The sequence below is a fragment of the Fulvimonas sp. R45 genome (genome assembly GCF_030504985.1).
Lineage (GTDB): Bacteria > Pseudomonadota > Gammaproteobacteria > Xanthomonadales > Rhodanobacteraceae > Rhodanobacter_A.
Genome location: NZ_JASERU010000013.1, coordinates 1 through 112,957 on the forward strand (window position 1 = coordinate 1; position 112,957 = coordinate 112,957).

Annotated in this window: 97 protein-coding genes (1 of these 97 cut by a window edge); 50 read left to right on the forward strand and 47 right to left on the reverse strand. The window is 70.9% G+C overall.

Features of this window, described 5'->3' with window-relative positions; genetic code table 11:
* Positions 1 to 283: 283 nt before the first annotated feature.
* On the reverse strand, positions 284 to 1,495 hold the full coding sequence (gene tyrS / locus QMK61_RS12145) for a tyrosine--tRNA ligase (RefSeq protein ID WP_302072477.1): 1,212 nt from the start codon (positions 1,493 to 1,495) through the stop codon (positions 284 to 286).
* Between the two features lie 179 nt (positions 1,496 to 1,674).
* Between tyrS and QMK61_RS12150 the strand changes: the two genes are divergently transcribed.
* Both QMK61_RS12150 and QMK61_RS12155 read left to right on the forward strand, forming a co-directional pair.
* A complete protein-coding gene (locus tag QMK61_RS12150) occupies positions 1,675 to 3,123 on the forward strand; it encodes a peptidoglycan DD-metalloendopeptidase family protein (protein ID WP_302072478.1) in 1,449 nt (482 codons plus the stop codon).
* A gap of 12 nt (positions 3,124 to 3,135) precedes the next feature.
* Complete coding sequence (locus tag QMK61_RS12155) at positions 3,136 to 4,254, forward strand: anhydro-N-acetylmuramic acid kinase (protein WP_302072479.1); 1,119 nt, start codon at positions 3,136 to 3,138, stop codon at positions 4,252 to 4,254.
* A 6-nt stretch (positions 4,255 to 4,260) separates the two neighbouring features.
* On the opposite strand, the gene QMK61_RS12160 is transcribed toward QMK61_RS12155, so the two are convergent.
* The 3 genes from QMK61_RS12160 to QMK61_RS12170 form a co-directional block, all read right to left on the reverse strand.
* The gene (locus QMK61_RS12160) at positions 4,261 to 4,569 is read right to left on the reverse strand and encodes a hypothetical protein (protein ID WP_302072480.1); all 309 of its coding nucleotides are present in this window, start codon (positions 4,567 to 4,569) and stop codon (positions 4,261 to 4,263) included.
* 131 nt (positions 4,570 to 4,700) lie between these two features.
* Positions 4,701 to 5,954 carry an MFS transporter gene (locus QMK61_RS12165; protein ID WP_302072481.1) on the reverse strand — a complete coding sequence of 418 codons (1,254 nt, stop codon included), beginning with the start codon at positions 5,952 to 5,954 and terminating at the stop codon, positions 4,701 to 4,703.
* Entirely contained in the window at positions 5,944 to 6,711 is a 768-nt protein-coding gene (locus tag QMK61_RS12170; protein WP_302072482.1) for an exodeoxyribonuclease III, read from the reverse strand. Before QMK61_RS12170 ends, QMK61_RS12165 begins: the two co-directional genes overlap by 11 nt.
* Between QMK61_RS12170 and QMK61_RS12175 the strand changes: the two genes are divergently transcribed.
* The 3 genes from QMK61_RS12175 (at position 6,710) to QMK61_RS12185 (ending at position 8,640) form a co-directional block, all read left to right on the forward strand.
* The gene (locus QMK61_RS12175) at positions 6,710 to 7,243 is read left to right on the forward strand and encodes a GNAT family N-acetyltransferase (RefSeq protein WP_302072483.1); all 534 of its coding nucleotides are present in this window, start codon (positions 6,710 to 6,712) and stop codon (positions 7,241 to 7,243) included. The genes QMK61_RS12170 and QMK61_RS12175 overlap by 2 nt on opposite strands.
* A gap of 11 nt (positions 7,244 to 7,254) precedes the next feature.
* On the forward strand, positions 7,255 to 7,902 hold the full coding sequence (pyrE, locus tag QMK61_RS12180) for an orotate phosphoribosyltransferase (RefSeq protein WP_302072484.1): 648 nt from the start codon (positions 7,255 to 7,257) through the stop codon (positions 7,900 to 7,902).
* A gap of 78 nt (positions 7,903 to 7,980) precedes the next feature.
* Complete coding sequence (locus QMK61_RS12185; RefSeq protein ID WP_302072485.1) at positions 7,981 to 8,640, forward strand: DUF4124 domain-containing protein; 660 nt, start codon at positions 7,981 to 7,983, stop codon at positions 8,638 to 8,640.
* Between the two features lie 16 nt (positions 8,641 to 8,656).
* On the opposite strand, the gene QMK61_RS12190 is transcribed toward QMK61_RS12185, so the two are convergent.
* The 3 genes from QMK61_RS12190 to coaBC are packed head-to-tail and all read right to left on the reverse strand — an operon-like array spanning position 8,657 to position 12,680.
* The gene (locus QMK61_RS12190; protein ID WP_302072486.1) at positions 8,657 to 10,990 is read right to left on the reverse strand and encodes a phosphomannomutase/phosphoglucomutase; all 2,334 of its coding nucleotides are present in this window, start codon (positions 10,988 to 10,990) and stop codon (positions 8,657 to 8,659) included.
* A gap of 32 nt (positions 10,991 to 11,022) precedes the next feature.
* Positions 11,023 to 11,478 carry a dUTP diphosphatase gene (dut, locus tag QMK61_RS12195; RefSeq protein WP_302072487.1) on the reverse strand — a complete coding sequence of 152 codons (456 nt, stop codon included), beginning with the start codon at positions 11,476 to 11,478 and terminating at the stop codon, positions 11,023 to 11,025.
* Entirely contained in the window at positions 11,475 to 12,680 is a 1,206-nt protein-coding gene (gene coaBC, locus QMK61_RS12200; RefSeq protein WP_302072488.1) for a bifunctional phosphopantothenoylcysteine decarboxylase/phosphopantothenate--cysteine ligase CoaBC, read from the reverse strand. Before coaBC ends, dut begins: the two co-directional genes overlap by 4 nt.
* Positions 12,681 to 12,775: 95 nt before the next feature.
* On the opposite strand from coaBC, the gene radC reads away from it, so the two are divergent.
* The 4 genes from radC to QMK61_RS12220 all read left to right on the forward strand — a co-directional run bounded on the left by radC (position 12,776) and on the right by QMK61_RS12220 (position 17,106).
* On the forward strand, positions 12,776 to 13,447 hold the full coding sequence (gene radC / locus QMK61_RS12205) for a DNA repair protein RadC (protein ID WP_302072489.1): 672 nt from the start codon (positions 12,776 to 12,778) through the stop codon (positions 13,445 to 13,447).
* A gap of 437 nt (positions 13,448 to 13,884) precedes the next feature.
* Entirely contained in the window at positions 13,885 to 15,573 is a 1,689-nt protein-coding gene (gene argS / locus QMK61_RS12210) for an arginine--tRNA ligase (RefSeq protein WP_302072490.1), read from the forward strand.
* Positions 15,573 to 16,265, forward strand: a complete 693-nt coding sequence (locus QMK61_RS12215) for an SPOR domain-containing protein (protein WP_302072491.1) — start codon at positions 15,573 to 15,575, stop codon at positions 16,263 to 16,265. Before argS ends, QMK61_RS12215 begins: the two co-directional genes overlap by 1 nt.
* 88 nt (positions 16,266 to 16,353) lie before the next feature.
* A complete protein-coding gene (locus QMK61_RS12220; RefSeq protein WP_302072492.1) occupies positions 16,354 to 17,106 on the forward strand; it encodes an SDR family NAD(P)-dependent oxidoreductase in 753 nt (250 codons plus the stop codon).
* 18 nt (positions 17,107 to 17,124) lie between these two features.
* Here the strand turns inward: QMK61_RS12220 and QMK61_RS12225 are convergent, their stop codons facing one another.
* Positions 17,125 to 17,487, reverse strand: a complete 363-nt coding sequence (locus tag QMK61_RS12225; protein WP_302072493.1) for a helix-turn-helix domain-containing protein — start codon at positions 17,485 to 17,487, stop codon at positions 17,125 to 17,127.
* 107 nt (positions 17,488 to 17,594) lie between these two features.
* Between QMK61_RS12225 and QMK61_RS12230 the strand changes: the two genes are divergently transcribed.
* Both QMK61_RS12230 and QMK61_RS12235 read left to right on the forward strand, forming a co-directional pair.
* Entirely contained in the window at positions 17,595 to 17,906 is a 312-nt protein-coding gene (locus QMK61_RS12230) for an antibiotic biosynthesis monooxygenase family protein (protein ID WP_302072494.1), read from the forward strand.
* On the forward strand, positions 17,903 to 18,373 hold the full coding sequence (locus QMK61_RS12235; protein ID WP_302072495.1) for a group II truncated hemoglobin: 471 nt from the start codon (positions 17,903 to 17,905) through the stop codon (positions 18,371 to 18,373). The genes QMK61_RS12230 and QMK61_RS12235 overlap by 4 nt, the downstream gene beginning before the upstream one ends.
* Before the next feature lie 29 nt (positions 18,374 to 18,402).
* Here the strand turns inward: QMK61_RS12235 and QMK61_RS12240 are convergent, their stop codons facing one another.
* Positions 18,403 to 19,188 carry a 3-hydroxybutyrate dehydrogenase gene (locus tag QMK61_RS12240; protein ID WP_302072496.1) on the reverse strand — a complete coding sequence of 262 codons (786 nt, stop codon included), beginning with the start codon at positions 19,186 to 19,188 and terminating at the stop codon, positions 18,403 to 18,405.
* A gap of 78 nt (positions 19,189 to 19,266) precedes the next feature.
* On the reverse strand, positions 19,267 to 21,153 hold the full coding sequence (gene speA, locus QMK61_RS12245; protein WP_302072497.1) for a biosynthetic arginine decarboxylase: 1,887 nt from the start codon (positions 21,151 to 21,153) through the stop codon (positions 19,267 to 19,269).
* A gap of 247 nt (positions 21,154 to 21,400) precedes the next feature.
* On the opposite strand from speA, the gene speE reads away from it, so the two are divergent.
* The 6 genes from speE (at position 21,401) to QMK61_RS12275 (ending at position 27,146) form a co-directional block, all read left to right on the forward strand.
* Entirely contained in the window at positions 21,401 to 22,252 is an 852-nt protein-coding gene (speE, locus tag QMK61_RS12250) for a polyamine aminopropyltransferase (RefSeq protein ID WP_302072498.1), read from the forward strand.
* A 66-nt stretch (positions 22,253 to 22,318) separates the two neighbouring features.
* Positions 22,319 to 23,350 (forward strand): hypothetical protein, encoded by a 1,032-nt coding sequence (locus QMK61_RS12255; RefSeq protein ID WP_302072499.1) that lies wholly within the window; start codon positions 22,319 to 22,321, stop codon positions 23,348 to 23,350.
* A gap of 78 nt (positions 23,351 to 23,428) precedes the next feature.
* Entirely contained in the window at positions 23,429 to 24,061 is a 633-nt protein-coding gene (locus QMK61_RS12260; protein WP_302072500.1) for a ParA family protein, read from the forward strand.
* A gap of 22 nt (positions 24,062 to 24,083) precedes the next feature.
* Complete coding sequence (locus tag QMK61_RS12265; RefSeq protein WP_302072501.1) at positions 24,084 to 24,557, forward strand: histidine phosphatase family protein; 474 nt, start codon at positions 24,084 to 24,086, stop codon at positions 24,555 to 24,557.
* A gap of 19 nt (positions 24,558 to 24,576) precedes the next feature.
* On the forward strand, positions 24,577 to 25,176 hold the full coding sequence (locus QMK61_RS12270; RefSeq protein WP_302072502.1) for a YceI family protein: 600 nt from the start codon (positions 24,577 to 24,579) through the stop codon (positions 25,174 to 25,176).
* Between the two features lie 29 nt (positions 25,177 to 25,205).
* Positions 25,206 to 27,146: a phospholipase D family protein gene (locus QMK61_RS12275; protein WP_302072503.1), complete on the forward strand. Its 1,941-nt coding sequence runs from the start codon at positions 25,206 to 25,208 to the stop codon at positions 27,144 to 27,146.
* Between the two features lie 58 nt (positions 27,147 to 27,204).
* Here QMK61_RS12275 and QMK61_RS12280 read toward each other — a convergent pair whose 3' ends face one another.
* The gene (locus tag QMK61_RS12280; protein ID WP_302072504.1) at positions 27,205 to 27,741 is read right to left on the reverse strand and encodes an energy transducer TonB; all 537 of its coding nucleotides are present in this window, start codon (positions 27,739 to 27,741) and stop codon (positions 27,205 to 27,207) included.
* 95 nt (positions 27,742 to 27,836) lie between these two features.
* Positions 27,837 to 29,126 carry an acetyl-CoA C-acetyltransferase gene (locus QMK61_RS12285; protein ID WP_302072505.1) on the reverse strand — a complete coding sequence of 430 codons (1,290 nt, stop codon included), beginning with the start codon at positions 29,124 to 29,126 and terminating at the stop codon, positions 27,837 to 27,839.
* Positions 29,127 to 29,244: 118 nt separating this feature from the next.
* On the opposite strand from QMK61_RS12285, the gene QMK61_RS12290 reads away from it, so the two are divergent.
* The gene (locus QMK61_RS12290) at positions 29,245 to 30,378 is read left to right on the forward strand and encodes a hypothetical protein (RefSeq protein ID WP_302072506.1); all 1,134 of its coding nucleotides are present in this window, start codon (positions 29,245 to 29,247) and stop codon (positions 30,376 to 30,378) included.
* 67 nt (positions 30,379 to 30,445) lie between these two features.
* Here the strand turns inward: QMK61_RS12290 and QMK61_RS12295 are convergent, their stop codons facing one another.
* The 3 genes from QMK61_RS12295 to QMK61_RS12305 form a co-directional block, all read right to left on the reverse strand.
* Complete coding sequence (locus QMK61_RS12295; protein ID WP_302072507.1) at positions 30,446 to 30,901, reverse strand: GNAT family N-acetyltransferase; 456 nt, start codon at positions 30,899 to 30,901, stop codon at positions 30,446 to 30,448.
* Between the two features lie 64 nt (positions 30,902 to 30,965).
* Entirely contained in the window at positions 30,966 to 32,345 is a 1,380-nt protein-coding gene (ntrC, locus tag QMK61_RS12300; RefSeq protein ID WP_302072508.1) for a nitrogen regulation protein NR(I), read from the reverse strand.
* The gene (locus QMK61_RS12305; protein ID WP_302072509.1) at positions 32,338 to 33,327 is read right to left on the reverse strand and encodes an ATP-binding protein; all 990 of its coding nucleotides are present in this window, start codon (positions 33,325 to 33,327) and stop codon (positions 32,338 to 32,340) included. The genes ntrC and QMK61_RS12305 overlap by 8 nt, the downstream gene beginning before the upstream one ends.
* Positions 33,328 to 33,516: 189 nt before the next feature.
* Between QMK61_RS12305 and QMK61_RS12310 the strand changes: the two genes are divergently transcribed.
* Positions 33,517 to 34,047: an acyloxyacyl hydrolase gene (locus QMK61_RS12310; RefSeq protein ID WP_345783630.1), complete on the forward strand. Its 531-nt coding sequence runs from the start codon at positions 33,517 to 33,519 to the stop codon at positions 34,045 to 34,047.
* Between the two features lie 24 nt (positions 34,048 to 34,071).
* Here the strand turns inward: QMK61_RS12310 and QMK61_RS12315 are convergent, their stop codons facing one another.
* From QMK61_RS12315 to QMK61_RS12340, 6 genes are all read right to left on the reverse strand, one after another.
* Positions 34,072 to 35,670 carry an FUSC family protein gene (locus QMK61_RS12315; RefSeq protein ID WP_302072510.1) on the reverse strand — a complete coding sequence of 533 codons (1,599 nt, stop codon included), beginning with the start codon at positions 35,668 to 35,670 and terminating at the stop codon, positions 34,072 to 34,074.
* Positions 35,671 to 36,272: 602 nt separating this feature from the next.
* On the reverse strand, positions 36,273 to 37,802 hold the full coding sequence (locus QMK61_RS12320) for a DHA2 family efflux MFS transporter permease subunit (protein WP_302072511.1): 1,530 nt from the start codon (positions 37,800 to 37,802) through the stop codon (positions 36,273 to 36,275).
* Between the two features lie 139 nt (positions 37,803 to 37,941).
* A complete protein-coding gene (locus QMK61_RS12325) occupies positions 37,942 to 39,135 on the reverse strand; it encodes an efflux RND transporter periplasmic adaptor subunit (RefSeq protein ID WP_302072512.1) in 1,194 nt (397 codons plus the stop codon).
* 9 nt (positions 39,136 to 39,144) lie between these two features.
* Entirely contained in the window at positions 39,145 to 40,620 is a 1,476-nt protein-coding gene (locus QMK61_RS12330) for an efflux transporter outer membrane subunit (protein WP_302072513.1), read from the reverse strand.
* Between the two features lie 28 nt (positions 40,621 to 40,648).
* The gene (locus QMK61_RS12335; protein ID WP_302072514.1) at positions 40,649 to 41,113 is read right to left on the reverse strand and encodes a MarR family transcriptional regulator; all 465 of its coding nucleotides are present in this window, start codon (positions 41,111 to 41,113) and stop codon (positions 40,649 to 40,651) included.
* A gap of 79 nt (positions 41,114 to 41,192) precedes the next feature.
* Complete coding sequence (locus QMK61_RS12340) at positions 41,193 to 41,453, reverse strand: hypothetical protein (RefSeq protein WP_302072515.1); 261 nt, start codon at positions 41,451 to 41,453, stop codon at positions 41,193 to 41,195.
* Positions 41,454 to 41,628: 175 nt separating this feature from the next.
* On the opposite strand from QMK61_RS12340, the gene QMK61_RS12345 reads away from it, so the two are divergent.
* Positions 41,629 to 42,444 carry a helix-turn-helix transcriptional regulator gene (locus tag QMK61_RS12345; RefSeq protein ID WP_302072516.1) on the forward strand — a complete coding sequence of 272 codons (816 nt, stop codon included), beginning with the start codon at positions 41,629 to 41,631 and terminating at the stop codon, positions 42,442 to 42,444.
* A 32-nt stretch (positions 42,445 to 42,476) separates the two neighbouring features.
* Here QMK61_RS12345 and QMK61_RS12350 read toward each other — a convergent pair whose 3' ends face one another.
* The gene (locus QMK61_RS12350) at positions 42,477 to 42,731 is read right to left on the reverse strand and encodes a hypothetical protein (RefSeq protein ID WP_302072517.1); all 255 of its coding nucleotides are present in this window, start codon (positions 42,729 to 42,731) and stop codon (positions 42,477 to 42,479) included.
* Positions 42,732 to 43,013: 282 nt separating this feature from the next.
* Between QMK61_RS12350 and QMK61_RS12355 the strand changes: the two genes are divergently transcribed.
* Complete coding sequence (locus tag QMK61_RS12355) at positions 43,014 to 43,874, forward strand: helix-turn-helix transcriptional regulator (RefSeq protein ID WP_302072518.1); 861 nt, start codon at positions 43,014 to 43,016, stop codon at positions 43,872 to 43,874.
* A gap of 239 nt (positions 43,875 to 44,113) precedes the next feature.
* Here QMK61_RS12355 and QMK61_RS12360 read toward each other — a convergent pair whose 3' ends face one another.
* Positions 44,114 to 46,123: a trypsin-like peptidase domain-containing protein gene (locus QMK61_RS12360; protein ID WP_302072519.1), complete on the reverse strand. Its 2,010-nt coding sequence runs from the start codon at positions 46,121 to 46,123 to the stop codon at positions 44,114 to 44,116.
* 184 nt (positions 46,124 to 46,307) lie between these two features.
* Between QMK61_RS12360 and QMK61_RS12365 the strand changes: the two genes are divergently transcribed.
* On the forward strand, positions 46,308 to 51,254 hold the full coding sequence (locus tag QMK61_RS12365; RefSeq protein WP_302072575.1) for a DEAD/DEAH box helicase: 4,947 nt from the start codon (positions 46,308 to 46,310) through the stop codon (positions 51,252 to 51,254).
* A gap of 88 nt (positions 51,255 to 51,342) precedes the next feature.
* Here QMK61_RS12365 and QMK61_RS12370 read toward each other — a convergent pair whose 3' ends face one another.
* From QMK61_RS12370 to QMK61_RS12390, 5 genes are all read right to left on the reverse strand, one after another.
* Positions 51,343 to 54,375: a TonB-dependent receptor gene (locus QMK61_RS12370; RefSeq protein WP_302072520.1), complete on the reverse strand. Its 3,033-nt coding sequence runs from the start codon at positions 54,373 to 54,375 to the stop codon at positions 51,343 to 51,345.
* A 330-nt stretch (positions 54,376 to 54,705) separates the two neighbouring features.
* The gene (locus tag QMK61_RS12375; protein ID WP_302072521.1) at positions 54,706 to 55,416 is read right to left on the reverse strand and encodes an HAD family phosphatase; all 711 of its coding nucleotides are present in this window, start codon (positions 55,414 to 55,416) and stop codon (positions 54,706 to 54,708) included.
* Between the two features lie 4 nt (positions 55,417 to 55,420).
* Positions 55,421 to 55,792, reverse strand: a complete 372-nt coding sequence (locus QMK61_RS12380; protein WP_302072522.1) for a nuclear transport factor 2 family protein — start codon at positions 55,790 to 55,792, stop codon at positions 55,421 to 55,423.
* Positions 55,793 to 55,895: 103 nt separating this feature from the next.
* Positions 55,896 to 57,482: a peptidase S10 gene (locus QMK61_RS12385; protein WP_302072523.1), complete on the reverse strand. Its 1,587-nt coding sequence runs from the start codon at positions 57,480 to 57,482 to the stop codon at positions 55,896 to 55,898.
* A gap of 85 nt (positions 57,483 to 57,567) precedes the next feature.
* Positions 57,568 to 58,416, reverse strand: coding sequence for an EamA/RhaT family transporter (locus tag QMK61_RS12390; protein ID WP_302072524.1), 849 nt, complete (start codon positions 58,414 to 58,416; stop codon positions 57,568 to 57,570).
* Positions 58,417 to 58,520: 104 nt separating this feature from the next.
* On the opposite strand from QMK61_RS12390, the gene QMK61_RS12395 reads away from it, so the two are divergent.
* The 3 genes from QMK61_RS12395 (at position 58,521) to QMK61_RS12405 (ending at position 61,042) form a co-directional block, all read left to right on the forward strand.
* Positions 58,521 to 59,033, forward strand: a complete 513-nt coding sequence (locus tag QMK61_RS12395; protein WP_302072525.1) for a GNAT family N-acetyltransferase — start codon at positions 58,521 to 58,523, stop codon at positions 59,031 to 59,033.
* A gap of 99 nt (positions 59,034 to 59,132) precedes the next feature.
* Complete coding sequence (locus QMK61_RS12400) at positions 59,133 to 59,723, forward strand: DUF2239 family protein (protein ID WP_302072526.1); 591 nt, start codon at positions 59,133 to 59,135, stop codon at positions 59,721 to 59,723.
* Between the two features lie 35 nt (positions 59,724 to 59,758).
* Positions 59,759 to 61,042 carry an MFS transporter gene (locus tag QMK61_RS12405; protein ID WP_302072527.1) on the forward strand — a complete coding sequence of 428 codons (1,284 nt, stop codon included), beginning with the start codon at positions 59,759 to 59,761 and terminating at the stop codon, positions 61,040 to 61,042.
* Between the two features lie 48 nt (positions 61,043 to 61,090).
* Here the strand turns inward: QMK61_RS12405 and QMK61_RS12410 are convergent, their stop codons facing one another.
* From QMK61_RS12410 to zwf, 5 genes are all read right to left on the reverse strand, one after another.
* Positions 61,091 to 62,887, reverse strand: coding sequence for a beta-1,3-glucanase family protein (locus tag QMK61_RS12410; RefSeq protein ID WP_302072528.1), 1,797 nt, complete (start codon positions 62,885 to 62,887; stop codon positions 61,091 to 61,093).
* Between the two features lie 713 nt (positions 62,888 to 63,600).
* Complete coding sequence (gene eda, locus QMK61_RS12415) at positions 63,601 to 64,257, reverse strand: bifunctional 4-hydroxy-2-oxoglutarate aldolase/2-dehydro-3-deoxy-phosphogluconate aldolase (protein WP_302072529.1); 657 nt, start codon at positions 64,255 to 64,257, stop codon at positions 63,601 to 63,603.
* A gap of 26 nt (positions 64,258 to 64,283) precedes the next feature.
* A complete protein-coding gene (edd, locus tag QMK61_RS12420) occupies positions 64,284 to 66,131 on the reverse strand; it encodes a phosphogluconate dehydratase (protein WP_302072530.1) in 1,848 nt (615 codons plus the stop codon).
* A gap of 91 nt (positions 66,132 to 66,222) precedes the next feature.
* Positions 66,223 to 66,918, reverse strand: a complete 696-nt coding sequence (gene pgl, locus QMK61_RS12425; RefSeq protein ID WP_302072531.1) for a 6-phosphogluconolactonase — start codon at positions 66,916 to 66,918, stop codon at positions 66,223 to 66,225.
* A complete protein-coding gene (gene zwf, locus QMK61_RS12430; RefSeq protein WP_302072532.1) occupies positions 66,918 to 68,387 on the reverse strand; it encodes a glucose-6-phosphate dehydrogenase in 1,470 nt (489 codons plus the stop codon). The genes pgl and zwf overlap by 1 nt, the downstream gene beginning before the upstream one ends.
* A gap of 249 nt (positions 68,388 to 68,636) precedes the next feature.
* On the opposite strand from zwf, the gene QMK61_RS12435 reads away from it, so the two are divergent.
* Both QMK61_RS12435 and QMK61_RS12440 read left to right on the forward strand, forming a co-directional pair.
* Positions 68,637 to 69,389, forward strand: a complete 753-nt coding sequence (locus QMK61_RS12435; protein WP_302072533.1) for a GntR family transcriptional regulator — start codon at positions 68,637 to 68,639, stop codon at positions 69,387 to 69,389.
* A 109-nt stretch (positions 69,390 to 69,498) separates the two neighbouring features.
* Positions 69,499 to 71,058: a tetratricopeptide repeat-containing sulfotransferase family protein gene (locus QMK61_RS12440; protein WP_302072534.1), complete on the forward strand. Its 1,560-nt coding sequence runs from the start codon at positions 69,499 to 69,501 to the stop codon at positions 71,056 to 71,058.
* A gap of 93 nt (positions 71,059 to 71,151) precedes the next feature.
* On the opposite strand, the gene QMK61_RS12445 is transcribed toward QMK61_RS12440, so the two are convergent.
* A complete protein-coding gene (locus QMK61_RS12445) occupies positions 71,152 to 74,304 on the reverse strand; it encodes a TonB-dependent receptor (RefSeq protein WP_302072535.1) in 3,153 nt (1,050 codons plus the stop codon).
* A 1,044-nt stretch (positions 74,305 to 75,348) separates the two neighbouring features.
* Here QMK61_RS12445 and QMK61_RS12450 point away from each other — a divergent pair.
* On the forward strand, positions 75,349 to 78,525 hold the full coding sequence (locus QMK61_RS12450; RefSeq protein WP_302072536.1) for an efflux RND transporter permease subunit: 3,177 nt from the start codon (positions 75,349 to 75,351) through the stop codon (positions 78,523 to 78,525).
* A 12-nt stretch (positions 78,526 to 78,537) separates the two neighbouring features.
* On the opposite strand, the gene QMK61_RS12455 is transcribed toward QMK61_RS12450, so the two are convergent.
* A complete protein-coding gene (locus QMK61_RS12455; protein WP_302072537.1) occupies positions 78,538 to 80,757 on the reverse strand; it encodes a sugar-binding protein in 2,220 nt (739 codons plus the stop codon).
* 139 nt (positions 80,758 to 80,896) lie between these two features.
* Between QMK61_RS12455 and QMK61_RS12460 the strand changes: the two genes are divergently transcribed.
* Both QMK61_RS12460 and QMK61_RS12465 read left to right on the forward strand, forming a co-directional pair.
* On the forward strand, positions 80,897 to 81,937 hold the full coding sequence (locus QMK61_RS12460) for a histidine kinase (RefSeq protein ID WP_302072538.1): 1,041 nt from the start codon (positions 80,897 to 80,899) through the stop codon (positions 81,935 to 81,937).
* Between the two features lie 5 nt (positions 81,938 to 81,942).
* Positions 81,943 to 82,734, forward strand: coding sequence for a LytTR family DNA-binding domain-containing protein (locus QMK61_RS12465; RefSeq protein ID WP_302072576.1), 792 nt, complete (start codon positions 81,943 to 81,945; stop codon positions 82,732 to 82,734).
* Positions 82,735 to 82,854: 120 nt separating this feature from the next.
* On the opposite strand, the gene glnA is transcribed toward QMK61_RS12465, so the two are convergent.
* The gene (gene glnA / locus QMK61_RS12470; protein WP_302072539.1) at positions 82,855 to 84,264 is read right to left on the reverse strand and encodes a type I glutamate--ammonia ligase; all 1,410 of its coding nucleotides are present in this window, start codon (positions 84,262 to 84,264) and stop codon (positions 82,855 to 82,857) included.
* A gap of 170 nt (positions 84,265 to 84,434) precedes the next feature.
* Complete coding sequence (locus tag QMK61_RS12475) at positions 84,435 to 85,187, reverse strand: TorF family putative porin (RefSeq protein WP_302072540.1); 753 nt, start codon at positions 85,185 to 85,187, stop codon at positions 84,435 to 84,437.
* 336 nt (positions 85,188 to 85,523) lie between these two features.
* Here QMK61_RS12475 and QMK61_RS12480 point away from each other — a divergent pair, with 336 nt between their 5' ends.
* Entirely contained in the window at positions 85,524 to 86,318 is a 795-nt protein-coding gene (locus tag QMK61_RS12480) for an undecaprenyl-diphosphate phosphatase (protein ID WP_302072541.1), read from the forward strand.
* Here QMK61_RS12480 and QMK61_RS12485 read toward each other — a convergent pair.
* Positions 86,264 to 87,268 (reverse strand): LysR family transcriptional regulator, encoded by a 1,005-nt coding sequence (locus QMK61_RS12485; protein ID WP_302072577.1) that lies wholly within the window; start codon positions 87,266 to 87,268, stop codon positions 86,264 to 86,266. The two genes, QMK61_RS12480 and QMK61_RS12485, sit on opposite strands and share 55 nt — an antisense overlap.
* Before the next feature lie 146 nt (positions 87,269 to 87,414).
* Here QMK61_RS12485 and QMK61_RS12490 point away from each other — a divergent pair, with 146 nt between their 5' ends.
* From QMK61_RS12490 to QMK61_RS12525, 8 genes are all read left to right on the forward strand, one after another.
* Positions 87,415 to 88,650, forward strand: a complete 1,236-nt coding sequence (locus QMK61_RS12490) for an efflux RND transporter periplasmic adaptor subunit (RefSeq protein WP_302072542.1) — start codon at positions 87,415 to 87,417, stop codon at positions 88,648 to 88,650.
* Between the two features lie 141 nt (positions 88,651 to 88,791).
* Positions 88,792 to 91,977 carry an efflux RND transporter permease subunit gene (locus QMK61_RS12495; RefSeq protein ID WP_302072543.1) on the forward strand — a complete coding sequence of 1,062 codons (3,186 nt, stop codon included), beginning with the start codon at positions 88,792 to 88,794 and terminating at the stop codon, positions 91,975 to 91,977.
* A 1-nt stretch (position 91,978) separates the two neighbouring features.
* Entirely contained in the window at positions 91,979 to 93,427 is a 1,449-nt protein-coding gene (locus QMK61_RS12500; RefSeq protein ID WP_302072544.1) for an efflux transporter outer membrane subunit, read from the forward strand.
* Positions 93,424 to 94,170: an SDR family NAD(P)-dependent oxidoreductase gene (locus tag QMK61_RS12505; RefSeq protein ID WP_302072545.1), complete on the forward strand. Its 747-nt coding sequence runs from the start codon at positions 93,424 to 93,426 to the stop codon at positions 94,168 to 94,170. The genes QMK61_RS12500 and QMK61_RS12505 overlap by 4 nt, the downstream gene beginning before the upstream one ends.
* Positions 94,171 to 94,187: 17 nt before the next feature.
* Complete coding sequence (locus QMK61_RS12510) at positions 94,188 to 95,222, forward strand: NADP-dependent oxidoreductase (protein ID WP_302072546.1); 1,035 nt, start codon at positions 94,188 to 94,190, stop codon at positions 95,220 to 95,222.
* A gap of 124 nt (positions 95,223 to 95,346) precedes the next feature.
* The gene (locus QMK61_RS12515) at positions 95,347 to 96,219 is read left to right on the forward strand and encodes a DUF2306 domain-containing protein (RefSeq protein ID WP_302072547.1); all 873 of its coding nucleotides are present in this window, start codon (positions 95,347 to 95,349) and stop codon (positions 96,217 to 96,219) included.
* Positions 96,220 to 96,242: 23 nt separating this feature from the next.
* Positions 96,243 to 97,361 carry a histidine kinase gene (locus tag QMK61_RS12520; RefSeq protein WP_302072548.1) on the forward strand — a complete coding sequence of 373 codons (1,119 nt, stop codon included), beginning with the start codon at positions 96,243 to 96,245 and terminating at the stop codon, positions 97,359 to 97,361.
* Positions 97,358 to 98,143: a LytTR family DNA-binding domain-containing protein gene (locus tag QMK61_RS12525; protein WP_302072549.1), complete on the forward strand. Its 786-nt coding sequence runs from the start codon at positions 97,358 to 97,360 to the stop codon at positions 98,141 to 98,143. The genes QMK61_RS12520 and QMK61_RS12525 overlap by 4 nt, the downstream gene beginning before the upstream one ends.
* Positions 98,144 to 98,361: 218 nt before the next feature.
* On the opposite strand, the gene QMK61_RS12530 is transcribed toward QMK61_RS12525, so the two are convergent.
* Positions 98,362 to 98,847 carry a nuclear transport factor 2 family protein gene (locus QMK61_RS12530; RefSeq protein WP_302072550.1) on the reverse strand — a complete coding sequence of 162 codons (486 nt, stop codon included), beginning with the start codon at positions 98,845 to 98,847 and terminating at the stop codon, positions 98,362 to 98,364.
* Between the two features lie 274 nt (positions 98,848 to 99,121).
* Here QMK61_RS12530 and QMK61_RS12535 point away from each other — a divergent pair, with 274 nt between their 5' ends.
* The 9 genes from QMK61_RS12535 (at position 99,122) to QMK61_RS12575 (ending at position 106,384) form a co-directional block, all read left to right on the forward strand.
* Positions 99,122 to 99,661, forward strand: coding sequence for a hypothetical protein (locus tag QMK61_RS12535; RefSeq protein ID WP_302072551.1), 540 nt, complete (start codon positions 99,122 to 99,124; stop codon positions 99,659 to 99,661).
* Positions 99,662 to 99,667: 6 nt separating this feature from the next.
* Positions 99,668 to 100,609 (forward strand): hypothetical protein, encoded by a 942-nt coding sequence (locus QMK61_RS12540; protein ID WP_302072552.1) that lies wholly within the window; start codon positions 99,668 to 99,670, stop codon positions 100,607 to 100,609.
* A 37-nt stretch (positions 100,610 to 100,646) separates the two neighbouring features.
* Positions 100,647 to 101,540 (forward strand): hypothetical protein, encoded by an 894-nt coding sequence (locus QMK61_RS12545; RefSeq protein ID WP_302072553.1) that lies wholly within the window; start codon positions 100,647 to 100,649, stop codon positions 101,538 to 101,540.
* 138 nt (positions 101,541 to 101,678) lie between these two features.
* Positions 101,679 to 102,770, forward strand: a complete 1,092-nt coding sequence (locus QMK61_RS12550) for a histidine kinase (RefSeq protein ID WP_302072554.1) — start codon at positions 101,679 to 101,681, stop codon at positions 102,768 to 102,770.
* Positions 102,767 to 103,513 (forward strand): LytTR family transcriptional regulator DNA-binding domain-containing protein, encoded by a 747-nt coding sequence (locus tag QMK61_RS12555; RefSeq protein WP_302072555.1) that lies wholly within the window; start codon positions 102,767 to 102,769, stop codon positions 103,511 to 103,513. Before QMK61_RS12550 ends, QMK61_RS12555 begins: the two co-directional genes overlap by 4 nt.
* A 135-nt stretch (positions 103,514 to 103,648) precedes the next feature.
* Positions 103,649 to 104,620, forward strand: a complete 972-nt coding sequence (locus tag QMK61_RS12560; protein WP_302072556.1) for a hypothetical protein — start codon at positions 103,649 to 103,651, stop codon at positions 104,618 to 104,620.
* 12 nt (positions 104,621 to 104,632) lie between these two features.
* Positions 104,633 to 105,418 carry a hypothetical protein gene (locus QMK61_RS12565; RefSeq protein WP_302072557.1) on the forward strand — a complete coding sequence of 262 codons (786 nt, stop codon included), beginning with the start codon at positions 104,633 to 104,635 and terminating at the stop codon, positions 105,416 to 105,418.
* Positions 105,415 to 105,552: a hypothetical protein gene (locus QMK61_RS12570; RefSeq protein WP_302072558.1), complete on the forward strand. Its 138-nt coding sequence runs from the start codon at positions 105,415 to 105,417 to the stop codon at positions 105,550 to 105,552. The genes QMK61_RS12565 and QMK61_RS12570 overlap by 4 nt, the downstream gene beginning before the upstream one ends.
* A 271-nt stretch (positions 105,553 to 105,823) precedes the next feature.
* The gene (locus QMK61_RS12575; protein ID WP_302072559.1) at positions 105,824 to 106,384 is read left to right on the forward strand and encodes a hypothetical protein; all 561 of its coding nucleotides are present in this window, start codon (positions 105,824 to 105,826) and stop codon (positions 106,382 to 106,384) included.
* Positions 106,385 to 106,493: 109 nt separating this feature from the next.
* Here the strand turns inward: QMK61_RS12575 and QMK61_RS12580 are convergent, their stop codons facing one another.
* The 6 genes from QMK61_RS12580 to QMK61_RS12605 all read right to left on the reverse strand — a co-directional run bounded on the left by QMK61_RS12580 (position 106,494) and on the right by QMK61_RS12605 (position 109,882).
* A complete protein-coding gene (locus QMK61_RS12580) occupies positions 106,494 to 107,663 on the reverse strand; it encodes an AI-2E family transporter (RefSeq protein ID WP_302072560.1) in 1,170 nt (389 codons plus the stop codon).
* Entirely contained in the window at positions 107,660 to 107,956 is a 297-nt protein-coding gene (locus QMK61_RS12585) for a hypothetical protein (protein ID WP_302072561.1), read from the reverse strand. Before QMK61_RS12585 ends, QMK61_RS12580 begins: the two co-directional genes overlap by 4 nt.
* Positions 107,953 to 108,438 carry an ABC transporter ATP-binding protein gene (locus tag QMK61_RS12590; RefSeq protein WP_302072562.1) on the reverse strand — a complete coding sequence of 162 codons (486 nt, stop codon included), beginning with the start codon at positions 108,436 to 108,438 and terminating at the stop codon, positions 107,953 to 107,955. Before QMK61_RS12590 ends, QMK61_RS12585 begins: the two co-directional genes overlap by 4 nt.
* 20 nt (positions 108,439 to 108,458) lie before the next feature.
* Positions 108,459 to 108,836 (reverse strand): hypothetical protein, encoded by a 378-nt coding sequence (locus tag QMK61_RS12595; RefSeq protein ID WP_302072563.1) that lies wholly within the window; start codon positions 108,834 to 108,836, stop codon positions 108,459 to 108,461.
* 72 nt (positions 108,837 to 108,908) lie between these two features.
* The gene (locus QMK61_RS12600; RefSeq protein ID WP_302072564.1) at positions 108,909 to 109,064 is read right to left on the reverse strand and encodes a DUF1328 domain-containing protein; all 156 of its coding nucleotides are present in this window, start codon (positions 109,062 to 109,064) and stop codon (positions 108,909 to 108,911) included.
* 197 nt (positions 109,065 to 109,261) lie between these two features.
* On the reverse strand, positions 109,262 to 109,882 hold the full coding sequence (locus QMK61_RS12605; RefSeq protein WP_302072565.1) for a YbhB/YbcL family Raf kinase inhibitor-like protein: 621 nt from the start codon (positions 109,880 to 109,882) through the stop codon (positions 109,262 to 109,264).
* A gap of 245 nt (positions 109,883 to 110,127) precedes the next feature.
* On the opposite strand from QMK61_RS12605, the gene QMK61_RS12610 reads away from it, so the two are divergent.
* Positions 110,128 to 111,603 (forward strand): AAA family ATPase, encoded by a 1,476-nt coding sequence (locus QMK61_RS12610; protein WP_302072566.1) that lies wholly within the window; start codon positions 110,128 to 110,130, stop codon positions 111,601 to 111,603.
* A gap of 10 nt (positions 111,604 to 111,613) precedes the next feature.
* On the forward strand, positions 111,614 to 111,826 hold the full coding sequence (locus QMK61_RS12615; protein ID WP_302072567.1) for a DUF3820 family protein: 213 nt from the start codon (positions 111,614 to 111,616) through the stop codon (positions 111,824 to 111,826).
* A gap of 37 nt (positions 111,827 to 111,863) precedes the next feature.
* Here the strand turns inward: QMK61_RS12615 and QMK61_RS12620 are convergent, their stop codons facing one another.
* Positions 111,864 to 112,892, reverse strand: a complete 1,029-nt coding sequence (locus tag QMK61_RS12620; RefSeq protein WP_302072568.1) for an alpha/beta fold hydrolase — start codon at positions 112,890 to 112,892, stop codon at positions 111,864 to 111,866.
* Positions 112,889 to 112,957, reverse strand: the 3' portion of a protein-coding gene (locus QMK61_RS12625) for a lysophospholipid acyltransferase family protein (RefSeq protein ID WP_302072569.1). Its footprint extends 738 nt past the window's final position; the window shows 69 of its 807 coding nt (coding positions 739–807); the start codon falls outside the window, past its right edge; the stop codon is at positions 112,889 to 112,891. Before QMK61_RS12625 ends, QMK61_RS12620 begins: the two co-directional genes overlap by 4 nt.

Here is a 112,957-nt window from a genome sequence, read left to right on the forward strand (position 1 = left end):
AAAGATCAACCACTTGCGCCCGATTCCTCGAAACGCCCCAGAACATTTCGTCCCGGGTGAGCCGCCCATTCTACATCCCTTTCTACTGCCGTCAACACCCTCGAGAAGATTTTCTGCTGCCGAGGATGTTGCCGTAGGAAGAACCACTGCGGCGGGCGGCGAATACTAGGGAGAGGCCCTCTGCTTGGCAAGCTTTTTCGCGAAAATTTTTCGATGTTTCGCGCAACCCCTTGCCTGCGCTCATCATGGGAACTCTCCGCAAACCGCATCCGCCTCGCGCCGTTCAAGCAGCGACGAGGCGCACACGGGCGAAGTTGCGCTTGCCCACCTGCAGCACGCCCTCGAAGCCGGCGCCGAACACGCGCTGCGCGTCCTCCACCACCTCCGCGTCGATGCGTACCGCACGCTCCTTGAGCTTGCGGTTCGCCTCGGAATTGCTGGCGGTGAGCCCTGCCGCCGTGAGCAGCGCGGGCAAGCGCAGGCCTTCGGCGGACACCACGATCTCGCTGAGCGGCAGCAGCGACATGTCGCCCTCGCCGCGCACCACCGCGTGCCAGCCGGCGATGGCCTGCTCGGCGGCGGCCGCGTCATGGAAGCGCGCGGCCAGTTCGCGCGCCAGGCGCAACTTGGCGTCGCGCGGATTGAGCGACCCACCCTCCACTTCGCGCTTCATGCGCGCCAGTTCGTCCAGCGTCACCTCGAAGCTGAGCAATTCGAACCAGCGCCACATCAACGCGTCGTCGATCTTCATCGTCTTGGTGACGATGTCGATCGCCGGCTCGTCGATGCCGATGTAGTTGCCCAGCGACTTGGACATCTTATTGACACCGTCCAGGCCCTCCAGTAGCGGCATGGTCAGCACGATCTGCGGCGGCTGGCCGTGGTGCTCCTGCAGCGCCCGTCCCATCAGCAGGTTGAACTTCTGGTCGGTGCCGCCGAGCTCAACGTCGGCTTCGAGCGCCACTGAGTCGTAGCCCTGCACCAGCGGGTAGAGGAACTCGTGGATGGCGATCGGCTGCTGGGCGGCATAGCGCTTGGCGAAATCGTCGCGCTCGAGCATGCGCGCCACGGTGTGCTGCGCGGCCAGCCGGATCATGTCGGCCGCGCCCATCTTGCCGAACCACTCGGAGTTGAAGCGCACCTCGGTGCGCTCGCGATCGAGCACTTTGTACACCTGCGCGGCGTAAGTCTCGGCGTTCCTGAGCACGTCCTCGCGGCTCAGCGGCCTGCGGGTGACGTTCTTGCCGGTGGGGTCGCCGATCATCCCGGTGAAGTCGCCGATCAAGAAGATCACCTGGTGCCCCAGATCCTGGAACTGGCGCATCTTGTTGAGCAGCACCGTATGGCCCAGGTGCAGGTCCGGCGCGGTGGGGTCGAAGCCGGCCTTGATGCGCAACGGGCGACCGCGCTTCAGGCGCTCGGCCAGCTCCTCGCGCTTGATGATCTCGTCCGCGCCGCGCGCGATAGTGGCCAGCGCCTGCTCAAGCTCGCTCATGCATTCCTCGGGGTTGTCGATTGAAGGGATACGTCGCGAAGGTTGCGCCGCACCATGGCCGTTAATTGTGCGTTAATCGCCAACCTCGCGCAAACCATTGATGGAAAAGGCGTTGACGCCGTTTGCACAAGCTCGTTATGGTACGCGCCGATTGATACTTTGTTACGCGGGGGGCCGGCATGGGCGAGGGCAAACGAGGCAGGCGCTTGATGCGCAAACAGGCGATCTGCCGCAAGGCGCAGCGACGCCATTCCCACTTCTACCAGCGCTGCGCGCACTGGTCGCTGAGCCCGCTCCACGCCGAAGCCGAACCGATCCGCTGGCACCGCGAACGCTGGATGCTCGCGGGCACCGCGCTGCTGATCACCGTGCTGTCCGGCCTGCTGATGCCCGCCTGGGCCAGCGCGATGCGCCCGGCACCGGTGCCGCCCGCGCGCACCCTGCTGCCCCTGGCGCTGCCCAAGCTGCCCCCGCCGACGGTCGACCGCACCAGCTTCGAGGCCTGGCGCACGGTACGCGTGCAACCCGGCCAGACCCTGTCCGACATCTTCCAGGCCCAGGGTCTGAGCCTGGTCGACCTGCACCAGGTGATCCAGGCCACCGGCGACCCCGAGCCGCTGCGCATGATCCGCCCGGGCGAGGCCTTCGACTTCCTGCTCGGCCGCGGCGGCAGCCTCGACGGCTTCCGCTTCGACAAGGACGAGACCACCCGCACCGTGGTGCGCTTCGACGGCAATGCACCCGCCGTCAGCCAGGAGCAGCGCGAACTGAACGTGCGCGAGCACGTGGCGCACGGCGTCATCGAGGATTCGCTGTTCGGCGCCGCCGCCAAGGCCGGCATGAGCGACGCGATGGTGGTCAAGCTGGCGGACATCTTCAAGTACGACATCGACTTCATCAAGGACATCCGCAGCGGCGACAGCTTCACGGTGATCTACAACGACGTCTACCGCGACGGCGCCTACCTGCACGAAGGCGACATCGTGGCGGCCGAGTTCGTCAACCAGGGCAAGCGCTACACCGCCTACCGCTTCAAGCAGGCCGACGGCACCATCGGCTGGTACAGCGAAGACGGCCGTCCGCTGCGCAAGTCGCTGATGCGCACGCCGGTGGCGTTCACGCGCATCTCCTCGCGCTTCAGCCTCGCCCGCAAGCACCCCATCCTGGGCTACACCCGGGCGCACAAGGGCGTGGACTACGCCGCGCCCAAGGGCACGCCGATCCACGCCGCCGGCGACGGCACCATCGTCTACCGCGGCTGGGAGAACGGCTACGGCAACTTCGTGCTGATCAAGCACAACAGCACCTACTCCACCGCCTACGGCCACATGTCGGGCTTCGCCAAGGGCGAGCACGTGGGCACTCACGTGCGCCAGGGCGAAGTAATCGGCTATGTCGGCATGACCGGCCTGGCCACCGGTCCGCACCTGCACTACGAAGTGCGCATCGACGGCCGCGCGGTGAATCCGCTCACCGTGACCATGCCCAAGCCGCAGCCGCTGCCCGCCGCGCAGCTGGCGAAGTTCGAGGCCAGCGTGGTGAAGCCGCAATTGGCGCGGCTGAAGATGCTCGACACCCGCTACCGCCTGGCGCACGCCAACACCGCCGGCAGCACGCACGACGAATAAGCCGCACGCCGCATGGATGACACCCGCGGGCTGTACCTCGGCCTGATCTCCGGCACCAGCGCCGACGGCATCGATGCCGCACTGGTGCGCTTCGAGGACGACACGCCGCGACCCGTCGCGGCACGCGTGCACCCGTGGCCCGCCGAACTGCGCGAGCGCATCCTCGCCGTGGCGCAGGACGAGCTCCGGCTGGACCTGGACGCCTATGGCCGCCTCGATGTGGCGATCGGCGCCTGCTTCGCCGACGCCGCGCGCCAGCTGCTCGCCGAAAGCGGCACCGATCCCGGCGCGGTGCGTGCGATCGGTTCGCATGGCCAGACGCTCCGCCATCGCCCGCACGGCGAACATCCCTTCACGCTGCAAGTGGGCGACCCGAGCGTGATCGCCGAGCGCAGCGGCATCGACGTGGTGGCGGACTTCCGCCGCGCCGACGTCGCCGCCGGGGGCCAGGGCGCGCCGCTGCTGCCCGCGCTGCACGCGATGCTGCTGGCCGCGCCGGGCCGCGAGCGCGCGGTGCTGAACCTCGGCGGCATCGCCAACATCACCGTGCTGCGGGCCGATGGCGGCGTGCTGGGCTTCGACACCGGCCCCGCCAACGGCCTGATGGACGCCTGGTGCCTGCGCCATCGCGGCGAGGCCTATGACCGCGACGGCGCCTTCGCTGCTGCCGGCCGCGTGGACGAGGCGCTGCTGCACGCGCTGCTTGCGGACGCCTACTTCGCGCTGGCGCCGCCCAAGAGCACCGGCCGCGAGCACTTCCACCTGGCCTGGCTCGACGCGCACCCGCGCGTGGCCGCGCTGGCGCCGGCCGACGTGCAGGCCACCCTGCTCGAACTCACCGCGGGCAGCGTGGCCGACGCGATCCGCGCCCATGCCCCGCAGGCGACCGACGTGGTGGCCTGCGGCGGCGGCGTGCACAACCCCGTGCTGATGCGCCGCCTGGGTGAACGGCTGGCACCGCGCGTGCTGCTGGACACCACCGCGTTCGGCATCGATCCCGATTACGTGGAGGCCACCGCCTTCGCGTGGCTGGCGCGGCAGCGCCTGCTGGGACGGCCGGGCAACCTGCCGGCGGTCACCGGCGCGCGCGGGCCGCGCGTGCTCGGCGCGGTCTACGCCGCGCCGCGCTGAACCGGTTCAGTCGCGGCCTTCCAGCAGCGGGTCGCCGAGGTTCGCGGGCGCCAGCTGCTCGGCGCGCGCCGAGGCCAGCGCCTGCAGCGCTTCCTGGAACACCGCCTTTTCCTTCGCGTCCCACTGGCCGCCGAGCACGGTCGCGGCATCCGGGTTGAGCAGGGTCTCGGCGAAGATGTTGCTGCTGGCCATGCCGAGCCCGTGCCGCAGCGCGTGCAGCACCACGTCGTTGATCGACCATTGGCGATCCTTGGCCAGCGACTTGATGCGCTCGGCCATCAGGCTGTCGATGTGACGTATCACGAGATCCGGCATCGCGTTGCTCCGTGCGCACGCTGAGCCCCCTGCGCGACCATGGTGGCGGTGCCGGCACACCTGGACAAGTGCCCGTTGCGGAACGCCCGCACATTTCCGGCGCGAGGCGCCTGGAGATCGTGAACAGGCTCTCAATGCGCCCGGACGCGCTCCACGCGGCCGATCGCCTCGCGCAGGGCGACCACCAGCAGCAGCCCCGGCAGGGCCGACAGCGCGGTGATCGCGAAGAAGTTCGACCAGCCCACGTGCGGCACCAGCCAGGCCGCCAGCGGCCCCAGGAACACCCGTCCCACCGCCGACAGCGAGGACAGCAGGGCGTACTGGGTGGCGGAGAAACGCACGTTGCACAATGCCGTCACCAGCACCACGAAGGCCGTGCTGCCCAGACCGCTGAAGAAGTTCTCGGCCCCCACCACGATCGCCAGCGCAGCCAGGTCCGGCCCGCTGTGCACCAGCCAGATGTAGCCCAGGTTCACCAGCGCCTGGCACACGCCCAGCACCAGCAGCGCGGTGAACAGCCGCAGCCGGGTCACCACCCAGCCGCCGGCCAGCGCGCCGAGCAGGCCGGCGAACAGGCCGAAGGTCTTGTTGATCGCACCCAGCTCGGTGAGGCTGAACTGCGGCACGCGCAGCAGGAAGGTGGTGGACAGCGACAGCGCGAACGCGTCGCACAGCTTGTACAGCACCATCAGCGCCAGCCAGGCCAGCGCCAGCACGCCGTAGCGCTCGAAGAAATCCATGAACGGCCGCACCACCGCCTCGGCGAAGCTGTGCAGGGGCTGCTCGTCGGGCGCCTCCGGCGAGGTGGCGGTGACCACGATCGCCGCCAGCATCAGCGCGCCCATCAGCCGGTACACCCAGGCCCAGCCCAGGTGGTCGGCGAGGATCAGCGCCAGCGCGCCGGACACCAGCATCGCCGCGCGGTAGCCGCCCTGCATGAAGGCGATGCCCCAGCCGCGTTCCTCCGGCCGCAGCAGGTCGGTGCGGTGGGCGTCGTAGGCGATGTCCTGGGTCGCGGACGAGAACGCCACCAGCACGGCGAGCAGTACCAGCATGGCCGCCGCCTTCTGCGGCGTGTGGAAGCTCATGGCGACCAGGGCGCAGCCGCAGATCGCCTGCATCAGGGCGATCCATCCGCGGCGGCGGCCCAGCCACGGCAACTGGAAGCGGTCGAGCAGTGGCGACCAGAGGAACTTGAACACGTAGGCCGTGCCGGTCAGCGTGACCCAGCCGATGTCCCTGAGGCTGAGGCCGGCGGTGGTGAACCACGCCTGCAGGGTCGGGTTGGTCAACGCCAGCGGCAGGCCGGAGGCGAAGCCCAGCAGCCCGACGCTGAGGATGCGCCAGCGGCGGCCGGGCGCGGCGGCCACGTCTTCAGTCGGCATAGTCGACGGTATACGGCGCGTGGTCGGAGAAGCGCTCGCCGCGGTAGATCGAGCAGGCCTTCAGCCGCTCGCGCAGCGAGGGCGTGGCGATCTGGTAGTCGATGCGCCAGCCCACGTCGTTCTCGCGCGCGCGGCCGCGGTTGGACCACCAGGTGTAGTCCTGGCCCTCGGGGTGCAGCGTGCGGTAGCTGTCCACCCAGCCGGCCTCGACCAGGCCGTTGAGCCAGGCGCGCTCCTCCGGCAGGCAGCCGGAATTCTTCTGGTTGGACTTCCAGTTCCTGATGTCCTTCTCGCTGCGCACGATGTTCCAGTCGCCGCAGATCACGTAGTCGCGGCCGCTCTTCAGCCAGCCGTCGAACACCGGCGCGATCCATTCCATCGCGCGGAACTTGAACTGCTGGCGCTCCTCGCCCGACGAGCCGGACGGGAAGTACAGCGACACCACGCTCAGCATGCCGAAGCGCGCCTCGACGTAGCGGCCCTCGTTGTCGAATTCGTCCCAGCCCAGCTCGGTCAGCACCTCGTCGGGCTCGCGCCGGGCGTAGATCGCCACGCCCGAGTAACCCTTCTTGCTGCTCGCGTCGCGGTAGAAGCAGTGGTGACCGTCGGGGCGGAACATCGGGTCGGCGAGCTGGTCTTCCTGCGCCTTGGTCTCCTGCAGGCAGACCACGTCGGCGCGCTGGCCGCGCAGCCATTCGAACACGCCCTTGTTCGCGGCCGAGCGGATGCCGTTGGCGTTGAGGGTGATGATGCGCATGGCGACTCCCGAAGCGATGGCGGGCATCATAGCAACCATGCCCACGCCACCCGCCATCCGCGTCTGCCCGGTGACGCCCGCGCTGCGCGAAGCCGTGCTGAAGATGCACGTGCGGCCGGCCCAGGACGGCTTCGTCAGCCCGCCGGCGCGCACCCTGCCCGACGCCGAGCAATGCCCCGGCAGCGAGCCGATGGCGATCCTGCTCGGCGACACGCCGGTCGGCTACTACCGGATCGAACGCAGCGCCCGCGGCATCACCGGCCGGGACGCCGACGCCGATGCGCTGGGTCTGCGCTCGTTCCAGCTCGACGCCGCTTGGCAGGGCCGCGGCCTGGGCCTGCCCGCGCTGGACGCGCTGCTGGCCGACCTGGCGCTGCGCCACCCGCAGGCCCGCCGCGTCGTGCTCGCGGTGAACCGCGACAACGCCGCCGCGCTGGCGCTGTACCTGCGCGCCGGCTTCGCCGACAGCGGCACGCTGTACCATGGCGGGCGCTCCGGGCCGCAGCACCTGCTGTGGCGCCCCCTGCCCTGACGAGACCCCGCATGCACGACTACCAGCGCGACTTCATCGACCTCACCCTCGAGCGCGAGGTGCTGCGCTTCGGCGAGTTCACCCTGAAATCCGGCCGCCAGAGCCCGTACTTCTTCAACATGGGACGGATCGACTCCGGCGCCGCGCTGGCCCGGCTGGGTCGCGCCTACGCCGCCGCGGTGGAACGCGCCGGGCTGGCGGTGGACATGCTGTTCGGCCCCGCCTACAAGGGCATCGCGCTGGCCGCCGCCACCGCCATCGCGCTGGCCGAGGCGCACGGCCGCGACCTGCCCTGGGCCTACAACCGCAAGGAAGCCAAGGACCACGGCGAAGGCGGCGTGCTGGTCGGCGCGCCGCTCAAGGGCCGCGTGCTGATCGTGGACGACGTGATGACCGCCGGCACCGCGGTGCGCGAGTCGCTGGCGCTGATCCGCGCCCACGGCGCCGAGCCGGCCGGCGTGCTGATCGCCCTGGACCGGCAGGAGCGCGGCCAGGGCGAGCTTTCCGCCGCCCAGGAAGTGCAGCGCGACTACGGCATCCCGGTGGTCGCCATCGCCAGCCTCGCCGACGTGCTGGCGTATGCCGGCGAACGCCCGGCGCTGGCCGCCGAGCATGCCCGCCTGCTCGCCTATCGCGAGCGCTACGGCGTCGCCGCATAGCGTTCCATGCGCGGCAACGTGATCCGCATCCGGTGTCGCCGCGGCCCCATGGCTATACTGCCGCGCAAGGGGGAATACATGCGCATCCATGCTTTCGTCATCGCGCTGGCCGCGCTGGCCGCGCTGGCCGCCGGGTTGCCGGCCCACGCGCAGCAGTCGAAGAACAACGGCGTCCGCTACCGCTGGGTGGACGCCAAGGGCCTGCCGCACTACAGCGACAGCCTCAGCGAGGGCGCCATCAAGGCCGGCTACGACGTGCTCAACGGCCAGGGCATGGTGGTGCAGCACGTGGACAAGACGCTCACCGCGCAGGAACGCGTCGCGGCGGAGAAGCTCGCCACGCAGCGCGCCGCCGCGCAACGTACGGCCCGGCAGCACGAGCGCGACGACATCCAGTTGCTCAACGCCTACCCGGACGTGGCCGCGTACCAGACCGCCCTGCAGCAGATCCTGGACAATCTGGACCAGCAGATCGGCACCACCCGGATCAACCTGCACAGCCAGGAAAAGGCGCTGGCCGACCTGCTGGCCCGCGCGGCCGACCTGGAAAACGCCAAGGAACCGGTGCCGAAGCCGCTGCACGACCGCATCGCCAGCCAGCGCGACGTGGTCGCCGACCAGCGCGCCACGCTGGCGCGCCAGCAGGACCAGCGCGACGCCACCGCACAGAAGCAGGCGCAACAGTTGCAGCACTTCCGCGAACTGAAGGAAGCGCAGAAGCAGGAACGCGGCTACTGAGACTGCGCTCTCCGGTTCAGAACGGCAGCTTCAGCCCCGGCTCGACCCGCAGCAGCTGTTCGCGGAACACCTGCTGGATGCGCGTGAGCGCCGCCTCGCTGTCGGCGTCGAAGCGCAGCACCAGCACCGGCGTGGTGTTGGAGGCGCGCACCAGGCCCCAGCCGTCCGGCCAGTCGGCGCGAACGCCGTCGATGGTGACCAGGGTGGCGTCGCCGAACTGCGCCTGCGCCTTGAACTTCTCCATGAAGCGGTAGTGCTCGCCCTCGGCCAGCTCGATCTTCAGCTCGGGGGTGGAGACGCCCTTGGGCAGGGTGGCGAAGATCGCCTCCGGCGTGCGCCCCTCCAGGTCGCCGGCGAGGATCTCCAGCAGCCGCGCGCCGGCGTAGATGCCATCGTCGAAGCCGTACCAGCGTTCCTTGAAGAAGAAGTGGCCGCTCATCTCGCCGGCCAGTTCGGCGCCGGTCTCGCGCATCTTGGCCTTGATCAGCGAATGGCCGGTGCGCCACATCAGCGGGCTGCCGCCGGCTTCCAGCACCTGGCCCTTCAGGTGGCCGGTGCACTTCACGTCGTAGATGATCGTGGCGCCGGGCTGGCGCGACAGCACGTCGCGCGCGAACAGCATCAGCAGGCGGTCGGGGTAGACGATCTCGCCGTCCTTGGTCACCACGCCGAGGCGGTCGCCGTCGCCGTCGAAGGCCACGCCGAGGTCGGCGCCGACCTGCTTCACCGCGAGCACCAGGTCCTCCAGGTTGTGCGGGTCGGACGGATCCGGATGGTGGTTGGGGAAGTGGCCGTCCACCTCGCAGTACAGCGGCACCACCTTGCAGCCGATCGCCTCCAGCACCTGCGGCACCACCGCGCCGGGGATGCCGTTGCCGCAGTCCGCCACCACCTTGAGCGCGCGCTCGGTCTGCACGTCGGAGGCGATCCGCTCGATGTAGTCGGGCACCACGTCCACGTGGCGCAGGCCGCCCTGGCCGTCGTCGTCCAGCGCGCCCTCGACGATGCGCCGGTACAGGTCCTGGATCGCGCCCTCGGACAGCGTCTCGCCGCCCACCACGATCTTGAAGCCATTGTAGTCCGGCGGGTTGTGGCTGCCGGTCACCGCCACGCAGCTGCCGGTGTTGAAGCGGTAGGCGGCGAAGTAGATCACCGGCGTGGGCGCGGCGCCCACGTCAATCACGTCGATGCCGGCGGCGCGCAGGCCGTCGGCCAGGGCGCCGGCCAGCTCGGGGCCGGACAGGCGCCCGTCGCGGCCCACCACGATCTCGCGCAGACCCTTCTCGCGCATGACCATGCCGATCGCCTGGCCCAGCGCCTTGGCCACCTGCGCGGTGAGCGTCGTGCCGACCACGCCGCGTACGTCGTAGGCGCGGAAGATGCCGGGGTCGACCTCGGCGGGGCTCGCCGCCGGCGGCTGCGGCGCGGGACGGGCGGCCGGCGGGCGCGGGACGGCCGGCGCGCGGGGCGGACGTTGTTCGGACACGGACGACACTTGGGGTTCCTCGAAAGTTGAAGGTTCCGGCGCACGCGCACGCGCGCGGCGCCACAGCAGCCAGCCGCCGCCGCCCAGCCCCAGCAGGGCCAGCAGCAGCGCCAACGCCAGCGACTGCGTCAGCACGATGTAGGCGCCGGGCTGCGCCACCGCCACGCTGAGCGTGCTGCCCGGCACCGGCTTGCCCACGGCTTCCACCTCGCCGGCGATGCTGCCGTGCGAGAGCAGCGCCAGGGCGCCGTTGTCGCCGTCCTGCTGCAGCACCAGTCTGCCGCCGCTTGGCGGAACCGCGTCGAAACGCCGCTGCAGCGGCGCGAACGGCAACTCGATCCAGGCCCAGGCCACCGGCCGCCGACCGGGGCCCACCGGCAGCACCTCGCTCAGCCGGCGGCCGTCGCCGCCGTGCGGGATCGTCTGCATCGGCGGCACGCCATCGGCGCTCTGCGCGGCCATCAGCTGCGCCGCCTTGGCGTAGCCGAACTGGCGGTAGTTGGCGTGCAGCACCTCGTCGAGGCTGCCGCTGTACAGCTCCAGCTGCAGCGCCTGCGGCAGCCGTTGGCGCAAGGCGACGGCCGCCGCAGCGGGGTCGGCCTGCACCCGCACGGGATCGACGCCGGCCAGCGCCTGCGCCAGCTGCGTGCGTTCGCGCGCGATTTCCGCCGCCAGCACCTGCACGGCCTGGTCCCGGGCCTGGTTCACCCGCGCCGTGGCGCGGCCCTGGTCGGCGATCAGCCAGGCCTGCCAGGCGCAGAACAGGCCGCCCAGCAGCAGCACGGTGGCGCCGGCCAGCGACAGCAGGCGGCCTGCGTCGAACTGCTTCGCCGTGCGCTGCCATCGCGCGAGGTTCATCGTCATGTCCCGCCCCCACAGGTCCAGACCGAAAGCACCTAGTGTCGCCCGGTGGAACCAAAACCGCCTTCGCCGCGCGCCGAGGGCGTGAACTCCGTCACCTGCTTCAGCCGCGCCTGCGCCACCGGCACCAGCAGCAGCTGGGCGACGCGCTCGCCCACCGCGATGGTGTAGGGCTGCGGGCCGCGGTTCCAGCAGGAGATCATCAGCGGGCCCTGGTAGTCCGCGTCGATCACGCCGACCAGGTTGCCCATCACCAGGCCATGTTTGTGGCCCAGCCCGGAACGCGGCACCACCAGGGCGCACCAGCCCGGGTCGCCGATGTGGATGGCGATGCCGCTGGGCACCAACGCGCTGTCGCCCGGCTGCAGGGTCAGTGGCGCGTCGATCGCGGCGCGCAGGTCCATGCCCGCGCTGCCAGCGGTGGCCGGTTCGGGCAACGGGATGCTGTCGCCCAGCCGCGGGTCGAGGACCTTCAGCTCGACGTCGATCATGCGCGCGACGCCTTGTAGCGCGCCGCCACCTCGGCCACCAGCTGGCGCGCCAGCTCGGCCTTGCCGGTGCGCGGCAGCTCCAGTTCGCCGTCGGCCCAGTACAGGGTGAGCGCGTTGTCGGCGGTCTCGAAGCCCAGCCCGCCGCCGACCTGGTTGGCGGCGATCATGTCCAGCCCCTTGCGCGCCAGCTTGCCGCGCGCATAGGCCGCCACGTCGTGGGTCTCGGCGGCGAAGCCGACCAGGAACGGATGCCGCGGCCGTGCCGACAGGCTGGCGAGGATGTCGGGGTTCTCCGCCAGCTGCAGCACCAGGTCGGCGCCGGCCTGCTTCTTCAGCTTGCGCTCGGCCACCTCGGCCGGACGATAGTCCCCCACCGCGGCGGCGCCGACGTAGATGTCCGCCCGTGCGCAGGCGTCGAGCACCGCCGCCTGCATCTGCGCCGCGCTGCGCACGTCGACGCGCGCGGCCACGCCGGGCGGCGTGGGCAGGCTTACCGGCCCGGCCACCAGGGTGACCCGCGCGCCGGCCTCGGCGGCAGCCTGCGCCACCGCGAAGCCCATCTTGCCGGAGCTGCGGTTGCCGATGAAACGCACCGGGTCGATGTCCTCGAAGGTGGGGCCGGCGCTGACCACCACGTCCAGCCCGGCCAGCGCGCCGTCGCCGAACGAGGCCGCCAGCGCGTCGCGCAGCTCGTGCGGCTCCAGCATGCGGCCGGAGCCCACGTCGCCGCAGGCCTGCTCGCCCGCCGCCGGCCCCAGCACGTGCACGCCGCGCGCGCGCAGCGTGGCCAGGTTGGCCTGCACCGCCGGGTGCGCCCACATCTGCTGGTTCATCGCCGGCGCCAAGTACAGCGGCGCGGCACTGGCCAGGCACAGCGTGGCCAGCAGGTCGTCGGCGTGGCCATGGGCCAACCGCGCGATCGCGTCGGCGCTGGCCGGCGCGACCAGGATGCGCTCGGCCCAGCGCGCCAGCTCGATGTGGCCCATCGCCGCCTCGGCCTGCTCGTCCCACAGGCTGGTGCGCACCGGCTGGCCGGACAAGGCCTGGAACGTGGCCACGCCGACGAAATGCGTGGCGCCCGCGGTCATCACCACGCGCACCTCGGCGCCCCGCTCGCGCAGGCGCCGGACCAGTTCGCAGGACTTGTAGGCGGCGATGCCGCCGGACACTCCGAGCAGGATGCGACGATTGGCTAGGCTCATGTAAGTAAGCGCTGACTGACGTTCAGCCCTAGCTTACTGGATTCGCCCGGCTTTCCCGCTGCCGTCTTCGCGCCCCGGCCCGCATGCTGGCGGGCATGAGCATCCGCAACTGGCCCGAGGGCGAACGTCCCCGCGAGAAACTGCTGGCGCGCGGCAGCGCCGCGTTGTCCGACGCCGAACTGCTGGCCGTGCTGCTGGGCAGCGGCGTGCGCGGCAAGGACGCCATCGCGCTGGGCCGCGAGCTGCTGGCCGGCACCGGCAGCCTGGGCGCCCTGCTCGGCCGGCCGGACCGGGCCGTGCGCGCCACCGGCCTGGGCCCGGCCAAGCGCGCCCGCATCGCCGCCGCGCTGGAACTGGCCCGGCGCAGCCTGGCCGAGCAGTTGGCCGAGCGCCCGAGCCTGGGCAACCCGCGCGACAGCGGCGCATTCCTCAGCGCCCGCCTGCGCCACCTGCCCTACGAGGTGTTCGCCTGCCTGTACCTGGACAACCGCCACCGCGTGCTGGCCTTCGAGGAACTGTTCCGCGGCACCGTGGATGGCGCCAGCGTGCACCCTCGCGAAGTGGTGCGTGCCTGCCTGCACCACAACGCCTGCGCGGTGATCTTCGCGCACAACCATCCTAGCGGCGTGGCCGAGCCCAGCGCCGCCGACCGCGCGATCACCCACGAACTGCGCGACGCGCTGAAGCTGGTCGGCGTGCGCGTGCTGGACCACCTGGTGATCGGTGCCGGCGCGCCGGTGTCGATGGCCGCACGCGGCCTGATCTAGGGAGGCGCAAAAAAAACGGCGCGGACCGTGGGTCCGCGCCGCGGCTGCCGGGGGGGAGGGGCGCAGCCATCGCCGTATCGCACCGACGGGGAGGTTCGGGGATACGCGACCAGTGTGGCCGCGCCGCGTGACGCGCGTGTGACACGCCAGACCGCGCCAGTGCGCGCCAACTTATGCACACACGCCCGGTGGCGCCGTTTGTCGGCCACGACCTCCCGCCGACATCAGGTTCACATCACAAGACATTGTTCTACATATGTTTTTGTCCTGAAACTTCATTTCAGGGCCATGTCGGCCGGATTCCCGCGCCAGGCGAGGCAACTTTCCCCACAGAGTTATCCACAGCGCTGTCCACGTTGTCCCCGGACGGCGCCGGGCGGGCTGGCATGGGCACGGTCTGTTACGATGCAGGGTTCCATCGAAGACGATCCCACCCCATGAAGCAACCGCTGCGCGACCTGCTGCTGCAGGCCCTCCAGGCCCTGCGGAACGACGGCACCCTGCCCGCCGACCTCGACCCGCCCGGGTTCGTGATCGAACGCGCGCGCAGCCGCGAGCACGGCGATTTCGCCACCAACCTGGCGATGCTGCTGGCCAAGCCGGCGCGCGCCAAACCGCGCGAGCTGGCCGAGAAGCTGGTCGCCGCGCTGCCGGCCAGCCCGCTGCTGGCGAAGGTGGAGATCGCCGGGCCCGGCTTCATCAACTTCTTCCTCGCTCCCGGGGCCTACCACGCCGAGGTGCGGCGCGTGTTCGCCGAAGCCGCCGCCTACGGCCGCAATGCCAGCGGCGCCGGCCGCACCGTGGGCGTGGAGTTCGTCTCCGCCAATCCCACCGGCCCCCTGCACGTGGGCCACGGCCGCAATGCCGCGCTGGGCGACTGCGTGGCGCGCCTGCTGGAAGCCAGCGGCTGGGACGTGAAGCGCGAGTTCTACTACAACGACGCCGGCGTGCAGATCGCCAACCTGGCGACCTCGGTGCAGGCGCGCGCGCGCGGGCTGGCCCCGGGCGACGCCGGCTGGCCGGAGGACGGCTACCGCGGCGACTACATCGCCGACGTGGCGCAAGCCTACCTGGCCGGCGACAGCGTCACCGTGGAAGGCCATACCGTCGCCGGCGCGAAGGACGCGGAGGACCTCGACGCGATCCGCGCCTTCGCCGTGGCCTACCTGCGCCGCGAGCAGGACCTGGACCTGAAGGCCTTCGGCGTCGGCTTCGACACCTACTTCCTGGAATCCTCGCTGTACGCCGACGGCAAGGTGGAGGAGGCCGTGCGCGAGCTGGTCGCCCACGGCCACACCTACGAGGACGGCGGCGCGCTGTGGCTGCGCAGCACCGACTTCGGCGACGACAAGGACCGCGTGATGCGCAAGTCCGACGGCACCTACACCTACTTCGTGCCGGACGTGGCCTACCACCTGTCGAAGTGGCAGCGCGGCTACGGAAAGGCGATCACCGTGCTGGGTTCGGACCACCACGGCTCGCTGGCGCGCGTGAAGGCCGGCCTGCAGGCGCTGGACGCCGGCATCCCCAAGGGCTACCCCGACTACCTGCTGTACCAGATGGTCACCGTGATGCGCGGCGGCGAGGAGGTGAAGATCTCCAAGCGCGCCGGCAGCTACGTCACCCTGCGCGACCTGATCGACGAGGTGGGCAAGGACGCCACGCGCTACTTCCTGATCTCGCGCAAGGGCGACTCGCAGCTGGTGTTCGACATCGACCTGGCCCGCTCGCAGACCAACGACAACCCGGTCTACTACATCCAGTACGCCCATGCCCGCGTGTGCAGCGTGCTGCGCCAGGCCGGCGAGAAGGGGTTCACGTTCGACCCGGATAATGGCCTGGCGCACCTGGCGCGGCTGGACAACGAGCACGAGCAGGACCTGCTGACCGAGCTGTCGAAGTACCCCGAGGTGGTGGAGGCCGCGGCGGCCGGCCTGGAGCCGCACCTGCTCGCCAACGGGCTGCGCGAACTGGCCAACGCCTTCCACGTCTACTACAACTCGCATCAGTTCCTGGTCCACGACGGGGACCTGCGCGACGCGCGGCTGGCGCTGGTGGTGGCGACCCGCCAGGTGCTGCGCAACGGTTTGGATTTGCTGGGCCTGGGCGCCCCGGAGAGCATGTGATGGCAGCACGCAAGGGCAAGGGCCGGCAGGCCGTGCGCAACAACGGCGGTGGATTCCCCAGCTGGGCCGGCGTGCTGATCGGCATCGCCATCGGCGCGGTGGTCGTGGTGATGCTGATGCGCCACTCGCTGATGCCGATGGCGCCCAAGGGCCCGCAGCCGAACGCGCAGGCCACCGCGCAGCCCGGCAGCGACGCCGGGCTGCAGCCCTCGTCCGGGGGCAGCGCGCCGCAGAAGCCGAAGTACGACTTCTACTCCGTGCTGTCGGAGAAGGAGGTGCGCATCCCCGACGCCGAGATCAGCGCGCAGGCCCGCGCCGAGCAGCAGCAGAAGCAGCAGGCCGCCTCCCAGCAGGCGCCGCAGCCCGCGACACCGCCACCCGCCGCCAACGCCCCGGCCGCGGTCACCCAGAACGTCACCGCCGCGCCGCCCTCGACCGTGCAGCCGGCCGCCACGGGCAACGGCTACCTGCTGCAGGTCGGCGCCTTTCCCGACGCCGCCGACGCGGAAGCGCTGAAGGCCAAGCTGGCGCTGCAGGGCTTCGTCGCCAACGTGCAACCGGTCAACGTGGGAGGCCAGACCTACCACCGCGTGCGCCTGGGGCCCTACCACTCCGCCACCAGCCTGGAATCGGTGAAGCAGCGGCTGGCGTCGGCGGGGATCCATGCGATCGCACTGAAGGAAGGCCGGTAGGCGCTCCCCTGCGCAACCGTCGGCGAAGGTACGTCTTCGCCGCCGCCGCGGGCTTTTCGCGCGCCGGGCGCGCTCCTACACTGGGCGGATGACGACCAAGACTGCCTGGATCACCGGCGCCACCGCCGGCTTTGGCGCCGCCACCGTGGAACGCTTCGTCGCCGGCGGCTGGCGCGTGATCGCCAGCGGCCGGCGCGCCGAGCGGCTGCAGAAGCTGGTGGATGCCCACGGCGCCGACAAGGTGCACACGAACGCCTTCGACATCCGCGACGAAGCCGCGCTGCACGCCGCCGTCGACGCCCTGCCGCCCGCCTTCGCCGGCGTCGACCTGCTGGTCAACAACGCCGGCCTGGCGCTGGGTACCGCGCCGGCGCAACGGGCCGACCTGGCGCAGTGGAAGCAGATGATCGACACCAACGTCACCGCGCTGGCGGCGATGACCCACCTGTTGCTGCCCCGGCTGATCGAACGCCGCGGCGCCATCGTCAACATCAGCTCGATCGCCGGCAGCTACCCCTACCAGGGCGGCAACGTCTACGGCGCCACCAAGGCCTTCGTCACCCAGTTCTCGCAGAACCTGCGCGTGGACCTGCACGGCACCGGCGTGCGCGTCACCTCGATCGAGCCCGGCATGGCCGAGACCGAGTTCACCCTGGTGCGCACCGGCGGCGACCAGGCCGCGTCCGACACGCTCTACGCCGGCGTCCACCCGATCACCGCCGGCGACGTCGCCGACACCATCTGGTGGATCGCCAACCTGCCGCCGCACCTCAACGTCAACCGCATCGAGATCATGCCAACCAACCAGTCGGCGGCGGGGCTGCAGGTGCATCGCGGCTGAGCCGGGGCCCGCACGCGATCAATCGCCCTCGCCTGCCGGGATTCCGTACTCCGCGCCCAGCGCGCGGTGGTGGACCTTGCCCCAGCTCGCCAGCGCATTCAGCGCCGGCCGCAGGCTGCGGCCAAATTCGGTCAGCCGGTAATCCATGCGCTGCCCCTGCGCGTCGCGCACCGTGCGGCGTATCAATCCGTCCGCCTCCAGTTGCCGCAGCTGCTGGCTGAGCACCTTGTGCGCCACCTGTGGCATGGCGACCTGGAAGTCGCTGAAGCGGCGGGACCGCGTCGACAGCAGCCACAGGATCATCGGTTTCCACTTGCCGTGGATCAGGCTGAGCGTCACGTCGACGGGACAGGCGAATGTTTTCCGGCGAGCGGTGGCCATGCGGAAACCTGTGGGCGGGCGGCTTGGTAACTTTCCGGTGCGTATCTTTTCGCGCGGAAGCGGCGGGAGAATGCCAGGCATCGCCGCAACCCGTCGAGGGTCGAAGCATGATCGTGGAGTACATCCGCTACAAGATCCCGTCGGCGGACGCCGCCCGCTTCGAACAGGACTACGCCGAGGCCGGACGCAGCCTGGACGCTTCGCCGCATTGCCTGGGCTACGAGCTGGCCGGCTGCCTGGACGAGCCGCAAAGCTACATCCTGCGCATCCTGTGGGACTCGGTGGGCGGCCACATGCAGGGCTTCCGCGGCAGCGCCGAGTTCCGCAGCTTCTTCGCCGCGATCAAGCCCTACGTCGGCATGATCGAGGAGATGCGCCATTACCGCGCCACGGCGGTGCAGCGGACGAAGACGCCATGAGCGACGACAGTATCCCCAGCCTCTACGAATGGGCCGGCGGCCTGCCCGCGCTCGAGCGCCTCACGGAGGTCTTCTACCGGCGGGTGCCCGACGATCCGCTGCTGGCACCGCTATTCGCCCACATGGACGCGCGGCACCCGCATTTCGTGGCGCTGTTCCTGGCCGAGGTCTTCGGCGGACCGCCGGTCTACACCCGGGAACGCGGAGGCCACCACGCCATGCTGTCACGACACGTCGGGCGGCACCTGGACGAGGCGCAGCGCGCGCGCTGGATGGCGCTGCTGCTCGAATGCGCCGATGCCGCCGGGTTGCCGGACGATCCGGAATTCCGTTCCGCCTTCGTGGGCTACGTGGAATGGGGCACGCGGCTCGCCCTGCTCAATTCGCGCCTCGACGTCCCGCCCGACGGGCATGCGCCGATGCCCGCATGGGGATGGGGCGAGACCGGCGGGCCGTATCGGGGCTGATGCGGGCCCGGGAACGGGCGGCGCGGCGGCTACTGCATGTACCAGCCGTGGCTGACCACGATGCTCTGCCCGGTCAGTGCGGCGCTGGGGAAGGTGGCCAGGTGGAGCGCGGTCTGCGCGATGTCCTCCACCGTGGTGAACACGCCGTCCACGGTGTCCTTCAGCATCACGTTCCTGATCACCTCGTCCTCGCCGATGCCGAGCTCCTTCGCCTGCTCGGGAATCTGCTTCTCCACCAGCGGCGTGCGCACGAAGCCGGGGCAGATCACGTGCGAGCGCACGTTGTGCGGCGCGCCCTCCTTCGCCAGCGTGCGGGCCAGGCCGAGCAGGCCGTGCTTGGCGGCGACGTAGGGCGCCTTCAGCTTCGAGGCCTCGTGCGAGTGCACCGAGCCCATGTAGATCACGATGCCGCCGCGGTCGCCCTGGTACATGTGGCGCAGCGCGGCGCGGGTGGTGAGGAAGCCGCCGTCGAGGTGGATGGCGAGCATCTTCTTCCAGTCGGCGTAGCTGAACTGGTCAATGGGATTGATGATCTGCACGCCGGCGTTGGAGACCAGGATGTCCAGCGCGCCGAAGGCGGCGACCACCTTGTCGGTGCCCGCATCCACCGCCGCCTCGTCGGTGACGTCCATCGCGACGCCGAGGGCCCGGCCACCCGCGGCGTTGATTTCCGCGGCCGCCGCGTCGGCCGCCTGCCGGTTGATGTCGCAGATCGCCACCTTCGCGCCGTGCTTCGCGTACAGCCCGGCGATCGCCTTGCCGATGCCGCTGGCCGCGCCCGTGACCAGGGCCACCTTGCCGTCGAGGCTGCTCATGCGCTTGCTCCGTGAGGGGGAGCCCGCATTGTAGACAGCGGACGTGACGGCGCGATCAGGCGTCCGCCCGCAGCTTCATCAGCCATCCTCGGCGAGGTAGGTGTAGGCGGTCAGGCCGCCGTCCAGCGCCCGGTACAGGGACTCCGCCGCCTCGCCCGCGAGGCCCGCGGCGGCGATGCGCTCGCGGTAGCGGGCACGCAGGGCATCGAGGTCGTAGCCCACGTAGTCCAGCATCAGGTCGGTGGTGTCGCCGCGGCGCCTGTGCGCGAACACGTAGCCGTCGCCGTCCACGCGCACGTTCACCGCGTCGGTGTCGCCGAACAGGTTGTGGATGTCGCCCAGGGTTTCCTGGTAGGCGCCGACCATGAAGATGCCGAGGCGATAGCTCTCGCCTTCGCGCAACGCGTGCAGCGGCAGGCTGACATCCACGCCCTCGGCGTCGACGTAGTGGTCGATGCGGCCGTCGGAATCGCAGGTGAGGTCGACGATCACGCCGCGCCGGGTGGGTTCCTCGCCCAGCCGCGCGATCGGCGCGATCGGGAAGATCTGCTCGATCGCCCAGATGTCGGGCACCGACTCGAACACCGAGAAGTTGACGAAGTACTTGTCGACCAGCTTCTCGTCCAGCTCGTCCAGCGCGGCGCGGTGCGAGCGCTCGCCGGGCAGCAGGCGCGTGCGTACCGCGTTGGCGATGGCGTAGTACATCTCGTCCAGCCGCGCGCGGTCGGCCAGCGCCAGCTGGCCCAGCGCGTACAGCGCCTGGCCCTCGGCCAGGTGGTGCTGGGCCTCGTGGAACAGCTCCAGCGCCGGGCGCCGGTCGAGCTCTTCCCAGGTCTCGCGCAGGCGGCGCAGCACCGCGGGCTCGTCCTCCGCGGCCGGCGGGATGGCGCCGGCCGGCACCGGCTCCACCTCGCTCACGTTGACCACCAGCACGGCATGGTGCGCGGTCATCGCGCGGCCGGCCTCGGTGAGGATGTGCGGCGCGGGCAGCCCTTCCGCCTCCACCGCCTCGGCCAGCGACTGCACGATGGTGGCCGCGTACTGCTCCATCGAGTAGTTGATCGAGTTGTGGCTGCGCGAGCGCGAGCCCTCGTAGTCCACGCCCAGGCCACCGCCCACGTCGACGATCTCCAGCGGCACGCCGAGCCGGGTCAGCTCGACGAAGTAGCGGGTGGCCTCGCGCATGCCGTTGGCGATGTCGCGCACGTTGGAGATCTGCGAGCCCATGTGGAAGTGCTGCAGCTTCAGCGTGTGCTTGAGCCCGGCCTGCTCCAGCCGCCCGACCAGGGTGAGCACCTGCGCCGGCGACAAGCCGAACTTGCCCTTGTCGCCGCCGGTGTTCTGCCACTTGCCAGCGCCGATCGAGGCGAGGCGCACGCGCACGCCGAGCAGCGGCTCCACGCCCAGCGCCTTCGCCTCGGCGAACACGTGGTCCAGCTCGGACAGCTTCTCGATCACGATGTGCACGCGCAGGCCGAGCTTGCGGCCGATCAGGGCCAGGCGGACGTACTCGCGGTCCTTGTAGCCGTTGCAGATCACGATGGACCCGGGCCGCGCCATGGCCAGCACGGCCATCAGCTCGGGCTTGGAGCCGGCCTCCAGGCCGAAGCCCTCGCTGCCGGCGGCGGCCAGCTCGGCCACCACGCCGCGCTGCTGGTTCACCTTGATCGGGTAGATGGCGGTATAGCCGCCCGCGTAGCGCCACTCGCCGATGGCCCGGGCGAACGCGGCCTGCAGCCGCGCGAGGCGGTCGGCGAGGATGTCCGGGAAGCGCACCAGCAGCGGCAGGCGCAGGCCTTCGCCGCGGGCGCGCTCGACGATGGCCGGCAGCGGCAGCGCCGGCCCCTTCGCGCCGCGCGGGCGCATCACGATGTCGCCGGCGGCGCCGACGTCGACGTAACCGTCGCTCCAGTGGCTCACGGCGTAGGTGTGGCGGGCGCTATCGACGGTCCAGGGCTTCGACATGGGGCGATCTCCTCGTACAGGCGGATGCATGTCGTCGCAGCGGCGAGCCTTGACGGTGGAACGGTCCGCCGGCCGGAAGCCTCACACGCCGCGGGGCCGGACGGACAGGCCATGCGCGCTTGCGCCGGGGCCGGGTCGCCGATTGTAGCGGCCCGCACCCGTCCGCGGCCGAACGGGCGCTATATGCGCCGCCGACCGGCTACAATTGGCTCCCTTTTGTCCCCCGTTTCATCCAGGAATGTCCGCCATGTCGCAGCCCAGCTGGTTCACCGAGGCCCACCAGGCTTCCGGCTCCTCCATCGGATACCGCGTGGAGAAGCTGCTGCACGCGGAGAAGACCCCGTTCCAGACCATCGAGATCCACCAGACCACCGACTGGGGCAACCTGATGGTGATCGACGGCTGCGTGATGCTGACCAGCCGCGACAACTTCCTCTACCACGAGATGATGACCCACCCGGCGCTGTTCACCCATGCGCGCGCCAAGCGCGTGGTGATCATCGGCGGCGGCGACTGCGGCACCCTGCGCGAGGTGCTCAAGCACGAGGAAGTGGAGAAGGCCACCCAGGTGGAGATCGACGAGCGCGTCACCCGCCTCGCCGAGCAGTATTTTCCCGAGCTGTGCGAGTCGAACCACGACCCGCGCGCCGAGCTGCTGTTCATCGACGGCATCAAGTACATGGCCGAGGCGGAACCGGAGTCGCTGGATCTGGTGATCGTGGATTCGACCGACCCGGTCGGCCCCGCCGAGGGCCTCTTCAACGCCGCGTTCTATGCCAGCTGCTACAAGGCGCTGCGCCATGGCGGCATCCTGGTGCAGCAGTCGGAATCGCCGATCGCGCACCTGGAACTGATCAAGTCGATGCGCTCGGCCATGCGCACCGCCGGCTTCAGCGCGGTGAAGACGCTGCCGTTCCCGCAGCCGTGCTATCCCACCGGCTGGTGGAGCTGCACCATGGCGCGCAAGGGCGGCGACCTGTCCGGCTTCCGCGAGCGCGGCGCGCTGAGCAAGAACTTCGCCACCCGCTACTACAACGCCGAGATCCACAAGGGCGCGCTGGCCCAGCCGGAGTTCATGCGCGAGGCGCTGGGCGAATAGGCGCCCGCTTCAACCCCGCTTAAGCCAGGCCCGCTAAGCTGCGGGCTTTGAGCGATGGAGACCGCCATGCGTGGATCGCGCATTCCCGCCCTCGGCCTGGCCTGCGCCCTGCTCGCCGTGGCGCTGCCCGCCGCCGGCGCGCCGAAGCGGCACGCCGCCGCGAAGAAGCAGGCCGCCGCTGCGGAAGCACGCACCAAGGCGCTGCTCGGCTTCCAGCGCGACCTGGTCAGCGTGCTGGCGCCGCGGGCGGACGCGCTGCCGCTGCTGGGCGCCGCGCTGCTGGCGCGGCCGCTGCCCGACCAGCCCAAGGTCAACAGCTATCCCACCCTGATCGCGCGCGCCGCGCAGGCCGCCGATGCCGGTCCCGCGGTGAGCTGGGCCCAGCTGCCCGACTGCGACGACAAGGCCGATGCCTGTCCCAACGCGCATGCGCTGGAGCGCCTGCTGCAGCAGGCGCCGGACAACGCCGCGGCGTGGATGCTGAAGCTGGGCCAGGACCTGCACGACATGCACAAGCAGGACGCCCGCGAGGACCTGTCCCGCGCCGCCGCCGCCCGCCTGTACGACGACTACGGCGGCACCAGCCTGAAGGCGCTGGCCTACGCGGTGGCCGCCCTGCCGCCGCCGCCCGCCACGCTGGACCCCGCGGCCCCGGCCGGCGCCGCCGGCGTGCAGGTGGCGATCGCCTTCGGCCTGGCCGCCGCGCAGCCGCAGCCGGGCCTGCGCGCGGTGGCCGGGCTGTGCAAGGACAACGCCGACGACGCCGGCTTCAAGGCCGACTGCCTGAAGCTGGGCAAGGTGCTGGAATGGGGCTCCAGCCCGCTGGCCCGCTCGCTGGGCCTGCACCTGCGTGAGACCCTCGACCCCGATCCCGCGCGCCAGCAGGACGCCCGCGAGGCGAGGCGCGTGCTGGTCTGGCAGGTGCAGAACTTCGCCCAGCTGGCCGCGCGCGCCCAGGGCGACAAGGCGCTGGCCCAGCACCTGCTGGCGCTGGCGCGCAACGGCGGCACCCAGATGAGCCTGGTGCTGGCCGCGCTGCGCGGCGCCGGCATCCCCACCGACCCGCCGGCGGACTGGCAGCCGCCCGCGCCCGAGTGACCCGGTCGCGACCGCCGGTTTCCAGCGCGCCCGCGCCCGGGTAGGCTTGGCCCCGACCTTTCGCGATGGAGGTGGCCGATGCTGACGGTGCTCGTGGCAAGCAGCAAGGGCGGTTGCGGCAAGAGTACGCTGGTCACCCAGCTCGCCTCGTACGGCGCGCAGAAGGGCTGGCGCACCGCCATCGTCGACGGCGACCGGCAGGGCTCCAGCTACCGCTGGGCCATGCGGCGGCCGGAACAGGTACCCGGCGTGCTGGGCCTGGAAGGCGGGCGCCGCGGCCTGCAGAAACTGCCGCCGGACACCGAGCTGGCGCTGATCGACACCCCCGCCGGCGCGCACGAGCGCGAGCTCGAACCCTACCTGGACGCCGCCGACGCGCTGCTGGTGCCGGTGCTGCCCTCCATGTTCGACCTCGACGCCACGCTGGACTTCCTGCAGCACCTGGGCGGCATCGAGCGGATCCGCCGCGGCAAGCTGCCGGTGGCGCTGGTCGCCAACCGGCTCAAGCCGTGGACCCACGCCAGCCAGGACGCCGTGGCGCAGCTGGCCGAAAGCGCGCCGTTCCCGGTGGTGGCGCAGTTGCGCGACAGCCAGGCCTATGTGCTGCTGGGCGCGCTGGGCAAGGGCATTTTCGACTACGCTTCGGAACAGGTGCGCAGCCACCAGCAGGACTGGACGCCCCTGCTGCGCTGGATCCGGCGCCAGCGCTGAAGCCTTTCCACGGAGCCGTTCCATGCACGAACTGATCCTGCTGCGCCACGCCGAGGCCCTGCCCGCCACGCCCGGCGACGGCGACCCGCAGCGCCGCCTCAGCGAACGCGGCGAGCGCGAGGCGCGCGCCGCCGGCGCCTGGCTGGCCCAGCATGGCGCCCGCCCGGACCGTGTGCTGTGCTCGCCCGCCGAGCGCGCCCGCGCCACCTGCGCGCTGGCGCTGGCCGAGCTGGCGCGCGCGCCGTCCGCGCAGGCCGCGACGGAGATCTACGACGCCACCCCGGGCGAGCTGCTGGCCCTGCTCGACCAGCACGAGGACGCCGGCACCGTGCTGCTGGTCGGCCACAACCCCGGCATCGAACGGCTGGTGGCCCTGCTGGTGGAAGGCCGCTCGGACGAATTCCGCGGCATGCCGCCGGCCGGCCTCGCGGTGCTGCACCTGGACGGCGCGCTGGAGCCGGGCAGCGCCCGCCTCGGCGCCTTCTGGTCGCCATAAGCGCCGGGGTCGCCTGCCGGTGTCGCCGCGCCCGCATCCGGCCTCGCGGCGGGCGCTGGTCCGCGCCGCGGCCTGGCTGGCGCTGCTGCTGCCGGCACTGCCCGTCCACGCCGCCTTCCCCGGCTACCGCATCGACAGCACCCGCTCGCAGGCCGTGTTCACGGTGCGCCTGCTGTGGCTGCACGAGATCGACGGGCGCTTCGGGCACATCGACGGCGCGGTGCTGGCCGGGCCGCGGGAAGGCACGGTGGTGGTGAGCGCCGCCATCGCGGTGGACAGCGTGGCGATGTCCTCGCCGCGCATGCGCCGCTGGGTGCTGTCGCGCGAATTCTTCGACGGCGCCGACTACCCGTTCATCCGCTTCGTCTCCGACCCGCTGCCGCAGGACGTGCTGGAACGCGGCGGCACGATGCCCGGCCGGCTCAGCCTGCGCGGCGTCACCGCGCCGGCCCGTTTCCAGCTGCACCCGCTGCGCTGCGACGGCGCGCCACCCGCGCCGTGCCGGATCGCGCTGGACGGCAGCCTGCAGCGCAGCGATTTCGGCATGGACGCGCACCGCACCGCGCTGTCGGACCAGGTACGCCTGAACCTGGCCATCGCGTTGACGCCGGATACGTGAAACCGGCGCAAACCCGTATCATGGGCCGGATGCGTCTTCGCTGGTGCGCCCTCCTCGTCTTCGCCTGCGCGGCCCTGTTGCAGGGCTGCACGCTCACGCGCGCGCAGATCCGCCGCGCCGACGCCCTGGTGGCGGCCAGCCCCGGCCGCGCCACGCTGTGCCAGCGCGCCGACCATTGCGCGCTGCCCTCGCCGTTGCTGCGCGCCGCCGACCAGGCGCTGGCCGAATCCACCGCGCAGCACCCGGTGAACATCGTCACCCTGCTGGACGACAGCGAAGCCGCGCTGGTGGCGCGGCTGAACCTGATCCGCGCCGCGCGGCGCTCGATCGACGTGCAGACCTACATCTGGGACCAGGACGACATCGGCCAGCTGGTGCTGGACGAGCTGGTGCAGGCGGCGCGGCGCGGCGTGCAGGTGCGCATCCTCGCCGACCAGCTGTTCTCGTTCGAGGACGTGGACCTGCTCGACCGCCTGGCGCGGGTCAGCCCCAACTTCCACGTGAAGCTGTACAACCCCACCTTCCACGCCGCGCACACGCCGCCGCTGGAATTCGCCGCCGGCGTGCTGTGCTGCTTCATGAAGTTCAACCAGCGCATGCACAACAAGCTGGTGCTGGTGGACGACAGCATCGGCATCACCGGCGGGCGCAACTACCAGAACCGCTATTTCAACTGGGACGACGGCTTCAACTACGTCGACCGCGACGTGATGGTGGGCGGCGCCGCCGCGAAGGAGATGGCCGCCAGCTTCGACCTGTTCTGGCACCACAAGCGCTCGGTGGCGCTGACCCACCTGCGCGACGTGAACCGGCGCATCCGCCACGACGCCTCGCCGCCGGCCTGGCCGACGCCGCACTACACCGACCCCGTGAGGGTGGCGCGGGCGCAGGAAGAGGCCGAGGACCAGGGCTGGTTGGCCCAGCACCTCACCGACCCCAGCCTGCGCACCGGCCGCGTGGACTACTTCAGCGACCTGCCGGCGAAGACCGACGAGCCGCACGAGCGCAGCGTGCGCGCGTTCACCTCGCACCTGATGCACCTGGTGGCGAACGCGAAGCGGGAGGTGGTGCTGCAGACGCCCTACCTGGTGATCAGCAAGCGCGCGCGACGCATCTTCGAGCGCCTGCACAAGGAAACGCCGCCGCCGCGCATCGTGATCTCCACCAACTCGCTCGCCTCCACCGACGCCTTCGCGGTGTATGCGATGTCGTACAAGCACCGCAAGCGCTACCTGACCAAGTTCGGCTTCGAGATCCACGAGTTGAAGCCGCATGCGGACAGCGCCGCCGAGGCCTACGAGCAGGCCAACGTCTGGGATCAGGACGGGACCATGCCAGACGACGACGGCAGCGGCGGAGAGGGCATCGCCGCGACCGGCGCGGCCGGCCGCGGCAAGGGCCGGCACGGCGGCGGGCGTCCGCGTTTCCCCGGCACCGTGCGCCGGCCCGGCCTGTTCGGCAGCAACGGCCGGCGCAACCGCCCGGCGCCGCTGCACAGCAGCGGCCGGCGCTTCGCGCTGCACGCCAAGTCGATGGTGGTGGACGACCGTTTCGCGATGGTCGGCTCGCACAACTTCGACCCGCGCTCGGACCACTACAACACCGAGGCCGGCGTGATCGTGTACGACCCGCGCTTCGCCGACGAGCTGCGCGATTCGATCCTGCGCGACACCGAACCGCAGAACGCCTGGGTGATCGCCGCGCGTCGCCCCACCGTGCCGGTGCTCGGCGGCATCAGCCAGGTGATCGGCGACGTCTCGGCCAAGCTGCCGCTGTTCGACCTGTGGCCGTTCCGCTACGCCACCAGCTACGACCTGAAACCCGGCTGCACGCCGCTGTCGCCGTTCGATCCGAAGTTCCACGACTGCTACACGCCGGTGGGCGACTTCCCCGACGTGGCGCTGTCGCCCAAGCTGATCGTCACGCGCCTGATCACCGCCTTCGGCGCCGGCGTGAAGGGCATCCTGTAGCGGCCGGAAGCCGGCTCAGAGCCTGTTCGCGGGCTACGCGGAGATCGTGAACAGGCTCTCAGGGCGCCTGCGCCACCTGCTCGCCGTCGCCCGCGGTGAAGCGCATCGGCAACTCGCCGCTGGCGCCGTCGGGATGGCCGACGGGCACCGCGAAGCGCCAGTCGCGCACGGTGGCGAGGGCATGCGCATCGAGCACGGCATCGCCACTGGAGGAAGCCACCGCGGCTTCGACCACGCGCCCCTGCCCGTCCACGCGCAACTGCAGCAGCACGCGGCCACGCAGGTGGTGGCGCATCGCCTCGTAGGGCACCGGGCGCGAGGGCATCGCCACCGGCACCAGCGCCACCGGCGCGGGCGTGCTCGCCTGCGCCTCGCCGGGATCGGCCTCGGCCCGGCGCCGGCTCGCCTGCACCACGTGCCAGGGCGCATAGGAGCGCACATGGCGATGCGGTGCGTGGTAGACCGGCCAGGCCCGCGCATGCGTCACCGCCGGTCCCGCCCAGCCGGCGGTCTGGCCGCTGAGCCACGCGGTACCGCCGATGCCGACGGCCAGCGCCAGCAGGCTCAGGGTGGTGGTGGTGCGCAGGCGGAACATGCAGGTGGGGATCCGGGCGCCCCGCGGGCGGCGGGGCCTCGACCAGCGATGATTCCCGTGGCGGGGTGTATCGTCGCTGAAGCCGCCCGCGCGCGTCAGGCCGGGCGTTCGAGGATCGCGGTGACGCCCATGCCGCCGGCGGTGCAGATCGAGATCAGCCCGCGGCCGGAGCCCTTCTGCTCCAGCAGCTTCGCCAGCGTGGCCACGAGGCGCGCGCCGGTGGCGGCGAACGGGTGGCCCACCGCCAGCGAGGAGCCGTGCACGTTGAGCCTGGCCGGGTCGATCGAGCCCAGCGGCGCGTCGAGCCCCAGCCGGTCGCGGCAGTAGTCGGCGCTTTCCCAGGCGCGCAGCGTGCACAGCACCTGCGCCGCGAAGGCCTCGTGGATCTCGTAGAAATCGAAGTCCTGCAGGCTGAGGCCGTTGCGCTTGAGCAAGCGCGGCACCGCGATGGTCGGCGCCATCAGCAGGCCTTCGCCGTGCACGAAGTCCACCGCGGCCACCTCGGCGTCGCGGAAGTAGGCCTGGATCGTCAGGCCGTGCTTCGCGGCCCAGCCCTCGCTGGCCAGCAGCACCGCGGCGGCGCCGTCGGACAGGCCGGTGGAGTTGCCCGCGGTCAGCGTGCCCTGGCCGGAGCGCTTGTCGAACGCCGGCTTCAGCGTGGCCAGCTTCTCCATGCTGGTGTCCGGGCGCAGGAAGCCGTCGCGCTTCAGGCCGCGGAACGGCACGATCAGGTCCTCGAAGAAGCCGGCCTCGTAGGCGGCGGCCAGCTTGCGGTGGCTGTCCAGCGCCAGCGCGTCCTGCGCCTCGCGGCCGACGTGCCACTCCTTCGCCATCTTCTCGCAGTGGTCGCCCATCGACATGCCGGTGCGCGGCTCGGCCACGCCGGGGAACGAGGGCTTCAGCTCGCCGAACGAGAAGCCGCGCGTGGCGGCGGCCAGCTTGTCCTGCCAGCCCCTGGCCCGGTTGATCGCCAGGATGCGCTTGCGCAGGCGCGTGCCGTAGACGATCGGCACGTCGCTGGTAGTGTCGGAACCCGCGGCGATGCCGGCCTCGATCTGCCCGGTGGCGATCTTGTTCGCCACGATGATCGCGTTGTCCAGCGAGGTGCCGCACGCACGCGCGGTGGTGATGCCCGGGGTGGTCGGCGCCAGGCCGGAGGAAAGCACCGCCTCGCGCGCCAGGTTCCAGTCCGAGGCGTGCTTGATCACCGCGCCCAGCGCCACTTCGCCCAGCTCCTGGCCATGCAGCGCGAAACGCTCCACCAGCGAGCCCAGCACCTTCACCGACATGCCGAAGTTGCCCACGTCCGCGTAGGCGGTGTTGTTGCGGCAGAACGGGATGCGGATGCCGCCGATCACGCCGACGCGCTGCAAGCTCTTGTCCATGATGTCCGGGTTGGGTCTGGGCGTCTGTCCGGCAAGGCTAACCCGCGCAGCCGCACGGCGAAAGCCCGGAACCGTGAATGCTAGAATCGGCGGTCTTTCGCCGTAGGGAACGATTCACGTGGAAACCCCGCAGCCGCACGCCCTGCCCGCCGTGCTGGCGCTGGAACTGCCGCCCGGCGCCACGCCCGCCCGGCTGACGCTGGACCGCGACGAGGCCGCCGAGCTGGCCGCGCTGGTCGCCGCCGACCTGCACGCGCTGATCCCGCGGGTGGACGCGGCCCGCCTTGCCGTGGCCGGCGCCCTGTTCGACGCGGTGGAACTGCTGCGCCCCGGCTTCCCGGTGTGGGCCACGCTGGACGAGCTGGCACGCCGCGTGCCGCGCGGCCACCTGGAAAACGTGGTCGCCTTCGGCAGCCACGACGGCCGCATGCCGGCGCAGCCGCTGGAACCGGACGCGGCCTACGCCGACGGCCCGATGCGCCTCGCGCCGCTGTCGCTGCTGGCGCCACCCGAACTGGCCGACACGTTGTCCGAACAGCTGGAAGTGCAGCTGGTCGGCCGCGGCGAGGCCGGCCCGCGCACCGCCGACTGGCTGATGCGCACGCTGGGCGTGCGGCTGGAGCACGCGCGCTACCTCAGCCGCAACGATCTGGTGGCGCTGACCTGCGTGCAGTACGAGCACGTGAACCTGGCGCCGCTGTGGACGCTGCTGGAAGCGGCCCTGCTCACCCCGTACCGCGAGGAAGCCACGCTCAGTGCGCGCGGCCTGGCGCTGCGCTACGCCAACGGCGAAGTGCGCGCGCAGTCGCCCGCCGCGTGGCTGGCCGCGCAGGGTGGCGAGCCCGCGCGGCGCGCGCACGATTTCGCCGGCGTGGTGTTCGAGCTGCGCCAGTACGCCGCCCTGCTCGACGCCCACCGCGTGCCGCTGGTCCTGCAGGACGACGCGGCCGTCGCCGGTCGCGGCTACCTGCTCGAAGCCCTGGCCGACGCCGATCCCGCCTATGACCCGCCCGCGCTGTACGCGCACGAAGCGCCCGGCCTCGGCGTGGTGGCGCTTACCGTGGCCCAGCGCGGCGACGGCGGCCACGCCCGCGCGCTGGCCCACGGTTACCCGCTGCACCCGGCCGCGCTCGGTCCGCTGGCCACCGCGCTGGCCGAGCGCCACGGCATGGCCGCGGACGTGCATGCGCTGGGCCGCGTGCTGCTGGACGACGAGGGTCGGCTCGGCGCGCCGGCCACGCCGCTGCACTGAGGGCCGCCGGAGCACGCACCGTGCGCGAATGCCGCGCCGGTGCCGTACCGACGGACGACCTGTGCGCTCAGCGCAACATCTGCTCGTACATGAAGTAATGGCAGCGGTCCATGCCCAGCCCTTCGTACGTGGCCTGGGCGCGCAGGTTCTCCGTTTCCACGTACAGCCGCACGCCGACCGCGCCGGCCTCGCGCGCACGGCGCGCCACCTCGGCATGCAGCAGGCGGAACACGCCGCCACGGCGCGCCCCGGGCGCCACGTACACGCTCTGGATCCACCAGAAGTCGCCGTCGCGCCAGTCGCTCCATTCGTAGGTGACCAGCAGGCCGCCGATGGCCGCACCGTCGCGCTCGGCGACCAGGTAGAAGCCGCGATGCGGCGCGTCGAACACGGCGCCGACGCCGCGCGCCAGCACGGCGGGATCGAGCCGCCTGGATTCGGTCTCCCATGCCATCGCGAGGTTCCATTCGACCAGGGTGGGAACGTCGGCGCGGGTGGCGGGGCGGATGATGGTGTCGGACATGGAGGTTTGCCGGTTGTCGGTTGGGGAATCGGGCGGGCCATCTTGCATGGAAGCCGGAGCGCCGTCACCGCTTGCGCGTGCGCGATGCGCCGAGCTTGCGGGTGAGCGTGTTGCGGCCCACGCCCAGCGCGGCGGCGGCATGCTGGCGGTGTCCCTGGTGCGCGGCCAGCGCGGCTTCCAGCAGCACGCGGTCGAGCGCTTCGCGGGCGCGGGCGTGGATGTCGGCCTCGCCATCGGCCAGCGCGCGCGCCGCCCAGTCGCGCAGCGCGTCGCTCCAGTCCTCGTGCGCGGCGGCAGGAGCCGCCCCCAGGTCCGCCGGCAGGATCTCTGCGCCGGGCGCGATCACCGCCAGCCGCCGGCACAGGTTTTCCAGCTCGCGCACGTTGCCGGGGAAATCGCGCTGCGCGATGGCTTTCAACGCCGCCTTCGCGAAGTGCTTGGGCGGCAGCTTCAGCTCGCGCGCGGCGGCGGCGAGGAAGTGCTGCGCCAGCCGCGGGATGTCCTCGCGCCGCGCGCGCAGCGGCGGCAGTTCGATGCGCACCACGTCCAGGCGGTGCTTGAGGTCGGCGCGGAAGCGGCCGGCGGCGGCCAGCGCGTCGAGGTCCTGGTGGGTGGCGGCGACGATGCGCACGTCGCAGCGGATCAGCTCGCGCCCGCCCACGCGATAGAACTCGCCGCCGGCCAGCACGCGCAGCAGGCGCGTCTGCAGGACCAGCGGCATGTCGCCGATCTCGTCGAGGAACAGCGTGCCGCCTTCGGCCTGCTCGAAGCGGCCGGCCACGCGCCGCTGCGCGCCGGTGAAGGCGCCGGCCTCGTGGCCGAACAGCTCGCTTTCCAGCAGCTCGGCCGGAATCGCCGCGGTGTTGAGCGCCACGAACGGCTTGCCGCGGCGCGCGCTTTCCTCGTGCAATGCGCGCGCCACCAGTTCCTTGCCGGTACCGGTCTCGCCGGTGACCAGCACGTTGAGGTCGCTGGCGGCGACGCGGCCGATCAGCCGGAACACCTCGCGCATCGGCGCGCTCTCGCCGAGCAGGGACGGGACCGGCGCCGGCGCGCTGGCGGGCAGCGGTGCGGCCGCGTGCGGCGCATCGGCCAGCGCGCGCCGCACCGCCGCCACCGCCTGGTCGAGGTCGAACGGCTTGGCCAGGTAGTCCGCCGCGCCGGCACGGTAGGCCGCGGCGGTGGTGGCCACGTCGGTGTAGGCGCTCATCACGACCACCGGGCCGATGCCGCGCGCCTGCAGTTCCGCCAGCAGGTCGAGGCCGCTTTCGCCCGGCATGCGCACGTCGGCGACCAGCAGGGCGGGCCGCGCGTCGCGCAGCGCGGCCCGCACCCCGGCGGCGTCGCCGAACTCGCGCACGGCCAGCCCGGCGTCGCGCAGCGCCTCGGCCAGCACGAAGCGCACGCTGCGGTCGTCGTCGATGATCCAGATGTCGTCAGCCATGCGTGCGCTCCAGGGGCAGGTACAGCGAGAACACGGTTTCGCCGGGACGGCCGGCGTAGCGCAGTTCACCGCCGTGTTCGCGCGCGATCTCGCGCGACAGCGCCAGCCCCAGGCCGCTGCCGTCGGCGCGGCCGGAGACCAGCGGCTCGAACAGGGTGTCGCGCAGCTCGGCCGGCACGCCGGGGCCGTCGTCGATCACGTCGATGCGCAATGCGCTGCGCAGCACGCGCTCGCCGATGCGCGCGCCGTGCTCGGCGCGGGTGCGCAGGACGAGCGTGCGCGCGCCGGCCTCGACCGCGTTGCGCGCCAGGTTGAGCAGCACCTGCTGCAGGCGGTCGGCGTCGCCGGTCAGGTCGGGCAGGCTGGGGTCGTAGTCGTGGCGCAGCGCCGGTGGCGCGGGTTCGGCCGCCAGCAGCTCGCACAGCCGGTCCAGCAGCCGGTGCGGATTGACCGGACCCAGCCGCGGCGCGCCGTCGTGATGCAGCAGACGGTTGGCCAGCGCGGTGAGGCGGTCGGTCTCGGCCAGCACCAGCGCGGCGAGCGCCTTGAGGTCGTCGTCGTGCAGGCGGCGTTCGAGCAGCTGCGCCGCGCCACGCAGGCCGGCCAGCGGGTTCTTCACCTCGTGGGCGAAGCCGCGCAGGGTGGCCGACAACGGCGAGACCGCGGGCGAGGATACGGCCAGCGCGTGCACTTCCAGCAACAGATTGCCGTCGCCCAACGGCTGCAGGCCCAGGTCGAGCCGTGCGTCGCCATGCGCCATGCCCCGCAGTTGCAGCGGCTGTTGCTCGGCCAGCGCGCGCGTCGCCAGTTGCTCCACGTCCGGTGCGGTCAGCAGCGCCGCCAGCGGCACGCCGACGGCGCTGCGCGGCCCCAGCTCGAGCAACTCGGCCAGCGCGGGGTTGCACCAGCGCACGCGCAGGCCGGCGTCGACCAGGGCCAACCCGGTCGCCATCTGCTGGGCCAGTGCGGGCATCGTTTCCATTGCACCATCATGGGCAATGAATCGCTTTGGTGCAAATGTCGCCGATGGAAACTTCACGGCGGCGTCGTGCAGCCGGCGCAACAGTGTGTTGCCCGAATGCGACTTTCGTAAGGCGTGCCAAGGCTTCACCGAATTAGTAAACTAACAAGTGCATAAAGCCTTTCCCCCACTTCCCCCAAGGCGTTCCCCATGCAACTTCCCTCCCTCCGCCGTCTCGCAGCGCTGGCCATGCTGGCGCTGCCGGCCGTACCGGCCATCGCCGGCACCACGCATCTCGAGCTGCAGGCCGGCCGCAGCTACATGGACAGCCACGGCGCGAACACCGCCTTCGTCGAGGCCGTGTTCGGCGAGCATCGCCTCGGCGACACCGGACTCACCTGGGCACCGGACGTCTCCGGCGGCTGGATCGACGGCCGCGACGTGTCGCGCTACCGCGCCGCGCGCTACACCACCCGCAACGAGGTCTGGCTGGTGGCGGCCGGCGCGCGCTTCCGCTTCGGCGACGAGTCCGCCTGGTACCGCCCGCTGTTCTTCAGCTTCCAGCCCGCCTACCACAGCGGCCGCACCCAGGCGTTGAGCAGCGGCTACGAATTCGTCAGCACGCTGGGCTGGCAGATGAAGCATTGGAGCTTCCAGATCCGCCACGTCTCCAACGGCAGCCTGCACGAGCCGAACCGGGGCGAGACGATGGCGCTGGTCGGCATCGGCTTCGACCTCTGACCGGCCCCGGCGGGACGGCGTCCGCTACGGCGACACCGTCCCGCCGTCGCCCAGCGTGTGCGCGGCGTCGCGCAGCTGGGTGCGCAGCAGGTGCAGCTGCACCAGCAACGGACGACGGCCGGGCGGGGCGTCCAGCACCGCGATGCGCATGGCTTCGTCCAGTTCCGCCACTGCCCGCTCGTGCGCGGCGGCGCCCGGTCGCGCGAACAACCCGGCCAGGCACGGCAGCACGGAACCTTCCAGACGTTCCCGCAAACCCAGCGGCAATCCGGCGGATGCCAAGCCTTCGCGCAGGTCGAGCACGCCGCGCCCCACGTTCATCACCAGCTGCGCCCAGCGCAGGGTCTGCGCGGTGATCTCGGCGCTGGCGCCGGGCTGGGCCAGCAGTTTCTGCAGCAGGTCGCGCGGCGCGGCCTCGAAGCGCGCGCGCTGGCCGGCCAGCGGTGCGCGGCAGGCCGCCACCACATAGCCGCGCAGGCGATGCAGCAGGCGTTCGCGCATCCAGCGGCCGCCGGCCGGCATGAAGGCGGCCAGCAGCACCAGCGCCAGCAGCACGCAGGACAGGTCGGCCAGCACGTCGTTGAGGATGCCGGCCCAGTCGTACGCCTGGCTGGCGCGCACGCCCACCGCGTCGACGAAGACGATGTTGAAGCCGGACCCCACCGAGGCCAGCGCGGGTCGCGTCAGCATGTAGCTGCCCAGCATCAGGAACGGCGCCAGCGCGCAGCACAGCATCGCGAAGCCATCGGCCTGCGGCAGCAGCACGGTGTAGCAGAACAGCGCGCAGGCCGCGGCGAGCAGGAAGCCGGTGACCAGGGTGCGCAGCGAGGCGACTGGGTTGGGACTGGAGCCGTACAGCGCCACGAACACGGTGGCGAGGATCGCCATGCCCAGCCCGCTGGGCCAGGCGGTGAGGATCCAGATCGCGGCGCCGAGCAGCAGCGCCAGCGCGGCGCGCACGCCCACCAGCGCATCGACCAGGGTGTCAGTGTGCGGCACGAAGCGGTGCTGCCGCGGCGCCGGCGCGAGGGTATCGTCGTCCGGCACCGGCGCGCTGCGCAGCGCGGCATAGGTGGAGGCGTAGCGCCGCATCGCGCGGGCATAGTCGTCGAGCAGCGCCAGCGCTACGTCGAGGTCGGCGCGCGCCGGCGCATCCAGCGTCTCGCGCAACGCGGCGGCCCGGGCGGGCAGGGCGGCGCCGAAGCGCGCCAGGTCCTGCGCCATCGCGCGCGCATGTTCGCCGGTGTGCGCGGCGAGGTCCACGTCCAGCGCCGCGGCCAGCGGCACGTAGAGGGTCTCCACCGCGGCCACCACGGCGGCGGCCTCCGCGTCGCGGGGCGCCGTGCCGACGGGGCCGCGGCGCCCGCGCAGGCGGTGCATCCAGTGGTGCAGGCGCAGCAGGCGCGTGTTCGCGTCCATGAACTCCAGGTTCAACTGCTCCACCGCGGCGCTGCGCGCACGTGTCTGCGCGTTCTCGAAGATGGTGGAGCTGCGCTGCGCCTCGAGCCCGATCGCCTCCATCACGAAGTCGCGCCAGCGCGCCTCGATGCGCGCGTGGTCGTAGGCGCCGGTAAGCGCGGCATGGCTGTAGCGGGTGAACGCGACGAAGCGCGCGCACGCCACGTACCAGCGCGTCGCGCAGCCGTTGCGGGAAGATCACGTCGCTGGCCACGCCGGCGCAGAGGATGCCCAGCATCACCTCCGACACGCGCGCCACCGCATCCTCGAAGATGTCGGTGGGCGCACCCACCGCGGGCAGGCCGATGATGCAGGCGGTGTAGCCGGACAGCACGAAGGCGTAGGAGGCGAAGTTGCGGTAACGCGCCGCACCGAAGGTGCACACGCCCACCCACAGCGCCAGCCCGAGCAGGAACGGCACGCGCTGCTGCGGCACCAGCGCGTACAGCAGCAGGGTGGCCGCCGCGCCGGCCAGGGTGCCGATAGTGCGGTAGAAGCTCTTGGCCAGCACCAGCCCGCTCTGCGGGCGCATCACCACGAACACGGTAAGCATCGCGGTGTAGGGCTGCGGAAGGTCGAAACGCAGCGCCAGCCACAGCGCCGCCAGCGCGGCCAGCAGGTTCTTCGCCACGAACAGCCACGACAGGCCCTCGCCACGCAGGACATCGCCCCATGCGACCGGTTCGGCGAAATACCTGCGGAGGGTGCCCATGTGGGCCATTGTCGCCGGTCGGGACGGCTGCGCGCGAGCGCGCGCGGCCGTTCGCTCAGTGCCCGCCGCCGCTGGAGGGACCGCCGCGCGGCACGAATGGCGGCTTGGCCAGCCAGATCACCACGATCAGGCCGAGGAAGATCCAGCCCAGCGCGTGCAGGATCTCGTTGAACGACATCTGGAACGCCTGCTGGGTGATCATGCCGTTCACCACGCTGGCGCCGCGCTGCGGGTCGCCGTGGCTGAGCTGCTGCAGCGCCGCCTGCGCGGTGGGGCTGTACGGGGTGATGTGCTCGGTGAGCTGCTCGTGATGCGCCACCGCGCGGCGGGTCCACATCAGCGTGGTGATGGAGGCGGCGAAGCTGCCGCCCAGCGTGCGCAGGAAGGTGGCCAGACCCGAGCCGGCCGCGATCTCGTTCTGCTGCAGGTCCGACAGCAGGATGGTCAGCACCGGCATGAAGAACAGCGCCACGCCCAGGCCCTGCCACAGCTGCACCATCGCCACGTGGTAGAAGTCGATCTGCAGGTAGAAGTCCGAGCGCATGAAGCAGGTGGCGCCCATCACCACGAACGACAGCGCGGCGAGGATGCGCAGGTCCATGCGCGTGGCGTACTTGCCCACGAAGAAGGTCAGCAGCACCGGGATCACGCCCAGCGGCGCGGTGGCGAAGCCGGCCCAGGTGGAGGTGTAGCCCAGGTTCTGCTGCAGCCACAGCGGCACCAGCAGGGCGATCGCGAAGAACGCGGCATAGGCCAGCACCAGCGCCAGCGTGCCCGCCGCGAAGTTGCGGTGGCGGAACAGGCGCAGGTCGACGATCGGCTCGGGATCGGTCAGTTCCCAGATCAGGAAGACCGCCAGCGCGACCGCCGCCACGATGCTGGTGATGATGATGAAGTTGGAGTTGAACCAGTCGGCATCGTTGCCCTTGTCCAGCACGATTTGCAGCGCGCCCACGCCCACGATCAGGGTGACCAGGCCGACGTAGTCCACCCGCGGCCGCTCCAGCTTCTCCACCTTCTCGCGCAGCTGCGCGGCGACCACCACGCTGGCGAAGATGCCGATCGGCACGTTGATGAAGAAGATCCACGGCCAGGAATAGTTGTCGGTGATCCAGCCGCCCAGGATCGGGCCGGCGATCGGCGCCACCACCGTCACCATCGACAGCAGCGCCAGCGCCATGCCGCGCTTCTCGTTCGGGTAGGTGCTGATCAGCAGGCTCTGCGTGATCGGATACATCGGCCCGGCCACCGCGCCCTGCAACGCACGGAACAGCAGCAGCATGCCCATGCTCTGCGAGACGCCGCACATGAACGAGGTGAGCGAGAACAGCAGCGTGCACCACACGAACAGCTTCACCTCGCCGAAGCGGCGGGTGAGGAAGCCGGTCAGCGGCAGCGAGATCGCCATGCTCACCGCGAACGAGGTGATCACCCAGGTGCTCTGGTCGTTGCTGACGCCCAGGTTGCCGGCGATGGTCGGCAGCGACACGTTCGCGATGGTGGTGTCCAGCACCTGCATGAACGTGGCCAGCGACAGGCCGATCGTGGTCAACGCGAGATTCGGTGGACGGAAGTGGCTGCTCATGGAACCGTGTCGGTGCGGGAAGGGAATTTCCCCTCCCCCTGCTTGCAGGGGGAGGCTGGGAGGGGGTGCTCTGGTGCCTAGACGAAGAGCAACCCCACCCCAACCCTCCCCTGCGTGCAGGGGAGGGAGGCACGCTGTCTTACTTCGAACCGCCCGCCATGTTGGCGTGGATGATCTCGGCGATCAGCGCGTCGGCCTTGTGCGCCTGCTGTTCGTACACGTCGGTGCTGAAGGCCGGCTGGGTCGGCGGCTGCTGGGCCAGCATCGGGCCGTTCTGGTCGTGCAGGTCCACATCCACGTTGAGCGACATGCCGATGCGCAGCGGATGCTTGTCGAGCTGGGCCGGGTCGGTGAACACCACACGCACCGGGATGCGCTGCACGATCTTGATCCAGTTGCCGGTGGCGTTCTGCGCCGGCAGCAGCGAGAACGCGCTGCCGGTGCCCACGCCCAGGCTCTGCACCTTGCCCTTGTACTTCACCGTGCCGCCGTAGACGTCGGATTCGATCTCCACCGGCTGGCCGATGCGCATGTGGGTGAGCTGCGTTTCCTTGAAGTTGGCGTCGATCCACACCTCGTGCAGCGGCACCACCGCCATCAGCGGCGCGCCCGGCGCCACGCGCTGGCCGAGCTGTACCGAGCGCATCGCCACGTAGCCGGTCACCGGCGCCACCAGGGTGGTGCGCTCGTCGTCGAGGTAGGCGGCGCGGAACTTCGCGGCGGCGGCCTGCACGTCGGGATGCGAGGCGACCACGGTGTCGTCCACCAGCACCTTGCTGGACTGGTACTGCTGCTGGGCGGTGACCAGCGCGCTCTCGGCGGCGGTCAGCTCGTCGCGGGCGTGCGACAGTTCCTCGGCCGAGATCGCGCCGGACCTGGCCAGGCCCACGCGACGGTCGTAGTCGGCCTTGGCCTTGGCCACCGCGGTCTGCCGCGCAGCCACGATCGCCTGCTGCCCGCTGACGCTGGAATACAGGCCGCGCACCTTGCGCACCGTGGCGGCGAGGTTGGCCTTCGCCTCGGCCAGCGCCACGTCGGCGTTGGAGCGGTCGAGCTTCACCAGCACGTCGCCCTGCTTCACCAGGTCGCCGTCGTCGGCGCCGATGGTGACCACGGTGCCGGGGATCTGCGGGGTGAGCTGCACCACGTTGCCGCCCACGTAGGCGTCATCGGTGCCCTCGTACCAGCGGCCGTCGAGGAAGTACCACAGCAGCCAGCCGATGAAGGCCAGCAGCACGACCGCGCCGAGCAGGCGCAACAGGAAACCGCGCCGCCCGTTCTTCGGCGGCGGGACGGCCGGGCTGGCGGCCGCGGTGGGATTCTGGCTGGACATGGGGCTGCCTCAGGAACGATGGTCGGAATCGGGGGAAACGGAGGCCGCGGCGTCGGCCGCCGGCGGCTGGTGGTCGGCGGTGGGGCGGTAGCCGCCACCGAGGGCCTGGATCAACTGCACGGACTGGTCGGCCTGCTGCGCCTTCAGCGCGGCCATGCGCTGTTCGGCCTCGAGCAGCTGCTGGCGCACGCTCAGCGCCTCCAGGTAGCTGCCGACGCCGGCCTTGTAGCGCTGCTCGGAGAGCTTCCAGGCCTGGCGCGCGGCGTCCAGCGCGCGCTGCTCGGCCTGCGCCTGGCGCTGCAGCGAGCCGAGCGCGTCGAGGTCGTCGGCGACCTCGTTCACCGCGCCGACCAGGGTCTGGTTGTACTGCGCCACGGCCAGGTCGTAGGCCGCGTCCTTGCCGCCCAGGTTGGCGCGCAGACGGCCGCCCTCGAAGATCGGCAGGCTCAGCGACGGTCCGAACTGGTAGAAGCGCGACGACGCCTCGAACAGGTTGCCCCCGCCCATGCTGAGCAGGCCGGCCATCGCGCCCAGGCTGACGTCGGGCAGGAATTCGGTCTTGGCAACCTTGATGTCCTTGCCCGCCGCCTCGACGCGCCAGCGCGCCGCCACCAGGTCGGCGCGGTGGCCGATCAGCTCCACCGGCAGGCTGGCCGGCACGCTGAGCGCCGCCGGCGGCAGCAGCTGCGGACGGGCGATGTCCAGGCCGCGATCGGGACCCTTGCCCAGCAGCACCGACAGCGCCGAGCGCGCCGCGTCGATCGCGCGCGCGGCCTGCGCCACCTGTTGCTCGGCGCCGGCCACCTCGGCGTTGGCCTGCTCCAGCTGCATGCGGTTGTCCAGGCCGGCGTCGACGCGCTGGCGGGTCAGCGTGCGCGTCGCGTTGGCGCGCTCCAGCTCGGCCTGCGCCACGTCCTGCTGCGCGTAGGCGTAGCCCAGCTGCACGTAGGCGCGGGCCACGTTGCCGGACAGCTCGACGCGCGCGGCGCGCGCATCCACCTCGGCGGCGCGGGCGCGGCCCACGGCGGCCTCCCACGCGGCGCGCTTGCCGCCCCACAGGTCCAGGTCCCACTTGAAGCTGGCGTAGGCGTACTTGGCCGCCGCGAAGTGGGCGAAGTCGCCGAACGCGCCCGGCGGACGCGCGCCGGAGACCGCGGCGCCGCCGTTCACGCTGGGCCGGCGCGCGGCTTCCGCCACGCCCGCCGCGGCCTGCGCCGCGCGGGCGCGGGCGTCGGCGGCGGCCAGGCCGGGGTTGCCGGCCAGCGCCTCGGCGATCAGCGCGTCGAGCTGCGGGTCGCCCAGCCCGGTCCACCAGTCCGCCTGCGGCCAGGTCGCGGCGGCGGCCTGGGCGCCGGCCAGGCTGCGCCCGGACGCCAGCGTGGACGGGTCGATCGGCTTGCCGTCGGGATGCAGCCCGCCGCTGCTGGCGCATCCGGCCAGGGCGAGGCTCAGTCCGACGGCTGCCGCGAGAAGATGCAGACGCATGGGTTTCGTTTCTCGGATCGGGGAGGGGTCAGTCGTGCCTGTCGCGGAGCGCGCGGAGCACGCGCTCCAGGTAGTCGTGCAGTTGTCGGCGTTCGGTCTCGTCCAGCGACCGTTGCGCGGCGGCCAGCACGCGGGCCTTGCAGCCGCCGAGCTGGCGTTGCAGCGCGTTGCCCGGCGCGGTCAGTTCGATGCGCAGCGCGCGCCGGTCCTGCTCGTGCGGGCGCCGGCGCAGGTAGCCCTTGCTTTCGAGCTGGTCGAGCTGGCGCGTCATCGCGCCGCCGTCCAGCTCCACCGCGCGGGCCAGCTCGGTGGCGGTCATCGGCCCGAGCTCGGCCAGCCTCTTCAGTATCAGGAACTGGGTGAAACGCAGGTCCAGTCCCTTGGCGGCCATTTCGGCCTCGATCGCGCGCACCAGCTCCGCACGCACCAGCGCCAGCAGGATGCCGAGGCTCTCCCGCGGAGTGTCGGTGGCTGGGGTACCGGAGGTATGCATGGCGGCGCATTTTATTGCCCAAGAAATATTTGTCAAGGCAAATATGTTTGCCGCAGTGTTTGCCTTGGCAAAATTTGCGTCAGCGCGCCGCTGGCCGCGCCGCGAGCGCGGCCAGCTCGTCGTCCACCCAGGCGCGCAGCGCCGGGTCGCGCAGCTCGAACAGGCGGAACACGCCCAGCGCGCGCAGCACCGGCAGCTGCGCCAGCAGGCGCGGTTCCAGCGCGCGGCGCAGCGCCTCCGGCGTGGCCGGGTCGAGCATCTGGTGGGCGCAGGCCACGAACGCCTCCAGCGGCGCCTGCGCCGGCGTGCTGGCGGGGGCGGGAAACGGGATCGGCGGCATGGCGTTCTCCGGCAGGGCCGGCCGGCGGGGACCGGCGGACGAGGGGGCGGGGAACCGCTGGCGATGGCTGCGGCATCGGGGTTTGGCGCGCGACGTCGCCAGTCGCCGTGCAGCTTACGCAAGCCCGGGCGAAAGCTGATAGCGTTATTTGGTCAACAAATATCGAGAACCGGACATGGGATCGTGGCACGAGCCATTGTGGAACCGCATCGAGCGTGCCGACGGCCCACCGGTGATCGCGTACTGGGACGAGGGCGACGCGGCCAGCGAGCAGAATGGCGAGACCCGCACCCACGACTGGCACCGCCACCTGCGCGGGCAGCTTTACTGCATCGAGAGTGGCCTGGTGCACGCGCGCACCCGCTACGGTTCCTGGCTGCTGCCGCCGCATCGCGCCGGCTGGATGCCGCCGGGCGAACTGCACACGGTGAGCGTGAGCGGGCCGATGAGCGGCTGGGGCCTGTTCCTGGCGCCGGACGTCTGCGCCGGCCTGCCCGATCGCCCCTGCGTGCTCGGCACCAGCGAGCTGCTGCGCGCGCTGGTGCGGCGCGCCAGCGAATGGGCGTTCGCCGAACGGCTGCAACCCGGGCAGGAGCGCCTGTGCGCGGTGTTGCTGGACGAACTGCACCGTGCGCCGCGCGAGCCGCTGCACCTGCCGATGCCGGTCGACCGACGCCTTCTGCGCATCGCCCACGCGGTGTTGAAGGCGCCGCAGGACAACCGCAGCCTGGAAGCCTGGGCCGAACGCGCCGGGCTGTCGGCACGCAGTCTGAGCCGGCTGTTCCGCAGCGAGACCGCGCTGAGCTTCGCGCAGTGGCGGCAGCAGGCGCGGTTGAGCCGCGCGCTGGAGCGGCTGGCCGAGGGCATGCCGGTGGCGCAGGTGGCCGAAGCGACGGGCTACGCCAGCGCGAGCGCCTTCATCGCGATGTTCCGGCGCGCCTACGGCCAGCCGCCGGCACGCTATTTCGAGCGTGCCGCGGCCATCGGCTGAACGCGGGCGCGGCACGGCTTTCGCGGCTCCGCTCAGCGCCGGCCCGCCTGCAACTCGTCGCGCACCAGCGCGGCCAGCGCCGGGTCGCGGATCGCGAACAGCTCGAACACGCCCAGCGCCTGCAGCATGGGCAGCAGGGCCAGCAGCCGCGGCTCGGCCTGCAGGCGCACCGCCTCGGGCGTGGCCGGGTCCAGCATCAGTTGGGCATTGACCACGAAATCGGTCAACGCATCCGATTCCACCAGCACGTCGCCGGCGGTTTCGCTGTCGATGGTCAGCAACGACATGTCGATCTCCTTCGCATCTGCAAGAGGGACGGGGGATGCGGCCTCGACGTTACCGGCGGTGCGCGTGGCTTCCATCCGGGACATGCGGTAGCGGGGCGGCATGGTGCGGGGCTGCGCCTTGCGCGCAACCGCGGGATGTCCCGGCCCGACAGGGCCGTCCGTGACGGACGGGCCGGGACATCCGTTGGAACGGGGGGATGGCGCCACCATAAGTCAGGGCGCGATACCATGGGCAGACTATTCCCGCTGCTGGTATTCCCACTACCACCCGGCGACACACGCATGCAGCATTCCCGGCGACGTTCCGAGTTGAAGGCCTTCCTGCGCGCGCGGCGCGGCGCGCTGGCGCCCGAGGCGGTGGGCCTGCCGCGCGGCGTGCGCCGGCTCACGCCCGGCCTGCGCCGCGAAGAGGTGGCCGCGCTGGCCGGGGTGGGCATCACCTGGTACACGTGGCTGGAACAGGGCCGCGCGATCAACGTGTCCGCCGCGGCGCTGGCGCGCATCGCGCAGGCGCTGCGGCTGGACGCCACCGACGAGGCCTACCTGTTCCACCTGGCCGGGTTGCCGCACGCGGAGCCCGCGGCGCGGCGCATCGTGCTGCCGTGCTCGCTGCAGGGGCTGCTGGACCTGTACCAGGCGCCGGCCTTCGTGATCGACCCGGTGTTCGAGGTGCTGGCGTACAACGCGATGGCCGACCGGCTCTACCGGTTCGGCGACTTCCACGGCCGCTTCGCGCGCAACCACCTGTGGAACGCATTCATGAACCCGGCGCGGCGCCGGCTATACGCGCCGTGCTTCGAGCCGGGCATGCTCAACCTGCTGGGCATGTTCCGCATGAGCCACGCCGCGCACCCGGACGACCCGCGCTTCGACGCGCTGATCGAGGCGCTGGCCGAGGCCAGCCCCGACTTCGTGGAACTGTGGGAACGCCACGCGGTGGCGCCGCTGCGCGCCTGGGACGCGCATTTCTGCCACCCGGAATTCGGCGAGGTGCGCGTGCACTCCAACCGCTTTCCGCTGCGCGACGGCCAGGCCGACGGCGCGGTGGCGTTCTTCTTCGTGCCCGCGGACGCGGCCACGGCGGAGAGCTTCGCGCGCATGGCGGCGCGGCTGCGCGGGGAGGGCGAGGCGGCGCCGGCCTGAGAGCCTGTTCAAAATCTCCCCGTGGCTTGCGCCGGAAGCTGTTTGCGCGCAGACGAGGAAGAGGGAAGGAGTGGATGTCCGTCCACGACTGAGCGATGACGCAGGGATGGCCCGGCCCTTCGCGTTGCCTTGCCCTGGCCGCCAGGGCAAGGCAACGCGAGCTACGGGCAGATTTGAACAGGCTCTGAGCGCGGGCGCCGCCATGCCGCCGCCCCGCGCGACGCGCGGGGCGGCTCGCCTCAATGCTCGTTCACCTGCAGGTGCTTCACCAGCAGGTCCAGCCTGGCCTTCATGTCGTCCTGCGCGTGGCTGCCCTCGACGCCGCAGAACGCGGTGTAAAGCACCGCGGGAGACGTCGCGCCGGCCTGCGCCACGACCGTGTCGATCTTCATCACGTCGTTGTCGTCGCGCGCCACGCCGTCATAGGGATGCTCGCGCCGCGACACCTCGCGCCACTGGCTCTGGAAGCCGTTGTCCAGGTCGGCGGGCGGCTGCGCGTAGCGCTGGATGGCGACCCGGTTCATGTCGTTCGGGTCGCGGTTCTTCCACAGCTGCACCTCGTCGATGCCCCACGCAGGCGTGCCGTGGTCGTCGAAATAGCCGAAGCCCAACATCAGCAGGCTGTCCGGCGCGATCTTCTGCAACGCCGGCGTGAACGAGAAAGCCATCCGCTTCGACGCATAGCTGAAGCGCCGGCCGTAGTCGAAGTCGAGCTGGATGTCCTTGAAGGCCGCCGGCAGCAAGGACGTTTGCCGCAGGTAGTCCTTCCACTGCGCCAGCGTTCCTTCGTAGTCCACGTCCACGAAATCGGCCAGCGCCTTCAGGTCGAGCAGGTTGTCGTGCTCGTGCCCCGGCACCACGAAGCGCAGCAGCATCACATCGCCGTCCGGCACCGGCAGGGTCATCACCGCTACGCGGACGTTGGCGTACGACAGCGGCCATTCGGCGAGCTGCCATGGCCGCTGCCAGCGGTCGACGTGCCGCGCCTGGTAGATCGGCGGGCCCAGCGAGGTGATCTTGACCTTCTCCGGCCCGACCTGGCGGTGGAAGAAGCCCGCCTTGGCCAGCTGCTCCATCGGCACGGCCGGGTCGGCGTAGAACCGGTCCGCCGGGAGATCGTCCGGCCGCCGCAGGTGGACCAGGCCGGTGCGCGCGAGGCTTCCGGCGTCCACGTAGCCATTGCTGCCCAGCGTGAACCGGTGCTGCTGCCGGCCGGCCCGCCCCCACACGCCGTCGCTGTCGCGCCCGATCAGCTGGGGAAAGTTGCTCAGCGAGGGCCGCCCGTACAGCAGTTGGTGCGAACCGTCGCCGTTCGGGAATAGGTTCGCCGGATCGCGCGCCAGCAGCGCCTTGAGCTGGGCGTCGCTGTGGGCGTCACCCAGCTTCAGGTAGGTGGCGGCGAAAGCGTCGAAGCCCAGCGGCAGCGCGAAGCTGGCCTTGAACCTGCCGTTCTGCACCGTGTCGAGCACGTCGAGCCGGTAGTTCGTCTTGGCGTCGATCACCGCCTGGTGCTCGGGCGCGCCCAGCACCTCGGCGATCGGCAGCGCGTAGTTGAGGTTCTCGTTGGCCGACTTCATCAGCACCACGCCGATGACCTTGCCGTCCTTGTCCAGCAGCGGGCCGCCGCTGTTGCCGGGCGAGGCGGCGGCGGAGAAGCGCATCCACTTCCAGGCGCCGTCCTGCTGTTCGGGTGTGTCGGAGGTGTACAGGCCGTCGCGGATCACCACGCCGGTGCCCAGCGCGTTGCCCACCGCATATACCACCTGGTTCAACTCCGGCCTGGCGTCCACCGCCAGCGCGGCGTCGCCGGGCGGCGGGCTGGCCAGCGAGAACACCACGAAGTCCTTGCCCAGCGAGAACTTCTCGATCTTGTCGATGGCGTAGACGCGGCCGCTGGCGTCGCGCAGTTCCGGCGCTCCCCACAGTCCGCCCACGCCCGCCAGCAGCACGTGGCCGGCGGTGACGTAGCGGTTGTGGCCCAGCGCGAACGCGGTGCCGATGGAGTGGTACTTGTCGGTGCGCTCCTGGTAGGGCAGCAGGTCCAGCGGCAACGGCTTCTCGTAGCTGAGCGGGTCCTTGACCGGCTTGGCCTCCACCACCTCGAAGGTGGCCGCCTGGACCTTCGGCAGCACGGCCGGATCCAGCGTGGCCGCGCGCGCGGCGCCGCCCATGGCCAGTCCCAGCCCGGCCCAGGCCAGCGCGGCCATGCCGGCCGCCCACGGCCGCTTCCGTGTATCTCTCGATGACATGCAGGATTCCCCTTGGCGAACAGGCCGCGCCCGGACCCCTCCCCGGCGTCCGCTCCGCAACGGCCCTGCCATGCATGGTGGCATGGTGAAACGCCGTTTGCATGGCCGCTGCGGGGCTTGCCCGGGCGCGCACGCGGACGCATGTAAGATCGGCATGACCCCCACCACTTCGCGTGCCGAGCACATGCGGCCCGATCCCTGCCCGCTGGATGCCTTCCACCCCGCCGTCGCGGCCTGGTTCCGCGGCGCGTTCGCCGCGCCCACCGCGGCGCAGGCACGGGCGTGGCCGGCGATCCGCGCCGGCGGCCACGTACTGGTGGCCGCGCCCACCGGCTCCGGCAAGACGCTCACCGCCTTCCTCGCCGCGCTCGACGCGCTGGTGCGCGAGGGCGTGGCCAACGGCGGCGCGCTGCCCGACGAGACGCGGGTGGTCTACGTGTCGCCGCTGAAAGCGCTGTCCAACGACATCCACGTCAACCTGGACGCGCCGCTGGAGGGCATCCGCGCCGAGCTGGAAAAGCTCGGCCTGCCCGGGGTGGCGATCCGCACCGCGGTGCGCACCGGCGATACGCCGCAGGCCGAGCGCGCGTGGATGCGCAAGACCCCGCCGCACGTCCTGGTGACCACGCCCGAATCGCTGTACATCCTGCTCGGCTCCGCTTCCGGCCGCGAGATGCTGAAGGGCACGCGCAGCGTGATCGTGGACGAGATCCACGCGGTCGCCGGCAGCAAGCGCGGCGCGCACCTGGCGCTGTCGCTGGAGCGGCTGGAGGCGCTGTGCCAGCGACGGCTGCAGCGCATCGGCCTGTCGGCGACGCAGAAGCCGATCGAGGAAGTCGCCGATTTCCTGGTCGGCGCAACATCTCCCTCTCCCCTTTGGGGAGAGGGCCGGGGTGAGGGGCCCACCTCGCCGCAGCCTTCATCGAAGCAGGCTCCAGGCAAGGCTTCCGCGAGCACCCACTCCTCATCCGACCCTCCGGGCCACCTTCTCCCCGGAGGGGAGAAGGGAAAATCGCACTGCACCATCATCGACACGGGGCATATCCGCCAGCGCGACCTCGCCCTCGAGGTCCCGCCGGTGCCGCTGGAAGCGGTGATGTCGAACGACGCCTGGGTGCTGGTCTACGACCGCCTGGCGCAGCTGGTGCAGGCGCATCGCACCACCCTGGTGTTCGTCAACACGCGGCGGCTGGCCGAACGCGCCGCGCGGCACCTGTCCGAGCGGCTGGGCAAGGAAACCGTCGCCGCGCACCACGGCAGCCTGGCGAAGGAGCAGCGCCTCGACGCCGAGCAGCGCCTGAAGCGCGGCGAGCTGTCGGTGCTGGTGGCGACCGCCTCGCTGGAGCTGGGCATCGACATCGGCGACGTGGACCTGGTCTGCCAGCTCGGCTCGCCGCGCTCCATCGCCGCCTTCCTGCAGCGCGCGGGCCGCTCCGGCCACCACGTCGGCGGCACGCCGAAGGCGCGGCTGTTCCCCACCACGCGCGACGACCTGGTCGAATGCGCTGCCCTGCTCGACGCCGTGCGCCGCGATGAACTCGACGCGCTGGTGCAGCCACCGCAGCCGCTGGACGTGCTGGCGCAGCAGATCGTCGCCGAGGTGGCCTGCCGCGAATGGGACGAGGATGCGTTATACGCACTGGTGCGTGGCGCGCATCCGTACCGCGCGCTGGCCCGCGCGGACTTCGACGCGGTGGTGCGCATGCTGGCCGAGGGCTTCACCACCCGCCGCGGCGCGCGCGCGGCCTACGTCCACCGCGACGCCGTGCACCACCGGCTGCGCGCCCGGCGTGGCGCACGCCTCACCGCGCTCACCTCCGGCGGCGCGATCCCCGATACCGCCGACTACCTGGTGGTGCTGGAGCCGCAGGCCACCGTGGTGGGCACGGTGCACGAGGACTTCGCCGTCGAGAGCCTGGCCGGCGACATCTTCCAGCTCGGCAACACCAGCTACCGCATCCAGCGCGTGGAGCCGGGACGCCTGCGCGTGGAGGACGCCCACGGCGTGCCGCCCAGCATCCCGTTCTGGCTGGGCGAGGCGCCGGGGCGCAGCGACGAGCTGTCGTTCGCGGTGTCGCGGTTGCGCGAGGAGATGGACGCCCTGCTTGAACCCCTCTCCCATCGGGAGAGCACTGTCCTGAGCGCGCCGAAGGAGGGCAGGGGTGAGGGTTCGGTTTTCGCCCCCCCTTCTGACACGACCGAACCTTCTCCCCCAGCCCCTCCCCCGGAGGGGGAGGGGAGCAAAGCGTCGGCCTGGCTGCGCGACGAGCTGGGCCTGGGCGAAGCCGCCGCGCGGCAGCTGGTCGAGTACCTGGCCGGGGCGAAGGCCGCGCTGGGCACGCTGCCCACCCAGTCGACCCTGGTGTTCGAGCGCTTCTTCGACGAATCCGGCGGCACCCAGCTGGTCATCCACGCGCCGTTCGGCAGCCGCATCAACCGCGCCTGGGGGCTGGCGCTGCGCAAGCGCTTCTGCCGCCAGTTCAACTTCGAGCTGCAGGCCGCGGCCACCGAGGACGCGATCGTGCTGTCGCTGTCCACCAGCCACAGCTTCCCGCTGGAGGAAGTGGCGCGCTACCTGCATTCGGGCACGGCCGAGCACGTGCTGGTGCAGGCCCTGCTCGACGCACCGCTGTTCCCCGCGCGCTGGCGCTGGAACGCGGTGACCGCGCTGGCGCTGCCCCGCTTCGCGGGCGGCAGGAAGGTGCCGCCGCAGCTGCAGCGCATGAAGAGCGAGGACCTGCTCGCCGCGGTGTTCCCCGACCAGGTCGCCTGCCTGGAGAACATCGTGGGCGAGCGGCAGATCCCCGACCACCCGCTGGTGGCGCAGACCCTGCACGACTGCCTGCGCGAGGCGATGGACACCGACGGCTTGCTGCGCCTGCTGCGCGGGCTGGAAAGCGGTGCGATCCGGCTGGTCGCGCGCGACCTTCCCGCGCCCAGCCCGCTGGCCGGCGCGGTGCTCAACGCCGCGCCCTACGCCTTCCTCGACGACGCCCCGCTGGAGGAACGCCGTACCCGCGCGGTGCGCCAGGACGTCCCGGCCGGGGCCGGCGACATGGGCCGGCTCGACCCCGATGCCATCGCTGCGGTGCGCGCCGAGGCCTGGCCCGAGGTACGCAACGCGGACGAGATGCACGAGGCGCTGGATGCGCTGGGCGGCATCACCGCGGCCGAGGCGGCGACGAACGAAGGCTGGGAAGACAAGCTGCACGCATTGGCGAGGGATCAGCGCGTCACCTGTTTGTCTCTCTCCCCTCCACAGGCTTCTGCGCCCTCTCCCCTGCGGGGAGAGGGCTGGGGTGAGGGGACAAGCTCGCCTCGATCCTCATCGAAGCTCGCCTTTGGAAATGCTCCAGCGGGCACCCGCTCCTCATCCGCCCTGCCGGGCACCTCCTCCCCGAGGGGGAGAAGGAACGACGGCGTGTGGGTCTGCGCGGAGAAACTCCCGCTATGGCGGGCCGTGCATCCCGAGGCTGCGCTGCATCCCGCCATCGCCGCGCCCGCCGAATACGCCGCGCAGGCCTGGACCCGCGAGGACGCCCTGCGCGAACTGGTGCGCGGCCGGCTGCTGGGGCTGGGGCCGGTCACGGCGGACGCGCTGGCCGCGCCGCTGGGCGTGCCGCCTGCCGAGGCGGAAACCGCGCTGCTGCGCCTGCAGGCCGAGGGCTACGTGATCCAGGGAACGTTCGACCCCGCCGTCGCCGGCACGCAGTGGTGCGAACGCCATCTGCTGGCGCGCATCCACCGCTACACGCTGGGCCGGCTGCGGCGCGAGATCGAGCCGGTGAGCCGGCGCGAGCTGATGCGCTTCCTGCTCGACTGGCAGCACGCGAGCCCGGCCACCCGGCTGCGCGGCCCCGACGCGCTGCCGGCGGTGCTGGCCCAGCTGGAAGGCTACGAGGCGGCGGCCGGCGCCTGGGAAACGGAGATCCTGCCCACGCGCATCGCGGACTACTCGGCCAGTTGGCTGGACGCGCAATGTCGCGCCGGCCGCATCGGCTGGAGCCGGCTGCGCGCGGGCGGCGGCGGCGGGCCGGTGCGCGCCACCCCGATCGTGCTGCTGCCGCGTCGCCAGATGGCCGTCTGGGCGGCCATCGCCGGCCGCGACGACGCCCAGGACGAACTGCTCTCCTCGCGCGCCCAGGCGGTGGCCGACGCCCTGCGCGAACAGGGCGCGCTGTTCTTCGACGAACTGCTCGCCGCCACTCGCCTGCTGCGCACCGAGCTGGAGGACGCGCTGGGCGAGCTGGTCGCCGCCGGCCGCGCCAGCGCCGACAGCTTCGCCGGCCTGCGCGCCCTGCTGCTGCCGGCGGCGAAGCGCGAGGCGCCGCGGCACCGGCGCCTGCGCCGGCACCAGTTCGGCGGCATCGAGGATGCGGGCCGCTGGTCGCTGGTGCGGCGGCTCCTTCTCCCCTCCGGGGCACGCGGGGAGCGGCCATGGACGGCTGCAGCTTTGGGGAGCGAGGAGAAGGTGGCCGCCGAGAGGCCGAATGAAGGGCGGGCGCTCGCGGGGAAGGCGGGTGAAGCGTCGACGCAAGACTCGCCCCTCGCCTCAATCCCCTTCGACCGGCTCAGGGCGGGGCTCTCCCCGCAGGGGAGAGGAGGCGAACGTGGCGCTTCGCGCCCAGGTGAGTCAATTGAAACGGAGCACGTCGCCCGCACCCTGCTCGCGCGCTACGGCGTGGTGTTCTGGCAACTGCTGGAACGCGAGGCGCCCTGGTTGCCGCCCTGGCGCGAGCTGCTGCGCGTCTACCGGCGACTGGAGGCGCGCGGCGAGATCCGCGGCGGCCGTTTCGTGGAAGGGCTGGTGGGCGAGCAGTTCGCCCTGCCCGAGGCGATCGCGCCGCTGCGCGCGATCCGCCAGCGCGGCGCACAGGACGAGCTGGTCTGCATCGGCGGCTGCGACCCGCTCAACCTGGTCGGCGGCGTGCTGGCCGGCGACAAGGTGCCCGCGGTGCCGGGGTCGCGCGTACTGTACCGCGACGGCGTGCCCGTGGCCGCGCGCGTCGCCGGGAAGTTCGTGGCGCTGGCGGAATTGCCGCCCGAGCTGGCGCAAGCCGCCCGCCGCCTGCTGCTGCATCCGGCGGCTCGATCCGTGGACGACGCCCTGCCTTCGAGCCGCGCCGGATGAGCCGGCCCCGCCGCGCATAAAAAAAACCGCAGCCCGGAGGCTGCGGAAGGGGAGATCGGGGTGCCTCGCGACACCCCGCGCGGAGTTTTCAGAAGTCGTAGCTCACCGCGAGCCGCACGTAGCGCGGCGCCTGGCGGTAGATCACGCGGTCGTAGCTGTCGGTCGGCACCGCGCCGGTGCTGCCCCAGCCGTAGTCGAGCAGGGTCGGGCGCTGCTGGTTGAGCAGGTTGAACACGTACAGGTCGAAGGCCAGCCTCTTGCCTGCCCAGGCCGGTCGGTATTCCGCGTTGGCCGAGAGCTGCCACTGCCACGGCGGGCGCCCGGCCCGGCCCGGCGGCTCGGGCTTGTGGTCACAGAAGTAGTAGGCCGAATAGCCGTAGCTCTGTGGGTCGGGGTTGCTGTCGTCGAAGCCGAACGAGCCCAGGCAGCTCTTCGGCGCGCCGGACGAGACCAGCACGTTCGCGCCCAGCAGCCATTCGTCCGTCAGCTGGTAATAGCCGTCGAACTTGAACTGGTGGCGGCGATCGCTGGCCTGGTCGCCGTTGGAATAGACCATGATCGCCGGGTTGTCCCACGACGTGGTCGCCGAGATGTCGGATTGGCTGACGTCGGTGCGCACCTGGCCTTCGGTGTTGCCGTAACTGCGCGAGTAGAGGTAGCTGAAGGAGCCGTACCACGTGCCGTCGAACGGATGCTCCAGCTTGAACTCCAGGCTGTAGTAGTTGCGCTTGAGGTGAGGGAAGCCATAGTCGTCGTTGCTGACGCGCACGGTCTCGTGGCCACCGTCCTTGGTCTGCAGCACGTAGTCGTTGGCCACGCCGGGATTGAAGATGCGGCAGCCTTTCAACGGCGCCAGGTTGTCCACGTCGATGCCCTGCTTCGCCGCGGTGGCGAGGATCACGTCGGTGTCGCAGACGTCGTCGATGGCGCTGCGCAGCCGGCGCACCATGCCCTTGACCCCGTACACCCACACCGGACCGAGCTGCCTCTGGAAACCGAGGATGAACTCGTCCTGGTATTCCGACTTCAGGTTGCTGGAGGCCACCGTGGCGGGATCCGGCGCCTCGCCCAGCTCGCCGTCGGGCGACACCGGGTGGTGCGGCGGCAGCTCGGTGAGGCCGGTGGGGGTGCCGTCCGGCCCGATGCCGGTGTAGGTGTAGTAGTGGTTGGTGTACAGGCTGCCGCCGGCGGCGCGGATCGCCACCTGGTTGGGCAGCGCCAGGTAGTAGCGGCCGGCATTGCCGAACACCTTGAAGCTGGCGTCGCCGTTCACGTCCCACGCGAAGCCAAGGCGTGGCGCCCACTGCGGCCTGGTCTGCCGCACGTAGGCCTGGCCGTTGACGTTGTAGTTGGTGAAGGTGTCGTTGCGCAGGCCCAGCTTCAGCAGCAGGCGGTCGTCGACCTGCCAGGCGTCCTCGACGTACTGGGCGCGCTGCACGGTGCGCGCCGAGGCCATGGCGGAATACGAGTATTGGCTGACGTAGTAGCCGGTCTCGCCGCCGGGATAGCCGACCGGGGACGGCACGCCGTTGGCCGGGTCGATCGGCGCGGTCGGGTCGTTCGAGGCGTTGTGGTAGATCCACCAGTAGCCCGGGCCGGAGGTGGTCGCGCCCTGGTCGATGGCGCGCGCCACCTGGTTGTCGATGCCCGCGCTCAGCGTATGGTCGCCGAGGCGGTAGGACAGGTCGATGCGCAGGTTGGTGGTGCGGTTGCCGGCGTCGGCGGCGTTGATGTAGCCGAACGGCTGCAGGCTCCTGATCGGATTGCTGCCGACGATCGCCGGGTTTTCCGCGGTGATGCTGCTGATGTAGGTCTTGCTCGCGTCGTAGCCCGGGTAGTCGGTGTAGTTGATCTGGTGCATCTTGCCATACAGCGCCGTCAACGTGAGGTTGTCGGTGAGGTAGCCGGTGTACTTCAGCACACCCATCTTGCTGTTGTTCTTGGTTGGCGCGCTCCGGGCGTGGAAGGCGCCTTCCGTGTCGGTGGCGTAGTCGTAGTCGTACTGGTTGGCCTCGTAGGAGGTGGTGGACGAGGCCGCGGTCAGCTCCAGGATGTTGCTGTCGTTGATGTTCCAGTCGACCTTCGCGTACCAGCGCGGGTCGTGGTACTTGTATTGCGTCTTGTACGGACTGCCGATGCTGCCGATGCTGCTGCCCTGCTGGCGCTCCACCTCGTAGGCCGCGTACAGGAACAGCTTGTCCCTGACCAGCGGGCCGCCCAGGTAGCCGCTGACGTCGGTGTCCCAGCTGCCGTTGTGCTCGTAGCGGCCGTACAGCTGGCCCTTCTTCGCGCCGCTGGCGTAGTAGGTGTTGGCCGTGTCCGCGCGCAGGAAGCGTGGCGTCCACGACACATGCGCGCCGAAATGCCACTCGTTGGTGCCGCGCTTGCCCACCTGGCTGATCACGCCGCCGTCGGAGCGGCCGTATTGCGCGCCGTAGCCGCCGGACAGCACCTCCTGCTGCTCGATCGCGTCGTAGGGCAGCTGCATGCCGCCGATGTTGGTCAGCGGGTTGCTGGTGTCGAAACCGTTGATGTAGTACGCGTTCTCGCTCACCGAGGAACCGCTGAACGACACCGCGCTGCCGAACGCCGGACTGCCGGCCACCACGCCCGGCGCCAGCATCGCCACCGCCTCGGCGCTGCGCGCCAGCGGCAGCTTGGCCAGTTGCGTGGCGGTGACCACGGTGCGCGAGTCCACGCTGGTCACGTCGATCGCCGGCAACGCGTTGGCGTTGACCGTGATCGCGCCCAGGTTCTTCGCGTTCGACGCCGCGGCGGCAGCCGCTTCGGCGAAGGACACCTGCGTGCTGGTGCCCACGCGCAGCTCCACGTTGTTGCGCGCATCCAGCACCTGACCGTCGCGCATGAGGCTGACCGTGTAGTTGCCGATCGGCAGCGCCGACGCGTTGAAGCGCCCCTGCGCGTCCACCGGCACCTCGCGGACCAGGCCCGACGACGTGTTGCGGATATGCACCGTCTCGCCCGCGGTCGCGGGCGCCGTGCCGAAGATGTTGCCGGTGGTGGACTGCGCCAGCGCGGCACCGGTGCCGGCCAGCGCCAGCGCGGTCGCCAGCAGGCTGCGCCGCAGGCGACGCGATCGGCTCGCTCGTACTGAATTCATCCCATGCTCTCCCCATGCGTGTACGCCGCGGAGACGACTCCGGCGGCTCGGCAGCGCGCTCCCCAAAGCGCGGCAGGCGAGGGCCTGCCAGGCACAGGCTAGGCCGAAGCAAAAGAAAATGTCAAACAATTGGAAGTTTCTGTTACTGACTATTTGCTTTCATATGTAACATATATGGCAAACACCTCGGTCCATAACTGACGTGGATCGATCTATGTGAAAGCATTCACAATACCGAGCAATTCGACCCGGAAAGGCCGGCGGATGGCATGTCGGATGCTTGCCCGCGCCACGCGGCGTCCGCCGCCGGCGCGGATGTCGCGGCGAGGATCAGGCCTGTCGCCAGCCCGCCAGCACGGCGGGCAATCCGCGCATGTCGGCGAACACCCGCGCCACGCCCGCGGCGAGCAGCGCGTCGGCATGGCCATGGCCGGCGGAAGCCGGCGCGTAGCCGAACACGGTGGCGCCGGCGGCGAGGCCGGCGCGGGCGCCGGTGACGGTGTCCTCCACCACCGCGCAGCGCACGGGCGGCACGCCCAGCGCCGCGGCGGCGGCCAGGTACACGTCCGGGTGCGGCTTGCCGCGCGGCTGTTCCTGCCCACTGAAGACACGGCCGGTGAAGCAGTCGAGCAGGCCGATCTTCGCCAGCTGCAGCTCGACCTTGTGCCGGTCGGCGCCGGACGCCACCGCGATGCGGCCACCCAGCGCCGCATGCAGTGCGCGCACGGCGCCGGTGGCGCCGGCGACTTCCACCAGCTCCAGCGCCAGCGCCGCGTTGCGCCGCTGGCGGAACTGCTCCAGCCAGGCCTCGGTGAGCGCGACGCCGGTGCGCGCCTCGATCAGCGCCGCCTCGTCGCGCACCATCTTGCCGACGAACACGCGCATCGTCTCCGCCAGGCTGATCGCCCAGCCCAGCTCGCCGAGCATCTCGGCCAGCACGCGGTTGACGATGGGTTCGGAATCGACCAGTACGCCGTCGCAGTCGAACAGCACGGCATCGAAGGGCAGGCCAGAGGCGGCACGGGCGGGTTCGGGCGGCATGCGCTCAGTCGCTGTGGTCGGCGACGTGCACCAGCAGGCCGTCGCGTTCGCGGAACTCGCTGCGCCCCGGCATGGCGATGGACTGGCCGGCGCGCACGCCGTTGGGCAGGTCCACCGCGAAGGTGCCTTCGAAGAAGACCTGCACGTAGGCCGTGCCATCCTGCTGGTGGTAGCCGGTGATGGTCTGGCGGCGCGCGGAGAACAGGTGGCGCGAATTCTCCGCCAGCCGTCGGAGCTCCTCGATGCCCAGCGTGCGCACGCTGAGCCGGCCGGCGGTGTAGTTCTCGAACACCACCTCGCGGTGCACGGCGGCGAGCATGGCGTCCACGTCCATGCGGTTGTAGGCGGCGAGGTAGCGGTCGATCAGCTCGCGCATGCGAGGCATCCGGGGGCGGCGGGGGCGGCGGGGGCGGCCATTGCAGCACGCTCCCGCCGCGTCCGCCAGCCCGCCCCGCGCGACGCGGGGCGGGCCGGTTGCCTCAGTGCTTCACGTTGTCGGTGGCCTCGATGAAGCGGGCGACGTTGTCGTGCAGCTTCTGCAGCGAGGGCAGGTGCGCGTACACCATGTGCCCGGAGGGGTACCACGCGTAGGAGATGTTCTTCTGCAGCGAAGCCGGGATCGGCAGGTGTTCCATCTCGTACTGCGCGGTGTAGAACGGCGTGGCCAGGTCGTAGTAGCCGCCGTTGAGCAGCACCTTGAGATCGGGGTTGGTCTTCATCGCCATCGCCAGGTCGCCCATCACGTTGAGCGCGCCGCCGTGGTGGTGGTGCTTCATGTCCCAGTGGTCGATGTCGGCGAACAGGCGGTAGCTGCGGTGCTGGCCGAACTTCAGGTCCTTGCGCACGTAGTCGTTGAACGCGGCGACGTAGGCCGAGCTGATCGCCGAGGACTGCGGGTCGTATTCCGATTCCTTGCCCATCGGGTCGAGCGTGGGGCCGGCGAAGCGGCTGTCGAGGCGGCCGGTGGTCTCGTCGCCCTGGGTCAGCAGCTCGTGCTCGAACATGCCGCCGGTGACGCGCAGGTTCGCCTTCAGCAGGTAGTCCACCGGCAAGCCGGTGTACTGGTGCAGCTTCTCGGCCACAGCCTGCTTGCGTGCGGGATCGAGCGTGCTGCCGGCCATCAGCGCGCTGGCGTATTCGCCGGTGGCGTAGCCCTCGACTTCCTTGAGGAAGCTGTCCAGGTCGGCCGGCGGCTGCGGCAGCTTGTGGTGGTAGTACGCGGTGGCGGCGAAGGTGGGCAGCGCCAGCTCGTAGGCCAGGTCCACGCCGGGGTTGCGCTCCGGGCCGTCGATGCTGAGGTCGAAGTTGAGGATCTGCGAAAGCAGGACCACGCCGTTCAAATCGACGCTGTCCTCGTTCTCCAGGTCGTTCGCCAGCACTGCCGAGCGGGTGGTGCCGTAGCTTTCGCCGAACAGGTACTTGGGCGAGTTCCAGCGACCGTACTTCGACAGGAACCGGGTGATGAACTGGGCGAAGGCGTGGCCGTCGCCGTCCACGCCGTAGATCGCCTTCTTGCGCTCCTCCATCTGCTTGGCGCGCTTGGCCGGGTCCTTGTCGTCGGCGATCAGCCGGCTGAAGCCGGCGCCGGGCGCGTCGATGAACACCAGGTCGGTGGCGTCGAGCAGGCTGTAGTCGTTGTCGACCAACTGGTACGGCGCGGCCGGGGTGTGGCTGTCGTCGCTGGTGACCACGCGCTTCGGCCCGAACGCGCCCATGTGCAGCCACACCGTGGCCGAACCGGGGCCGCCGTTGTAGACGAAGGTGATCGGCCGTTGGCCGGCCTGCGCGCCCTTCTTGAAATAGGCGGTGTAGAACATGCTTACCGTGGGCTCGTCTTCCTTGTCGCCGGTGCCGTGCAGCACCAGGGTGCCGGCCACGGCCTGGTAGGCGATGCGCTTGCCCTCCACCGTCACCGAGCCCTCGCTGGTGGACGATTGCGGCTGCACCAGGGCGGCGTCGGACTGGTGCTGGTCGGCCGGTGACGACTTGTCGTGCGTGTCGCTCGCCATGCCGGCGGTGCTGAGCAGCAGGGCGGCCACGGCCGTGGCGAGGGGAAGCTTGCGCATGGGTGGGGATTCCTCGGGACTGCGCACGACGCGCGGAAGCCTGGCAGCTTAGGCGCCTCCGAGTGCCGCCTTCATACCCCAGAAGTCATGCCCCGCGCGTGAGCAGCGCCACCGCGAGCAGCGCCAGCGCCAGGCCGGCCAGGTTGACGCGCCCCAGCCGCTCGCGGAACAGCGCCAGGCCGACCAGCGCGCCCAGCGCCACCACGCCCAGGTTCATGCTGGCGAACACCCGCGCGGGGTCGTGCGGCAGTGCGCGGTGCGCGCGCAGGTAGAACAGGATGTTGCCGAAGTTGCACAGCCCCAGCAGCACGCCGCCGGCCAGGCCGCGCCAGCCGAAGCGCGTGCGCCGCGCCAGCTCGGTCGCGAACGCCACCACCAGCGCCAGCGCGAACATCGCCAGCAGCGCGGCGCCCAGCGGCACGCCGGCCGCGGCCACGCGCTTGAACAGGATGTCGATCGCGCCGAAGCCGGCGAACACCAGCAGCGGGTAGCCCCAGCGCGCCATGCCCTCGCCCGCGCCGCCGCGTTCCGTCCGCCACACCATGCCGGCCAGCGCCAGCAGGCCCAGCGTGCAGCCGGCCGCCTTCGCCGCGTCCAGCCGCTGGCCGAACAGCACGAACGCCGCCAGCAGCGAGACCAGCAGGGACAGCCGTTGCGCCGCGTCCGAACGCACGATGCCGGCGTGCCGCACCGAGGCGCCCAGCGCCAGGAAGATCGTCGGCAGCAGCACGCCCAGCCCGGCCAGCGCCAGCCACGGCGCGCCCGGCTGGCGCAGCGCATCCAGCGGCGGCCGCAGCACCAGCGCCGCCAGCGCGGCGGCGACGACGTAGTTCCACGCCACCGCCTGGCCCACGTCGACGCCGGCCCGCCGCGCCAGCTTCAGCAGCACCGACACCAGCACGCTGCACAGCACGCTCAGCAGCACGTAGACCATCGCGGGATTCCACAGCGAAACGGCTGGCGAGCGTACACCGGTTGCGCGCTTGCCGCGCCGGCGGTGGCGTGGAAGCATCCACGCGACCACGCCCGGAACCCGCCATGCAGATCAGGCCGCTCACCCCCGCCGACGCCCCGGCCTACCAGGCGCTGCGGCTGCTCGCGCTGCGCGAGAGCCCGGCCGCCTTCAGCGCCAGCCACGACGAGGAAGCCGGGCGCGACATTGCCGAGGTGGCCGCCCGGCTGGTGGCCGCCGACGGTTCCGTGCGCATGCTCGGCGCCTTCGAGGGCGACGTATTGGCGGGCTTCGTCGGTGTCCTCCATCCGCAGCGCGCCAAGCTGCGCCACGCGATGGAACTGGCCGGCCTGTACGTCGCCCCGGCGCACCGGCGGCGCGGTGTCGGCCGCGCCCTGCTGCACGCGGCCATCGCGCAGGCGCGGGCCACCCGCGGCGTGCGCCAGCTCAAGCTGGGCGTCAACGCCTCCAACGCGGCGGCGCTCGCGCTGTATCGCGCCGCAGGGTTCGAGACCTACGGCGTGGAGCCTGCCGCGCTGGCGATCGACGGCCTATTCCACGACGAAGCGCTTTGCATGCTTCGCCTGCGCGACAGCTAGACATCGCCGCACCCGGGAACCCATTATTTTGCCCGGGTGTTATTGACAATGTTTTTGACCCGGGCAAAATAGGCGGCCGGTCGAACCCGGAATTCCGCCATGCCCACGCACGACACCCCCACCTGCACCGCCTTCGACGGCCATGCGCTGGTCGCCTCCGGCACGCTCGCCGAGGTGGCGCTGGCGGTGAGGCGCCTGCTCGACAGGCACCCGACCCATACGCCACTGGTCTTCGACGACGCCACCGGGCAGACGATGGAGATCGACTTCCGCGGCAACGCCGACGAGGTGCTGGCCCGCCTGCAGCCGGCGGCGGGCAACGATGCGCCGCGCGGCGCGGGGCGCCCCCGGCTCGGCGTGGTGGCGCGCGAGGTGACCCTGCTGCCGCGCCACTGGTACTGGCTGAACAGCCAGCCCGGCGGCGCCTCGGCCACGCTGCGCAAGCTGGTGGAGGAAGCGCGCCGCAGCAGCACAGCGAAGGACCGCGCGCGCCTCGCCGGCGAAGCCGCCGACCGCTTCATGCGCGTGGTCGCGGGCGACCTCGCCGGCTACGAGGAAGCCTCGCGCGCGCTGTGGCGCGGCGACCGCGACGCCTTCAACCGCCTCACCCGCGGCTGGCCGAAGGACGTGCGCGAGCACGCTCGGCGGCTCGCCGCGATCGCGCGCGACGCCCAGGCCGAGGCCGGCTGAACCTCCACCCGCACACGCCATCCGGAAAATTCCCCATGCCTTCCCCACCCCGCGTCTCGCCGCTCGCCCTGCACGATTTCCGCCTGCTGTTCGGCGGCGGCGCGATCTCCGCCCTGGGCGACCAGTTCACCCTGGTCGCCCTGCCGTGGCTGGTACTCAAGCTCACCGGCAGCCCCGCCGCGCTCGGCCTGGTGCTGGCCACGATGGCGCTGCCGCGCGCGGCTTTCATGCTGGTCGGCGGCGCGGTGGTGGACCGCCTGTCGCCGCATTGCGTGCTGCTCTGGGCGCGCGCGGTCAACGCCCTGCTGGTCGGCCTGCTGACCGTGCTGGTGTTCGCCGGCGCGATCCGCATGCCGATGGTCTACGCGCTGGCGCTGGGCATCGGCCTGTCCACCGCCTTCGCCTACCCGGCCGGCTCCACGCTGCTGACCCGGCTGGTGCCATCGCAACAGCTGCAGCCGGCGAACGCGCTGATGATGGGCGCGCGCCAGCTGAGCCTGTTCGTGGGACCGGCGCTGGCGGGCCTGGTGATCGGCACCGGCGCCGCGGCGAACGCCGCGCACGGCATGCTGGACGCACGCGGCCTCGGCATGGCGTTCGGCATCGACACGCTGAGCTTCGCCTGCTCGCTGTCTGCACTGCTGCTGATCCGTGTCCGCGGCGACGGCCACGAACGCGCCCCGGCGCAGGGCGTGTTCGCCAACGTGGCCGCCGGCCTGCGCACGATCTGGGCCGACCTGCCGCTGCGCGCCTTCATGCTGTACGCGGCGGCGGTCTCGGTGTTCGTGGGCGGTCCGCTGCAGGTGGGCCTGCCGGTGCTGGCCGACACGCGGCTGGACCTGGGCGCGGCTTCGCTCGGCATCCTGATGACCGCCAACGGCGGCGGCATGCTGGTGGGCGGCTTCCTTTCCGGCCAGGTCAGCCGGCTGGCGCGCGGCCGGCTCGGCCTGATGGTGCTGGGCATCGACAGTCTCGCCGGCCTGGCGCTGGCCTCGCTCGCCTGGGACCACTCCACGGCGGTGGGCGCGGCCCTGCTGGCCGCCACCGGCGTGCTCGCCGGCATCGTGCAGATCGCCATCGTCAGCTGGATCCAGCGTCGCGTCGCGCCGGCGATGATGGGTCGCACGATGAGCGTGCTGATGTTCACCTTCATGGGCCTGGGCCCGCTGTCCGCGGCGATCGCCGGCAGCCTGTTGAAGCTCATGCCCCTGCCCGCGCTGTTCGCGGGCGCCGGCCTCGCGCTGACGACGATCGCGCTGTCCTGCATGACCAGCCCGTCCCTGCGCGGCATCGGCGCGCCGGCGCCGGCGCCCGCGTGAATGGTCGATGCCGGCAGGTCCCGCCGCGCGGGGCCTGCCGGCGATGGATCACCAGCCCACCGTGATCGTGGCCACGTCGGGATGGGTGCCGATCAGCGAGGAGCTGAAACCGCGCACGTCGTCGTACGGGAAGCCGTAGGTGAGCCCGTCGATGCTGTGCGCGTGCCAGAACGCGGAGTAGGCGTTGGTCGGCGCGCTGCCGTAGAAGTTCGCCGCCGTATCCCAGTTCGCCGCGTTCTCGGCCACGTGGCGGTTCAGGGCGGCGTCCAGCTGCGCCTGGATCTGCAACTGCTTGGCCGTCGCGACGCCCGGCGCGGCATTGCTGGCGTCGTTGAACACGCCGTTGCCCAGCAGCACCTCCTGCGTGGTCGGCACGTTGTTGATGTAGTACGTGCCCTGGCCGTCGGTGAACACGAACTGGTTGCCGACGACGTGGCCGGTGAAGGTGCCCTGGGCATCGCTGAACACCAGCGACTGGCTGCGGTACTGGTTCCAGACGGACTGGATGTAGCTGTCCAGGTAGGTGGCCTGGGCGCCGCCGCTGCCGAAAGCGCCGTGCGCCGGCGCCACGATGCGGTAGGGCGCCTGCACCTGGGCCAGCGACTGGAAGGGCTGCGGCACCTGCGCCACGAACTCCTGGAACAGTGCCGCGCGGGTTTCCGTTTCGCCCACGGTCCGGTCGTAGCCGCCCGCGTCCTGCAGCCGCAGCCGAACCGGGAAGCCGAACTGGTCGACGCGCGTGGTGTTGCCGTAGAAGTTGGTGGCGTCGATGTTCACTTCCACGAAGTCGTAGGTCACGTCGATGTTCGGGTCGGTGGGGTTGTCGATGTTGGGACCGGTATAGCCGTACACCGGGTTGCCCACCGCCTGGATGAACATGGGGCTGCCCACGCTCAGGTAGATCCGCGCCGAGAGGATCTGCGGCACCGTGAACGACTTGCACTGCGAGAACGGGATCGAATAGTCGGCGTAGTTCTGGCCGTTCTTGCTCAGCTCGCCGTTGTCGCCGGGCGCCATGGGAATGAGGGCGCCGCTGCAGTCGACGTGCACGAAGGTGCCCGGATGGGCCGGGTCCTGGCCGACCATGGTCCAGTAGATCTGGTTGTCCTGGTACGCGCCGCCGGTGCCGTTGACCAGGTTGAAGGTGGTGCCGGCCGCCGGGAATACCGGGCTGGGCGAGGGTGTGGGCGTCGGCGAAGGCGTCGGCGCGGGCGCGGGCGCCGCGTAGGTCAAGGTTTGCGCAGGCGTGTCCACCGCCGAGCCGTCGCTCTGGCCGATGGTGAACCAGTAGCTCACTTCCTCGCCGCTGGAGAGGCCGGAGATCTGGTAGGTGTTGTCGGTGCCGCTGTTGGCCATGCGCACGTTGAGCTGGCCGCCGCCGGCGACGCTGTAGTGCACGTCGGCCCACGTGCCGCCATCGGCGTAGAACTGCACCACGCCGCCCGCCTGGGCGGTGGCGCCGTAGCTCGTCGCCGGCGCCGGCGATGGCGCGGGTGCCGGCGTGGGCGTGGGTGCCGGCGTGGGCGTCGGGGTGGGCGCCGGCGATCCGCCGCAGCTGCCGGTGGCCGTCCACGGCTGGCCGCTGCCGGCGCCGCCGTTGTGGGTGGCCGGGTCGTCGCCCTGCGTCCACCAGTTGGCCACGTAGTCGATGCCGTTCTCGCTGGCGGTGTTTCCCTTGGTGTACACCGACGATGCGTTCCAGGCGGCGGCGCAGGTCGTCTGCGCGTGCACCGCCTGCACCGGCAGCAGCGTCAGCGCGGTGGTGGAAAACGTCGCGCCGATCGCCGCGCCCAGCGAGCCCAGGGCCAGCATGGGCCAGGTCGCCGATCCTTTCTTCTTCTGCATGGCTGTCTCCTCCGCTTCGGATGAAATCGATGATGGTCAGCGGCGATTGCATAGCCCCGCTCCGGGCGGCCACGTGGGCAAGCGCCATGGCGCATCCATGCCGGAACCGCTTTTCATGACTTCGCGACAGCCGGGCAGGGGCCACCCGGTCTGCGGCCACACGGAAATCGCCGGGCGCAGCGCGGACAGGCCATCGGACGGGCCTGCCTCCCTCCCCTCGCAGCGGCGCGCCTTGGCACGCGGGGTGCCTGGCGCCAACGACGCTAGTCTCAAAGTACAAGCGCTGTCAATCAAAAATACCAGCGCTGTCTTTTCGATGCGCGAAGCTGTGAGGCAGAAGACAGTTCGGTGGGCGAACGGGGGTCGGCCCGCGAGGAGGCCGGAAGCGGCAACTTGATTCCGGACGGACGGCCATCGGCTCCGCGAACCGCCCAGCCCGCCGCCCCGGCACGGGCCGGAGGCGCTTTTCAGCCGACGAAGGACCGGTCATCCCGTAACGGCCGCGCCCGACCGGGCCGTGCAATCACTGGATTCCGGCCTGCGCCGGAATGACAGGCAAGAGGGTGAGGCCGACGCGCGCCCCGCACGGCTGCGGGTGCCCGAAACGGTTCAGTGCGACAGCGGCCTACGTCGGGATGACGTATCCGACGGCAGGGCCCTATGGCCGCCGTCGAACGACGGCGCCACCGGCGCCGGCATGGCGGTACGCGCGATCAGGCGCGCAGGGGGCGCAGCGCCGCCGCCTCGCGCGCCAGCTGCTCGATGCCGGACCAGTCGCCGGACTGCAGCTTGTCCTTCGGGGTGAGCCAGGAACCGCCCACGCAGACGACGTTGGGCAGGGCGAGGAAATCCGGTGCGCTGGCGAGGCTGATGCCGCCGGTGGGGCAGAAGCGGATCTGCGGCAACGGGCTGGCCCAGGCGCCGAGCAGCTTCGCCCCACCCACGGGCACGGCGGGGAACAGCTTCAGGTGACGGTAGCCGCGTTCGAGCAGGCTCATCGCCTCGCCCGCGGTGGCCACGCCGGGCAGCAGCGGCAGCTCGCCGGCGTCGGCGGCGTCGAGCAGCTTGGGCGAGGCGCCGGGCGACACCGCGAAGCGCGCGCCGGCCTGGCGCGCGGCTTCGAGCTGGTAGCCGTCGAGCACCGTGCCGACGCCCACCACCGCGCCCTCCACTTCGGCGGCGATGGCCCGGATCGCGTCCAGCGCGGCCGGCGTGCGCAGCGTCACCTCGATGCTGCGGATGCCGCCGGCGACCAGCGCGCGCGCCATCGGCACGGCATGGGCCACCTCGTCGACGATCACCACCGGCACCACCGGAGCGAGCGCGAGGATGTCGGCGAGTTGCTGCTGCTTGGTTTCCTGCGGGGTCATGGCAATGGCTCGTCTGGGTTCCGGGTTCAGGCGTCGGCGGCGTGGTGGCGGTCGTGCCTGGCGAAGATGGTGGCGCCGGCGTCGGCCGAGCCCACCGCGTTGCGCAGGGGGGCGAACAGCTCGCGCCCCATGCCCACGTGGCTGGCGGAAAGGTCGGCGTGCGCCTGCGGCCGCGCGGCCCACTCGGCGGCGTCGACCCTGGCCTCCAGCGTGCCGGCGATGGCGTCGAGCTTGATGATGTCGCCGTCGCGCAGCTTGCCGAGCGGGCCGGCGTCGATCGCCTCGGGGGTGACGTGGATCGCCGCCGGCACCTTGCCGGAGGCGCCGGACATGCGCCCGTCGGTGACCAGCGCCACGCGGCGCCCGCGTGCCTGCAGCACGCCCAGCACGGGAGTGAGCTTGTGCAGCTCGGGCATGCCGATCGCCTTGGGCCCCTGGAAGCGCACCACGGCGACGAAATCGCGGTCCAGCTCGCCGCGGTCGAAGGCGGCCTTCACCTCGTCCTGGTGGTGGAAGATCACCGCCGGCGCCTCGATCACCAGCCGGTCGCCCGGCACCGAGGACACCTTGATCACCGCGCGGCCGAGGTTGCCCTTGAGCACGCGCAGTCCGCCGTCGGCGCGGAACGGTTCCGTGGCCGGGCGCAGCACGTCGAGGTTGCCGCTGGCGGTGACTTCGTTCCAGGTCAGCTTGCCGGCGCCATCGAGCGCGGGCATGCGGCGGTAGGCGTCCAGTCCCTTGCCCCACACGGTGTGCGCGTCGCCGTGCAGCAGGCCGGCGTCGACCAGCGAGCCGATCAGGAACGGCATGCCGCCGGCCTGGTGGAAATGGTTCACGTCGGCCGATCCGTTGGGGTAGACGCGCGCCATCAGCGGCACCACGCCGGACAGCGCGTCGAAGTCTTCCAGCGTGAGCACGATGCCGGCGGCGGCGGCCATCGCCACCAGGTGCAGCAGGTGGTTGGTGGAGCCGCCGGTCGCATGCAGGCCGACCACGCCGTTGACCACGCTGCGCTCGTCGAACATGCGGCCCAGCGGGGTGTACTCGTCGCCCTGCGCGGTGAGCGCCGCGGCGCGGCGCACCGCGGCCTCGGTCAGCGCGTCGCGCAGCGGCGTGTTCGGATTGACGAAGCTGGCGCCCGGCAGGTGCAGGCCCATGATCTCCATCAGCATCTGGTTGGAGTTGGCGGTGCCGTAGAAGGTGCAGGTGCCCGGCGAATGGTACGAGGCGGCCTCGGCCTCCAGCAGCTCGGCGCGGGTAGCCTTGCCCTCGGCGTAGCGCTGGCGCACCGCGGTCTTGGCGTCGTTGGAGATGCCGCTGGGCATCGGCCCCGCCGGCACGAACACCGCGGGCAGGTGGCCGAAGCTCAGCGCGCCGATCATCAGGCCCGGCACGATCTTGTCGCAGATGCCGAGGAACAGCGCGGCGTCGAACATGTCGTGCGACAGCGCCACCGCGGTGGCCATCGCGATCACCTCGCGCGAGAACAGCGAAAGCTCCATGCCGGCGCGCCCCTGGGTGACGCCGTCGCACATCGCCGGCACGCCGCCCGCCACCTGCGCGGTGACGCCGGCCTCGCGCGCCACGCGGCGGATCAGCTCGGGGTAGTGCTCGTAGGGCTGGTGCGCCGAGAGCATGTCGTTGTACGCGGTGACGATGCCGAGGTTGGGCACGGCGCCGGCGCGCAGCGCGGCCTTGTCGTCGGCGCCGCAGGCGGCGAAGCCGTGCGCGAGGTTGCCGCAGGAGAGCTGGCGGCGGTGCGGGCCGTCGCCGCGCGCGGCGTCGATGCGCGCCAGGTAGGCGTCGCGGCGGGCGCGGCTGCGCCCGGCGATGCGGGCGGTGACGTCGGCGACGACGGGGTGCAGGGTGGTCATGCGGAACTCCTGGCCGCGCGGTACCGGGCGCGGCCGCCAGTCGGGCAGGGTGCGGGGAAGGTCTCGTCCGTGCGGATTCCGGGGATACCCATCACGGACACCAGAAGGTTTCCAGCGTCGGCGCGGCGCGCAGCACCGCGGCCACCGGCAGCGTGCTGCCGGGCGCGCACGCGGCATCCAGTACCGCGCGCTTGGCCTCGCCTTCGATGTGCAGGAACAGCGCGTGGCTGTCGAGCAGCGCGGGCAGGGTGAAGGTGATCCGCGGCTCGCCGGCGCCGGGCGCGCGCATCGGCAGCACGCGGGCGGCACCCTTGCGGTCCAGCGCCTCGGCGAGGCGGTCGCCGCCGGGGAAGAACGAGGCGGTGTGGCCGTCGCCGCCCATGCCCAGCACCACCGCGTCGAAGGGGGCTGGCAGCGTGGCGACGCGGGCGCGCAGCGCCGGCATCGCCGCTTCCGGCGTGGGCGCCTCGGCGTACAGCGGCACGAAGCGCGCGGCCGCGGCCGCGTGCTGCAGCAGGTGCGCCTTCACCAGCCGCGCGTTGGAGCGCTCGCTGCTTTCCGGCACCCAGCGTTCGTCCACCAGGGTCACGGCGACGCTCGCCCAGTCCAGCGGCTGTTGCGAAAGGCGCTCGAAGAAACGCTTCGGCGTGCTGCCGCCGGATACCGCCAGCACGGCGGCGCCGCGGCCGACCAGGCCGGCGCGCAACTGGCCGGCGACCCGCGCGGCCAGCGCCTCGGCCAGCGCTTCGCCGTCGTCGTAGCGATGCAGGGCGGGCGCGTCGGGCATCAGCCCTCGTCCTCGTGCCAGGTGCGGCCGTCGCGCTCGATCAGCGCCACCGCGGCGCTGGGGCCCCAGCTGCCGGCGGTGTAGGGCCGCGGCGGCTCGCCGCTGGCGGCCCAGGCGGCCAGGATCGGGCCGGCCCAGCGCCAGGCCGCCTCCACTTCGTCGCGGCGCATGAACAGGGTGGGGTTGCCGCGCACCACGTCGAGGATCAGCCGCTCGTACGCGTCCGGCTGCTGCACGCCGAAGGCCTCGGCGAAGCTCATGTCCAGCGGCACGTGGCGCAGGCGCAGGCCGCCCGGGCCGGGATCCTTGATGGTCAGCCACAGCTTCACGCCCTCGTCGGGCTGCAGCCGCAGCACCAGCCGGTTCTGCCCCAGCGGGCCGGCGCTGCCCTCGAAGATGGAATGCGGCACCGGCTTGAACGCCACCACGATCTCGGACACCCGCTCGGGCAGGCGCTTGCCGGTGCGCAGGTAGAACGGCACGCCGGCCCAGCGCCAGTTGCCGATCTCGGCCTTCAGCGCCACGAAGGTCTCGGTGTCGGACTTGCCGCCGTCGAGCTCCTCCAGGTAGCCCGGCACGCCCTGGCCTTCGGAGGCGCCGGCGCGGTACTGGCCGCGCACGGTGAGCTGGGCGGCGTTGCCGGCGTCGATGGGCCGGAGCGCGCGCAGCACCTTCAGCTTCTCGTCCCGCACGGCATCGGGCGCCAGCGAGGCGGGCGGTTCCATCGCCACCATGCACAGCAGCTGCAGCATGTGGTTCTGCACCATGTCGCGCAGCGCGCCGGCGCGGTCGTAGTAGCCGGCGCGGCGGCCCAGGCCCAGCGTCTCGGCCACGGTGATCTGCACGTGGTCGATGTGGCCGGCGTTCCACAGCGGCTCGAACAGCGCGTTGCCGAAGCGCAGCGCCAGCAGGTTCTGCACCGTTTCCTTGCCGAGGTAGTGATCGATGCGGTAGGTCTGCGACTCGGCGAACACGCGGCCCACGTCGTCGTTGATCTTGTTCGCGCTGGCCAGGTCGCGGCCGATCGGCTTCTCCAGCACCACGCGGGCCTTGCCCTGGTTCAGGCCCTGCCGGCCCAGGCGCTCGCAGATGTCCACGAACAGCTCGGGCGAGGTGGACAGGTAGAACACGCGGATGTTGTCCGGCCGCTCGCCGAGCAAGTCGGCGAGGCCGTCCCAGCCTTCGTCCCTGCGCGCGTCCAGCGCGCGGTAGCCGACCAGGGCGAGGAAGGCGTCGCGCTGTTCCGGCGTGTCGTCGGCCGCCTTGCCCAGCGCCTCGCGCACCAGGGCGCGGTAGCCCTCGTCGTCCAGCGGCTCGCGGGCCACGCCCACGACCCGGCTGCCCGCGCGGATCTGCCCGGCCAGGTAGCGGTGGAACAGCGCCGGCAGCAGCTTGCGCACGGCCAGGTCGCCGGTGCCGCCGAAGATCACCAGGTCGAACGGATCGACCGGCAGGGAGGATGGAGTCACGGCGCACCTCGTGCGAGTGAGCAGGTGGGTGGAACCTCGATCGTACCAATGTCATACCAGACAAGACCAGTCCGCTGCATACGAATTCATATGCCCTTTCGGAAAAAGGGATCGTCACGGAAAGCCGCCGCCAAGGCCCGAGTTGTCCCAGTGGTGCGCCATTGGTATGGTAGGCGTCGCCCCGTCCGCCCCGCGGCCGGCGACCCGGACGGCCCCGTCAGGCACGGCGCCGATGAGGAACAGGCCTCCATGCACAGCGCACTCGCCGACGAATACCGCCGCCTCTGCCGCGACACGGCCGCGCACCAGCCGCTGGCCTACCTGCGCCTGCGACGCGCGATCCGCAACGTGATCGAGCACCGCGCGATCGAACCCGGCCAGACCCTGCCCAGCGAACGCGACCTGGCGCAGACCCTGAGCCTGTCGCGCGTCACCGTGCGCAAGGCCATCGCCGGCCTGGTCGAGGAAGGCGTGCTGACCCAGCGCCACGGCGCCGGCACCTTCGTGGCCGAGCGCATCATCAAGCCGATGTCGCGCCTGACCAGCTTCACCGAGGACCTGCGCGCGCGCGGCCTCGACCCGCGCTCGGAATTCTTCGAGCGCGACGTGGGCGAGGTGACGCCGGAGGAGTCGATGGCGCTGAACCTGTCGCCCGGCGTGCAGGTGGTGCGCCTGCACCGCGTGCGCTACGCCGGCGACGAACCGCTGGCGATCGAGCGCACCGTGGTGCCGGCCAGCGTGCTGCCCGATCCCATGCTGGTGCACGACTCGCTCTACGAGGCGCTGGAGACCCGCGGCTGCCGCCCGCGCCGCGCGCTGCAGCGGCTGCGCGCCGTGCTGCTCGGCGCCCGCCACGCCCGCCTGCTGCACGTGCCCCCCGGCAGCGCCGGCCTCAACATCGAGCGCCGCGCCTTCCTCGACGACGGCCGCGTGGTGGAATTCACCACGTCCTGGTATCGCGGGGATATCTACGACTTCGTGGCGGAGTTGCAGACGGATTGATTGCCCGGCCTGATGCAGCCCGGCCTTCGTTCTGGAACACTTCTGCGCGATGTGCATCCACGCCAGGGCATGATCGTCGCCCGGCGGCATTCCACCCGGATTTTCGACCATGTCCCAGCCGCTACCGCCATCCGTTCGCCAATGGCTCGCTGAAGCCGGCCGGGCAATCAACCAACGGCAGCCAGACCTGGCGGAAAAAGCGCTGACGAAGGCGCTAGCCCTTGCACCAAACCTCGCCGATGCGCAATTCATGTATGGGCTTGCCCTGCTGATGCGCGGCGATGCCGGCAAGGCGATCGGCTTCCTGCGCAAGGCCGCCGTGCAACGCCCGGCGGATGCCAACATGCGGATGTATCTGGGCTGTGCCCTGCATGATGCCGGCGCGTTGGACGAAGCATTGGACCACCTGCAGCGGGCTTGCGAGCTGGCGCCACAACAGTCCGCCCCCTGGTACAACCTCGGCAAGGCACTGAAGCAGCGCGGGCAATCGCGGGAAGCCGACCAGGCCTTCCGCCGCGCGCTGGCGCTGGACGAGGGGCACGCGCTGGCCCGCATCGGCGTGGCCGACATCGCCACCATGCAAGGCGACATCCCGCGTGCCGTGGCGGAGTACCGTCACGTGCTGAGCAGGCATCCGGAGTGCGCCGAGGCCTGGCACGGCCTGGCCAACCTCAAGACCGAGTCGCTGGGACCTGCCGACATCGACCTGATCCGCCGCGCCCTGCGTCAGCCCAACCTGGCTTCCGAGACGCGGGTGCTGCTCGGCTTCAGCCTGTTCCGGGCGCTGGAAGACCAGCACGACTACGCCAACGCTTTCGAAGCGCTGCGCCAGGCAAACGCGGACAAGCGGCGCCAGGTGGAGTGGAACGCTGCCGCCGAGCGCACGCAGATCGACCGCATCATGGAAGCCTTCAGCGCCCCGCTGCCTGCACCGCTGGACTCCGCGCTGGGCCACGAAGTCATCTTCATCGCCAGCATGCCGCGCTCGGGCTCCACGCTGGTCGAGCATATCCTCGCGACCCATCCCGACGTCGCGGGCGCCAACGAGATCCCCGACCTACCCCAAGTCATCGAAGACGAATCGCGCCGCCGCGGGCAGCCCTTCCCGCAATGGGTCCCCGCCGCCACCGACGACGACTGGCAACGGCTGGGCCGGGACTACCTCGCCCGCACCGCGCGCTGGCGCGAGCAACACCCTCGCTTTACGGACAAGAACGTCGCCAACTGGCCGCTACTGGGCGCGGTCCGCCTCATGCTGCCTGGGGCAAAGATCATCCACTGCCACCGCGATCCGGTGGAAACCTGCTTCTCCTGCTACCGCCACCTGTTCCGGCACGGCGTGCATTACAGCTACGACCTCGGCGAGATGGCGGAGTACTACCGCGACTACGAGCGCCTCAGCGCGTTCTGGCTGGCGCGCCACCCTAGACACGTACTCGACTACCCCTACGAAACCCTGGTGCGGGAACCCGAGGTGCAGATCCGCCGCCTGCTGGCATTCTGCGAACTGGACTTCGATTCCGCCTGCCTCGCGCCCCACCAGACCAAACGCGAGGTGCTCAGCACGGCCAGTGCGGCGCAGGTGCGCGAACCTATCCGCGCCGGCACGGCGCATAGTGCGCCCTATCTGGAATGGTTGCAGCCGTTGCGAGAGCGCTTGGCGCGCTGAAACGGACAAGGCCGCCGGTTGCCCGGCGGCCTTGTCCGTTTTCATCCACCACGCAATGCTGCCGCTGTGGCAGCATTGCGTGGAGATTGTTGCTTACCAGTCGTACTTGACGCTGAACTCCGCGTACCGCGGGAGCTCCACCGCATAGCCCGTCACACCGCCGATAGGCAGCTTGTACGTGGGATCCGGTGCGCCGCCCACGCCATCGTGGGTAACAGTGTAAGCCGTGGTGTTCTGCTCGTTGAACACGTTCTGGACCTGCACCTGGAGAGTCAGGTGCTTGCCGGCCCACTCCGGGATGTAGCTGACCGAGAGGTCGAGCTGATGGGTCCACGGCAGATGACCGGCCCTGCCCGGAGGCGACGGCTTGCCATCGCACCAGTGGTAGGCCTCGCCGTAGCCTTCCGCATCGATCTGGTCCGGGCCCCAGGCGCCCAGGCAGGTGATAGGCGCACCCGACTGGATGATGTACAGACCGCTGACCAGCCACTCGGGGGTAATCGAGTAGGTGCCGTAGGCCTTCAGCGTGTGGCGATGCGAGTTGGGCAATTCGCCGTTCGAGTACTGCATCAGTTCCGGGAAATCCCAGGCTTCGCTGATCGAGGCGGACTGGCCGCCACCCGCAGCGGCCGAAGCATTGGAGACCTGTCCAAGCGGCGAATAAGTCGGGCCCTCCGTGGTGCCGTAGCTCTTGGCGAACACGTAGTCGATCTTGCCCATCCACTTGCCATCCCACGGATGCTCAAGGGCTTCTTCCAGGCTGTAGTACTTGCGGAATGCAGCCGGGAAGCCCGTGACGTATCCACCGGTCACCGTATGCGGGTTCCATGTGTAGGTCTTGTAGGTGCCGTCGGTCGCCAGGTAGCGCACCTTGTTGCTGCGGCCTGGGTTGACCAGGATGTCCGTCTGGAACGCGCTGTCAAGCGCATCGGCAGGCTCGGTGACCGTACCGGTATCGTCGATGATGTTGTTCATCCTCGAGTAGGTCGCCTGCGAGGTCCAGACCAGCGACTGGCCGAATGCGTTGAACGACTTCTGGAAGCCCAGCACGTACTCATCCTGGTACATCGGCTTCAGATCCGAGGCGGCAATCGTCTTCGGGTCCTTCGGTGTGCCGTACTCGCCATCAGGCGAATAAGGCGTCGCAGTCGTGGGAACCTGGGTCAGGCCCTGCGGGATGCCGTTCGCATCGATGGACGCATAGGTGTAGTACTCGTTGAGGTAGGCATTGGCGCCTGCCATGCGTACGCCGAGGCCCGTGGGCAGGGCGAGGTAGTAACGCCCCACGTTGCCGTACAACTTGGCGCTGCTGTCGCCGAAGATGTCCCAGCTGAAGCCCAGGCGCGGCTGCCACTGCGGCGAGGTTTCCCGGATGTAGGGTTGGTTGCCAGCGCTGTAGTTGGTGAACTGGTCGTTGCGCAGGCCGAGGTTCAGCAGCAGGTTGGGCGTAACCTGCCAGTTGTCCTCGACGTATTGCGCCTTTTGCTCCACCGTGAACGAGGCCACGCCGCCATACGTCCGCTTCACGACGTAGTAGCTGGCGGCATCGTCGCCGGTACCTACCGCGCCGCCATTGGGGTAGTTGATCGGGTTGGCGACGCACTGGCCCAACGCGTTGCACGACAGGGTGGGCTTGGAGAAGTTCTTCGAGCCTTGCTTGCCGTAGATCCAGTAATACCCCGGGCCGGCGCTCTGGCTACCGTCACTGATATCCGTGCTGCGCATGTTGTCCACGCCGAACTTCACGTCGTGGTCGCCCAGCTTCCAGTCCAGGTCCAGGCGGAAGTTGTTTTCGGTGGATCGGTGGTCCGGAGAGGGGATGGTCAACGCGTTGTTGTTCGTGTTGCCGGAACCCGGCACGGTCGGGTTCTGGCTTCCCACGCCAGACACGCCCGCCAGTAACAGATCGAAGCCCGGATAGGTCAATTGCTGGCTGTAGTACGTGCTCTTCATCTTGCCGGCCAGCACGCTCAGCGTGAGGTTGTCGGTGATGTACGAGGTGTACTTCAGGATGCCGATGTCGAACTTGCTCGAGTACAGCGGGTTGTTGATGCTGTTGAAGCTGCCTACGGCATTCGTGCTGTAGTCGTAGTTGTAGGCGTTGTTCGAGAGATCTTCGGCCTTGCTCGAGGCGTAGGTAGCCTCAAGAACGTTGCTGTCATTGATGTTCCAGTCCAACTTGCCGTAGAGCTTGGGCAGGCTGGTGCTGCGCGAGTTGTAGTACGGCGAGTTGACCGAGCCGGTGGACTTGCTGCTGTCGTGCTGGGCTTCGGCCGTGAGGTAGAAGAACAGCTTGTCCTTGATCAGCGGACCTGAAATGTAGGCGTCATAGACCGTGCTCCAGTCCTTGTTCTTGTGGCGATTGACGAATATGTCGCCAGGTTGCTGCCCTGCCGTCGTCGACGCCGGGTTTGCATAGTAGATGTTGTCGTAGGTGCTTCGCGCCCAGCTCGGTGCCCAGGTGACATAGACGCCAGCGTGGAAATCATTGCCGCCGCGGTGGCCGATCTGGCTGATCACGCCGCCGGTGGAGCGGCCGTATTCGGCACCGTAGCCGGACGTGATGGTCTGCTGCTCGGCAATGGCGAAGTACGGCAGGGCGATGCCGCCCGCATTGCCCACCGGGTCGGTGGTGTTGAAGCCGTTGACGTAGTAGGCGTTCTCCGCCGTCGAATCGCCGCCGAAGGAGATCAGCGGCGTCCCGGCTGGGCCAGTACCTAGGCTGGCGTTGCCGCCGGCGACACCGGGTGCCAGCACGGCGATGGATTCGGCATTGCGTGCCAACGGCAGCTGCTTCAACTGCTGGGCGGTGATCACGGAGGTCTGGCGGGTCGAGGACACGTCGATCGCGGGAAGTGCGTTGGCCATGACCGTGACGCCAGACAGGTTCTCCACATTCTTGGAGGAGGCAAACGGCACTTGAGCGGCACCACCAACGCTCACCGCCACATGGTTCTGTGACGAGACCGTCTGGCCATTGCTGATCAGCGACACCGTATAGTCGCCGCCTAGCGGCAGGTTGGTGACGCTGTAGCGGCCACTGCTGTCGACCGGCACCTCACGGGTAAATCCGGTTTGGTTGTTGACAACCCTGACTGTTTCGCCAGCCGCCACCGGGGCGGTACCGATAATCGAGCCTGTCGTGGCCTGGCCATAGGCCAAGCTGGTGAAGCCCAGGCTCACGGCCAAGGCGGCAGTCAAGGCGTTGCGGCGGTAAAGGCAACCCCGCGCCATGTGCTTGTTCATTTGTATCTCCCCGGAAACAGCCCAATTGAGGGCAACTAGATAATGACTACGCCAACCAGTTCAGGCAGGTAATGGCGATAATCGCGAGGAATCCGTTTGGATTTGAAACCCGTCCACATGGATTCATAAAGTGAATGCCATCCATACGCATGTTCACCTCGAATTCCTGGCGCAGACTCCCACCATCAACCCCCGGACCCTCTCTTGGCCGAACTTAGTTTGTCCGAATGTGACTGTCAACACTTTCTTAGCAATTGTTATACAGCCATCTAAAATGGCAAGTTCTTGCGAAAGCAATATCTTTCGCCATTTCCCGACGACTTATTTCGGTGCAGGGAACATATGTCTGTCATTTGGAACCTACACATCAGGTCCGAAGCCTGCGCACAAGTTGCAGACTGCGAATAAACTATTTACTTATAAGAACTTATGAGCGCATGTTGCAGACATCGGCTTCTCCCCCGATCTGGGGCTCCTACACCACCTCATATCGGCCTCCATGTGTCATGGGCCATCTTTCGGACCCGCGAATCATGGATAACAGTCATTGTTTCGCAAAAAATTGCGTGCTGCGGCAATTTCATGCCGCGCCTCGGACATACATGCCGGAAAGTGACTGAACTTGTGAGAAAACGCGACGATGTGCTCGCATGTTCGCAATCGAAATAATTGGCGGTCCAATCGCACATATTTACTGCATTATGTTGACCTGCCGCACGCTGCAGACTCAAGACTCGCCCCCACCGGAAGGCACAGCGGAGACATGGCGTATCCGGCAGGGAAAGCGTCCCATGCCTTGCTTGGCCGAAACTATCCGGCCCGCAGCTGCTGCCTCATGCCGCTCCACGGCTCGCCGAAGGCCGCGCCAGGCCCGGCCATGCCTTTCGGCACGGCCGGACTTCAGGCACATTCACGGGTCCGGCCGGACAGGCATAAAGGTGCCATGACCCCGTTCCTTCGCCACGACGCAACCGCCGTCGCGTTCCGCACGCGCATGGCCCCGCACATGGATGTCCACCGCGCCGTGCGCGGGAAGAGGCCCGCATGAATCTGTTCGCGCCGATGATCCGCCGCCCGGCCGGCACCTCGCTGCTGGCGATCGGCCTGGCCATCGCCGGCTTCTGCGCCTACCTGCTGCTGGGCGTGGCGGCCTTCCCGTCGATCGAATTTCCCGGCGTGGTGGTGTTCGCGCAGATGCCGGGCGCGAACGCGCAGACGATGGCGAGCACGGTGGTGTCGCCGCTGGAACGGCACCTGGGGCGCATCCCCGGGATCAAGCAGATGAGCTCCAGCACCAACGACGGCGGCACGCAGATCCAGATCCTGTTCGACATGAGCCGCCATGCCGACCAGGCCGCGCGCGACGTGCAGGCGGCGATCAACGCCGCCGCGCCCGACCTGCCGCCGGGCCTGCCCAACCCGCCCCAGTACTTCAAGTTCGACACCTCGCAGATCCCCATCCTGCTGGTCTCGATCACCTCCTCCAGCCTGCCGCCCGACAAGCTCTACGACCTCACCGACACGCTGCTCAAGCCGGCGGTGGCGCAGATTCCCGGCGTGGCGCAGGTGCAGCTGGGCGGCGGCACGCCGCATGCCGTGCGCGTGGCGCTGGACACCGACGCGCTGGCCCATGCCGGGATCACCGCCAACGACATCGCCAATGCGCTGCGCGCGGCCAACGTCACCTCGCCCCAGGGCATGTTGAGCAACGGCGCCACCCAGATGACGGTGACGGCGAACGATTCGCTGCAGACGCCGGCGGACTTCGCCCGCCTGGTGGTCGCGGTGCGCCATGGCGCGCCGGTGCGCCTGTCCGACGTCGCCACGGTCACTGGCGGCCAGCAGGACAAGTACGCCGCCGCCTGGTTCAACGGCCAGCGCGCGGTGGTGATGCAGATCACCAAGCGCAACGACGCCAATGCGGTGGCCACGGTGGAGGCAATCCGGGCCCGCCTGCCGGAGCTGCGCGGCCTGCTGCCCGCCGACGTGGCCATCACGCCGATTTTCGACCTCACCCCCACCACCTTGTCGGCGCTGCACGAAGTGGAAGTGGCGCTGCTGGTCAGCGTGGTGATGGTGGCGCTGGTGATGCTGGTGTTCCTGCGCCGCCTGAGGCCCACGGTGATCGCGATGTTCAGCGTGCCGCTGTCGCTGGCCGGCGCGCTGGTGACGATGTGGGTGCTCGGCTTCACCCTCAACATCTTCTCGCTGGTGGCGCTGGTGCTGTGCGTGGGCTTCGTGGTGGACGACGCCATCGTGGTGATCGAGAACATCGTGCGCCACATGGAGCAGGGCATGAAGCCGCTGCCGGCCGCGCTGGCCGGCGTGCGCGAGATCGGCTTCACGGTGATCTCGATCACGCTGTCGCTGATCGCGGTGTTCGGGCCGATGGTGTTCGGCAACAACATGTTCACCCTGCTGATGCGCGAGTTCTCGGTGACGCTGATCGCCACCATCGTGATCTCGGCGGTGGTCTCGCTCACGCTCACACCGGCGCTGTGCGGGCGCTGGCTGGACGCGCATGACGACGCCCACCGCCGGCCGGGGCGCCTCGAACGCCTGGCCGAGCGCTTCGACCGCTGGATGCTGCGCGTCTACGAGCGCGGCCTGGACTGGGCGATGCATCATCGGCGCATCATGCGCTGGCAGCCGGTGCTCCTGCTGGTGCTGACCGTCGTGCTGGCGGTGCTGGTGGGCATGACGGCCGGCGGCGGATTGATGCCGAAGGAGGACACCGGCCTGCTGCAGGTGGGCATCACCGCCAACGCCAACATCTCGCCCACCCTGCTGGCCACGCGCACGCAGGAGGTGGCCGCGAAGATCCAGGCCGATCCGGCCGTGCGCGACGTCTCCGCCTTCCTCGGCAACGGCAACGGCATCGGCGCGGTCGGCAACGAGTCCAACCTGTTCGTCGACCTGAAGGACCTCGGCGACGGGCCGGGCGACCGCCACGTGCCCGCACAGGCGGTGGTCGACCGGCTGGCCAAGCAGTTCAAGAACGTGACGGACCTGAATGTCTCGATCAGCGTCAACCAGTTCTTCGGCGGGGGCGGGGGTTCGGGCAACGGCAAGGGGCAGTATTCGTTCCAGCTCGACAGCCTCGACGGCACGCCGCTGCAGCAGCCCACGCTGCGGCTGGCGCGGGTGATGCGCGGCATGAAGCAGTTCCACGACGTCAGCACCAGCTTCGACAGCATCGGCAAGCAGCAGATGCTGCAGGTGGACCGCGCCACGGCCGCGCGCCTCCACGTGAGCCTGTCCGACGTGGACGACGCGCTGTCCAACGCCTTCGGCCAGGGCTTCGCCACCACGATCTATTCCGACATCAACCAGTACCGCGTGGTGATCACCTCCGACAAGGCCGATTCCCTGAGCCCCGCCTCGCTGCTGAACACCTACGTGCGCAGCAGCCAGGGCAAGATGATCCCGCTCTCGGCGGTGGCGACCATCCATCCGGCCATCGCGCCGACCACGATCAGCCATTTCGACCAGATCGAATCAGCCAGCATCAACTATAACCTGGCCAAGGGCGTGAGCCAGCTCGAGGGCCTCAAGCTGGTCGACCAGGCGATCTACGCCGCCCAGCTGCCGGCCGGCGTGCAGAAGAAGTACACCGGCGACAACAAGAACCTGATGGAGGCGCTCGGCAACGCGCTGATCATGCTGCTGGCGGTGATCCTGGTGATGTACGTGGTGCTGGGTATCCTCTACGAGAGCCTGATCCACCCGCTGACCATCATCTCGACCCTGCCCGCCGCCGGCATGGGCGCGTTCCTGGCGATGCTGGTCACCCATACCCAGCTCACCATGATGTCGGTGATCGCGGTGCTGATGCTGATCGGCATCGTGAAGAAGAACGCGATCCTGATGGTGGACTTCGCCCTGGTCGCCGAGCGCGAGCACGGCCGCACGCCGCCGGAGGCGATCCGCGAGGCCGCGCTGGTGCGCTTCCGACCGATTACCATGACCACCCTGGTGGCGATGGGCGCGGCGCTGCCGCTGGCGATCGGCTTCGGCTACGGCTCGGAGATGCGCCAGCCGCTGGGCATCGCCATCCTGGGCGGCCTGCTGGTATCGCAGCTGCTGACCCTGCTCAGCACGCCGGCGATCTACCTGTGGCAGCACGACCGCCGCGAGCGCAGGGCGAAACGCCGCGCGCTGCGCGAGGAGATCCGCCGCCAGCGCGAACTGGCGAAGCGGATGCCGGCGCTGCCGAAGTAGGCGGCTGCCCGTTCAGGTCCCGGGGCGCCAGGTCCAGGCCAGCTTGAAGTAGACCTCGCTGCCGTGGCCGCGCTGGCGCCGGTCGTCGGGATACTCGCCGGCGCCGCGCACGCCCCAGTACAGCTGCAGGTCGCGCGACCAGTCCCAGTTGAATTGCAGGCTGGCCTGGGTGGCGCGGTAATGTTCGCGGCCCGGATAGCGGCGGTCGGTACTGTGCCGCTGCCAGGCCAGCAGCGCATACAGGCGGGCGGAGAAGTACCAGGTGGCGTAGAACTGCCGGGCCGCCTCGGTGAGCCGGTGCGCTTCGCCGGGACGGCGATCGAGCAGGCTGCGGTCCTCGCGCCATTCCAGCTCCAGCCGGTCCCACGGCCGGGTGACCAGGTGCAGGCCCCACGTGGTGCCGGGCACCACGTCGCCGCTGGCGTAGTCGACCACGCGGCCGCGGCTGCCGGTGAAGCCCAGCGCCGGGATGCGCGGCGCCGGATTGACGCCGAGCTTCCACTCCACGTAGCGCACGTGCCGCTCGCGCCCGTTGCCGTCGAGCACGCTGGCATCGGGGTGCAGGCGGATGTCGGCGGCGAAGTCGCGCCAGCCGGCCAGGACGAGTCCCAGTGCGGGATCGAACTCGTGCCCGCGTTGGCCGCCGATGCCTTGCACTCGGTCGATCCAGACATAGGGCTCGATGGTGTTGATCCACTTGGCGGTGGAATAGAACGGCCGGTTGTAGTCGTAGTGCAGCGCCTGGTAGCCCACCCGCGGCACGTAGCCCAGCCAGCTGCGGAAGCCGGGATCGTAGCGCTGGTAGCGCAGCGTCCATACGTTGCGCGTGCTGTGGTCCCACTCCAGCCACAGCGCGCTGCCGCGAAGCGATTGTCCGCGCCAGTCCGCCGCGAGGTCGGGCCGGTTCGGGTCGCGCGTGTCCGATTCCAGCCACTGGCCGATCAGGCGGTCGGTGCTGTCGGCCCAGCTGCCGTCCACCCCGGCGACCCGGTTGCGGCTGCCGTCGTCGTTGTCCTTCACCGCCAGCAACGCGCCGGCGTCGCCATGGGCCAAGGTCTGGCGCAGGCGCGCGAAGCCATCGCGCGAGTCGAAGTCCGGCAGCACCAGTGAGGAGCCGAGAAAGCCGGGTTCGATGATCGCCGGGCGGCCGCCGTCGCGGGCGAGGAAGGCCGTGCCCTCCAGGCCGTCGGAGCGCCGGGTGTAGCGCAGCCCCCAGTCCGGCGCGGCCACGCTGCGGGTGTAGACGGCCGGAATCAGCGTGGTGACCAGGTCGGCGCCCTCGCGGAAGAACGGCCGCTTCTCCGGCAGGTCGAGCGCGAAACGCTGGTTGGCGGTGAGCTGCGCCTGGTCGGCCTCCACCTGCGAGAAATCCGGATGGACCGTGACGTCCAGCGCCGCGCCGGGCCGCGGCAGCCATTTCGCGTCGAAGCTGGGCCGCCAGCGCAGGTCGTCGGCGTGGCCGTAGCTGCCGCCCTCGTGGCGGCGGGTGATGGTGAGGCCGGGGGTGAGCAGCACGGGCTCCGCGTGCGGCTCCAGGTCGTCGAACTGCACGGTGCCGGCGTAGCAGAGGAAGCAGCTGGCGTCGTGCGGAAACGGCGCGCTGGCCATCTGCGTGTTCTCGTCCCGCGGCACGCCGCGGGTCACCACCACCGCCCAGCGCTGGCGGCCGCGCCGCGCGATGCGCAGGGTGGTCAGCGGGATGCGCATCTCCGCGGTCCAGCCGCGCGCGCCGACGCGGGTGGCCACGTCCCAGTCGTAATCGGGGTCCAGCGTCTCGGTCTGCTGCGCCTCGTTCTGGTAGCCGTCGGTCTTCACCCCGCGCGCATCGACGCGGAACAGGTAGGAGCCGCGTCGCGTGCCCTGCGGGTCGAGGTAGATCTGCACGTAGTCGTGCGAGGCGTTGACCTTGTCGCGGCGCACGAACGGTTCGCGCAGGCGCGCGGTATCGCGCAGGTCCATGCGCAGCCCCACGTACAGGTAGCGGTCGTCGTAGAGCAGGCGTACCTCGGTGTGCTCGGGCGCCGGCGTGCGGTCGCCGGGATAGGTTTCGTAGAAGCGCTCGATCGGCGCCGCCGACGCCCAGGCCGGATCGTCCAGCCCACCGTCGAACAGCGGCGGCCGCGCCACCCGCACGGCGCGCACCGACTGCGCCTGCATCGCCGCATGCCCGCCGGCGGCTGCCGCCCAAGGCAGCAGTGCCAGCACCGCGGCCACCCAGCATGCCTTGCCCACGCGCCACCTCCCCTCCAACCGGACCTGGCAGCTGGAATCGCAGACGGTCCGCCGCGGGGTCAAACCGCTTTCGGCGAACGGCACCGGCGCGTCGCCAAGCGGTCTTGCCGCCACCATGGCGCGGGTGCACGCTGCCCGCATGCCGATCCGCCATCCGCCGCTGCCCCTGCTGGTCGCCACCCTGGCGCTGTGGGCACTGGCCTTCGTGGCGTGGACGGCGAACGAGCTGCTGCTGGATCCGATGCAGCACGAACTGGATCTCGCGCTGCGCCGGCTGCTGCTGTGCCTGTTCGGCGCGCTGCTGTGCCTGGCGCTGGCGCCGCCGCTGCGCCGGGCGCGGACCCGCGGGCACCAGCTGCTGGCATGGGTGGCCGGCGGCGTGCTCGGCGCCAGCGCGCTCTACGCGTCAGCCGAGTGGCTAGCGATCTATCGCATCCGCCCACTGTGGGGCGACGCCGGCTGGGCGCACGTCACCGATACGGCGATGACGGTGTTCTGGGCTTTCGTGGCGTGGGTGCTGCTGTTCCTGGCGCTGGCCGCGGAGGAGGACCGCCGCGAACGCGAACTGCACCTGGCACAGGCCACCGCGCTGGCGCTCGACGCCCAGCACCGGCTGCTGGTGCAGCAGCTCAATCCGCACTTCCTGTTCAATGCGCTCAACACGGTCTACGCGCTGGTGCTGGAAGGCGACGACGAGCGGGCCCAACGCAGCGTGCTGGCCTTGTCCGCGTTCCTGCGCCGTTCGGTGGACGGCACTTCGTCGCTGCAGGTGCCGCTGGCCGACGAACTGGCCGCGGTGCGCGAGTACCTCGACATCGAGCTGGCGCGCTTCGGCGACCGCCTGCGGCTGGTGGAGATGATTCCGCCTGCCCTGCTGCTGCGACCGGTGCCCGCCCTGATCCTGCAGCCGCTGGTGGAGAACGCCATCAAGCACGGCCTGGCCGGCGCGGTGCAACCGGTGACGATCCAACTGTCCGCCATGGCCGCCGACGGTAGCTGGGTGCTCGCGGTGGAGGACGACGGCCACGGTTGTGCCGGCGAGGTGAAGCGCGGCGTGGGGCTCGATCACGTGGCGCGGCGGCTGGCGCTGCTGTACGGCGCAACGGCGCGGCTGGAGGCCCGCATGCGGCCCGGCGGCGGCTTCGTGGCGCGCCTTCACCTGCCCGAGTCGCCGCCGTGAACGCCATGCCCTTGCGCGTGCTGATCGTGGACGACGAGCCGCCGGCGCGGCTGGCACTGGAGCGCCTGCTGCGCGCGCTGCCCGCGGTGGAAGTGGTCGGCAGCGTGGGCGACGGCCTGGAGGCGCTGCGGCGGCTCGCCGTCACCGATGCCGACCTGCTGCTGCTGGACATCGAGATGCCGGTGCTGGCCGGCATCGAGCTGGCGACGCGGCTGCACCCCGCCGTCACCCCGGTCGTGGTGTTCGTCACCGCCTATCCGCGCTACGCCAGCCGCGCCTTCGACGTGCAGGCGGCCGATTACCTGCTCAAGCCGGTCGCGCCTGCGCGGCTCGCGCTGGCACTGGAACGCGCCCGCGCCCGGCTGGCCGCATGCAACGCCGGGCAGCGCATCGCCGCGCTGGAAGCCGCCCTGCACGCGCTGCGCGCCTCCCCGGCCGCCGCGCAACCCACGCATGTGTGGGTGGAGTTCGGCCGCGGCCGCAAGCGCCTGGCGCTGAACGAGATCGAATGGTTCGCCGCCGACGGCGACTACGTGCAGGCCCATGTCACCGAGCGCAGCTACCTGATGCGCGACAGCCTCAATCACCTGGAAGCGGTGCTGTCCGCGGCGCGCTTCCTGCGCATCCACCGCTCCACGCTGGTCAATCTGGACGCGGTCGATCGCGTGGGTACCGCCGCCAATGGCCAGTTGCTGCTTGCCATGCGCAACGGCGGCACGCTGCCGGTGGGCCGCCGTTCGCGCGGTCGCGTACGCGGCGTCCTCGGCACGCGGGCCTGCCATGATGGAGGGGCGTGACCTCGCCAGCGCGTCGCGCGCCATGTGCGGGAAGCAGGATGGACTCCGCAGCGCCGGCCAGCCGGGCCCACACGGCGCGGCAGGCGAGGGCGCCTTCGCGTCCTCGCCTGCGCCATGCGCCTACAGCGCGTAGTACATCTGGAATTCCAGCGGGTGCGTGCTGGCGCGGTAGCGGGTGACTTCCTGCATCTTCACGCCGATGTAGGCGTCGATGAAGTCGTCGGTGAACACGCCGCCAGCCTTGAGGAAGTCGCGATCCTTGTCCAGCGCGTCCAGCGCCTCGTCGAGGCTGGCGCACACCTGCGGGATGTTCTTCTCCTCTTCCGGCGGCAGGTCGTAGAGATCCTTGTCGGCCGGCGCGCCCGGGTCGATCTTGTTCAGGATGCCGTCGAGGCCGGCCATCATCAGCGCGGTGAACACCAGGTAGCCGGAGTTCATCGGGTCGGGGAAGCGCACCTCGATGCGGCGGCCCTTCGGGCTGGCCACGTAGGGAATGCGGCAGCTCGCCGAGCGGTTGCGCGCGGAGTAGGCCAGCATCACCGGCGCCTCGAAGCCCGGCACCAGGCGCTTGTAGCTGTTGGTGGTGGAGTTGGCGAAGGCGTTGATCGCCTTGGCGTGCTTGAAGATGCCGCCGATGTACCACAGCGCGGTCTGGCTGAGGCCGCCGTAGAGATCGCCGGCGAACAGGTTCTCGCCGTTCTTCGCCAGCGACTGGTGCACGTGCATGCCCGAGCCGTTGTCGCCCACGATGGGCTTGGGCATGAAGGTGACGGTCTTGCCGTTCTGGTGCGCCACGTTCTTGATGACGTACTTCATCGTCAGCAGTTCGTCGGCCTTCTTCACCAGCGTGTTGAACTTCACGCCGATCTCGCACTGGCCGGCGTTGGCCACCTCGTGGTGGTGCACCTCGACCTTCTGGCCCAGCGATTCCAGCACCTTGCACATGTCGGCGCGCAGGTCGCCCAGCGTGTCCACCGGCGACACCGGGAAGTAGCCACCCTTCACCCCGGGGCGGTGGCCCATGTTGCCGTCGTCGTACTTGAAGCGCGAGCTCCAGGCGGCCTCGTTCGACTCGATCTCGTAGAACACGCGACCCATGTCGTTCTGCCAGCGGATCGAGTCGAAGATGAAGAATTCCGGCTCCGGTCCGAAGAAGGCGGTGTCGGCGATGCCGGTGGACTTGAGGTAGGCCTCGCCGCGCTTGGCGATCGAGCGCGGGTCGCGGCCGTAGGCCTGCAGCGTGCTCGGCTCCAGCACGTCGCAATGCAGCACCAGCTGGGTGTGCTGGCTGAACGGGTCGAGGTAGGCGGTGTCCGGGTCGGGCATGAGGATCATGTCCGACTCGTTGATGCCCTTCCAGCCGGTGATCGAGGAGCCGTCGAACATCTTGCCGTCCTCGAAGGTCGACTCGTCGATGGCGTGTGCCGGGAAGGTCACGTGGTGGTGCTTGCCGAGCATGTCGGCGAAGCGCAGGTCGACGAACTCGACCTCGTGTTCCTGGATCAGGTCGAGCACTTGCTGGGCGGTCATGGAGGAACCTCGGCGGTGGTTGACGCGTGGATCGGAGCAAGGGCCATGCCAGGCACGGAAAACCTTGGCAGACAGGCTACTAGCATCGACGCGGCCCTGCTGAAGGCACCATAATGGAGCAAACGTGGCGAAAAACGCACCACATTGAACCATGCGTCCCCTGGCCGGGCTCAGAAGGTCCGGCTCACGCCCAGCACCAGGGTGGCCCGGCCCAGGTAACGGCCACGCGCATCGGTGTAGACGGCGCGGCGGGCATCGGTGTCGTACCAGGCCAGCGTCGCCGTCCAGTCACGGCCCAGGGTGCGCGTCACGCCCAGCTTCCAGTCGGTGTACGAGGCTTCGCCGTGGCGGGCCACGCGCTGGCGGCCCACGTGCGCGTCGAATTGCCAACCCGGCGCCAGCGCCCGGCTCCAGGCCAGGTCGAGATAGCCGCTGTGCCGGCTGCCCGGCACGCCGAACAGGTTGCCGAATGACAAGGCGTATTTCAGCGTCAGCGCCTTCCAGCCCAGCGCCGCGTAGCCTTCCAGCGTGCGTGGCTGCGTGTAGTCGTGCGGATAGCTGCCGGGGTAGTCGTACGCGTACAGGCCGGCGTCGCCGCGCCAGTCGCCGCCGAGGCTGCCGCGCCAGCCGGCCCAGGCGTCCAGTTCCACGCTGCTGGAGACCGGCCGCGCCGGCGTCGAACCGTCCGACAGCCAGCTGACGTTGCTGCCCCAGCCGCCGAGATACCAGCCACCGGCACCCTCGTACTCGGCCCCGGCCTGCGCGGCTGGACGGTGACCGGTCTGCGAGAGGCCGCGGAACAGGTAATCACTCGCCAGCGCGACGCTGCCCGCGAGCGTTCCCGCCGGCGCATCCGCGGCGGGCAGCCCCGCGGCAGCCAGCATGGCGACCAGCGCGAGCGCGCGTTTCGTGCCTCGGACCATCGTCGTCTCCCCGGAAAGTGCGCGCGACTTCGTACGGACGTCTAGACGTCCATATGCAAGGCGGCACGACCATGCCGCAGGGAAGCACCAGCAAGTTGCGTGCCGACGGGCCGCCGGCCCGCCGTGCGGCCGTGCGCATGGAAGGCACGCGCGACTGCGCCAGCACGGGGATTCCGCGGCCCCGAAGCGGTGCAAGGCGCCTTCCGCCGGGTGCGAGATGAAGCGCCGGCAAACGGCCCGCTCCCGGCCTTGCGTCGCGCCCCGACGCCGGCCCGTCTGCCGCTAAGCTATGCGCTCTTTTTGCCGCCGCCGCGGCCAGCCTACGGACCCGCTCCCGTGACCGACCTCATCCACGTCATCCTGCTCGGCATCATCGAAGGCATCACCGAGTTCCTGCCGATCTCCTCCACCGGCCACCTGCTGATCGCCGAACACTGGCTGGGCGCGCGTTCCGACCTGTTCAACGTGGGCATCCAGGCCGGCGCGATCCTGGCCATCACGCTGGTGTACTGGAAGCGCATCTGGCAGCTGCTCACCGGCTGGCGCGACCCGGCCACGCGCGACTACCTGGCCAAGCTGGTGGTCGCCTTCCTGATCACCTGCGTGCTGGGCCTGGTCGCCACGCACTACGGCTTCAAGCTGCCGGAGACGGTGACGCCGATCGCCTGGGCGCTGGTGATCGGCGGCCTGTGGATGATCGGCGCGGAGCAGATCGCGGCGCGCCAGCCGGACCGCAGGGAGGTGACCTGGACGGTGGCCATCCTGGTCGGCGTGGCGCAGATGGTGGCGGGCATCTTCCCCGGCACCTCGCGCTCGGGCGCCACCATCTTCACCGCCTTGCTGTTCGGCACCAGCAACCGCCCGGCAGCCACCGAGTTCTCGTTCCTGGTCGGCATTCCCACCATGTACGCGGCCACCGGCTATGAACTGCTGAAGGTGCTGAAGGGCGGCGGCGCGGCGCACGAGGACTGGACCGCGCTGGCGGTCGGCTTCCTGGTCTCGCTGGTGGTCGCCTTCGCCGCGGTGAAGTGGCTGCTCGGCTACATCCGCAGCCACCGCTACACCGCGTTCGCGGTCTACCGCATCGCGCTCGGCGTCGCGCTGCTGCTGCTGATGCCGACCGGCGCCTGAGCCGCCGCCGGCAGCGCCTCCATGCCGGCCTTGCAGCCCACCTTGCAGGCCGGCACGTTGGTGCGCTGGAACAGCTCGTGCACCCACTCGATGAAGGCCTGCACGCGGGCGGACAGGTGTTTCTTCTGCGGGTAGACGATCCACACCGGCGAGCCGGTGGAGATGGTGTCTTCCATGATGACCCGCAGCTTGCCGTAGCCGATCGCGCTGGCGGCCAGCCAGTGCGGCACCTGGATGATGCCCAGCCCGGCGATCGCCGCCTGGATCACCGATTCGCCGTCGTTGATCAGCAGGTGCGCGTCGATGTCCAGCGCGATGCGTCCGTCCGGCGTGTCGAACTGCCACTGATAGGGGCGGCCGCTGGTCGGGTAGATGTAGTTGATGCAGCGGTGCTGCCTGAGGTCGTCGATGCTGGCGGGCGCGCCGTGCCGTTCGAGGTAGCCCGGCGACGCGCACAGCACGTTGCTGAAGTAGCCCAGCTTGCGCGCGATCAGGTTGGAATCCTCCAGCTCGCCCATACGGATCGCGCAATCGATGCCTTCCTCGATCAGGCCGATGTTGCGGTCGCTCATCGACAGCTCCAGCCGGATGTCCGGGTAGCGCGCCTCGAATTCGGCCAGGTTGGGGATCAGCGCGGCGCGGCCCACCGACACGTTCACCGCCACGCGCAGCTTGCCCTTCGGCCTGGTGCGGGCGTAGTTCAGCGCCTCCACCGCCTCGCCGAGGTCGGCCAGGATGTCCTTGCAGCGCTGGTAGAACGACTCGCCGTCGTCGGTGAGCCGCAACGCCCGCGTGCTGCGGAACAGCAGGCGCACGCCGATCTGTTCCTCCAGCCGCGACACCGCCCGGCTCACCCCGGAAGGGGTCATGCCGAGCTGGGCGGCGGCGGCCGCAAAACTTTTCGCCTCGACCACGCGGACGAAGCTTGAAATTGCCGAGAAGTCTTCCATACCGGTCATTATGCGGTCATTCGTGATTCGCGGTCACGATTGGCATGCGTCTGAAGTGGGTTAACTGTACCGTACAGTATTTATATTATCGCGCTCCCCGCCGTGCTGCATCGCCGCACGGCCCCCATCCCCAGGGAGCGTGACGGATGAAGAAGAAACTGATCCTGGCCGGCCTCGCCATCGTGGCGGTGGCCGGCAGCTGGGCCCTGCTGGGCAGCCATGGCAGCACTCATGCCCAGGCCGCCGCCGGCGGCCCGCCCGAGGTGACCGTGGCGCCGGCCCTGCTGCGCCCGGTGAGCGACAGCGCCGAGTTCACCGGCCGCGTGCAGCCGGTGGACAGCGTGGACGTGCGTCCCCGCGTCGGCGGCTACATCGACGCGGTGGCGTTCAAGGAAGGCGCCCTGGTGCACAAGGGCGACGTGCTGTTCCGCATCGATCCGCGCCCGTTCCAGGCCGAGGTGGACCGCCTGGCCGCCCAGCGCGACCAGGCCAGCGCGAACCTGAAGCTGGCCCGCGACAACGCCGACCGCGCCCGCCGCCTGCTGGCCCAGCACGCCATCGCCCAGGCCGAGGCCGACCGCCAGGCCACCGCGGCGCAGAGCGCGCAGGCCGAGCTGGCCGCGGCCGAGGCGGCGCTGGCGTCGGCGAAGCTCAACCTGGGCTTCACCCAGGTGCGTGCGCCGATCGATGGCCGCGTCAGCAACGTGCGCGTCACCCCGGGCAACCTGGTCGGCAGCAGCGACGTGCTTACCAGCGTGGTGTCGGTGAACCCGGTCTACGTGTACTTCGACGTGGACGAACACACCTGGCTGAAGCTCGACCACCTGCGCGCGGCCGCGCACCGCGACGGCCGCGCGCCGCGCATCGAGGCGGCGATGGCGCTGGCCGACGAGACCGGCTACCCACACGCGGGCCGGCTGGACTTCGTCGACAACCAGCTGCACGCCGACTCCGGCACCATGCGGCTGCGCGCGGTGTTCGACAACCGCGACGGCCTGTTCACCCCCGGCCTGTACGCCCGCGTGCGCCTGCAGAGCGGCCAGCCGCAGCCGCGCCTGCTGATCGACGACCGTGCGGTGGGCACCGACCTCGGCAACCAGTTCGTCTACGTACTCGACGCCGCGCACAAGGTGCAGTACCGCAAGGTCAGCACCGGCCCGCTGTACCACGGCCTGCGCGTGGTGGACAGCGGCCTGAAGGCCGGCGACGTGGTGGTGGTGAACGGCCTGCAGCACGTGCGTCCGGGCGTCGAGGTGAATCCCAAGCAGGTGGCGATGACCTACCGGCTGGACGCCGGCGACAAGGCGGTGGTGGAGGCGTCCGGCAACGACGACTCACGCACCGCGATGGCTACGCCGCCCGCCCACGACCCGCAAGGCTGAACGCCTCCCTCCCCTGCGTGCAGCAGGGGAGGGCCGGGGTGGGGTGCAGCCCACCAGCGAAAACCACCCCCTCCCAACCTCCCCCTGCACGCAGGGGGAGGAGCCAAACGCCGCCACTGGCAAGGCACTCAAGGATTTCCCATGAAAAACATCGCCCAGTTTTTCGTCGACCGGCCGATCATGGCCGCGGTGCTGTCGCTGCTGTTCGTCATCACCGGCGGCATCGCGGTCTTCCAGCTGCCGATCAGCGAATACCCCGAGGTCGTGCCGCCCACCGTGGTGGTCAAGGCCAACTATCCCGGCGCCAACCCCAAGGTGATCGCCGAGACCGTCGCCACCCCGCTGGAGGAGCAGATCAACGGCGTGGAGGGCATGCTGTACTCGTCCTCGCAGGCCACCAGCGACGGCGTGATGACGCTGACCGTGACCTTCGCGCTCGGCACCGACCTCAGCACCGCCCAGGTGGAGGTGCAGAACCGCGTGGCGCAGGCGCTGCCGCGGCTGCCCGAGGAAGTGCAGCGGCTCGGCGTGACCACGCAGAAGAGCTCGCCCGACCTCACCATGGTGGTGCACCTCACCTCGCCCGACCAGCGCTACGACATGCTGTACCTGTCCAACTACGCGCGGCTGCACGTGAAGGACGTGCTCAGCCGCCTGAACGGCGTGGGCGACGTGCAGATCTTCGGCGCCGGCGAGTATTCCATGCGCGTGTGGCTGGACCCGAACAAGCTGGCCCAGCGCGGCCTGACCACCGGCGACGTGGTGAACGCGATCCGCGAGCAGAACGTGCAGGTGGCCGCCGGCGCGCTGAATGCGCCGCCGGTGCGCGGCGACGCCGACTTCCAGCTCAACATCAACACCCAGGGCCGGCTGGCCACGGTCGACGACTTCCGCAACATCATCGTGCGCACCGACCACGACGGCAGCGTGGTGCACCTGCGCGACGTGGCGCGGGTGGAGCTGGGTTCCAACCAGTACGCCCTGCGCAGCCTGCTGGACAACCAGCCGGCGGTGGCGATCCCGATCTTCGCGCGGCCCGGCTCCAACGCGATCCAGATCTCCGACGAGGTGCGCGCCACCATGGCGCAGCTGAAGAAGGAGTTCCCGCAGGGCGTGGACTACCACATCGTGTACGACCCGACGGTGTTCGTGCGCGGCTCGATCGAGGCGGTGGCGCACACCCTGCTGGAAGCGATCGCGCTGGTGGTGCTGGTGGTGATCCTGTTCCTGCAGACCTGGCGCGCGTCCGTCATTCCGCTGATCGCGGTGCCGGTGTCGCTGATCGGCACCTTCGCGGTGATGTACCTGGTCGGCTTCTCGCTCAACGCATTGAGCCTGTTCGGCATGGTGCTGGCGATCGGCATCGTGGTGGATGACGCCATCGTGGTGGTCGAGAACGTGGAGCGGCACATCGAGTTGGGCCAGTCGCCGAAGGAGGCCACGCGCAAGGCGATGCGCGAGGTCACCGGGCCGATCGTGGCCACGGCGCTGGTACTGTGCGCGGTGTTCATTCCCACCGCCTTCATCAGCGGCCTCACCGGCCAGTTCTACCGCCAGTTCGCGCTGACCATCGCGATCTCCACGGTGATCTCGGCGTTCAACTCGCTGACCCTCAGCCCGGCGCTGTCGGCGATCCTGCTGCTGCCGCACGGCGCGCCGAAGGACCGCCTCACCCGCGCCATCGACCGCGCGTTCGGCTGGCTGTTCCGCCCGTTCAACCGCCTGTTCCACCGCGGCGCGGAACGCTACGTGGCAGGCACCCGCCGGCTGCAGGGCAAGGGCCCGGCCGCGCTGGTGGTGTACGCCGGCCTGATCGCGCTGACCGCGTTCGGCTTCTGGCACGTGCCCACCGGCTTCGTGCCCACGCAAGACAAGCAGTACCTGGTGTCCTTCGCGCAGCTGCCCGACGCCGCCTCGCTGGACCGCACCGAGGACGTGATCAAGCGCATGTCGGCGATCGCGCTGAAACAGCCGGGCGTGCAGAGCGCGGTGGCGTTCCCGGGCCTGTCGATCAACGGCTTCACCAACGCCTCCAACTCGGGCATCGTGTTCGTCACGCTGAAGCCGTTCGACGAGCGGCGCAGCGCGGACCTGTCCGCCGGCGCCATCGCCGGCGCGCTGAACGCGAAGTACGCGGCGATCCAGGACGCCTACATCGCGGTGTTCCCGCCGCCGCCGGTGATGGGCCTGGGCACGATCGGCGGCTTCCGCATCCAGATCGAGGACCGCGGCCAGCTCGGCTTCGACGCGTTGTACAAGCAGACCCAGGACCTGATCGCGGCCAGCCGCAAGGATCCCGCCCTGGCCGGGCTGTTCTCCAGCTTCCAGGTCAGCGTGCCGCAGGTGGACGTGGACGTGGACCGCGAGAAGGCCAAGGCCGAAGGCGTGGACCTGGGCGACGCCTACCAGACCATGCAGGCCTACCTCGGCTCGCTCTACGTCAACGACTTCAACCGCTTCGGCCGCACCTACCAGGTAAACGTGTCCGCCGAGCCGTCGTTCCGCCACGACCTGGAGGACATCAGCCAGCTGAAGACGCGCAACGCCAAGGGTGACATGGTGCCGCTGGGTTCCTTCGTCACCGTGAAGCGCGGCGCCGGTCCGGACCGCGTGCAGCACTACAACGGCTACCCCACCGCCGAGATCAACGGCGGCCCGGCGCCGGGCTTCAGCTCGGGCCAGGCGCAGGCGGCGATGGAGAAGCTGGCTGCGGAGCACCTCCCGAACGGCATGAGCTACGAGTGGACCGAGCTGACCTACCAGCAGATCCTGGCCGGCAACACCGCGGTACTGGTGTTCCCGCTGTGCGTGCTGCTGGTGTTCCTGGTGCTGTCCTCGCTGTACGAGAGCTGGTCGCTGCCGCTGGCGGTGATCCTGATCGTGCCGATGGTGCTGCTGTCCGCGATCGCCGGCGTGTGGCTGTCGGGCGGCGACAACAACATCTTCACCCAGATCGGCCTGATCGTGCTGGTGGGCCTGGCGTGCAAGAACGCGATCCTGATCGTGGAGTTCGCCCGCGAGCGCCAGCACGAGGGCATGAGCCGCCACGAGGCGGTGCTGGAGGCGGCCAGGCTGCGGCTGCGCCCGATCCTGATGACCTCGATCGCCTTCATCATGGGCGTGGTGCCGCTGGTCACCTCGCACGGCGCCGGCGCGGAGATGCGCCACGCGATGGGCGTGGCGGTGTTCTCCGGCATGCTCGGCGTCACCCTGTTCGGGCTGATCTACACCCCGCTGTTCTACGTCGTGATTCGCGCCCTGGTGGAGCGCCGCGAAGCGCGCAAGCGCGCGCAGGCGAGCGCACGGCCGGCGCTGGAGGGCCATTGAGATGACACGTTTGCTACGCAGTACCGCACTGTTCGCCGCGCTCGCGCTGGCCGGCTGCGCCAGCGTCGGGCCCGACTACAAGGCGCCCGCCGCGCCCACGCCGCAGCTGCAGGGACTGGACGCGGCGCGCGAAAGCGCCGCGCAGTTCCAGGCCGCGTGGTGGAAGCAGTTCGGCGACCCGACGCTGGACGCCTTGATCCAGCGCGCCGCCGCCGGCAACCTCGACCTACGCATCGCCCAGGCGCGGCTGGCCGAATCGCGCGCCCTGCTGGGCGGCGCGAAGTCGCAGCAGTGGCCCACCCTCGACGCCGGCGCCAGCTACACCCGCAGCCGCGAGCAGACGCCCGGCGTCAGCGACCAGCGCAACACGGTGACCGCCTACCAGGCCGGCTTCGACGCCAGCTGGGAGATCGACCTGTTCGGTGGCGTGCGCCGCTCGGTGGAAGCCGCGCGGGCCGACCTCGGCGCCGGCGAGGCCGCGCTGCAGGGCGCGCAGGTGAGCCTGTTCGCCGAGGTGGCGCGCAACTACTTCGAGCTGCGCGGCACCCAGCAGCGGCAGGCCATCGCCGAACGCGACATCGCCAACCTGCGCGACACGCTGAAGCTGATCCAGGCCCGCGCCGAGGTGGGCACCGCCTCGGAGCAGGACGTGGCCAGCGCCCGGGCGCGGCTCAGCGCGGTGGAAGCCCAGCTGCCGCTGCTGGACATGCAGGCGCATGCCGGCGAGTACCGCCTGGCCGTGCTGCTGGGCGAGCAGCCCGGCGCGCTCGACGTCGACGTCTCGCCCAAGACGTTCAAGCCGATCGACGCCGTGCTGCCGATCGGCGCCGCCGGCGACGTGCTGTCGCGCCGTCCCGACGTGCGCATCGCCGAGCGCGAATACGCCGCCGCCACCGCGCGCATCGGCGTGGCCAAGGCGGACTTCTTCCCGCACATCTCGCTGGGCGGCTTCCTCGGCTTCCTCGCCGGGCGCAGCAACGACTTCGGCAGCCCCGCCACGCGCGCCTGGTCGATCGCGCCCAGCATCACCTGGCAGGGCCTGAACGTGCAGCGCGTGCGCAGCGAGCTGCACGCCGCCGAGGCGCGCGCCGACGCGGCGCAGGCCGGCTACCGGCGCACCGTGCTGGAGGCGATCGAGGACGTGGACAACGCCGTGGTCGGCTACAACCAGCAGCATGCACGGGTGGAGAAGCTGGTCGAGCAGGCGCAGCAGAGCCGCCGCGCCGCCAAGCTGGCCAAGGTGCGCTACGAGCAGGGCGCCACCGGCTTCCTCGAACTGCTGGACGCCGAGCGCGTGCAACTGGCCGCCGAGGACGACCTGGCCCAGGCGCAGAGCGCCATCGACACCCGCGCGGTGGCGCTGTACAAGGCGCTGGGCGGCGGCTGGCAGGCCTGCGGCGACGCCCGCTGCACGCAGGTGGCGCAACCGGCCGTGGCCGACGCGCCATGAACGCGCCGCCGCGCCGGGAGGCGGACGCCGACCCGCTCCCGCCCACCCACCGCGTGGCGCTGGTCACCGGCGCCAACCGCGGGCTGGGCTTCGAGGTGGTGCGCCAGCTGGCCGCGCGCGGCTACAGCGTGCTGCTGGGCGCGCGCGATTCCGCCAAGGGGCGTGAAGCGGCGAAGCACCTCGCCGGCCTGCCCGGCGAGGTGGTGCCGGTGCGGCTGGACGTGACCCGCCCCGACCACGTCGCCGGCCTGGCCACGCGCATCGAGCGCGACTACCGCCGCCTCGACGTGCTGGTGAACAACGCCGGCGGCCACGCCGACCGCGAGGCGCGCGCCGAGACCGCGTCGCCCGACGACGTGCGCGCGGCGCTGGAAACGAACCTGCTCGGCGCCTGGCAGCTCTGTCGCGCGCTGCTGCCGCTGATGCGCCGGCACCGCTACGGCCGCATCGTCAACGTCACCAGCGGCTGCGCCGCCAGCATGGCGCCCGACGCCATCGGCTACCCCGCCTACCGGGTGTCGAAGGCCGCGCTCAACGCCTGGACCCGCGCGCTGGCCGCGGAACTCGCCGGCAGCGGCATCCTCGTCAACGCGGTCTGCCCCGGCTGGGTCGCCACCGGCCTGGGCGGCCCCGGCGGCGGCCCGGTCGAACGCGGCGCCGCCGGCATCGTGGCCGCGGCCTGCCTGCCCGAACCCGGCGTCAACGGCGCGCTGCTGCGCGACGGGCAACGCATCCCGTGGTAACCCGCGAGGACCGAAGCATGCCGCAAACCGGCCACGTCAACCGCCGCGTGCTGCTCGCCCGCCGCCCGCACGGCCTGCCGACGGCGCAGGACTTCCGCCTCGACGAGACGCCCGTGCCCGAGCCGGGGGAAGGCCAGCTGCTGCTGCGCACGCTGTATCTCTCGCTCGACCCCTACATGCGCAACCTGATGGACGAGGGCGGCACCCGCTACGCGTCCGCAGTGCCGCTGGGCGCGCCGATGGTGGGCGGCACGGTGAGCCGCGTGACCGCGTCCCGCCATCCCGGCTTCCGCGCCGGCGAACTGGTGCTGGGCAACGCCGGCTGGCAGGACTACGCGCTGTCCGACGGCAGCGGACTCACGCCGCTCGGCGACATGCCGCAACCTTCGCTGGCGCTGGGCGCGCTCGGCATGCCCGCGTTCACCGCCTACGTCGGCCTGCTCGACATCGGCCAGCCGCAGCCGGGCGAGACCGTGGCGGTGGCCGCCGCCACCGGCGCAGTGGGCGCGATGGTGGGCCAGATCGCGAAGCTGAAGGGCGCGCGCGTGGTCGGCATCGCCGGCGGCGCGGACAAGTGCCGCCACGCGGTGGAACGGCTCGGCTTCGACGCCTGCCTCGACCGCCATGCGCCACAGTTGGCCGAACGGCTCGCCGCGGCCTGCCCGGACGGCATCGACGTGTACTTCGAGAACGTGGGCGGCGAGGTGCTGGACGCCGTGCTGCCCCTGCTCAACGACCATGCGCGCGTGCCGGTGTGCGGCTTCATCGCGCACTACAACGACGTCACGCCGCCGGTCGGCCCCGACCTGCGTCCCGCGCTGCTCGCCGCCGTGCTGCAGCGGCGCATCCGCATGCAGGGCTTCATCATCCTCGACCATTACGCCGATCGCTTCGACGCCTTCCGACACGAGATGACCGCCTGGATCGCGCAGGGCCGGGTACAGCCGCTGGAAGACGTGGTGGATGGGCTGGAACAGGCGCCGGCCGCCTTCATCGGCCTGTTGCAGGGGCACAACTTCGGCAAGCGGGTGGTGCGCGTCGCCGGGGAATGAGCGTCCGCTCGTCCGCGCCTGGCGCGCTTCGTCTCCCCCGTCCCGCGTTTCGTCGCGATGCCGGCTGCACGCCGGTGCGCACGGCTGCAAGGCTGCTCGCCGACGCAACGCCGGAGATGCCGCCATGCACGCCCACGCCACCGCCGCCAGCGCGGACCGCCTCGCCACGGATCGCACTGCCGACCGCACCGCGCCACGTCCACACGCAGCGACGGCGTTGCGCGCGACCGGCATCGCCTGGTTCGCCCTGGCGGCGCTGGGGCAATTGCTGTTCGCCGCCTACGTGCTGGGCTTCTACGGCCGGCTGGCGCTGCAGGGCCGGCCGCAGGACTGGGACCGGGTGCTGCCGCACGGCTACGTGGCGGGCGACGCCTGGTTCAACCTGGTGCTGGCCGTGCACCTGCTGTTCGCGGTGGCGGTGATCGCGGGCGGCCTGCTGCAGTTCGTGCCGCGCATCCGCCGCGCGGCGCCGGCCTTCCATCGCTGGAACGGCCGCGCCTACCTGCTGCTGTGCGCGGTGCTGGCGCTCGGCGGACTGGACATGGTGTGGGTGCGCGGCGGGGTGGTGGGCGACGTGTGGCAGCACCTCGGGATCAGCCTCGACGCGCTGCTGATCCTCGGCTTCGCCGGCGCGGCCTGGCGCTGCGCCCGCGCGCGCCGCATCGACGCGCACCGGCGCTGGGCGCTGCGGCTGTTCCTGGCGGTGAGCGGGGTGTGGTTCTTCCGCGTCGGCCTGATGGGCTGGCTGGTGGTGAACGGCGGTCCGGCCGGCTTCGACCCGGACCGCTTCACGGGGCCGACGCTGACCGTGCTGTCGTTCGCGCAGACCCTGCTCCCGCTGGGCGTGTTGCAGCTTTATCTGCACGCCCAGCGGCGCGATTCGCCGCGGCTGCGGCTCGCGGTCGCCGCCGGGCTGGCCGGGCTGACGCTGCTGATGCTGCTCGGCATCGGCGCGGCCACGGCATTCATGTGGCTGCCGCAGATGGCGAAGGCGTAGCCCCGCAGGCGCGCGCTCCGCCGATGCCGCAGCACGATCGCCTGGACTATGCTCGCGCCATGTCCGCCGCCGTTCCCATCCCCGCGCAACCGCATGGCCTGGCCCTGCTGCTGGGCTGGCGGCGCGTGACGTTCGCGCTGGGCGCGGCGCTGGCGCTGGGCCTGCCGTTCGCCTTCCGCTGGCCGGACGGACCGCTGCCGCTGCTCGGCCTCACCGCCACGCTCGGCCTGCTGGCCATGTTGGCGTACGGCGTGTTCGAGCAATGGCCGCGCCGGCTGCCGTCCTGGCTGGCGCGCTGGGCGTTGCAGGTCGGCGCGGTGGCGCTGGCGATGCCGCTGGGCATGTCGGCGCTGTACCTGTTGGTGGCTACGCCGGGTTCGCCGCCGTTCTGGCGTGGACTGGAACAACTCAACGACTGCGTGATCCTCACCTTGATCGCGCTGCTGCTGGCGCCGTGGCTGGCACTGGCGGCGCTGCTGCGGCGACAGGGCGCGCTGGCCCGCCACCAGGCGCTGGCCTTCGCGCTGGAACGCAGCGAACTGGAACGCCAGGCGCTGCAGGCGCGGCTGCACCTGCTGCAGGCGCAGGTGGCGCCGCATTTCCTGTTCAACACGCTGGCCAACGTGCAGGCGCTGGTCGACGCCGGCTCGCCGCAGGCGTCCGCCGTGCTGCGCCGGCTGGTGGCCTACCTGCGCGCGGCCGCGCCGCGCCTGCACGAGCCGGTCGCCACGCTGGGCCGCGAGGTGGAACTGGCGCGCGCCTACCTGGAACTGATGCACCTGCGCATGCCCGACCGCCTCGCCTTCGCGCTGCACGCGGACGAACACGCACTGGCGCTGCGCTGCCCCGCGATGACCCTGCTGACCCTGGTGGAAAACGCGGTACGCCACGGCATCGACCCCGGCGAGGACGGCGGCCGCATTGACGTGCGGGTGCAGCGACAGGACGGGCGTTGCGTGGTCTGTGTCGACGACACCGGCATCGGCCTGCAACCGTCGTCCGGCGCGGGCAGCGGACTGGCCACGTTGCGCGAACGCCTGCGCCTGCTGTTCGGCGATGACGCCGCGTTGCGCATCGAGGCGCGCCAGCCGCACGGCGTGCGCGCCCTGCTGGAGTTCCCCGCGCAGGCGGCGGACCCGTGACCACCACGCACCCTACGGCGCTGGTCGCCGACGACGAACCGCTACTGCGCGAGGCGCTGGTGCGCCAGCTCGCGCAGGCCTGGCCCGCGCTGCGCGTGGTGGCGCAGGCGCGCAACGGGCGCGAGGCGGTGCAGCAGTTCGAGGAACACCGTCCCGACGTGTGCTTCCTCGACGTGCACATGCCCGGCCTGTCCGGCATCGAGGCGGCGCGCCATATCGGCGGGCACGCGCAACTGGTGTTCGTCACCGCCTACGACCACTACGCCGTGCAGGCCTTCGAGCAGGGCGCGCTCGACTACCTGGTGAAGCCGGTGGAGCCGGAACGGCTGGCCGCCACGGTCGCGCGGCTGCAAACGCGATGGCAGGCCGCGGCGCCCGTGCCCGGCATCGAACAACTGCTGCAACGGCTGGCCGCGCAGTTGCAGGGCGAAGCCGGCCGCGCGCCGCTGCGCTGGCTGCGCGCCCAGGTGGGGCAGGCGGTGCGGCTGATCGCGGTGGAGGAAATCGACTACCTGCGCTCCGACGCGAAATACACCCGCATCGCCTGGCGCGGCGACGATGGCCGGCCCGGCGAGGCGGTGGTCGGCACGCCGCTGAAGGCACTGGCGGCGCAACTCGATGCCACGCGCTTCGCCCAGGTGCACCGCTCGGTGGTGGTGAACCTCGGCGCGGTCAGCCACGTCGTGCGCAACGCGCAAGACACCGCCAGCATCCACCTGCGCGGCCGCGACGAGACGCTGCCGGTGAGTCGTCGCTACCTGCATCTGTTTCGCACGATGTAGGTGGGTGGGCTTCAGGTACCCACCTGCTCACGACCTCCAAGCGTTCCCCCCGTCATCCCAGCGGCTCTCAACGGCCAAAGGGCCGGTCAAGCTGGGATCCAGTGCCTCTGGGCTTTGGGGGAAAGTCACTGGATTCCTGCTTGCGCAGGAATGACGGTGGGATGGGTGGAGAGGGTGGACGGAGGATTCGGGGCCGGGAGATGAATCGCAAGCAGCCCTCAACCCTTGCCGAGCCCGGTATGCGCCGAATACAGCGCCCGCCAGCGGCCGTCGACGTAGACGAACACGTCCGAGGAGTACAGCTTGCCCTTGGTGGCCGGCGATGCGCTGACGAAGCTGAGGATCGCGGTGTCGCCCTGCAGCGTCACCTGCTGCTCCACCGGATGCGCCTTCTGCCACGCGGCCACCTGCTGCTTCATCGCCTGCGAGCCGCCGTTCTTCGCGGCATGGGCCAGGATGGCGGCCTTGGTCGCGAACGTGCCGGCGACGCCCACCGAGCGGTAGCCGGGCAGCAGCAGGCCGTCGAGCCAGGCGACGTCGCCGCCTTCCTCGGCCTCCAGCCAGTGCTGGTCCACGGCGATCACCGCCGCGGCGGTCTTCGCGGTCTCGTCCACCGCGTGGCCGGCGGCGCTGGCGCGCACGGCCAGCACCAGCGCGGCCAGCGGTACCAGGGCGAGGGTCAGCGGAACCTGTGATTTGCGCATGGGTCGTTCCCGTGGTGGTCGGAACATGCAGGCTGCGTGCGGCGGCGCCATGCCACAGCTCCGCGATGACGGACGCACGCCCCGGCGTGACGAGCGGTCGCCGTGCAAGGGCCGGCGGTGGCGACGCACGCGCGACGGCCAGGGACGCCGCCCGTCCGCGCGTTCCGCCCGCTCGTCACGCGGGAACCCCGCCCGTCACCGCCGCCGCGACCGGCCGCGGCCGGCACGCTAGCGTCCGGCCACGGGCGCCATCGCGCCATGCACGGAAACCGCCATGTCCTTGCCGACCCTGTTCGCGCTGCTCGCCGCCACCGCACCGGCCGCGACGACGCCGGCGCCCGCGCTGGCCCCGCTGGCCTGGTTCGCCGGGCACTGGCGCTGCGAGGGCCAGTTCGCGAACGGCAAGCCGGTCCGCTCCCGCGAGGACTTCAGCATCGAACTCGGCGGCCAATGGCTGCACATGCGGCACGCGGACGATCCGCCGAACCGCTACCTCGCGGATTCGTGGTGGGGCTACGACAAGGCCACGAAGCAGTTCACCGTGACGACGTTCGACAACTTCGGCGGCGCGCGGCGCTACGTCTCGCCCGGCTGGGTGGGTGACACGCTGGCGCTGGAGAATACCGCGACGCGTGGTTATCTCGACCGCTTCGCGTTCCGCCGCCTTGGCGACGCCACCTACCGCGTGACCTACACCTACCGGAACGGCGGCGCCGCGTGGCGATTGGGCGACAGCCTGCGCTGCACGAAGGCGGCGCCCGGTTCCTGGGGAACGCCGCCGACCCCGCCCATGCGCCACCACCACGAGGAATAAGCCGCCATGCTCCATCCGATGAGCTTCGCCCTGTGGCTGGCGTGGGCCGCCCCCGCGGGCGCCCACGCCGCGCCACCTGCAGCCACGGCCACGATCTTCGCGCCGCAGGCCATCCCCGGCGCCGCCGACGATGGCGCCGCCGCGTTCACGCCGGACGGCGACACGGTGTACTTCATGCGCGGCACCGGCGACGGTTCCACGCTGGTGCTATCGCACCGCCGCGATGGCCGCTGGTCGACGCCGATGCCGGCGCCGTTCTCCGGGCGCTGGCGCGACCTCGACCCCGCGATGGCGCCGGACGGCTCGTACCTGCTGTTCGCCTCCAACCGCCCGGCGACGCCGGGCGGTCCTGCGCTCGACGGATTGCATGCCGGCAAGCGCTACGTCGGGCACGGCATGAACCTGTGGCGGGTGGATTGGCAGGGCGACCACTGGAGCGCGCCGGTGCGGCTGCCCGACACCATCAACCGCTGCTCGCTGGTCGGCGCCCCGAGCATCGCCGCCGACGGCAGCCTGTACTTCCTCGGCTGCGACGCGCGCCGCGGTGATTTCACGCTGCTGCACTCCGCGTATCGCGGCGGCCGCTACGAAACGCCCCGCGCGGTCGCGCTGGGCGATGCGGGCGCCACGCTCCGCGATCCCGCCATCGCGCCGGACGGCTCGTTCATCGTGGTCAGCATCAGGCACGCCGCGCAGCAGCCCTACCGCCTCGCCATCGCCTTCCGCACGCGCGACGGCTGGAGCGCGCCGCAGGATCTCGGCGACACGGTCAACGGCGGCAAGGAGAACATGGGCGCCCAGCTCGGCCCCGGCAACACGCTGTACTTCTACAGCGACCGCCCGGCCACCGGCGCGCAGGCGAACGCGGCGTGGAACAACGGCCACGACCACATCTGGCAGGTCTCGCTGGCGCCGTGGCTGGACGCGCATGCCGCCCGCGCGCATTGAGCCTCGCCACCGCTTCCCACCACCCGAGGAATATCCGATGCCCCGCAAACCGCTGCTTTCGATCCTGGCCCTGGCCCTGGGGCTGTGTACCGGAGCGCCCGCGCTATCGGCACAGGCCGCCGCGACCCCGGCGTCGCCGCCCGTCGACTGGCCGTGGGCGATGGCGCACGACGCTTCGCCTGCCTTCAGTCCGGACGGCGACACGGTCGTGTTCTCGCGCGGCAGCGGCGCGTCACGACGGCTGTACGTGGCCCATCGCCGCGACGGCGCTTGGTCGGCGCCACGACGCCTGCCATTCTCGGACCGCTGGATGGACCTGGAGCCGGCCATGGCGCCGGACGGCCGCCACCTGGTGTTCGCCTCCAACCGGCCGGGGGCCGGCGAGGACAGGCCGCTGGACGGCCACTGGGGCGGCCAGGCGTGGCCGGGGCGCGGCGGCAAGCTGTGGCGCGTGGACCGCGTGGGCGACGGCTGGGGCACGCCGGTGCGCCTGCCCGACGACGTGAACACCGGCAGCTCGACCTTCTCGCCCGCGGTGGCAGGGGACGGCAGCGTCTATTTCATGCGCGCGATCCCCGCCAGCGGCGCGTTCCGGCTCTACCGCAGCCGCCGCGTCCACGGCGTCCTGCAGCCGGCGCAGCCACTGGCGCTCGGCGCGCGCGGGGATCGTTCGGACTACGACCCGACGGTGGCGCCGGACCAATCCTTTATCGTCTTCAGTTCCGACCGGCCGCCGGCGCCATCGAACGGTGGCGACCTGTTCATCGCCTTCGCCGTGCCGGGCGGCTGGAGCACGCCGGTGGACCTGGGCCTGGCCGGCAACGAGGCGCGCCTGGGCCCGGACCACGCCACGCTGTACTACACCGCGCCGGACCACCGCATCCACCGCCTGTCGCTGGCGCGCTGGCTGCAGCATCGGCCGCCGCGCTGAACGCCCGCACCCATGAACGCATCGCCCGCCGGCGGCCGCCGCACGCCTGCCCTCCAGCACTGTTCAGCGCCGCGCCGCGACCGCACACTGCGGTCGTGGCGCGCCGGCCTTCCGGCGGCCGTTGCCCGGGAGGACCGCGTGACCGACCAAGCCCGATCCCAGCGCCTGCAGACGCTGGCCCTGTCGTTCGGCTTCTGGACGCTGCTGGCGCTTTCCTACGCGCTCAGCGGCGGGCTGGCGGCGATCAGCGAAGGCTACCCGCCGGGCTGGCTGCGCAACCTGGCCTGGAACCTCGGCAACTTCTGGCTGTGGATGGCGCTGGTGCCGGTGGTGGGCTGGCTGGGCCGGCAAGGCGCGGGACGCGGCTGGCGGCGCTTCTGCGCGGTGCACGTGCCGGCCTCGCTGGCGGTGGCGCTGGCGCAGATGCTGGTCCACCTGGTGGTGTTCTGGGTCCTGTGCGGCCCCGGGCGCATGCCGGGGGTGCACACGCTGGGCCAGTACGTGCGGATGGAGTTCGCCTACAGCTACCACCTGGCCGTGCTCACCTACTGGATCGTGCTGGTGGTGCTGCTGGGCATGGAGTCGCGCCGCCGGCTGCGCGACGAGCGGCTGCGCAACGCGCAACTGGAGACGCAACTGGCGCAGGCGCAGCTGCAGGCGCTGCGTATGCAGCTGCAGCCGCACTTCCTGTTCAACACGCTCAACGCGATCTCCGCGCTGGCGCTGGCCGACCCGCTGCAGGCGCGGCAGATGATCGCCCGCCTCAGCGACTTCCTGCGCCTCACGCTGGAGGAACGCCACGCGCCGCAGGTGCCGCTGGCGCGCGAGTTGGAGTTCCTGCGCTGCTACCTCGACATCCAGCAGGTGCGCTTCCAGGACCGGCTCGGCACGCGGCTGGAGGTGGACGACGACACGCTGCGCGCCGCCGTGCCGAACCTGATCCTGCAACCGCTGGTGGAGAACGCGCTGCGCCATGGCTTGCTGGCCAAGGCCGAGCCCGGTCACCTGCGGGTGGCCGGCCGCCGCGAGGGCGACCAGCTGGTGCTGTGCGTGGACGACGACGGACTCGGCCTGCCGCCCGACGGCGCCAGCGAGGGCATCGGCCTCACCAACACCCGGACCCGGCTGGCGATGCTGTTCGGCGGCGACGCGCGGCTGGAACTGCAGCGGCGCGACGGCGGTGGCACGCGGGTGGAACTGCGGCTGCCGTTCCGCGAGGTCGCCGTGTGAGCGCGCCGCCGATCCGCACCCTGCTGGTGGACGACGAGGTGCTGGCGCGCCTCGCCCTGCGCCAGGCGCTGGCCGCGCATGCCGACGTCGACATCGTGGGCGAATGCGGCAACGCCGCCGAGGCGCAGCAGGCGATCCAGGCGCTCGAACCGGACCTGCTGTTCCTCGACATCCGCATGCCCGGCATCGACGGCTTCAAGCTGCTGCACCGGCTCAAGCCGCAGGCGCTGCCGATGGTGGTGTTCGCCACCGCCTACGGCCAGCACGCGCTGCGCGCCTTCGACGCCAGCGCGATCGACTACCTGATGAAGCCGATCGACCAGGCCCGCTTCGACCAGGCGATGGCGCGCGTGCGCCGGCACTGGCACGGCCTGCACGCGCCCGCGGCGGCGACGCACGCGCACGCCGCGCACCTGCAGCGCATCAGCGTGCGCGTGGGCGAGCACATCCGGGTGGTCGCGGTGGACGAGATCGACTGGATCCGCGCCGACGGCAACTACGTGCAGATCCACGCCAACGGCACCCGCTACCTGCACCGCGAAACGCTGAGCCACCTGCTCGCCGCGCTCGATCCCGCGCGCTTCCTGCGCATCCACCGCGGCGTGATCGTCAACGTGGAGCGCATCCGCGAGGTGCATCCGCTGTTCAAGGGTGGCGCCGAGGTGGTGCTGCACGACGGCACCCGGCTCGATCTCAGCCGCCGCTTCCGCGCCGGGGCTCGGGTGGCGCTAGGACTGCCGTAGGAATCCGGCGCCGCTCGCGGCAGGCAGGCATCCGCCTGTCCCACCGACCTCGCCGCCGGTCACAAAGGCGCGGTGGCGCGCGGGCGCCCGGGCGCATCGTGGCGGCATCCCGTCCCCACGAGAAAGGACCGCACCATGCCTCGCACCGTCTGCCTGCTGGCGCTCGTCCTGGCCCTGGCGCCGCTCGGCGCCAGGGCCGGCACCCTGGTCGGCCCCGGCACGGTCTCCACCGGGCTGCAGGAAACCTCGGCCGCGCTGACGCCGGACGGCAACACGCTGTACTTCATGCGCTCCGACTTCGCCGAGCGCGATGACACCATCCTCGTCTCGCACCGCGTGGACGGACGCTGGAGCGCGCCGCAGGTGGCCGCGTTCTCCGGGCAGTGGCACGATTCCGAACCCGCGCTGTCGCCCGACGGCCAGCGGCTGTACTTCGTCTCCAACCGCCCCGTCCAGGCGGGTGGCATGCCGCTGACCGCGGATATGAACGGCCACCGCTTCACCGGCACCAACCTTTGGTTCGTGCAGCGCCGGGCCGATGGCCGCTGGGGCGAACCGGTGCACGTGGACGGCGCGCTCAACGACGGCGCGATGATCTACAACCCCTCGGTGGCGGCCAACGGCGACCTCTATTTCTCCGCGCATCGACCCGACTCCGGCGCCGCCTACCAGATCTACGTGGCGCGCCGCACCGCGCAGGGCTACGCGACGCCGCAGCGGGTGGACCTCGGCGATGTCGCGCGCAACCGCATGGACCCGGCGATCGACCCGCAGCAGCGCTTCCTGGTCTACGCCGGCAACGAGGGCGACTCGCTGGGCAGCGCCGATCTCTACATCGCCTTCCGCCAGCCCGACGGCCGCTGGGGCAAGCCGCTGCACCTGCCGGGCGAGGTCAACAGCGCGGCGCTGGAGAACGCGCCCTCGCTGGGGCCGCGCTTCGGCGAGCTGTATGTCGCCAGCAACCGCCGCGACGAGGTCGCCTTCCCCAAGCCGCGCGACACCGCAAGCACGTTGCAGCAGCGCCTGCGGCAGCCGCTGAACGGCTCGCGCAACCTGTGGCGCTTCGACATCTCCGGCGTGCTGCGCGCGCATGGCATCGCCCCCTGACCCGGAGTCCCCATGATCTCCATCCGCCTGCTGTCCATCCTGCTCGGCGCGGCGTCGCTGCCCGGCGCAGGCGCCGCCGCGGCGCCCGCCACGGCGCCCGCGCTGACGCCCGCCTTCCGCGTCGGCGCGACGCTGGGCAACGTGTTCTCGCGCACCATCGCGGTCCACGCGCCGGGCTTCGATGATGCTGTTCGCCGCATCAGCGGCACCGCCGTCTACCGCGTCATCGACGCTTCGCCCGCGCGGCCGCGCCTGCGCATCGATTACGACTATGACGGCCGGCCCGCGGGCAGCGGCACGGTGGAACTGCCCGACGGGGGCGCCACCAACTGCTTCAACGGCCAGTGCGCTCCCAACACGGACGCCAGCGGACTGGCCTACAACCCGCGCCTGTGGGGCCGGCCGCCGGCCACGCTGCGCGTGGGCCAGCGCTGGACGGTGGACATCGCCGGGCCATGGGAGCTTGGCCCCGCCGGGCGGCAGACGGTGACCGTGGTGGCGCTGGACCCGGCCAGCCGCACCGTCACGCTGCAACGCGAAGGCACCGGCGACGGCGCCTGGCTCGGCGACGCGCCCACGCTCACGCTGAGCCGGGGCGGCCACGCCTACGCCATGGCGCGGCAGGCCGGCCGCACGCACTGGCGCGGCTACACCATCTTCCGCGACGGCATCGTGCTCAGCGACGAACTGGTCAGCACGCGGCCGGTGGCGCTCACCTCGCCGCAGCTCGGCCGCATCGAGGCCACGGAGCGCCAGTACATCCTGCTCGATGCGATGCCGGCAACGGCGGCACCATGATGCAGACGTTCCTGCCCCGCTGCGTGCCCGGCGCCAGCCTGCCGCTGGCCGTGGCCGCAGCGCATGCCGCCGATGCGACGACCGCCGTGACGCAACCGGTCACGCTGGGCCGCCTTTCGGAGCGCGGACAATGATGCGGATTGCAGGTGCCTTGGTATTAGGTTGCCTTGCGGCAGCACCAGGCGCATCAATTGCGGCCGGCACGAAGACGCCTTCGTTCCCCGCGCCGCAAGTGTTCGCTCCAGGAGAAATTTCGACGACCTCCTCGGTTGAATGTTTCTCGTTGATGGCTCTTTCCTGATTTTCACTTCCAACCGGCCCGAAGCTCCGGGAGGAAAGCCGTCGCACGGGGGAAATCTCTGGCGTGTCGGCCGTGCCGGTGCCGGTTGGGGAACACCCGTGCGGTTGGACAGCATCGTCAATTTCGGCGGACATATCTACGCGCCCAGCGTTTCGGCGAACCAGGATGTGTACTTCTCCAGCGCGGACAATCCCCAGCATCTTTTCCACGTCTACCGCGCCAGGCGGGTGCACGGCGAGTACGCAAAGCCTGTCGAATTGAAGCTCACACCCACCGGCGCGCCCGCCGGCATGGAGGAACTCGATCCGGCCGTGGCGCCGGACGAGTCCTTCGTCCTTTTCAGCGCGGGTGTGCGGGGCTCCCCGCAGCCTTACCATCTCTATCTCGCGTTCCGGGACGGCGCGGGGTGGACCACTCCCGTCGATTTCGACCCGGCGCTCGATCCCTACGAACCCGATTGTCCCCAGCTCGGCCCCGATGGCACGACGTTGTACTTCACCAGCAAATACACCGGTCCCACCCAGTGGGCGCGGCGCTCACGCGGGGAAACCGAACGCGATCTGGCGCGGGATCGTGCATGGGACAACGGCGTTACCCACATCTGGACGTTGTCGCTCGTCCCGTGGCTGCAGGCACACGGGCACGGCACGGCGGCGACCAAATGAGCAATGCGTGACAGCGCCCGTGCCGGGATCCATCCGGGCACCTGGGGAATCTCCGGGCTCGTTATTCCCGCGCAGGCAGGAGGCGCCGGGTTGACGGGCAAAACAAGAGCTAGCGCTGCACCATGTGCGAGAACCATTCCCAGCCGCGCATGTGCTCGGCGACCAGCTTCACGCTGGTCAGCATCGGCACCGCCAGCAGGGCACCCGGCACGCCCCACAGCCAGCCCCATACCAGCAGCCAGATCAGGATCGCGATCGGCGACAGGCGCATGCGCCGGCCCAGGATCATCGGCGTGACCAGGTTGCCCTCGACCGCGGTGAGGCAGGCGAAGCACAGCGCCGGCAGCAGGGCGCGGGCCAGCTGGTCGAAGTGGATCAGGCCCACCAGCAGCAGCATGGTGGTGGTGGCGATCGCGCCCACGTAGGGAATGAAGTTGGCGAACATCGCCACCGCGCCCCACAGCAGCGGATCCGGCACGTGCAGCAGCCACAGGATGCCGGCGGTGAGCCAGCCCAGGCTGAAGTTGATCAGCAGCGTGGTGAGGATGTAGCGCGACACCTCCGCCTGGATGCTGCGCACGATGGACACCGCGTGGCGCTTGTAGCGGAAGTCCGGCGCGATCTCGACCAGCCGCCGCAGCAGGCTGTCGCCGTAGATCAGGAAGAAGAACACCAGCAGCACCACCGTGAGCACCGCCGCCAGCACCTTCGGGGTGTTCGACACCACGTCCCAGGCGCTGATCGCCACATCGGCCGGATGCGGCACCACCCGTGTCGGATGGCCGTTGACCAGGGTCTGGGTGGCGCGGTTGGCCGCCTCCAGCGGGCGGGTGAGGTGTTCCAGCTTGGGCACGAAGCTGCGGATCGCGCGCGGCGCGTCGTGGAACCAGCCCAGCGCCGGCTGCGCCAGCAGGCCGATGCCGGTGCCGATGGCGCCGATCAGCGCCAGCATCAGCACGCTGGCGCCCAGCGCGCGCGGGATGCGGTGGCGCGCGGCGAACGCCACGATGGGGTTCAGCGCCAGCCCGATGAAGGCGGCCAGCACCAGCGGGATCAGCAGGGTGCGGATGATCGTGGCGGTGTACAGCAGCGCCAGCAGCAGCATCGCGTTGAGCACGACGCGGATGGCGCGCAGGTGGCGGCGCGTGCCGCGCGCGTGGCGCAGCCGGTGCACCAGGCTGGGCGCGTGCAGCAGCGCCGGCTCCGCGGGGGCCGGAGGCACCGCTTCGGCGCCGGCGGCCACCAGGGGCGCCGGCGGCGTGGCCTCGATGTCGTTCATGCCGCGTCGTCGCGGCCGGTGGCCGCGCCGAGTTCGGCGACCAGCCGGGTGCCGTAGGCCACCGCCTCGGCCAGCCCGCCGCCGAGCAGCGAACCCAGCCCCGGCACGCGCAGCGGATGCACGTTGAGCCGGCCCAGCACGAACCCGGCGCCGGCCGCCGCGCCCACCGTGGCCAGCGGATGGCGATGGCCGCGCGCCAGCAGCGCCGCGGCCGGGATCGCCAGCTCCGCCCGGTGCGCGGCCACCCGCGCCCGGGCCGCGCGCACCTCGCCCAGCCGACGGAACAGACTCATGCCTCGCCCTCCCCTTCGTGCGCCTGCCCGGCCTCGACCTCGCGGTCGGCGCGGCGCCATGCCTCGCGCATCATCGCATGCCATTCGCCGCGGGTGGCGGGCAGGCTCATCCAGTGCATGCAACGGCGGAACAGCAGGATCGCGCCGAGCAGGAACAGCACCTGCAGCAACGCCAGCGCCAGCAGCGCCCAGATCCACGAACCGAACCACTTCGCCAGCGACACGCCGATCAGGCCGAGCAGGGTCAGCCCCAGCCCCACGCCGGACACGGTGGCGGCCAGGCCGGCCAGCAGCAGCCAGGACACCGCGCTGCGCGCCAGCCCCAGCTCCGCCGCCAGCAGGTGCATCTGCGCGCCGAACAGCTTGCGCACGGCGCGGGCGAGCTGGCCCAGTTCGTCGAGCAGTCCGGTCGTGCCGCGGCCGGCCGCCACGTCATCGGGCGGCGGCGCGGGAGCCGCCTGCTCGCCCGCGGGATCGCCCATCGGTGCCCGGGTCCGCGGCGTCAGCGACGCAGCAGGCGGCCGAGCAGCCAGCCCGCGCCCAGCGCGATGGCCACGGCCTGCACGGGCTTCTCGCGCACGTAGTCGCGCGCCTGCTCCAGCCATTCGTCGGCGCGGTCGACGGTACGGTCGTAGGCGGCGCGGCCGCGCTCGCCCAGCTCGCCGGCCTTGTCGGTGGCGCGGGTGGCGGCGCCGGCGGCCTTGTCGGTGGCGCGGTGCAGGCTTTCCTCGACCTGGTCCGCGGCGCGCTCCACCGCGTCCTTGGTGCTGGCCACGGCGCTGGAGGTGGCCTGCTTGAAGCGCTCGGCGCCTTCCTCGATACGCCGGCCGGCGGCGCGGGCCTCGGCTTCGGCTTCCTGCGTCTGGACTTGCTTGCTCATGGGGTTCTCCGGGGTCGGGGGATCACTCTAGCGGCTCGTGCCCGGCTGCGGGGGCGGCGACCGGCGGGTCGTTCAGCTGGCGCGCCGGAAGAACGCGATCAGCGCCAGGATCAGGAAGATGACGAACAGCACCTTGGCGATCCAGGCGGCGGTGCCGGCGATGCCGGTGAAGCCGAGCAGCGCGGCGATGATGGCGATCACGAGAAAGACGAGGGCATAGTGCAGCATGGCGGGTTCCTCCAGGTGGTGCGGAGCGGCCCACGCGCCCCTCGACGCCATTTCTCCACAAGCCGTGCGCGCTGGGCGTGAAGGTCCGCCCGCCGCGCCTGCACGCTCCACCGACATTTGTTGCGGCACCGACGCCGCGGGGATTCCGGTCGCACGCGCGGTGCGCGCGGACCGGGCTCCTGCCCCTGCGTCGCCCTTCAGCCGGCCACGGGACGGATGGCGTAGGTGCCCACCAGCTCCGCCTCGGACAGCACGTGGCCGGCCATCGCCGCGCGCAGCTCGGCCAGGGTGAAGCCCGGGCGCAGGTCCAGCGCCGGCACGTCCAGCGCATGGATGCGGAAGTGGTAGTGGTGCACGATGCTGTCGTTCCACGGCGGGCAGGGGCCGTCGTAGCCGAGGTAGTCGCCGGCCATGTCGGGGTCGCCGGCGAACCAGCCGGTGTAGTCGTTCCTGCCCTGCACGCTGCCGGGCGGGCCATGCGGCTCGCGCTTGCCGTGCGGCACGATGCCCTCGCCGCAGGCGCCCTCGGCCAGCTCGCCGCACTCGGCGGGGATGTTGGCCATCAGCCAGTGCGCGAATTCCACCCGCGGCAGGTCGGCGGGGACGGTGCGCCCCTCCTGGTTCACGTCGTCGCCGCGGCTGGGCACGTCGGGGTCGATGCAGGTGAGCACGAAGGAACGCGTGGCCGGCGGGGCGCCGGTCCAGGCCAGGTGGGGGCTGCGGTTGTCGGACAGCGCGACCGGATGGCCGGGTCGGCCGAAGGCATTCCCGGGAGGCACGGGTCGGCCGTTGGAAAAGTTGTCGCTGAGCAGTTGCATGGGTTCCGGTGTTCCCTGTCTGGTTTGGGTATCGCCCGGGATGGGTGCGTACGCCTTGTCCGCGCCGGGCCTGCGGATACGGTGGTCGTCTCGCCATCGCGATCGCGCGCATGCCGGTTTCCCGCCACGGCAAACGGCGATACTAGCGCCAGCGGGATGAAGATGCGGTCGGGACGCCAAGTCGTGCCCCGCCGCAAAAACCACGCGATGCTCTGCTAACGTGGCGCCCTTCGCAGGGAGGACGCATGAGCGAACTGGAAGACCTCACCACGCTGGTGCGGGCGGCCACGCCGCTGCTGGTGATCGAGACGGTGGACGAGCAGCGGGTGATCGAGTGCTTCCGCCACGTCATCGCACAGGCGCTGCGCCCGCTGTGGCGCTGGACGCTGACCGACGGCCTGCAGCGGCTGGACTTCGCCGCCGCCGGCGACGCGGTGGCGCCCGACGCCACCGCCACGCTGGACGCGATCCGCGACGCGGCGGAACCCGGCATCTACCTGATGTTCGACTTCCACCCGTTCGTGCGCTACGCGATGAGCCTGCGCCTGCTGCGCGAGATCGTGCAGCGCCAGCGCTCGGCCGCGCACACGGTGGTGCTGGTGGGCGCGAAGATCGAACTGCCCGAGGAACTGGAAGCGCTGGCCCTGCGCGTGCCGCTGTCGCTGCCGGACATCAAGGAGCTGGCCGGCATCCTGCGCGGCGAGGCGGTGGCCTGGCAGCGCGAGCACAACCGCCGGCTGGAGGTGGACAACGAGGCCGCGCGCACCATCGTGCGCAACCTGCTCGGCCTGTCCGCGCCGGACGCCCGACGGATCGTGCGCAAGCTGATCTACAACGACGGCGCGCTCGGCACCGCCGATCTGCCGGTGCTGATGCAGTCGAAGTTCGACCTGCTCAACCGTTCCGGCCTGCTGCACTACGAATACGCCACCGCCAGCTTCGCCGACATTGCCGGCGTGGCCCAGGTGCGCGCATGGGTGCAGCGCCGCCGCGCCGTGTTCCTGGCGGCCGCGCCCGATCCCGTGCTCGACCCGCCCAAGGGCGTGCTGCTGCTCGGCGTGCAGGGCTGCGGCAAGAGCCTGGCCGCCAAGGCGATCGCCGGCGGCTTCGGCGTGCCGCTGGTGCGGCTGGACTTCGGCACGCTGTACGACAAGTACCAGGGCGAGACCGAGAAGAACCTGCGCGAGGCGCTGGCCAGCAGCGAGCTGCTGGCGCCGTGCGTGCTGTGGATCGACGAGATCGAGAAAGGCCTGGCCAGCGGCGGCGGCGAGGACGGCGGCGTGTCGCGCCGCGTGCTCGGCTACCTGCTCACCTGGATGGCCGAGCGCAAGGCCAAGGTGTTCGTGGTGGCCACCGCCAACGCGGTGCACGAGCTGCCCGCCGAACTGCTGCGCAAGGGCCGCTTCGACGAGATCTTCTTCGTCGACCTGCCGCGCGGCGAGGTGCGGGCGGAGATCTTCGCCATGCACCTGAAGCGCCGCAAGCTCGATCCCGCCGCGTTCGACCTGCCCGCGCTCGCCGCGGCCAGCGAGGGCTTCTCCGGCGCCGAGATCGAGCAGGCCATCGTCAGCGCGTTGTACGACGTCGCCAGCGGCGGCGAACTCGACCAGGCCACCCTGCTCGCCGCGCTGGGACAGACCCGGCCGTTGTCGGTGCTGATGCGCGAGCAGGTCGACGCGCTGCGCGCCTGGGCCCAGGGTCGCTGCGTGGCGGCGGACTGAGCGTCTGTCCATGGAAGCGGAAGACCTGAAGCGCCTGGTCTCCACGCACATGCCCTACGGCAAGTACCAGGGCCGCCTGCTCGCCGACCTGCCCGGCGCCTATCTGGCCTGGTTCGCCCGCCAGGGCTTCCCGCCCGGCGAGCTGGGCCGGCTGCTGGCACTGATGCTGGAGATCGACCACAACGGGCTGAAGCGCCTGCTGGAGCCGCTGCGGCCGCGCTGAACTGCCGAACGGGCCTCTCCCCGGAGGAACCGCCGGATCAGGCGCGCTGCCTTGCCCCCAGGGCCCCGTCCGCCACCGCATTGAACCGCGCCGCGATGTAGTCGTCGCAGAAGCTCACCATGTCGCGGCCGCGGATGAAACCGCAGTGGCCGCCATGGTCGGCGATGTCCAGTTCCACGTCGGGCGGCAGCTCGAGCTTCTCGAACGCGGCGACCGGGATCACCGGGTCGTCGCGGGCGGTGAGGATGGTGGCGGGCACCTGCATCGCCTTCAGCGCGGCGCCGGCCACCGAATAGCCGTCCAGGTAGGCCTGCAGCGAACCGAAGTCGGTATGGCGCAGCACCAGCGCCTCGGTGAGGCCGCGCAGGTCCTGCTTCAGCTCGGCCAGCTCGAAGTAGGTGCGCTGCGGGAACGCCGCCTGCTTGAGCCGCAGCGATTGCCGCCACTTGTGCATGAAGTAGGCCTGGTAGATCCAGGGCGCGGACTGCTCCAGCGAGAACAGCCCCTCGCCGGGATCGATGATGGGACAGACCGCCAGCGCGTAGGCCAGCGGCACGCCGGCCGCCGGCGCCGCCAGCGCGGCGCGCAACGCGAAGTTGCCACCCAGCGAGAAGCCGGCCAGCGCCAGCGGCCGCGCCGGCCAGCGCCGCGCGATATCGCCCAGCGCGTGCACCACCTCGTCCAGCCGGCAGGAGTGGAACAGCGCCTCATTGAGCCCGTGGCTGTCGCCGTGGTCGCGGAAGTTGAGCCGGAACACGTCCCAGCCCTCGGCCAGCAGGCGGCTGCCGGTCTGCAGCACGTAGGTGGAATCCACGCTGCCTTCCCAGCCGTGGAACAGCACGGCCAGCCCGCGTGGCCGCGGCCGCGCCCGCTGCGCGGTGAACGCGCCGGTGAGGCGTACGCCGCCGCCGCCGTCCACCATGACCGGTTCGGCGCCCTGCTGCACGGCGCGCGCGGCGCGCGGCAGCAGCAGGCGGCGCACGCCGCTGGAGGAGAGCATGGTCTGCAGGTGTCCGCTGGTGAGCGGCCAGGGCGGACGGAAATCCCTTCCGCGCGGCAGGCTCATGCGGCGCGGTCTTCCAGCGCCGCGCCGATGCGCTCGCGCGCCAGCTCGGCCATGCGGCGGCGGCC

Bases quoted from the DNA above. Each gene is read 5' to 3' on its own strand.
- tyrS (WP_302072477.1), bottom strand. From the start codon at position 1,495: ATGAGCGAGCTTGAGCAGGCGCTGGCCACTATCGCGCGCGGCGCGGAC.
- QMK61_RS12150 (WP_302072478.1), top strand. From the start codon at position 1,675: ATGGGCGAGGGCAAACGAGGCAGGCGCTTGATGCGCAAACAGGCGATC.
- QMK61_RS12155 (WP_302072479.1), top strand. From the start codon at position 3,136: ATGGATGACACCCGCGGGCTGTACCTCGGCCTGATCTCCGGCACCAGC.
- QMK61_RS12160 (WP_302072480.1), bottom strand. From the start codon at position 4,569: ATGCCGGATCTCGTGATACGTCACATCGACAGCCTGATGGCCGAGCGC.
- QMK61_RS12165 (WP_302072481.1), bottom strand. From the start codon at position 5,954: ATGCCGACTGAAGACGTGGCCGCCGCGCCCGGCCGCCGCTGGCGCATC.
- QMK61_RS12175 (WP_302072483.1), top strand. From the start codon at position 6,710: ATGGCGACTCCCGAAGCGATGGCGGGCATCATAGCAACCATGCCCACG.
- QMK61_RS12170 (WP_302072482.1), bottom strand. From the start codon at position 6,711: ATGCGCATCATCACCCTCAACGCCAACGGCATCCGCTCGGCCGCGAAC.
- pyrE (WP_302072484.1), top strand. From the start codon at position 7,255: ATGCACGACTACCAGCGCGACTTCATCGACCTCACCCTCGAGCGCGAG.
- QMK61_RS12185 (WP_302072485.1), top strand. From the start codon at position 7,981: ATGCGCATCCATGCTTTCGTCATCGCGCTGGCCGCGCTGGCCGCGCTG.
- QMK61_RS12190 (WP_302072486.1), bottom strand. From the start codon at position 10,990: ATGACGATGAACCTCGCGCGATGGCAGCGCACGGCGAAGCAGTTCGAC.
- dut (WP_302072487.1), bottom strand. From the start codon at position 11,478: ATGATCGACGTCGAGCTGAAGGTCCTCGACCCGCGGCTGGGCGACAGC.
- coaBC (WP_302072488.1), bottom strand. From the start codon at position 12,680: ATGAGCCTAGCCAATCGTCGCATCCTGCTCGGAGTGTCCGGCGGCATC.
- radC (WP_302072489.1), top strand. From the start codon at position 12,776: ATGAGCATCCGCAACTGGCCCGAGGGCGAACGTCCCCGCGAGAAACTG.
- argS (WP_302072490.1), top strand. From the start codon at position 13,885: ATGAAGCAACCGCTGCGCGACCTGCTGCTGCAGGCCCTCCAGGCCCTG.
- QMK61_RS12215 (WP_302072491.1), top strand. From the start codon at position 15,573: ATGGCAGCACGCAAGGGCAAGGGCCGGCAGGCCGTGCGCAACAACGGC.
- QMK61_RS12220 (WP_302072492.1), top strand. From the start codon at position 16,354: ATGACGACCAAGACTGCCTGGATCACCGGCGCCACCGCCGGCTTTGGC.
- QMK61_RS12225 (WP_302072493.1), bottom strand. From the start codon at position 17,487: ATGGCCACCGCTCGCCGGAAAACATTCGCCTGTCCCGTCGACGTGACG.
- QMK61_RS12230 (WP_302072494.1), top strand. From the start codon at position 17,595: ATGATCGTGGAGTACATCCGCTACAAGATCCCGTCGGCGGACGCCGCC.
- QMK61_RS12235 (WP_302072495.1), top strand. From the start codon at position 17,903: ATGAGCGACGACAGTATCCCCAGCCTCTACGAATGGGCCGGCGGCCTG.
- QMK61_RS12240 (WP_302072496.1), bottom strand. From the start codon at position 19,188: ATGAGCAGCCTCGACGGCAAGGTGGCCCTGGTCACGGGCGCGGCCAGC.
- speA (WP_302072497.1), bottom strand. From the start codon at position 21,153: ATGTCGAAGCCCTGGACCGTCGATAGCGCCCGCCACACCTACGCCGTG.
- speE (WP_302072498.1), top strand. From the start codon at position 21,401: ATGTCGCAGCCCAGCTGGTTCACCGAGGCCCACCAGGCTTCCGGCTCC.
- QMK61_RS12255 (WP_302072499.1), top strand. From the start codon at position 22,319: ATGCGTGGATCGCGCATTCCCGCCCTCGGCCTGGCCTGCGCCCTGCTC.
- QMK61_RS12260 (WP_302072500.1), top strand. From the start codon at position 23,429: ATGCTGACGGTGCTCGTGGCAAGCAGCAAGGGCGGTTGCGGCAAGAGT.
- QMK61_RS12265 (WP_302072501.1), top strand. From the start codon at position 24,084: ATGCACGAACTGATCCTGCTGCGCCACGCCGAGGCCCTGCCCGCCACG.
- QMK61_RS12275 (WP_302072503.1), top strand. From the start codon at position 25,206: ATGCGTCTTCGCTGGTGCGCCCTCCTCGTCTTCGCCTGCGCGGCCCTG.
- QMK61_RS12280 (WP_302072504.1), bottom strand. From the start codon at position 27,741: ATGTTCCGCCTGCGCACCACCACCACCCTGAGCCTGCTGGCGCTGGCC.
- QMK61_RS12285 (WP_302072505.1), bottom strand. From the start codon at position 29,126: ATGGACAAGAGCTTGCAGCGCGTCGGCGTGATCGGCGGCATCCGCATC.
- QMK61_RS12295 (WP_302072507.1), bottom strand. From the start codon at position 30,901: ATGTCCGACACCATCATCCGCCCCGCCACCCGCGCCGACGTTCCCACC.
- ntrC (WP_302072508.1), bottom strand. From the start codon at position 32,345: ATGGCTGACGACATCTGGATCATCGACGACGACCGCAGCGTGCGCTTC.
- QMK61_RS12305 (WP_302072509.1), bottom strand. From the start codon at position 33,327: ATGGAAACGATGCCCGCACTGGCCCAGCAGATGGCGACCGGGTTGGCC.
- QMK61_RS12310 (WP_345783630.1), top strand. From the start codon at position 33,517: ATGCAACTTCCCTCCCTCCGCCGTCTCGCAGCGCTGGCCATGCTGGCG.
- QMK61_RS12320 (WP_302072511.1), bottom strand. From the start codon at position 37,802: ATGAGCAGCCACTTCCGTCCACCGAATCTCGCGTTGACCACGATCGGC.
- QMK61_RS12325 (WP_302072512.1), bottom strand. From the start codon at position 39,135: ATGTCCAGCCAGAATCCCACCGCGGCCGCCAGCCCGGCCGTCCCGCCG.
- QMK61_RS12330 (WP_302072513.1), bottom strand. From the start codon at position 40,620: ATGCGTCTGCATCTTCTCGCGGCAGCCGTCGGACTGAGCCTCGCCCTG.
- QMK61_RS12335 (WP_302072514.1), bottom strand. From the start codon at position 41,113: ATGCATACCTCCGGTACCCCAGCCACCGACACTCCGCGGGAGAGCCTC.
- QMK61_RS12340 (WP_302072515.1), bottom strand. From the start codon at position 41,453: ATGCCGCCGATCCCGTTTCCCGCCCCCGCCAGCACGCCGGCGCAGGCG.
- QMK61_RS12345 (WP_302072516.1), top strand. From the start codon at position 41,629: ATGGGATCGTGGCACGAGCCATTGTGGAACCGCATCGAGCGTGCCGAC.
- QMK61_RS12350 (WP_302072517.1), bottom strand. From the start codon at position 42,731: ATGTCGTTGCTGACCATCGACAGCGAAACCGCCGGCGACGTGCTGGTG.
- QMK61_RS12355 (WP_302072518.1), top strand. From the start codon at position 43,014: ATGCAGCATTCCCGGCGACGTTCCGAGTTGAAGGCCTTCCTGCGCGCG.
- QMK61_RS12360 (WP_302072519.1), bottom strand. From the start codon at position 46,123: ATGTCATCGAGAGATACACGGAAGCGGCCGTGGGCGGCCGGCATGGCC.
- QMK61_RS12365 (WP_302072575.1), top strand. From the start codon at position 46,308: ATGCGGCCCGATCCCTGCCCGCTGGATGCCTTCCACCCCGCCGTCGCG.
- QMK61_RS12370 (WP_302072520.1), bottom strand. From the start codon at position 54,375: ATGAATTCAGTACGAGCGAGCCGATCGCGTCGCCTGCGGCGCAGCCTG.
- QMK61_RS12375 (WP_302072521.1), bottom strand. From the start codon at position 55,416: ATGCCGCCCGAACCCGCCCGTGCCGCCTCTGGCCTGCCCTTCGATGCC.
- QMK61_RS12380 (WP_302072522.1), bottom strand. From the start codon at position 55,792: ATGCGCGAGCTGATCGACCGCTACCTCGCCGCCTACAACCGCATGGAC.
- QMK61_RS12385 (WP_302072523.1), bottom strand. From the start codon at position 57,482: ATGCGCAAGCTTCCCCTCGCCACGGCCGTGGCCGCCCTGCTGCTCAGC.
- QMK61_RS12390 (WP_302072524.1), bottom strand. From the start codon at position 58,416: ATGGTCTACGTGCTGCTGAGCGTGCTGTGCAGCGTGCTGGTGTCGGTG.
- QMK61_RS12395 (WP_302072525.1), top strand. From the start codon at position 58,521: ATGCAGATCAGGCCGCTCACCCCCGCCGACGCCCCGGCCTACCAGGCG.
- QMK61_RS12400 (WP_302072526.1), top strand. From the start codon at position 59,133: ATGCCCACGCACGACACCCCCACCTGCACCGCCTTCGACGGCCATGCG.
- QMK61_RS12405 (WP_302072527.1), top strand. From the start codon at position 59,759: ATGCCTTCCCCACCCCGCGTCTCGCCGCTCGCCCTGCACGATTTCCGC.
- QMK61_RS12410 (WP_302072528.1), bottom strand. From the start codon at position 62,887: ATGCAGAAGAAGAAAGGATCGGCGACCTGGCCCATGCTGGCCCTGGGC.
- eda (WP_302072529.1), bottom strand. From the start codon at position 64,257: ATGACCCCGCAGGAAACCAAGCAGCAGCAACTCGCCGACATCCTCGCG.
- edd (WP_302072530.1), bottom strand. From the start codon at position 66,131: ATGACCACCCTGCACCCCGTCGTCGCCGACGTCACCGCCCGCATCGCC.
- pgl (WP_302072531.1), bottom strand. From the start codon at position 66,918: ATGCCCGACGCGCCCGCCCTGCATCGCTACGACGACGGCGAAGCGCTG.
- QMK61_RS12435 (WP_302072533.1), top strand. From the start codon at position 68,637: ATGCACAGCGCACTCGCCGACGAATACCGCCGCCTCTGCCGCGACACG.
- QMK61_RS12440 (WP_302072534.1), top strand. From the start codon at position 69,499: ATGTCCCAGCCGCTACCGCCATCCGTTCGCCAATGGCTCGCTGAAGCC.
- QMK61_RS12445 (WP_302072535.1), bottom strand. From the start codon at position 74,304: ATGAACAAGCACATGGCGCGGGGTTGCCTTTACCGCCGCAACGCCTTG.
- QMK61_RS12450 (WP_302072536.1), top strand. From the start codon at position 75,349: ATGAATCTGTTCGCGCCGATGATCCGCCGCCCGGCCGGCACCTCGCTG.
- QMK61_RS12460 (WP_302072538.1), top strand. From the start codon at position 80,897: ATGCCGATCCGCCATCCGCCGCTGCCCCTGCTGGTCGCCACCCTGGCG.
- QMK61_RS12465 (WP_302072576.1), top strand. From the start codon at position 81,943: ATGCCCTTGCGCGTGCTGATCGTGGACGACGAGCCGCCGGCGCGGCTG.
- glnA (WP_302072539.1), bottom strand. From the start codon at position 84,264: ATGACCGCCCAGCAAGTGCTCGACCTGATCCAGGAACACGAGGTCGAG.
- QMK61_RS12475 (WP_302072540.1), bottom strand. From the start codon at position 85,187: ATGGTCCGAGGCACGAAACGCGCGCTCGCGCTGGTCGCCATGCTGGCT.
- QMK61_RS12485 (WP_302072577.1), bottom strand. From the start codon at position 87,268: ATGGAAGACTTCTCGGCAATTTCAAGCTTCGTCCGCGTGGTCGAGGCG.
- QMK61_RS12490 (WP_302072542.1), top strand. From the start codon at position 87,415: ATGAAGAAGAAACTGATCCTGGCCGGCCTCGCCATCGTGGCGGTGGCC.
- QMK61_RS12495 (WP_302072543.1), top strand. From the start codon at position 88,792: ATGAAAAACATCGCCCAGTTTTTCGTCGACCGGCCGATCATGGCCGCG.
- QMK61_RS12500 (WP_302072544.1), top strand. From the start codon at position 91,979: ATGACACGTTTGCTACGCAGTACCGCACTGTTCGCCGCGCTCGCGCTG.
- QMK61_RS12505 (WP_302072545.1), top strand. From the start codon at position 93,424: ATGAACGCGCCGCCGCGCCGGGAGGCGGACGCCGACCCGCTCCCGCCC.
- QMK61_RS12510 (WP_302072546.1), top strand. From the start codon at position 94,188: ATGCCGCAAACCGGCCACGTCAACCGCCGCGTGCTGCTCGCCCGCCGC.
- QMK61_RS12515 (WP_302072547.1), top strand. From the start codon at position 95,347: ATGCACGCCCACGCCACCGCCGCCAGCGCGGACCGCCTCGCCACGGAT.
- QMK61_RS12520 (WP_302072548.1), top strand. From the start codon at position 96,243: ATGCCGCAGCACGATCGCCTGGACTATGCTCGCGCCATGTCCGCCGCC.
- QMK61_RS12530 (WP_302072550.1), bottom strand. From the start codon at position 98,847: ATGCGCAAATCACAGGTTCCGCTGACCCTCGCCCTGGTACCGCTGGCC.
- QMK61_RS12535 (WP_302072551.1), top strand. From the start codon at position 99,122: ATGTCCTTGCCGACCCTGTTCGCGCTGCTCGCCGCCACCGCACCGGCC.
- QMK61_RS12540 (WP_302072552.1), top strand. From the start codon at position 99,668: ATGCTCCATCCGATGAGCTTCGCCCTGTGGCTGGCGTGGGCCGCCCCC.
- QMK61_RS12545 (WP_302072553.1), top strand. From the start codon at position 100,647: ATGCCCCGCAAACCGCTGCTTTCGATCCTGGCCCTGGCCCTGGGGCTG.
- QMK61_RS12560 (WP_302072556.1), top strand. From the start codon at position 103,649: ATGCCTCGCACCGTCTGCCTGCTGGCGCTCGTCCTGGCCCTGGCGCCG.
- QMK61_RS12565 (WP_302072557.1), top strand. From the start codon at position 104,633: ATGATCTCCATCCGCCTGCTGTCCATCCTGCTCGGCGCGGCGTCGCTG.
- QMK61_RS12570 (WP_302072558.1), top strand. From the start codon at position 105,415: ATGATGCAGACGTTCCTGCCCCGCTGCGTGCCCGGCGCCAGCCTGCCG.
- QMK61_RS12580 (WP_302072560.1), bottom strand. From the start codon at position 107,663: ATGAACGACATCGAGGCCACGCCGCCGGCGCCCCTGGTGGCCGCCGGC.
- QMK61_RS12585 (WP_302072561.1), bottom strand. From the start codon at position 107,956: ATGAGTCTGTTCCGTCGGCTGGGCGAGGTGCGCGCGGCCCGGGCGCGG.
- QMK61_RS12590 (WP_302072562.1), bottom strand. From the start codon at position 108,438: ATGGGCGATCCCGCGGGCGAGCAGGCGGCTCCCGCGCCGCCGCCCGAT.
- QMK61_RS12595 (WP_302072563.1), bottom strand. From the start codon at position 108,836: ATGAGCAAGCAAGTCCAGACGCAGGAAGCCGAAGCCGAGGCCCGCGCC.
- QMK61_RS12600 (WP_302072564.1), bottom strand. From the start codon at position 109,064: ATGCTGCACTATGCCCTCGTCTTTCTCGTGATCGCCATCATCGCCGCG.
- QMK61_RS12605 (WP_302072565.1), bottom strand. From the start codon at position 109,882: ATGCAACTGCTCAGCGACAACTTTTCCAACGGCCGACCCGTGCCTCCC.
- QMK61_RS12610 (WP_302072566.1), top strand. From the start codon at position 110,128: ATGAGCGAACTGGAAGACCTCACCACGCTGGTGCGGGCGGCCACGCCG.
- QMK61_RS12615 (WP_302072567.1), top strand. From the start codon at position 111,614: ATGGAAGCGGAAGACCTGAAGCGCCTGGTCTCCACGCACATGCCCTAC.
- QMK61_RS12620 (WP_302072568.1), bottom strand. From the start codon at position 112,892: ATGAGCCTGCCGCGCGGAAGGGATTTCCGTCCGCCCTGGCCGCTCACC.